Consider the following 115,343-nt stretch of genomic DNA (forward strand, 5'->3'; position numbering starts at 1 on the left):
CGGAATGGGGGAAAGGGAGAGCGATTGGCGTCTTGTTGATTGCTACCTTGATAGTCGCTTATATTTCCGAGCATCTTGTCCATACATTTGAATTTGTAGCCGAATCATTCGGCTGGTCGGAGCTGTTTATCGGGATTATCATTGTTGCCATCGTCGGAAATGCCGCAGAGCATGCATCGGCTGTATTAATGGCCTTTAAGAATAAAATGGATGTTGCGGTTGAAATCGCCATCGGATCCACCTTGCAGGTCGCGATGTTCGTTGCACCTGTACTTGTTCTGCTATCATTATTATTTGAACAATCGATGCCGCTTATCTTCTCATGGCAGGAACTCACCGCAATGGCATCATCCGTCCTGTTAATGGTCGTCATCTCCAATGACGGCGAAACCAACTGGTTCGAAGGCCTAACACTTCTCGCCGCCTACATCATTATGGGCATTGGGTTCTATCTATTGTGATGAAAGTTTAAAACGGTGTCAAAAACGGTGTCAGGCACCATGTGAAAAATTCACATGGTGCCTGACACCGTTTACATTATACAACATGTACGTTTACTTTTATTTCGATCTTATGATAGGGTAAACCATCAATCGCTTACTTTGGGACCATTAATCACCAACCTTCATGTTTTAGTTGTACACAGGGCAAACACGAGTGTTGACTGTCATAAAGAAAAGAATCCCTACCTCCTTATGATTATGGATATGGTTAGCCGATTGATTGCAGCCCTCCTTTTTTGAAAGGTTAAGATTATTATAAACGCTAATTAGAATTTTGTAAATGTTCAGATTATTACATTTATGTTACTGTTTGTTAACGCTTACGGTGAGGTGATATAAAGAAATCACACTGTTTTTCAAAATAATTATAAAAGCTGTAAAAGGAAATGGATAATATTAATGAACTCCGAAAAAACTACTAACAGACTGATTTATGTGATAACTGAAAGGAGTCTAACTCAGTGAGAAAAATAATCTCTGTCCTTATGACATTTTTACTATTGGTCATGTTGGTGCCAAGTGCGTTCGCTGAAAAAGCCCCTTTGGCACCTCCGAAAAAGGAGCCGGCAAAATATCAAATTCCGGGGACTGTCCGCAGCATTACAAAGGAAAATACTTATCCGAACTCTACGCAGGACCTGCCGTATTTACAGCCAAGCGATTTATCGGAAAAATTGATCAACTCGTCCAATGTTAAAATTGAGAACCCTGATTTAATCCGGATGCTGAATGAGTCAACCATTAATGGCACACCGTTTGCGGTGGGTTACCGGGCAATCATTTATCTCGGGCAATGGGCATTGAACTACGAATCATCGGAAACCTCCCCAAATTGGGAGTATCAAAAAATTAATACAAATTATTATGATAATCGTGGCGGCAATACACCATATCAAATCAAGTATGTTCAGGAGTCACAAAAAATTGTGCGAGGCGGCCTGACTTCCAAAATCCCGAATGCCGAAGAAGTGAAAAAAATGATGCTGCTAAAGGCGATGAAAAAGACCAATCTACCATTAGCCTTTGACACGGTCATCGGGGCTGGTACGAAAAATGATCATTTTTACAATATTCCCGCAAAGCGATTAGGCTATCTCTACGCCTATGCCCCGGCAATCAGCGAAAAGGGCAAAGTCACATACGGCGAAGTCTACCTAATGCTAAAAGGAAACCGCAAATTCATTGTCGTCAAAAACGTCACATCCCAAGGCATCGGAGCCTGGATCCCAGTTCAAGACTACGTCTCATTTGGCTTCTTAGCATCAGAACGACCAAGATGAGGATGATGCATGGGGACAGTTCTTGCACTTCATTTCAAGTATGTGATGAGGCATGAGGATGGTTCTCCTGTTTCACTCAAAAACTGGGCAAACTATAAGTAACCATTGCCAAAGTCCTGAAAATTAGATAGGATAAAACGGTAATGAAAGGAGCGAAGGAAATGGGAAGCCCTACTTATGATAAAAATGCCCAAGTAAGCTTTTTAAAGCAGCGTTTAAATATGTTCATTGACGTTCTGGATGCAATGGATCCGGAAGCAACGGAACTTGAAGATATCGATCGTTTAATTTCCATTCTCGATGATATGGAATCAAAATGCCGCGAATTCAATCATCGTGAGGTAGAAGAGTCTGTTTAACAAGCAGGCTCTTTTTTTGTGCCATTTTTTCAAAAATGATTTTTCCGCACTACCATGTAATCGATTGCAACCTTAGCCTTTAAATCTTCTGCTTATAGGAGTATAATTAAAGCCGTCGAAGAGTAGTAAAATTAAAAATAGATAATGCAGGACAAGGGAAAGGGGAACTCAAACCGTGAATATCGCAAAATTTGAAGAAAGCATGTACAAGCTTGTCGTGGAAACTTCTACAAAGCTTCCTAAGGACGTTCGTCGTGCTGTCAAAGCGGCAAAAGAACAAGAAAATGCCGGAACAAGGGCAGCGATGAGCCTTGCAACCATTACAAACAACATTGCCATGGCTGATGAGCAAGTTTCACCAATCTGCCAGGACACCGGTCTGCCAACTTTCAAAATAAAAACACCTGTTGGCGTCAACCAAATCGAATTGAAGGCAGCCATTAAAAACGCGATTGTCCAGGCAACCAAAGACGGTAAATTACGTCCAAACGCTGTTGATTCACTAACAGGCAAAAACAGCGGCGACAACCTTGGCGACGGTCTGCCGGTTGTGAAATTTGAACAATGGGAAAAAGACTATATTGATGTTAAATTAATTTTAAAAGGCGGCGGATGTGAAAACAAAAATATCCAATACAGTCTGCCATGCGAATTAGAAGGTCTTGGCCGTGCAGGACGTGACCTTGACGGGATACGTAAATGTCTCATGCACTCCGTTTACCAGGCACAAGGACAAGGCTGCTCAGCCGGGTTTATTGGCGTCGGTATTGGGGGCGACCGTTCTTCCGGTTATGATTTAGCTAAAGAACAACTATTCCGTCCAGTTGAAGATGTGAATCCAAACGAAGATCTTCGTAAGCTTGAAGAATACGTGATGGAAAATGCTAACAAATTAGGTATCGGTACTATGGGCTTCGGCGGCGAAGCCACTTTACTTGGCTGTAAAATTGGCGTTATGCACCGTATTCCTGCCAGCTTCTATGTGTCTGTTGCATACAACTGCTGGGCATTCCGCCGAATGGGTGTGAGCGTTCACCCTGAAACTGGTGATATCATCGAATGGGCATATCAAGATGGCGAGTTCATTGACTTTGCTGCTGCTAACGAAGCTGAAAAAGAAACTGCCGCTGCTCGTACAGAAGATGACGTGATTTCCCTGCAGTCACCAATCACTGAAGAGCAAATTCGCTCGTTAAAAGTCGGGGACGTCGTTGAGATCAACGGCCTAATGTATACTGGCCGCGACGCGATCCATAAATATTTAATGGACAACGACACACCAGTTGATTTGAACGGCCAAGTTATTTACCACTGCGGTCCAGTAATGCTGAAGGACGAAGACGGAAAGTGGCATGTGAAGGCTGCCGGCCCAACAACAAGTATTCGTGAGGAACCTTACCAAGGCGACATTATGAAGAAATTCGGCATCCGCGCTGTCATCGGTAAAGGCGGCATGGGTCCTAAAACATTAGCTGCTTTAGAAGAGCATGGCGGTGTGTATTTAAATGCAATCGGCGGCGCTGCGCAGTATTATGCTGACTGTATCAAATCTGTCGAAGGCGTTGACTTAACTCAATTTGGTATTCCAGAAGCAATGTGGCACCTACGCGTTGAAGGCTTCCGCGCCGTTGTAACAATGGACTCTCACGGAAACAGTCTGCACGCTGATGTCGACAAGTCTTCCTTGGAAAAATTAGCACAATTCAAAGAGCCGGTTTTTAAATAATATAGGTTAGTGGGATAGACTCGCTTTGCGGCGGGTCTATCTTTTTTTTGTTTAAATTACCGAATTATTCCAACTTTTGTATGATTAGTACGTAATTATGTAGAATTGTACTTGGATTTTGTAAAAAAGATCATTGATTATGTAAGATTAATTGGTCAAATAAAGGGTGGATCCAAGATATTCCACATTTTGTAGAATTATAACGGGATTTTGTAAAATTAAACTTAGATTATGTAAAAAAAATCCTTGATTCTGTAGGATTAATTGGTCAAATAAAGGGTGGATCCAAGATATTCCACACTTTGTAGAATTATGACAGGATTTTGTAAAATTAAACTTATATTATGTAAAAAAATCCTTGATTCTGTAAGATTAATTGGTCATATTTAGGGGGAATCCAAAATAATCCATTTTTTGTAGAATTACAACGGACTTTTGTAAAATCGAACCTAGATTATTGATAAAATTAAAGTGGAATCCCAAAAAACGAATTATGTGAAATTAATATATAAACCTTTCCTGATTCCAAAGTTTGTATTCAAAGAATAATCCAATTAGAAATCACTTGGTCAAAAGTGCCACAAAATAGTCATAATTACATTCATTTTTTTGTAGGAATAACAGAATTTCTAAAGAAATTTAACAAGGTAAAAAAAAGGAGGAATTTACCTTGTTTGATAAAGTTATTGAAATTCCAAAGTTATTAGAGCAAGTTGAAGCGGTTGAAGGGAGGCTTTCAGAAAATCACTATGCGCTTCCTGAAATTAAATTTAAAATTAAAGCTTTAAAGTCAGGTTTTAATGGAGAAAAAACAATTTATTATTATTTAAGTCAATTGCCAAAAGAGAAATTTTATATTTTCCATGATCTGCGATTACCATATGGAAATGGATTTTTTCAAATCGATGCTCTTCTTTTATCACAAAAAATGAAGCTCATTCTTGAAGGGAAAAATCATTCAGGAACTTTACATTTTGACAGGAATCAGATGATACAAGAATATAATGGTAATCGTGAAATTTATGAGAATCCTGTATCCCAAGCAAACCGGCATAAAATATTACTTGATTATTTTTTGAAGCAATATAAAATTCCACTTATTCCCGGTAGTTATTATGTGATAATTTGTAAACCGTCTGCCGAAATTATTATTAGTTCCGGTTATACCGAAGCATACAGAAAAATACACAGAGCGGGGAATTTATTTGAAATTATTGAGGAATCTGAGAAAAGATTCAATAGAAAGGTTGTAAATGAGGCAACAATAAAAAATATAAGCAAACTTTTAATAAAAAGCCACACTCCAAAAGAGTATGACGTTTTACCAATGTTCGGTATAAATAAGGGAGATATTTTACCCGGAGTTCAATGTCCAAGATGCTAGCGTCTTCCAATGACCTATCATCGAATGTGCTGGATTTGCCCTTATTGCCAATTTGTTTCAAGAGATGCACATTTTAAAGCAATTTAAAGACCATTTTCTAATTTTCAATACTCCAATAACCAATTCTGAAATCCGTACATTTCTCCAGCTTCCTAATACAAGAATAACTTCATATTTTTTATCATTAGTTCATTTACCACATTCCGGAGTGAGTAAAGGCCGCATCTACCTCAAACCCTAACCCACAATATACCAATTATGTTTTCCCTGATAAAACTAACACTATAAAAAACAACATAGGGGGAACATGGATGAAAAAAATAATGATCTGTATCATGGGTATATTGCTCATGTTAGTTCCAAATGTTACATATGCTGCCTCAAATCATCCGATTCATTGGGGTTTTAAGAAGGCGGTTAATGAGGAACAGCCGGAAGCGGGGGCGCATTATGACCAGCTCCTTGCCAAGTATGGCGCGTTTTACAAAGGGGACCCCGGTACCAAAACTTTATATTTAACTTTTGACGCTGGCTATGAAAACGGCTTTATGCCAAAGATTCTTGAGGTATTAAAGAAGGAGAAGGTTCCGGCAACTTTTTTTGTCACGGGGCACTTTTTAGAGTCGCAGCCGGAGATATCCAAGCAGATTGTTAAGGAAGGGCATATTATAGGCAACCATTCCTGGAGCCACCCGGACTTCACGACGATGAGTGAAGGAAAGATTCGTGAAGAGCTGGAAAAGGTCAAGGTTAAAACGAAGGAATTAACCGGGCAGAAGGAAATGAAATATTTGCGCCCGCCTCGGGGGATTTTTAGTGAAAGGACGATGCAAGTGGCAAAAGAAGCGGGATTCACGCATGTTTTCTGGTCGCTTGCCTTCGTTGATTGGAACATTAACCAGCAAAGAGGCTGGCAATACGCTTATGAAAACATTATAAGACAGATCCATCCCGGCTGTGTTCTGTTGCTGCATTCTGTTTCAAAAGATAATGCCGATGCACTGGAAAAAGCGATACAAGATTTAAAAAAGAAAGGTTACGAATTCAAAAGCCTTGACCATTTAATGAAAAAGAAGTAAACCGGATTTCAATTGAAGTCCGGTTTTTCTCTGTAAAAAATTATTTTAAAAAATCTGTTTACAGTACCAAGAATAAAACTTAATATAATCCTTAGAATCATCGAAAATGTCCGAAAACAATTTTAAAATGCTGACTTTTTTTTGAGGAGTCATGGTAATGTCGATTTATTATAAGGTAATATTATTTCAGGTTTTAATTATCCTCTTTCCAATGTTTGTCTATCATTTGTTTTTTTATGAAAGCGATCGGGAACGGAGAAAACCTCATTCGAAGCTTTCGATTATTTTAATCTTTATCTTAATTTTGTCTATGTCTTTTCCAGTTAAATTTGCTGAGGGGTACATATACGATTTTAGAATAATTCCATTTATCATTTCATTTGTTTACGGTGGAACAATTCCTGGTTTAGTAACCGGGATTATTTTGCTGGTTTATCGCTTTATTATTAGCGGAGACGGGTTTTATGTTGTTCTGGTTAATTATTCAATTACTTGTATAGTGCTCATTTTGATGAAAAAGAAGCTGGAATCGTTTCAAAAAAAGAATAAGCTTCTTTTTATCAGCATCGTTTTTTGGGCGAATACCTTTATCGTTATGCTAACTCTGTTTTCAAAGAACCAAAGCTCGCAAATTAGTTTCATGTTATTTTTTTATACGATTACCTGGATTTGCATGATGATGGTAGTGTTCGTGATTGAAAACGTAAATCAGCAGATGGTCATTCGTGAAAAATTGCAAAGGGATGAAAAGTTAAATGTGGTTAGCCAATTGGCCGCTTCCGTTGCACACGAAGTAAGAAACCCCTTAACATCAGTCCGTGGCTTTCTGCAGCTGATTTCCGATGATAATAACTTGCAGGAAGCGCAGAGGTCTTATATAAAAATTGCTTTAAACGAACTGGATCATGCTCAGTCAATTATTAATGATTATTTGTCCTTGGCAAAACCCAATACAGAAGAAATGATCTCGATCAATATTTCAGAAGAGGTTATGAAAACCGTGGGACTCATGAAATCATATTCAAATATTCAAAATACAACAATCAAAACAGATATTCAAGATTCGCTCTACATAAAAGGTAACAAAGGGGAAATTAAGCAGGTTTTGGTCAATATTATCAAAAACGGAATTGAATCTATGGGCACAGGAGGAATTCTTGTGGTCCGCTCCTTCGAAAAAGAAGGGGTGATATTTATCAAAATCACGGACAGCGGCAAAGGGATGACGAAACAGCAGTTAAAAAATCTTGGCACCCCGTTCTATACAACAAAAGAAAAAGGCACCGGCGTCGGCCTCACCATATCATTCCAGTTAGTTCACGCCATGAAAGGCAAAATCACCGTCGAAAGCCAACCTGAAAAAGGCACAACCTTCACCATCCAATTCCCAAGCGCATAAAACAGCACATGGGAATTGGATATTTTTATGGTTGTATTTTTTTGTAAATTGGTGCCTGACACCATTCGTGACACCATTCGTGGACATTTGTCCTCCTCTCGTGGACACTTTTACTGGAAATTCGGTTTTTCTTTGTTTCGTGCTATAATACTGTGATAATGTGTATAGAATGCCAATATCAGCCTTATAGAACAGGGCATTTGAATAATTTTGGAGTGAACCATATCATATGAAAACAGATCAATCAAAATCAATTAGAATTGAACCGAAGCAGACGTTTCCATTAACCATTAAACGGCTTGGGATTAATGGAGAAGGTGTCGGCTATTTTAAAAAACAAGTCGTCTTTGTTCCAGGTGCTCTGCCAGGAGAAGAAGTGGTAGTTGAGGCAACAAAGATCCATCCTAAATACGCCGAGGCAAAGATTAAAAAGATCCGCATCAATTCACCGCATCGGGTCAAGCCGCTTTGCCCGGTATACGATCAATGCGGTGGATGCCAGCTGCAGCATTTGGCCTATGACCAGCAGCTAAAAGAGAAACGAGATATCGTCATTCAAGCACTTGAACGCCATACAAAGCTAAAACTTGAAAACCTCGATATCCGTGAAACAATCGGGATGGAGAACCCTTGGGGATACCGCAACAAAAGCAGCTTTCAAGTCGGTGAAAAAAATGGCAGGCTACTCGCAGGTCTATACGGTATGAATTCTCATCAGCTAATTAACATTGACCAATGCGCCGTCCAGCATTCACATACAAATGAAGCAACCGCTGTCGTCAAGCAAATTCTGGAGGAACTGCAAATTCCAATTTATAATGAGAAAAATCGGAAAGGTATTGTCCGGACCATCGTTACCCGCGTGGGTATGCAGACCGAGGAGCTTCAAGTTGTATTAATTACAGCGAAAAAAGAGCTGCCGAAAAAAGAAACCATCATTGAGGAAATCCAAAAGCGGCTGCCGAACGTGAAATCAATTGTTCAAAATATTAACGGTGAAAAAACATCGCTCATTTTTGGGGAAGAAACGGTGAACCTGGCTGGTGAAGATTTTATCCAAGAAACATTAGGTGATCTGCAGTTCGAGCTCTCAGCAAGAACCTTTTTCCAGTTGAATCCGGTTCAAACCTTAAAACTTTATAATGAAGTGAAAAAGGCAGCTGGGTTGACTGGTAAAGAAAAAGTTTTGGATGCCTATTGCGGAGTCGGCACGATTGGGTTATGGCTGGCAGATCAAGCAGCGGAAGTCCGCGGCATGGATGTGATTTCAGAATCGATTGAAGACGCGAAGAAAAATGCGAAACACCACGGATTCACCAATACCAAATATGTACCGGGGAAAGCAGAGGAAGTACTCCCAAAATGGGTTAAAAAAGGCTGGAAGCCGGATGTCGTTGTAGTTGACCCGCCAAGAACAGGCCTTGACAGCCAGCTGCTACAAACAATATTGCAGGTAAAGCCTGAAAAATTAATTTATGTTTCTTGTAATCCTTCTACATTGGCGAAGGATATTCAAGTGTTAAGTAAGAATTATAAAGTCAAATATACTCAGCCTGTGGATATGTTCCCTCATACGGCGCATGTAGAATGCGTGTCACAACTTACTTTAAAAGAAGGCAGTTAACCATTGGGTGCTGTCTTTTTTCGTGCAGATCAAATATATTATTCTGATAACCTCCTCGAATGAAAAAATTAATATTAGGGTAAAAATGTCTCAAAAGGTTAAATTTACATTGATGAAGTCAAATATATTTTTTAAGGTGTAGTCTGATGATCTGCTGCAGTGGGTAAATATAAATGGAAACGGAAATCATCACAGATTAATTCAGAGCCATTATTAAAGATCAATGAAGATAATAAAGAGTACCTTGATATTTTTTAAACTTGATTTTGGTAATACAAAAAGGTTGAAAACATTGGAAAAATAAAGGAGTATGTAAGTAAATAAAATCCTAAAAAGTGACCTACCCACGATAAACAAGGAGAAATAATTCTATGATTAAATTTGAAAATGTATCAAAAAGATACGCAGATGGCACAGCTGCTGTTGACTCATTACAATTTGATATTCAGCAGGGTGAGTTTTTTGTCATTATCGGACCAAGCGGATGTGGAAAAACAACGACCCTGAAAATGATCAATCGGCTGATTCCACTATCAGATGGCACGATTTTCATTAATGGAAAAAAAATAAGCGAGTATGACATTCATGAGTTAAGATGGAATATTGGATATGTACTGCAACAGATTGCCTTGTTTCCTCATATGACGATAGAGGAAAATATTGCGATTGTTCCTGAAATGAAAAAATGGGAAAAGAATAAAATTAAAACGCGAATTCATGAACTTTTGGATATGGTTGGATTAGATCATGAAACGTACGCCCACAGAAAACCTAGCGAACTGTCTGGCGGTCAACAACAAAGAGTGGGGGTTATCCGGGCACTTGCGGCAGACCCTGAGATTATCTTAATGGACGAGCCGTTTAGTGCCTTAGATCCAATAAGCCGGGAAAAACTTCAAGATGATCTGTTAGATTTAAAGAAAAATCTCAAAAAGACCACTGTTTTTGTCACTCATGATATGCAGGAAGCATTAAAGCTAGCAGATCGTATCTGCATCATGAAGGAAGGAAAAATTGTTCAAATCGGAACACCTCATGAACTTGTTACAAACCCAGCCAATAATTTTGTAAAAGATTTTGTCGGGGCTAAAAACGGAAATTGGACCAGTGAGATTAAATTGGAAGATTTACTTGAACCAGTAAAAGAAAATGAAATGGAGCAAACCTCTACAATTACAGCACCGGTGTCAACTCCGTTGAAAGAAATATTGGAGATTCTATACGAGCATGAACAACTTACAATAGAAAAGGATGGTAAACTAATCGGCCATATTAATCGGAGGTCTGTAATGAAATATCTTTTTACTACTATTACGGAAGAAAGGGGTCTGACAAATGAATGATTTTTTACATATATTTCTGGAGAGAAAAGCTGAATTATTAAGTGCATTATTAGATCATATCCAGATATCATTTATCGCCCTTTTCTTTGCAGTAATCATTGCTATTCCACTAGGAATTTATATTACAAGGCATAAAAAGGCGGCAGAAGGGATCATCGGGATATCATCTGTCATTCAAACCATTCCGTCTTTAGCTCTATTGGGTATACTAATTCCTTTATTCGGCATTGGAAGAGTGCCGGCCATCATCGCCTTAGTTGCCTATGCACTACTACCTATATTAAGAAATACATATACGGGGATTAAAGAAGTCGATCCTTCATTAATTGAAGCAGCTCGAGCAATGGGGATGAATTCAAGAAAAAGATTAATCAGAGTGGAAATACCGCTTGCAATGCCAGTCATCATGGCGGGAATTCGGACAGCAATGGTGTTAATCGTAGGAACAGCTACCCTTGCCGCATTGATTGGTGCTGGAGGGCTTGGAGATCTTATTCTTCTAGGAATTGATAGAAATAATACAAATCTAATTTTACTTGGAGCAATACCAGCTGCTTTACTCGCAATCTTATTTGATTATTTACTTAAAAAATTTGAACAACTATCATATAAGAAAACCTTTATATCACTTGGGACAATTGCATTACTGGCTTTCCTTGTTATCGTAACTCCGTTTTTGGGACATCAAGATCAAAAAATAGTTATTGCGGGAAAACTCGGCTCAGAACCGGAAATCTTAATTAATATGTATAAAATCCTAATCGAAGATGGAACAGATCTGCAGGTTGAATTGAAACCAGGTCTTGGCAAAACCTCATTTGTTTTTCATGCACTTAAATCGGGAAGCATTGATATTTATCCGGAGTTTACAGGTACATCCATTTCAGAGTTTTTAAAAGAAACTGCCAAAAGTACCGATCGTGAAGAAGTCTATCAGCAAGCTAAAGATGGTATGTTGGAAAGGTTTAATATGGTTATGCTGAAACCAATGCAGTATAACAATACCTATTCATTGGCAGCATCAAAAGAGCTAGCTGATCAATATAAGCTAGAGACCATTTCCGATTTAAAAGGAATTGAAGACAAGGTGAAAGCTGGGTTCACATTAGAATTTTCCGACCGGGAAGATGGTTATCGTGGGATTCAATCATTGTATAATATTCAATTTCCTAATCTTGTCACGATGGAACCCAAGCTGCGATATGCAGCTGTCGAATCAGGTGACATCAATTTAGTTGATGCCTATTCTACAGACAGTGAATTGAGACAATACGGATTAAAAGTTTTAGAAGATGATAAACATTTATTTCCACCATACCAAGGTGCACCATTATTAAGAAAAGAAACGGTTGATCGCTATCCTGTAATAGCAAAGGCATTAAATAAATTAGCTGGAAAGATTACAGATGATGAAATGAGAGAAATGAATTATCAGGTGAACGTAGATGGAAAAAGCCCAAAAGAGGTTGCTGAGGAATATTTGAAAAAAGAGGGTTTATTACATTAAGGAATTTTTCCACAGGACGATTTTTGGATGATAAAGGTTATACAATTTTATAATCAAAAAAGAAGATGGCTGTTAAAGAATTTTGAAAGACATCCATCTTCTTGAGTCATTATTGATAAAGTTGATCGCTATTACCCACCGTAGGATTTTGGTAGTTAGCCATATATTGTTGGAATTGTGCTGAATTTTCTGGAACAACTTGATACATGGCTCCTATTTTTGCAATATCGGCTGGCTCAGCATTTTCAACAGGATAATAGCCTTTTGTTGCCATGTATTGCCACATATCATAGGCGTGTGAACAACTCATCATAAATGCTGTTTGACAGAATGAACGAATTTCAGGATTGACCATTTCCATTGCAGCCCACGCATATTCGCGACCCGCTCTTTTTAGTGTTAAAAGATAGGCGGTGGCCATTTCGCGATCATTCATATTTTCTACCATAGTTCTAGGCTGAACAGGAGGGGCAGGAGTAACCATTTGTAATGTTTCTGTTGAGACTCGCTTATCTTCGCTTAACAACGGTAATTCCTTTTTAGCACCTTCCATTTTATTCAAAAATTCAACCTTCATATTATAGTCTCTTATATGAAGAGGAAGATGTCTTTCAAGAATCATTTTAAATTCTGGATCTTGAACATGATGAAGCATATAACCCATGTTTGTGATTGAGTTTACACAGCTCATTGTTAATTCGTTTAAGTCATGCAATTCATGTGCAGCTAACTTCATTTTTTTCCCTCCGTATATAAATAATTGCATTCCTTATGTTGTACAAAATAATACAAAAAATTCTATTATTATTAGATTGATTTAAATGATTGAATCCCAAGTTTCCAGTTGATTAACAAATGTTTTTTTAAATTAAACACTAAAATTGCAGGTAGCAGTGCATTTAAAAAAATTACCTTATTAACTATTCTAAATTTTTATAATATTATAAATTAGCTATTTTTTAAAATAAAAGATTGTGTTAAAATTTAGTGTGATTTTAGATTATTTTAGGGGGCATAAGGATGAAAAAGAGAAAAGCGCTAGGATATGTTCTAACTGGAGGGATTTTAGCAGCAACTTTTGGATATGGGGCAGCGTCTGTCTTTGCAGAACCGGTCACAACCCCAAACGGACCGTGGGTTCAAGATGAACAGAACCTTTCTTTAGCAGGCTTAATGTCAAATGAACAATTGGAAGCAAAATTGAAACAAATTGAAAAATCCTCTCAAGGGAAAATGAAACTAGAACAAATTGGAACATCTAATGATGGTTATCCACTGTATGTGGCAAAACTCGGTGACAATGCTCCAAATAAAAAACGAGTACTAGTATATACGCAAATTCACGGAAATGAAACGCTTGGAACAGAAGCTGCAGTGGATCTAATGCAAAAGCTTTCCGCTGGAGGAAAAGAGGCAAAAAATATTCTTGACAATGTTACTGTTTGGTTTGTACCGCGAATCAATCCTGATGGAACAGCTAATCAGTATAATGGAAAACAATACCCAACCCGCTATTCCCATCAAACATGGGATCCAGCTGCATTAGGACTTCCTGCAGGAACGAAGGCCCCGTGGTATTACAATGCAGAGGGAAGCGAACGGGCTCAAAATAACAATGGGGCAGTTGTTTATGGAATCCCAGGATTTGACTTGAACCGTGACTTCAATCCTAACTATGATTTTAATGTAAATGAAGAAATCAAAAGGAATCCGGAAAAAGTGGCAGCAGTTCTAAATGATTCTAAAACAAACAACGGTGCACAAGCTGCATTGGTTTTTTCACCTGAAACACGCGCACTGACAAAGGTAGTCAAAGAGTTTAAACCTGACGTAGCAATCGATCTTCATCATCGTGGATTCAATCAATTATCAGAAGAGGACAAGCGTTCCGTCTCCATCCAGTTATTAGCTTTATTTACAACAAAGCCGTTTACCGATCCTTTCAGCGGTAAAGTCTATAAAGTTGACCCAGAAGTTGAAACCTTGAGTAAAAAAGTAAATGCAGTTGCCTATGAATCTTTACAGCGGGGTAATTCCTCATTTGGGGCCATACAAAAATACCCTCAGGTGAACTATCCTGGTTCAGGACTGGGAGCTATTCAATTAAACGGCACCGCAACCATGTTGATTGAAATTAAGGGACAAACCCAGACATTAGGGCAAAAGCAAAATGGTATGTTAATAGAAACAGCGAAAGTACCAGTGATGGCTGTGTTAAATGGATTGGCAGATGGTTCTATTGAAAAGGCAGATCCAGCTGTTTACGATGCGATCCCTGATTTTTCACATCCAGTAAATCCAGGTGGGAATCAAGGAAATTAATTATTGTTGAAAAGAGAAAAATAGATATTATAAGCACAAAAGGAGAAGCTGGGAATTACCTGCTTCTTTTTTTGTACTAAGTTAGAATGGGAAAGTAAATGTTCACATAATTGTTGGAAAAATCTTAGTAGAGATAAATTTCTTATAAAATGTATTGTGGTATAATTTTACCGAAATGGGGGGTGAAAAATGTCGAAATAACAATAAATAAGTACTATTATCTATTTTGGATTACATTCTTTTAAATCTGCAATTTTCCCCTTAAAACCTCATCATTTTAAACCTGCTACCATGCCGTATTACCCTGACTTCCTATTAAAATGCTGAAGCGAAAATAGTTCTAATAACTAGAAAAAATGGGAATGTTGTCGATAAAATCGATCGTTTAAAAAAGGAGCGGTATTATGTATGCTGTGCTGAGTAAAATGGCTAATGGAATTACTGTTTGCTATTCAGAGGTTTTCCCCGATCAAAACCAAGATTATTTCCACTGTAAATATATTGGGAGATTATTTTTGGTCGCTGACTCATATTGTATGAATCCTGATTGTACATGTCAAGAAGCAGTTCTTAATTTTGTCCAGGTTTATCCGAGAGAAGACCGGGATGATAACAGTTTTATGATAAGGTTTAAACTTAACGGCAGGGGATATAAAATACATGAACGAGGCAGATTCAATAAACGTGAAATACAAGGTATTGTTATGCACTTTACTTCTGACGGCACAGTCCTGGAACGCTTAAATGAACGATATAAAGAAATGAAGGAAGAAGTAAAAAAAATTCTAAGTTAAGGATGCTTAAATAACTATAGATAAACTTTTATTGTAGGTCTCAGTGTCAGGTGTCGGGAGGAATTTGACAATAATCTTGTAGTGACTATAGGACACACTTGCATAGGCTTACAAAAAATGTTATCATAAAAAAGAATTATTTTTGTTCGGTGTTAAGGATAGTATAAGTACCACTTTTCGTCTTGATCATCACTGGGAACAAGAATAGTAATACAATGTGTGCATTGAACACACCGGGAGGCAACAAAAATGGAAAACGGTAAAGTAAAATGGTTTAACAGCGAAAAAGGCTTCGGATTCATCGAACGTCAAGGTGGAGAAGACGTATTCGTTCATTTCTCAGCGATTCAAGGCGAAGGTTTCAAAACTTTAGAAGAAGGTCAAGAAGTGACTTTTGACGTTGAGCAAGGTAATCGTGGACCTCAAGCTGCAAACGTTCGTAAAGCTTAATTTTGCAGACAAAGAAAGGCAGACTCTAATTTTGGAGTCTGCTTTTTATTTTTTATAAAAAAAAAGAACCCCACTCATAAATAAGCAGGGCATAAAAAAACAGTAAATCAAATGGTAAATCAAGTGTAGCATACAATTAGGGAATATCCTAATTTTAGTGAGCTCTAGTATGTCTAGAGCTTTGGCTGACTTTTTGTTATTCAGGGGTTTTACCGGATCAAGAAGTATAAACTTAGCGGCAAGGGATATAAAATACATGACAGCGGGTGTCATTCCCGAAATAAATGACGGTGTCGTAGAATTCATTAGGGATCTTTCTTCCTTTGAAATTCGGGTGACGTTCATGTAATATTAGATAAATCAAATGGTGCTAAAGACTGGGTCTGGCACTAATTTTTATGGAGGTCACTTGTGGATAATAACGATATATTAATTCGGTTGAGATATGCGCTGGAAATAAAAAATAAAGAGGTTGCAGAGATCTTTAAACTTGGCGGAGTTGACGTAACAGTTCCGGAAGTAATAATGATTCTCACAAAAGCAGATGATGAAAGTGATCAACAAATCAAATGTAATAACAATATGTTAGATTCTTTTTTAAATGGTTTAATTGTTTTTAAAAGAGGGAAACAAGAACCCAAACCAGGACAGTCTGATACGCCGGAACAGTCAATAAAGAAAAGTGCCAACGTCAATAATCTCCTGTTAAAGAAAGTAAAAATAGCCTTGGCATTAACAACTGAGGACATGCTGGATCTATTTGAACAAGCAGGAATCACGGTTACAAAAGGAGAGCTAGGCGCTTTATTAAGAAAAGAGGGACATAAGAATTATAAAGAGTGCGGCGATAAATATGCCAGGAACTTTTTAAAAGGCCTGGCAATCAAATATAGGGGATAATATGATACACGTCTGCTTAGATGAGTCAATATGATTTTTGCGATTTAGTGCAAACATCCGAACCTTTAAAAAAGAGCTTGTTTTCCTATCTGGGAAACGGGCTTTTTTCCTTTACATCCAGTAATCGCTTAGTTATATTCAAAATAGATAGAATTGACTGAAAGATATTGTTTCTTATCAGGGGGGAGCATGTGAATCTTACCTATTTTTCGTTTTTTATTTGTATTATTGTGTGTACGCTCATTATTACATATTGGGCGGCAAAACGAAGCAATACAACGAACCGCTTTTATACAGCAGCGGGCAGTTTAACAGGTTTTCAAAATGGACTGGCGATCTCCGGTGATTTTATAAGTGCTGCCTCCTTTTTAGGAATAGTAGGGACCATTGCACTTCATGGTTATGATGGATTCTTTTATTCCGTCGGCTTTTTGGTTTCCTATTTAGTAGTGATGTTTTTGATTGCTGAGCCGATTCACCATCTTGGTAAATATTCGCTGGCCGATGTCGTATGTTATCGTTTTAACAGTAATAGCTTACGGTCAATCATGGCCTTTGGCACACTTACAATTTCGTTTCTTTACATGGTTCCGCAATTAGTAGCTTCTGGGCTGCTACTCCGGCTGCTGCTGGATATTGATTATTCCATTTCAGTTATGGTAATAGGCGGCTTGATGACAATTTACGTTGTGTTTGGGGGCATGATTGCTACTTCTTGGGTGCAGATTGTTAAAACAGTCGTTCTCTTGTCGGGTACATTCCTGCTTTCACTTATTGTTTTATCACGTTTTCATTGGAATCCTTCTGCTATTATTACTGAGGTCATTCATCAATCACCGCTTCGTGAAAAATTTTTCCTGCCTGGGAAGCTTTTGGACAGTCCGGTAGAATTAGTTTCCCTGCAGCTCGCATTATTACTTGGAACAGCGGGTTTGCCACATATTCTGATTCGTTTTTTTACTGTCCGAAATACAAAGGAAGTGCGCAGATCAATCCTGAGTGCCGCTTGGGTGATCGGAAGCTTTTATTTAATTACACTTATTCTTGGTTTTGGAGCGATTGCGTTAATCGGGTATGATAGATTAGTAGCGGCAGATGCCACTGGAAATCTTGCTGCCCCGTTATTGGCTAAAGAGCTCGGCGGGGACTTCTTATTAGCATTTATTTCGGCCATTGCTTTTACAACGATTGTGGCTGTTGTGGCAGGATTGGTCATCTCCGCTACTACTGCGTTTTCGCATGATATCTATCATCATATAATAAAAAAAGAAAAAGCAACGGAAGAAGAGCAGCTTCGTGCTGCAAGATTGACAGCACTTGGAATAGGCTTAATTTCTACTATTTTTGCATTGCGTATGGAAAATATGAATGTTACATTTCTCGTATCCTTAACCTTTACCGTTGCCGCATCCAGTAATTTTCCTGTTCTATTATTGACGATCTATTGGAAGCGCTTCAATCGAACGGGGGCAATCACAGGGATGGTAACCGGGTTAACTGCATCGCTGGCCTGTTTAATTTTTGGACCCCATATAATGAACCCAATAGGCGGTTGGATTGCAAGTAAGCCTCTGTTTCCATTGTATAATCCTGGTATTATTGCAATTCCTGTCGGTTTTATTAGTGCCATCATTGCAAGCCTGGTTTCTCGTAAATCATCTCAGGAAAAGGATGAAGAAAGGACGCAATTTTTTATTAAAGCACAAACCGGAATTGATATGAGGGGAAAAAGCATGTGAAAGAGATAACGATTATCTTATTTGAACGTCTTGGGCTATTATTGATCATTGCCTTTGTATTGACAAGGTTCTCGGGCTTTAAATCATTATTATATCGGGAATTTAACCTAAAGATGTCACTCGTTCATGCAGGAGTATTTGGCCTGTTCGGAGTGGCAGGCACGATGGCAGGCATAGTGTTAGATGGAGAGACAATTGGTCATTTCGACTTTATTGTCAAGCCAGCCCAGCCGCAGCAATTAGTGGTAAGTTTAAGCCTTGTGGCGATTGTCATAGCGGGACTTCTTGGCGGTCCAATTGTCGGGATGGGTGCGGGGATGGTTGCCGGTATTCATTTAATACTGCTAGGTGGTGTGGGCTTTCTTGCCAACGGTTTAGTCAATCCATTAACCGGGCTGCTGGCAGGATTGACAGCACGCTTTTTTTCGCAGGAGCGGGTTATTCCTCCGCTCAAAGCGTTATTTATTGGGGTCTTTCCGCCGATTTTGCACATGCATCTTTTGCTCATATTACAGCCGGAATCCATTGCCATTGTGAATAAAATTGGACTGCCGCTCGTTTTATCAAACAGTCTGGCAATTGCAATCTTCACTGCGATGATCGGCATAGTCCTTACGGAACAGGAGAATGAAGCTGCACTGGCAACAAGAAGGGCGCTAACAATTGCTGAAGAAGCACTTCCGTTTTTAAAAAATAATCCCCCTGCTGAAATGGCTGCAGGGCTTAGCAATCTATTGATGAATCGCTTAAAGCTTGCCGCCGTTTCGGTCACAAATAAACAGGAAGTATTGGCACACACGGGTATCGGGGATGACCACCACCATCCTGGGCAGTCTGTTTATCAATCGCTTGCCTATGAAGCCATTCAAACTAAAGAGATGAAAATAGCCACAGCAAGGTCACAAATCGAATGCCAGCATAAGAACTGCCCATATGAAGCAGCGATTATAATACCCATCACAGAGGCGAATGATGTTATGCTCCTTATTACCTTTTATTTCCGAAAAGCGCATCATATCCGACCTGTTGAGCTTGTATTAGCTCAAGGTTTAGGACAGCTGCTTTCTAACCAACTGAATTTGCTGGCGGCTGAAAGCTTGAAACTAGCTATTCGCGATGCAGAGCTCCGAAATCTTCAGGCACAAATTAACCCTCATTTTCTATTTAATACATTACATTTGATTGCCACATTATTTCGGGAAGATCCAAAAAAAGCTCGTCATATAACAGTTCAGCTGGCTCATTATATGCGCTTTAATTTGAAACTCGTTTCCAATCCGCTTGTACCGCTTGAAAAAGAATGTGATCATGTAAATGCGTATATGGAAATTATTCAGGCCAGATTCGCTAATCGTCTGAAAGTCATTTTTCAGCATCCGGAAATGATCCCGGAAGTTAGTATTCCGCCTTCCACAATCCAGCCTCTTGTGGAAAATTGTATTCAGCACGGTTTGCGAAATATCGCAAGTGAGGGAAGAGTGGAAGTGCTCATTCAACAACAGGATAGTCGACTGCAAGCGATTGTACGGGACAATGGCTGCGGCTTTCCTGAAGAAATACTGGCAGAGGTCACGACGAAACCATTGACTGAGCATCAAAATAGCGGTATTGGTTTATACAATGTCAACAAGCGTTTAATCAGTTTATTGGGAGAAGAAGCAAAACTGCATGTTCGTAATCTGCCTTCCGGGGGAAGCGAAATTTCTTTTCAAATTCCGCTTAAGGTTCAGGCATAGAAGGGGTGTTCTAAAATGAAGATTCATGCCATGATTGCTGAGGATGAGCCGATGGCAAGAAAAGAATTAACATATTTATTAACGCAGGAAGAGGATGTTGAGCTTTGTCCTAGTGCTGAAACAGGGGAACAGTTATTGAAATTGTATAACGAAAATGATCCAGATGTTATCTTTCTTGATATTCATATGCCTGGCATTTCGGGCATTGAGGCGGCTAAACATCTGATGGATCAAGCTGTTCATTATCCTCCATTAATTATTTTCACATCGGCTTATGATGAGTATGCCATTCAGGCCTTTGACATGGAAGCCGTCGATTATTTATTGAAGCCCTTCGATGAGATGCGGTTTCAAAAAGCAATGAAACGCCTGCGAAACCGATTGTTGCAGCAGGAACGGAAACTAATGGAACCGTATTTTTCCAATCAAAAATCATCCGGTTCTGCGAAGTTTTTGATTGACGATGGAGAGCGAACCGCGGTTTTATCACCGGAGATGATTTATTATGCGGTACCACATAAACGTATGCTGGAGGTTCATACGAAGGACAGGGTCATATTAAGCCGGATGACATTGCAGGAATTGGAAAAAAAGCTGTACGGATATCCTTTTTTCCGGACACATCGCAGTTATTTGGTAAACTTGAATTATATTAAGGAAATTACTCCATGGTTTAACGGTACCAGTAATATAACACTTAAAGATAAGGAGGACATTCAAATTCCGGTCAGCCGGACAGCCCGTAAAATGCTGTTTAAAATGTTTGAACAAAACGGGTGATGGATTCCTCTGCCAACTGCTCTGCATTTGGCAGGGGAATTTTTATAACCATTAATCCCTAAATCAGAACCATTTACACATTAACAACGACCGTTGGAGCAAAAATCCCCTGCATTTGATTGAATATTCATATAATTTAAGTAAACGCTTTCAATGTAAAATAATGGGGAGGATGATTTAATTGAATGATCAAAAGATGCAAGCAAAAGTAAATTATGTCCAAGTGGAACAAAGTGAACAGTTTCAGCAATTTATGAAAAAAAGAAAAAAGTTTATCGTACCGTACACAATCTTTTTTCTCGTATTCTACTTTTTACTGCCAATCTGCACTTCTTATACGTCTTTTCTTAATACACCAGCAATCGGTGATATTTCCTGGGTATGGTTATTCGCTTTTGCACAATTTGTGATGACATTTGTTTTATGTACTGTATATGTAAAAAAGGCTGGTGCGCTGGATAAAGAAGCCGACCAGATCATTAAAAATCAAGTCCAAAAAGGAGGAGCGGCTTAATGAGTACAACAGTCATTGTCCTTTTTCTAGCTATTGTCCTATTAACACTTGTGATTACGTACTTCGCCGCCAAAAATACAAAAACCACGGGTGACTTTTATACTGCAGGCGGGGGATTAACAGGTTTTCAAAATGGTATTGCCATTTCCGGTGACTACTTGTCCGCAGCTTCCTTTTTAGGTATCGCCGGTGCGATAGCGTTAAATGGATTTGACGGCTTTTTTTACAGCATTGGGTTTTTGATTGCCTACTTGGTTGTTATGTTTTTGGTTGCAGAACCTTTAAGGAACCTTGGAAAATATACACTGGCAGATATGATCAATTCACGTTTTGATGCGAAGAAGGTAAGAGGTGCAGCAGCACTAAGTACGATAACGATTGTTATTTTTTATATGATTGCTCAGTTAGTTGGTGCAGGTGCCCTGATTCAATTATTATTTGGTATCAAGTATTGGATTGCTGTATTAATCGTAGGAGTAATGATGACGATTTACGTTTTATTCGGCGGGATGATGGCAACAAGCTGGGTGCAAATTGTCAAAGCCGCTCTCTTAATGATTGGTATGGTAATTATCTCTTTTCTTGTATTAATGAAGTACAACTTTAACATTGGAACAATGTTTACAGAAGTAAAAACAGCTACTAGCCATGGTGCGGCATATCTTAAACCCGGCATTCAATATAAAGATGGGCTTGGAACCCTTTCACTGATGATTGCATTAGTACTGGGAACTTCCGGGCTGCCGCATATCCTAATGCGTTTCTTCACAGTAAAGGATGCTAAAACGGCCAGAAGCTCCGTTATTACGGCTACTTGGACAATTGGGATTTTCTATATCCTAACACTTTTCCTCGGATTCGGAGCAGCCGCATTTGTTGGTCAAGCAAAAATTCTTGAAGCCAACCCAGGTGGGAATATGGCTGCGCCATTATTGGCAAAGGCTCTTGGCGGTGAATTATTATTCGCGTTTATTTCCGCAGTTGCATTCGCGACCATTTTGGCGGTTGTTGCAGGGCTTGTATTATCAGGCGCATCTGCATTCGCTCATGATTTGTATGGTCAAATATTCAAAAAGGGAAAAGCAACCGATCGACAGCAAATGCTGGCGGCACGTTATGCTTCATTGGCGGTATCGGTGTTTTCGATTATTTTGGCTTTAGGTGCTCAAAAGCTAAATGTGGCATTTCTCGTTTCACTAGCATTTTGTATTGCAGCAAGTGCGAACTTACCGGTAATCCTTTATACCATCTACTGGAAGAAGTTTAATACAAGTGGAGCCATCACTGCCATCCTAACTGGATTGATTTCGGCACTTGTTTTAGTATCTGTCAGCCCAAGTGTATTTTCGCCGGTCCCAGGTGCAGCTTTATTTACTGGTGATCCGATTTTTCCATGGGCAAATCCTGCATTAGTCTCGGTGCCACTAGGCTTTTTAGGCGGATATATTGGGACTCTGCTATCGAAGGAATCTGATCCTGTACGATATGCAGAAGTGAAAGTGAAAGCAAACATTGGATATAATGAACATTCCTAATCTAGATATGGAAGGTACAGACCAGTAGTGAAAATAATAATGTTAAGGAAAAATTAAGTGAATAGCTCTAAAAACTTTCTTTAAAGCGGTGCCTGCCCCTCGATGATTTAAGATGTTAAAAAGTCGAGGCGCAGGTATTTTTTTAAAATTGGTAAAAGCTTAACTTTAATCTACCGCACTATTTAGATGAATGGTTGGTATCTAAACCAGCCAGAGTACCCTCCAAAACCTGTTCCAAAATATCCAGGATAGCCGGCAAAGCCGCTTGATCCCGTTCCAAAGTAACCACTATAACCAGGATAGCCACCAATACTTACAACTGGATATCCCCCGTATACTATTCCTGGGTACCCTCCGTAGTTCAATCCCCAACTAATCATTTATATCGCCTCCCCAAATTGGTTCAAAAGTAATGTATGTGTTCCTAATGAAAGAGGAATAGATATTGGCCTATTGGTAAGTTCAAATGGTTTTTTTTAATACATTTATATAATCCAATCTAACAAATTTTCCAGATAATAAACATTTAACGAAATAGATGACTCCGGTATTAGGTCGGGGTTATTTTTTAGGTGTTGAAGATAACGGGAGCGGTATAACCGTGCAAAGGGTCTTTTTTTTGTATTCTTCGGCAGCCAATAAAGTATTTATGCTTTTCAGAACTAAAGTAAACATAGAATAAAGATATTCGGCAAAAATGTATATAATACGATTGATTAATCTAATGAGGTGACAGCATGAATCCCTACGTAGAGGTCAGAAGTGTCTCTAAGATTTTTGGCAATAATCCGAAAGCAGCTATCGATTTATTGAAACAAGGAAAGACCAAGAGGGAAATTTTGAAAGCGACTGGACAAACCGTAGGGGTAAAGAACGTTTCTTTCGAAATTTACCCTGGTGAAATTTTTGTCATTATGGGCTTATCCGGAAGCGGAAAATCTACGTTAATCCGTATGTTTAACAGACTGATTAAGCCGACAGTTGGAGAAATTCTAATAGAAAATGAAGATATTGTGAAGATGAGTGATGCACGCTTAAGGGAGGTCAGGCAGAAAAAGATTAGCATGGTGTTTCAGAACTTTGCTTTATTTCCTCATAAAACAATTGTAGAGAATACGGAATATGGGCTGGAAATTCAGAAAGTTCCCGCTGAACAGCGGCGGAAAAGAGCCCTTAGTGCATTGGAGATTGTCGGGTTAAAAGGCTATGAAAATCAGCTTCCCAAACAATTAAGCGGCGGCATGCAGCAAAGGGTAGGACTAGCCAGGGCGCTTGCCAGTGACACAGATGTAATCTTGATGGACGAGGCATTCAGTGCTCTCGACCCGTTAATTCGGAAAGATATGCAGGATGAATTGCTTGAGATCCAAGAAAAATATGAGAAAACGATCATCTTTATTACCCACGATTTGGATGAAGCATTGCGAATTGGCGATCGGATTGCATTAATGAGAGATGGCAGTATCATTCAGCTTGGAACACCTGAACAAATTTTAATGAATCCTGCAAATGAATTTGTCGAGAAATTTGTTGAAGATGTAGATTTATCGAAAATTTTAACTGCATCCCATGTAATGAAACCAGCAGAAAGAATTGGAGTGGACCGAGGGCCGCGGGTGGCATTGGAAATCATGCGGAAACAGGGATATTCAAGTATATTTGTCGTTGATCGCCATCGAAAACTATTGGGAGCGATCACTGCGGAAGAGGCAAGACAGGCCATTGATCAGAATCAATCGATTGCAGAAGTCATGTCAACGGATATTCCAACCGTTTCCGGAGATACCTTACTCACTGATCTGATGGACGTGATCGCCACTTCGAGTCTGCCTATTTCCGTCATTGATGAAAAACAACGCTTAAAAGGTGTCGTTATTCGCGGTGCTGTCATCGGGGCGTTGGCAGGAAATAAAGATTCCTTGAACGATTTGGAGAGTGAATGAAATGAATGTGCCAAAAATCCCTTTAGGAGATTGGGTAGACGTCCTGGTCCAATGGATCACCGTTGCATTTGCAGGATTTTTTACCTTTTTAACCACCGTAATCGATACCCTTTTAGATATCATAGTAAATGTATTAAGTGCAGGCCCTTCCATTATCTTAATTATTGTCTTAACTCTGTTGGTTGCTTATACCAGCAGATGGCCGTTAGGAATTTTTACCCTTTTGAGCTTGCTCTTGATTGATAATCTCGGCTATTGGGATTCCAGTATTCAAACCATTGCGATTGTTATACTATCAGGATTACTCACCATCATCGTTGGGATCCCTGTTGGAATCTGGTGTGCTCAAAGGAAAACAGTACATCGAATTGTAACACCGATTTTGGACTTTATGCAGACCATGCCTGCATTTGTCTATTTAATTCCTTCCATTTTGTTTTTCGGCATTGGCGTAGTACCAGGAATAATAGCCTCGTTTGTTTTTGCGATTGCGCCTACAATCCGAATGACTAATCTTGGTATTAAGGAAGTTCCGAAGGATTTAATTGAAGCGGCCGATGCCTTTGGTTCCAGTAACAGCCAAAAGTTATTTAAGGTTCAATTACCAATTGCTACACCAACTATCATGGCCGGGGTCAACCAAAGCATCATGCTGGCCTTATCGATGGTCGTGACAGCTTCCCTAGTAGGGGCGCCGGGGCTGGGGGCAGATGTTTACAGGGCTGTAAGCCAAATTGATGTTGGAAAAGGTTTTGAAGCAGGGTTATCCATCGTGTTTATCGCCGTTATACTTGACCGGATTAGCCAAAACTTACGGAAACCGGCCTATGAGAATGTAGTTAAGAAAAAAATCGTTTATTCCATTTTAGTTGTTCTGGTCATTCTGACAGCTATAGTGACAGGAGTTACAAAAGAAACGGCTGTAAAAAAGGGTGAGAACGGTATTGGAGCCAAAACTGATTATCAAATAATCGGAATTGAACCTGGGGCTGGAATAATGGCCCAAGCGAATAAGGCTATCAAAGATTATCAGCTGGATAATTGGCAGCTGCAAGAAGGGTCATCGGCTGCAATGGTAGCTGAATTAAAGAAGGCATATAATCAGAAGAAACCGATCATTATCACCGGATGGGCGCCGCATTGGATGTTTTCCACTTATGATTTAAAATTTCTCAAAGATCCAAAGAAATCCTTTGGTGCAGTTGAGGATATTCATACCATTGTAAGAAAAGGTCTTGAGCAGGATATGCCAGGTGCGTATACCATCCTTAATCAATTTTCCTGGAAGCCTGCAGATATGGAAAAAGTGATGGTGGATATTAAAGAAGGGAAGGATCCAGCGGAAGCATCGAAAAAATGGATCAATGCCAACGGGGACAAAGTGGGGAAATGGACAAAAGGTGCCAAAACAGGCAATGGGGAGACGATTAATCTTGTCTATGTGGCTTGGGATACAGAAATCGCCAGTACCAATGTCATCGCTAAGGTGTTGGAGCAGAATGGTTTCAATGTAAAATTGAGCCAAGTGGAGGTCGGCCCGATGTTTGCCGGTGTAGCAAATGGCAGTGTGGACGGCATGGTGGCTGCATGGCTGCCAAGTACCCATAGAGAATATTATAAACAATATAAAAATGATTTCATTGATCTTGGCAGCAACCTTCATGGAACGAAGAATGGACTGGTTGTACCAAAATATATGGATATTAATTCGATCGAAGATTTGAAGTAGAAACTGGGACTGTCTCTCTAAAGGAAGAGGATCCCTTAAAAGTATAACTTTTAAGGGATTCTCTTTTTTGTATGGCATTCTAAAAAATCTCCAAGATACGAAAGGAAAATTAATGTAAAATAAGATTTGGAGTTATTATTACGTTATTTCATTTTTTCAGGAGGAATACTATGCATAAAAATTCTAAATTGTTCATTTTTCTTACTTTTATCATTTCAATAGGATTGATAGGCTGCCAAGCAGCTAATAAAGAAGCATCTCCAAATTCGACAGTTGAAAAGGCAATTGAGAATGAAAAAAAGGCACCAGCGGATGGAGATGATCATAAGTCCGAAAACAATGCCTTGGCTAAAGACAAGGATGGCAATGAAGCAGCATTAAAATCTACGGTCGTAAAAAAAGAAACAAAACATAAACAAGAACAAAAAAATACTTTTACATATAAAACTTATACAAATACTAGATTTGGATTCACTTTTGAATATCCTGTGTCTTTTTATCGCTCTCCAGCGCCTACAAACAACGATGGCAGGGAATTTTATAATGATGATTGTTCCATTACAGCAAGCGGAAGTAATATCAATGTTTCAGGAAAACGTGAGACCATTAAAACTTATTATAAACGTGCTCTCGAGCATGGACCTAGTCCAATTGCCTACAAACGTTTGGGGAGGGATTGGTACGTAATATCATATAAAAATGGAAGTGACACGGTATATGAAAAAGCGATAATAGGCGAGGGTATTATTTCTACATTGAAAATAACATATCCATCTAGTAAACAGAAACATTATGAGCCAATGATTAATCGGGTTTCCGGTACTTTTAAAGCAGGGAAATCGGAGTAATAATTTAAAAGAGCCAGCCCCCATCCAACAAGGGGCTGGCTCTTTTAAATGCCGCATTAATTATAGGAACATTTTTTCTAGTTCCAATGGTTCGATGTATTCACCGTCTTTGTAAGCACGCATGTTTCCGCCGGAGATTTCATCTATGAGTGCAATTTGCTTGTCTTCGCCTACACGTCCGAATTCAAATTTAATGTCGTATAGCTCGATGCCTTTTTTTGCAAGCTCCTCTTTGACGACATTTCCAATTTGCTGAGTCAGTGCTTTTAACACTTTGTACTCATCCTTCGATAATATACCAAGCATATCTAATGCATCTTCACTAACAGGTGGATCTTGGCGTTCGTCATCCTTTAAGGTAACCTCTACGAAAGCATCAAGGTGCTGCCCTTCTTGTGCGTATAAGCCATATCTGCGCAAAAAGCTCCCAACTGCTCTATATCTGCAAATAACCTCAAGCCCTTTTCCAAAAACTGCAGCCGGTCTAACAGTCATCGTAGCTTGATCGATATCGGCATCAATATAATGGGTAGGGATTCCTTTTAATTTTAAAATTTCAAAAAAGAACTTGGTTAACCTTAAACCTGCACGCCCTGCACCTTCCATCGTCAAACCAACCGTGTTTGCTCCAGGGTCAAAGACTCCGTCAACACCAGTGACATCATCTTTGAATTCCAGTAAATAGTTTCCATTTTCTAATTCATAGACATCTTTTGTTTTTCCGGTATACCTAAGCTTCATGTGAAAAGTCCCCTTATACTTTTTAGATTTAGCCAAAAATTCCTTTTACTTAGATATTATTATAATACAAAAAATAAGGTAGAAATGAATTATTAATGAGAACATTTGGAGAGGAGTAACATTTATATTATTCTGAATTTTCCCTTTCATTTTCCGTTTAAGAGGAGTAATATATTCATAAGATGTCTTTATTTTAATAAAATGATGCTGGAAAATTCATAGGAGGACACACAAAATGAAAAATTATCAAATTGAAACAATCCTTAGCACTAATCGAAAACCAAAACCTGATTCTGCGCATCTTGAATTTGGGCGGACTTTTACGGATCATATGTTTATTATGGATTACACAGAAGGAACAGGGTGGCATGATCCGCGTATTATTCCGTATCAGCCAATCAGCTTAGACCCATCCTCCATGGTTTTCCATTATGGACAGACTGTATTTGAAGGATTAAAGGCCTATTTGTCTGAGGACGGGAAAGTTTTTCTATTTAGACCGGATCGTAACTTTAATCGATTGAATCACTCTAATGCTCGATTATGCATACCGCAAATTGATGAGGAATTGGCATTAGAAGCATTAAAACAATTAATTTTGGTAGACCGTGACTGGATACCTCAAGCTGAAGGGACATCCCTTTATATTCGTCCGTTCATCATTTCGACAGAACCACACTTAGGGGTAGCACCTTCTGAAAACTATCAATTTATCATTATTATGTCGCCAGTTGGTTCTTATTATAAAGAGGGCATTCATCCGGTGAAAATTGCGGTTGAGCAGCAATATGTACGGGCTGTTGCCGGGGGAACAGGTGAAGCCAAAACGGGCGGAAACTATTCAAGTAGTTTGAAAGCGCAGGAAGTAGCAGAAAAAGTCGGCTATTCTCAAGTGCTCTGGTTAGATGGCAGAGAAAATAAATATGTCGAAGAAGTAGGCAGCATGAATATTTTCTTTAAAATTAATGGCCAGGTTGTAACCCCAGCCTTAAATGGCAGTATACTAGCAGGGATTACAAGGGATTCTATCATTCAACTATTAAAACATTGGAATGTTCCTGTTGTGGAACGAAGGATTTCAATCGATGAAATTTATCAAGCGTATAAAGATGGGGTGCTGGAAGAGGCATTTGGCACAGGAACTGCTGCAGTTATTTCACCAATTGGCGAACTTTTATGGAAATATGAAAAGCTTGTTGTAAATAGCGGCGAAATCGGAAAACTGACCCAGGAATTGTACGATACACTCACCGGAATCCAAAACGGAACAAAACCAGATCCATTCGGCTGGAGGATAGAGGTCAATCCAGAAAACACAGCTAAGGATATGCATTCTGGAAGCTTGATTTATTAAAATAGAACATGGGGACGGTTCTTCTGTTTCATTCTGAAGCGGAAGAACCGTCCCTATGTTTTATATCAAAAACTAGGTAAAAGGACATAGTTGGTATGAGATTTTATGAAAAAAGTCTTATCTATATTACAGATGTCGATTTTTTTGTCACATAATTCTACATAAAGTTACAATTATATTACATTACCGACAGTTCTATTGTTTTTAGTTCTTTTGGAATATAAACTAGTTATATATTCCGAGATTGAATTAATGATAGGTATCAAAGGAGATTTTGCAATGATTAAGAAACTATTTAAATATTCGGTATCAGTTGCCGTTCTCACTTCTATGATTCAAGTGACACCAGCGTTTGCAGACACTGTGACACAAGACCAAATAAATGCAACACAAGTACAAATCGATGACTTTGAAAACAAAATTCAAATGTTAGACGATCGAATCATCATGGCCATGGAGAAAAGCCAGGCGTTAAAAGAAGAAATTAATAAGCAGCAAGGGAAAATCAAAGAGACAGAAACAGAAATTGAAGAAGCAAAAAAGGCCTTGGAGATTCATAAAGAGGTCTATTCAGAGCGCCTAAAGAGCCTTCAGTCTGAGGGGAAAGAGTCCCTTGCGACTTACGCGGAACTATTGCTTTCTTCTGATGACTTTTCTCAATTTTTAACTCGTTTTACTGCGATTTCAGCGATTTTACAAAATGATTCGGACTTATTGACCGGCTTAAATGAAAAGCAACAAGCATTAAATAATGCAGAAGAAAAGTTACATAACGAATTAAATAATTTAAAACAAAACCAGAATGAACTGGCAGCAGAACAGCAAAAGATTGAAGTGGATAAAAAAGAAATTGCTAAAGAATTAGAAGCTACAAAAAGCAAATTACAAAATCAAAAGGATCAGTATGCACAACAAGAGGCTGAAAAAGAGGCTGCGCGTCAGGCTCGATTAGCTGAACAGCGTGCACAGGAACAAGCTAGACAAGCGGAGCGGCAACGGTCACAGACTCAAACTCAAACTCAGCCTGAACAGCGCGTACAGAATCAAGAAAAGCCACAGGTTCAATCAGAACAGCGCCAAGAGCGTCCGAAAGCATCTGTAAACAATGAATCTAAGGCAGCATCATCAGATGATGGCGGCGGTTCAACTGCCTCGGCTTCGGCAAGTCAGGTAATTGCCAATGCTAAGAAATATTTAGGCGTTCCTTACGTTTGGGGCGGGACAACACCAAGCGGATTTGATTGTTCCGGATTCACTTCATATGTATTTCGTTCTGTAGGCATTAGTCTTCCAAGGGTGTCACGTGACCAGCAAAGAGTTGGGACAAGAATTTCTACAAGCCAAGTGCGTCCAGGGGATTTAGTATTCAGAGGCAACCCTGCTCATCATGTCGGTATTTATATCGGAAACGGGCAATATATCCATGCACCTCAAACCGGTGATGTTGTAAAAATTTCTCCATATAATCCATCTAAATTTACAACAGCAGCAAGGGTATTACATTAATTGCAAAAGATTTTTATAAGGTACCTATCAAAATAGTAAAAGAGCCTTATCCAGTTATTGGGTAAAGGCTCTTTTTTGTTGCTTATAATAGGAAATAGATTGTTTTTTTATAGGGGATTCGAATAAAGGCTGTATTTGAATAAGAAATGAAATTGTTCCAAAATATACAAATCTCCAGCGAGTAAGAACCATAATTTGGGTGTATACTTATAGCGGTTACATACTAATGTTTAAGGAGGAGCATTGGATGGACAGATTAGCTGGAAGAGTTGCAATTATTACTGGGGGAGCACGAGGAATGGGCGCTTCTCATGTCCGTAAATTTGTTGCTGAAGGAGCCAAAGTAGTTATTACTGATATTCTTGAAGGAGAAGGACGGGAGCTAGCCAGTGAATTTGGAGAGAATGTAAAGTTCATCAAACATGACGTTACCAAAGCGGCAGATTGGAAAACAGTAGTCGCTGAAGCTGAAAACACCTTTGGCCCCGTAACAGTGTTAGTTAACAATGCAGGGATTAGTATGAATAAATCCATTATAGATATTACAGAAGAAGAGTACCGCAGAATTGTTGATATTAACCAGGTTTCTGTATTTCTCGGTATGAAATATGTAGTACCCTCAATGCTGAAAGCTGGAACTGGATCGATTGTCAATATATCTTCCATAAATGGTCTTGTAGGTGGTGCGATTGGCTATACCGATACTAAATTTGCTGTCCGGGGCATGACAAAAGCAGCTGCTCTGCAGCTGGCAGCAAAGGGAATTCGGGTTAACTCTGTACACCCAGGAGTAATTGAAACACCAATGATCGTTCAAGAGGATTCAAAGGATGCCATTCAAGAATTTGCAAAATATATCCCAAATAGAAGAATTGCAAAACCCGAGGAAGTATCCAATGTTGTATTATTTCTCGCATCGGATGAATCCAGCTACTGTACTGGCTCCGAGTTCGCGGTAGATGGCGGATTAACAGCGCAATAATATTGAAGTGAAGCATGGGGACGGTTCTCATGCTTCACTTTTATTCCATGAACAGAAGAACCGTCCCCGTGTTTCGTCTATTTTCTAATCAGGCTGTATAAAGAGGCTCCCACTAGGTCGCCGGCTTCTTTTAGGCGTTCTTTGCTAATATGTTCAATTTTGTCTAGTGGTGTATGGTAATATGGTTCTAGGTTTGCTGTTCCTGGTTCGCGGCGGATAAAGTTGACTGCCGGGATGCCTGCGTCATGGAATGAAACATGGTCAGAAGCTCCGCGCTGGTACAGCACCAATTGGGATGGTGTACCGATTCGTTCTGCTGTTGCCATCGCCGTATTTGTCACGATGTTTGCTTTGCCGTCAACCGTATTCAGATAAATCGCAGTGGCATTATCCCAGCCGGTCCCCACCATATCCATGTTAAAATTGGCTAAACTGCGTGAGATTTCATCCTGACTTAACTGGCTGACATAATACTCTGAACCAACTAAACCAATTTCTTCGGCCCCGACAAAAACAAAACGTAATTCTTTATCGATTGGGTAGCCCTTTAAAATATTAGCCAATTCCAGAGCCACAGCAGTTCCTGAAGCATTGTCGCTTGCTCCTGGTGCAAATGGAACACTGTCCATATGGGCTGATACGTGCACAATATCGTGGTTTTCCCCTTGCTTAGGCGTTTTAGTTGCAATAATATTTTGTGACTTAGCATTTGCAATTCGGGTCACATTTAGCAACACGGCTTTACCTTGCGCCACGACGTCCTTAAGTAATGCTTCACCGCTGGCTTTGGAGATGCCGCCTACTGGTACCGCTGCATCGCCGCCGATTGAAGGATTTAACGGCCCTGGCTGTGTGGTATTATCATAGATTAATACTCCGATAGCCCCTGCAGCGACGGCATTATCTACTTTTTCTTTAAAAGTAATCTCTCCTCTAGAAATAAGAGCAATCTTGCCTTTTGCTTCCGAGGTAAAATCTGCAGCTTTCCCTAAACCTGCATTGAAAAGCTGTGCTGTAATTCCTTCATTTGAGGTTGCTGCTGAACCGGCTGGAATATTTACTAATATTTCATTATTATCACTAGTGTGTAAATGTCCAACCATTTTGTCCGGAACGCTGAATTCCTGTGTCTCTACTTTATAACCTAAAGATAATAGACGCTGCTTGATAAACTCAGCTGCCATTTTCTCACCCTCTGTCCCGGTGACACGCGGGCCAATCGTTTCGGATAAATAGTGGACATCCTGATAAATCCGTTCGGCATTAACTCTAGCAATTACCTTCTGGTCAAAAGCTTTTATACTAGGGTTGTCTATATTCTGTGCAGCGGCTTGGGCTTTGGCAGAATAATTTACCGGAGCAATGTATAAACCCGACGTTACAAGCATTGTGGTTAACAAGATAGTAGTACGTTTTTTTCCTGTTTTCATGATATTTCCTCCTTAGGTAATTAAATCCCTCGGAATGTATTCGCTTACATTTTTGGAAATCCTTTTTATTTTTTGAAAATGAACCTTTGGTACTAGTATAATTATTAAGATGAATGGTAATTTGGTGCTTAAGGAGTACCTATACGGAAGCTTTAAATATCGGTAAATACGGGGATTTTTCATTTTCGACAGGTATATAAGGCTTTATTTGTCATAATGCTGATAATCTAGACTATATATAATTATATTTTGCTAATTTGAAAACAAAGTAGAGGTAATGGTTTTATGAATGAGAAGCTTATTATAAATGCTGATGACTCTTATCGAAAGGCTGAGATGCAGGCATCAGATTATTTTCAAATCTTGAAGGCGCTAGTCTCAGAAAAAACCTATATCTCTACTCTCACAAAAGATATCCAATCATGGAAACACAACCATATTCGACCTTACTTTTTTTCACTAGGAAGGCAAAAAACAGGTTCCCGAGGATATCACCATTATATTCGCTGGCTGGATTACACAGGGAAACTGGAGTCTTATCTTGACCGAAGTATCTCCTATATTTATATGCGGGACTTGGGCAAAGCACTAGATTCACCTGACACTCAGTCAAGGGTTCGGCGTACGGTCGACACTTTAAAAAATTATCTGATTGATCGAAATAATAAACATGAAACCTTCAGCATAGCCGGGTTGTACCGCTGGGCACAAAAAGAAGGTATTGAAATGACTATGATTTGGCTGTTAGACAAACTAAAGACGGTAAGCGTTAATATTCCTGAAGGTATGGATGCTGTGCATGCTCAGCGAAAACTGATTAAAATCATTGCTGGTGTCATCATGCATGTGCTAGAAGAGATGGAGGATGATGTTTCACCTGAAAAACGAATTCAAAAACTGAATGAAGCGATTAGACTTGGCTATGCCTATGGTTTGACATATCCCTTCATTGACGACCTTCTGGACTCCAATATTTTATCTGCTGCAGAGAAAAAACGATATTCCGATTTGATTTGTACTACCCTTACCACTGGGACTGTACCGAGATTGGGCAGCTGGGCTGGGAATAACTCAAATCTAATCCGGTTTATACATTCAGAGCTTCGACAAGCCTTTGAATACATTAAAGCTCATCAGCAGGAAGCGACTAGAAAAAACTTTTTCGAGCAAGCATATGTGTTTTATCATTCTCAAGAAATTGACCGGATGAAGGATCTAAATAATGCTGATTACACGAATGAGGAGATTTATATTCCAATCATTTTAAAATCCGCTTCTTCCAGATTGATTGCCCGTTCAGTTATCAGTGCCCCGGAGGATGAGGGCTTTGACAATCGAACATTCTATTATGGAATCTACAATCAGCTTGCAGATGATTTTGCCGATCTGTTTGATGATATGAAGGATGGTGCAGTAACTCCTTATACTTATTATCTAAAATATCATGATAGGCGTCCGGATTTGATTAATCCTTTTGAAGTTTACTGGGCGGTCATTGCTAATTTGATTCATAACGTGTATCAGTCAGATTCTAAAACTTGTGAGGTAATCCTTGGGCGAGCTATAAATGGACTAAAAAGGTTTAAAGAACGAGTAGGTATCGAGAAATATAACGAGGTAATGAATTTCTTTTCTGTTGGAAATTCAAAATTTAATCATCTTATCCAAAAGATGGTGCGAAAAGCGGATGATGTTGATTTCTTTGATAAACTGCTGCGCGACCATATCATTACGATTTTAAAAAATGATCAAAAAGAGCGGGATGAATTCTTTAGTACAATTGAAACTGTACGTAATGAAATTAACGGTATGCTGAAAATCGGCGGGCATAATATATTGCTTGGAGATCCAATTATTGATGCAGCCAATTACAGTCTAGAGGGAAATGGAAAGCGGCTCCGACCCATCATCACTTGGTTTATGAGCGTGAACGAATATGGATTGAAACAATCAGCTGTTGAACAGCTTCTTAAATCATTGGAATATATGCATACAGCTTCCTTAATCTTCGATGATCTTCCTTCACAGGATAATGCGTCAAGCCGCAGGGGGCGGTCGACTTTGCATAAGACATATAACATTGCCATTGCAGAATTAACTGGTCTATTTTTAACTCAGAAGGCGGTAGAAGAGCAGACATTCCTTGATCAATTTGATACGAAAACAGTGCTAAAAATGATTCGCTATTCGGCTCAGATGACGGCAGATATGTGCCGAGGGCAGGCAATGGATTTGGAATCAAAGGGAAAATCATTAACGTTGGAGCAGCTGAATGTGATGAGCTTTTATAAAACTGGGATAGCGTTTGAGGCTTCTTTGGTTATGCCGGCGATTCTTGCAGAGGCAGGTGAGTCCGAAATTACCGCCTTGAAAAAATTTGCTCAACATGCCGGGATTGCTTTTCAAATCAAAGATGATCTTCTGGACGTCGAAGGAGATATGCAGTTACTTGGAAAACCAGCTGGTCAGGACAAAGAAAATAATAATTCAACTTTCGTTACGATACTAGGTCTCGATGGAGCAAGAAAAGAGATGTGGGATCATTACTGTCTAGCGGTAGAGGCTTTACAGGAGGCTCCTCGCAACATTACTTTTTTAAAGCATTTATTGGATTATATCGTGAATAGGGAGCGTTGATGAAAAAACATGGGGACTGTTTTTTTGCTTCCTAAGGGAAGCTAAAGAAACAGTCCCCATATTTTATTTAAATTTATTTTTCTATTGCCTTTACAATTTCAACTGCGTATTCTGCACCGTATTGGCCTGCAGTTTCTAAATCCTCAATTTTATCACCTGAAACTTCTGAGTTTGAAACAGTTCTAATGGATAAGTATGGAATATTAAAAGCTTTAGCTACTTGAGCAACCGCAGCAGCTTCCATCTCTTCTACACTTGTTCCGGCATTCTCGTGGAACCATTGGATTCGGTCTACTTCTCGGTTCCAAAAGTCTGCACTGCCAACTTTTCCTTCAACTACTTTACCGTGGGAATATTTATCAGCAACACTGAGAGCAGCTTTTATTAGCTTAGGGTCGCTCTTAAATGACTTGTACTCCACTTTTTCACCATTTTCTCTCATGGTTGTTTCCATGGACTTCCATGTTTCTGGTTTCATTCCTTCACCATCATCTAAATGTTCGGACCGCATGCTTCCAATATTCATGACCTCGGTGCCAATTACTGTATCAAAAACATGAATATTCGGGTCATGTCCTCCCGCGGTACCTTGATTGATAATAACCTTAGGATGGTATTTTTCGATAAGCAATGTTGTTGAGGCAGCAGCATTTACCATTCCAATCTCGGTTCTTGATACAACTACTGGAATTTTATCAATTTTTCCAATATAAAAGCTGTAATTGCCAATTTGTTCTTCTTTATAATTCTTCATTTCCTTGAGGAGTGCTGAAATTTCAATATCCATAGCCCCTTGAACAGCAATAGGCTGTTCTGTATTCTTCTGTTCATGTCGTGCTTTTTTGTTTTCATTTTTTGTTGATGAAAACCCGGCAAGCAATAATGCACTAATCAGCATTACAGCAAAAAGTGAAACTGCCATCCTTTTTTTCATGTTTTTTTAATTCCCCCTTGATTTAAGGCGAACATTAATCGTTATAAGTAATCGTAATGTTCGTATAGTGTTATATTCTACAATAACCAAGAATTGCGTTCAATAAAAAATGAATAGGTAATTTATCCTGTTTTTAGTTTTTAGCTAAATGATTAAAATCATAATAAAAATAAAAAATAAAGGCCTTTTCACTTTTAAAAGGAAAAGACCTCTTATCTGACGGGCGATTTAATGGGATAAAGAGATGAAACAGACGAACTGCCCCAATGTACCCTTTGCATCACCGTTCAGTAAAGTTTTCATGTAAATGGTGGGCTAGTAGTATTTGTAGGTAGTCATCCGGGTTGTTGAGTTGAAGATTTAGCAGTTCTTCTATTCTTTTGATTCGGTGGTAGAGCGTGTTTTTGTGAATGTGAAGTGTTTCTGCTGTTTCTGAGATAGAATGATTTAGTTTGATATAGGTGAACAGGGTTTTTTCTAATTCGTTATTTTGTGCCTTTTCGGTTCGCAATGGTGCCAATATGTCCTCAATAAATCGTTCTATTTCAGGAGAAGGCAGGGTCAAAAATAAGCGGTTGATTCCCATCTTTTTGTAATTCATGATGCCTGTCTTTTGTCGGTTGATGGAAAAGGAAAGTGACTTCGCTGCTTCATCGCAGCATTTGGACACAAACTCAATCCCCTGATAGGTGGTGCTTATGCCGGCGTGCATGGTGATTTCCTCTTGATTTCCCCGCCTGAATAAAAGCGAGTCAAGGCTCTCGGTCAAAGCGTCAATTTCTTTCGGCTGCTTTGTTGAAAATAGCAAGGTTATTTTATTATGGAAGCCAAAGATTAGCGTGCCTTGTTCTGGCAGACGCCTCTTCATTCTTGAAATGAAACGATGAATAACCGCTTCAAGTATTTGTAAATCAGAATAGGAGATGATTTCAATTAGTAATACAGCAAAGTGTGAATTTGTTTTAATACCTAAAGACTCTCCCTTTACCGCCAATAAATAGTCATCCTTGCATTTCACCATGTCATTAAATGCCTCATGTGTCTTTTTATAATACACTTCAGCCTGTGTTTTCTGCTTTGTCAGCTCAAGCGCCAAAATAGAACTCGCTTGTTCAATGGTCATTTTATCCTGGTGTGAAATCGGGATGTCCAGCGGAATAATGATACAGCCTAGAGAAACTCTGTCCGAAAGAACTGGGTAAACATAGTAAGTGATCTCACGCTGCTCATATATTTCAATAAAAAATGGCCAATTTTTTGTTCTAATAATGGCGGAAAACTCTTCGTTACTTAAATAAGGATAGCTAATCGTTTTTTTAGGATAAAGCTTGGAATCAAGATTATCAAAAAAGAAAATCTCTCTGTTCATCATTCGGTTTAATTCCGGAATAATAGATTCCATGCTTTTATTTTGTAAGGAAATCCTGGTGAGAGTTTCATGGATTTGTGCCCGTTTGATGAGAATATTATTTTTTTCCTCAAGTGTCTTTGTTAATTTCGTTATTTCCGCCAATTGTTCATTTTTTTCTTTAAACAGTCTGGCATTGTGTATGGCAATTGCTGCCTGCGCTGCAAAGCCCTCTAATAATTGTAAGTCTTCCTCCGATAATTTCCCTCTATTCTTATGCTGAAGTACGGTCATGACCCCAATGCTCCTGCCCTTGACGATCAGCGGTACGCTAATCAGCGCTTTTAACATTAAATGATCACTGGCATCTTCGATATAGTCTAAATTTTGTTTGGAGATTGTTGCCATCCCCTCATAAATCTCAGAACGCGAATAATATATAACAGGTTTACCGCTGCTGAATACTTTACCGGTAATCGATTCACCAATTTTTATTTTGATTTCTTGAAGCTTTTCGGTAAAACCAATGGCGGATTTAACGAATAATTCTTTTGTTTCCTCATTATATAATTGTACGTAGCCTGCATCCGCAGCTGAAATAACGTGAAGGGCATGGGTGACAATATTATTTAACACTTCATTCACTTCTAACGAAGATGTTATGGAGCGAATACTCTCGATTATACTAGTAATCTGCTGGCTTTTTTCCACATTAACACCTCCTAAGAATATGATACAAAAAAAGTATACATTGTATGTTCGAACAATGGAATCGATTTTTTATTGTGTGATGTACCATTGAAATAGTTTTCTGATATTTTATAATTTTTATTATAAAAAAATAAATCAGTCTAAATTGTCAAATAAACGGGAGATGATTATATTGGATAAGCTTTACAAACTTTTAGATCAAGCTTACGAAGAAATGGTAAGTGTACGTCGTTATTTGCATCAATATCCTGAATTGGGTTTCCAAGAGGAAAATACACCAAAATATATTGCGGAGTATCACGAGAAGCTTGGACATCAAGTACGGACTGGCGTAGGCGGCCGTGGCGTTGTTGCAACATTACGCGGCGGGAAGCCTGGACAGACGGTTGCGCTGCGGGCAGACTTCGATGCTCTGCCGATTCAGGAAGAAACAGACGTTCCTTATAAATCTAAAGTGGACGGTCTGATGCATGCTTGTGGACACGATAGTCATACAGCAACCCTGTTAGTACTGGCAAAAGTATTAAACAGTATGAAAGAAGAAATTGAAGGAAACGTTGTGTTCATTCATCAGCATGCTGAGGAGGTTTTACCTGGAGGGGCAATTGCCATGATTGAGGATGGCTGCCTGGATGGTGTGGATGTCATCTTTGGACAGCACATCTGGTCGCTTTTGCCTGTTGGCTCAATTGAATATCGTACTGGTCCAGTTATGGCCGCAGCTGACTTTTTTAAAGTTGAAATTCAAGGTCACGGTGGACATGGGTCACAGCCACATCGTACAAAAGATAGTGTCGTAATTGGCGCCCAGCTGGTCAATAACCTACAGCAAATCGTTTCCCGCCGGGTAGATCCGCTAGATTCAGCTGTTCTCTCCATTGGTTCTTTCGAGGCAAAAAATGCACCAAACGTCATTGCTGATACTGCGAAGATTGCAGGCACGGTGAGAACATTTAAAGAAAGCACTCGTGACCATATGGAAAAAGAAATTGAACGGATTATTAAAGGGACCTGTATCGCGGGGGATGTCGATTATACTTTTGAGTATCAAAGAGGATATCCAGCTGTTGTTAATCCAAAAGAGGAAATGGAGTTTCTAGTAAATATCGCAAGAACAGTACCAGGTGTTACCGATGTTGTGGAATGTGAACCGCATATGGGTGGGGAAGACTTTGCATATTATTTAGAGAATGTTAAAGGAGCCTTCTTCTTTACCGGTGCACAAAATCCAGGGGTGCATGCAGTATATCCACATCACCATCCTAAATTTAATATTGATGAAAAAGGTATGCTGATTGCAGCTAAAACATTAGGAGCAGCAACAATAACTTATCTTCAAAATAATAAGTAAAAAATTAATAGAAGGATTCATCTCTGCCACAATGGTCTCAGTCGTTTTGGCAGGCATTTTCGTAGGATTTTTATAAAATAAATGAAACATGGGTATTCAGTTCTCATGTTTCATTTTTTTAAAAACAGAGGAAGTGTATAAATATTACAAATATTAGTATAATTAGTAATTAACTCCTAGTTTATATAGTAGTTTCTACCCTTATTAGAAGATTCCAAATAGTATAATATTGGTAGGAATACAATAACTAGGAGTGATTTAATTGAAGAAACCGTTTTTATCCATCGCCCTTGCATCAACATTAGCATTTGGGGCAATAGGCACCCAGGCAGTTTTCGCGCAGCAGGCAGGTACTGAACAGGAACAGCCGTTAAAGGTATTTGATCACAAGGTTATTAAACATATTAATGCTGAAAACATTTACAATAATATTGCCTATCTCTCCAAAACACCTAGGGTAGCAGGTACTGAGGCAGAAGATAATGCAGTGAAGTATATTAAAGAACAATTCGAATCTTATGGCTATGAGGTTGAAATCCAACCGTTTCAATATTATGGGTACACACCTCCGCATACCGTTCAATTATCTGTTGCAGGTTATGATGGGGAACTTAAGCCCGCTTCGTTTACATACACTGTAAGCGGAAATGCCTCTGGCGACTTAGTTTACGCGGGACTTGGGAAAAAAGAAGAACTAACAAACATGGATCTGACTGGAAAAATCGCTCTTATTAAAAGAGGAGATATCAGTTTTGCGGATAAAGTATTGAATGCAGCAGAGAAGGGGGCTGCAGGGGTTATTATTTTTAACAATACAAGCGGTGACGTAAATGGAACACTTGGCGGTGCAAATGATCAATATGTTCCAGCAGTCGCAATCACTCAAGCAGAAGGAGAGGCGTTACTGACGAAATTAAACAGCGGTTCTAAATTAACTGCTTCGGTGAAAATTGAAGGAGCTAGAACAGGGGAAAGCACTTCCCATAATGTAATTGCTACGAAAAAACCTACCAATAAACAAAAGGATACAAATAAAGTGATTGTCGTTGGTGCGCACCATGATTCTGTTGCCGGGGCACCAGGGGCAAACGATGATGCTTCCGGTACAGCGACAACTTTAGAGCTTGCCCGTGTATTAAAAAATGTTCCAACTGATACCGAAATTCGCTTTGTCACATTTGGTGCGGAGGAGCTTGGCTTAATTGGCTCAACCTACTATGTTAACAATCTATCAGATGAAGATAAGGAACGTGTAATAGCAAACTTTAATCTTGATATGGTTGGAAGCCGGGACGCTGGAGATCTTGTATTGCTTACCCTTGATGGTAAACCAAACCTAGTAACTGAGCTGGCTCAGGCTTCGAGTGAGAGACTGAACGGTGCGCCGACACCTTATGGACAAGGCGGGCGCAGCGACCATGTCCCATTTGCTGAAGCAGGAATCCCGGCAGCATTATTTATCCATAGCCCATCGGAGCCTTGGTACCATACTCCTGAGGATTCTATTGATAAAATCAGCAAGGAAAAACTTCAGGACGTAGCGGAAATTGTCGGTGCTGCAGTTTATGACCTTGCCCGATTTGATAGCATGGGACCAAAGCCTAAAAAAGGACCAAAAGTAAAAGCTGATGCTGATATGTACTTTGAGCAGGCAGTAAGATAATTATAGTTAGCTAGTTTGCCACTTTGATGAGGCGAACTGGCTTGTTTTATCTTGCGTTGTCCCAATTAGTTCAAAAAATTGTAGATAAGATAGGCTGTTATGTAGAAAAGGGGGGTAATTTCGTAAAATAACTTGATTTTTTGTAAATAAGAGCTATAAATTTGTACAGGAATTGGATAAGTTAAAGAGTGAAAAAGTCAGTTTGGATAAATGAATGTAAAAGAGGTGGTCATGCAGCCACCTCTTTCTTCCCTCAAATTTAATTCGTCACAGTCTTCGCCTGTGTGTTTCCCTGCTGATCTAACTTCCGAACAGCTTCTTCACTTGTATCTACGCGTTTAACGAATAACGCTAGGATTAGCACGACAATATTAATGCCCAGGGCAACATAGAAGGAATATTGAATTCCAGCCAGTAATGCCTTCTGTGTTAATAATGCTTGAGCAGCTTTTGTCATCGTAGTTGGATCAACACCGGTCATTAAGTTTGTCGCTTCTGTTTTTGTAACAGAGTTCATAATCGTAACCAGAATCGCTGTACCAATGGAACCGGACACTTGCTGAGCCGTATTGTTAACTGCCGTACCGTGCGGATTTAAGCGTGTTGGCAGCTGGTTTAAACCGTTTGTCATAATCGGCATCATTACTATCGACATCCCCAACATACGAAGTGTGTAGACAAGGATGATATAGGAGTAGCTGGAATCGATTTGCAGATTTGCCAGCATGTAAGTCGAGACAGCTGTCACGGCAAGCCCGATTACGCCAAGTGCACGTGGACCAAATTTATCAAATAATTTACCGGTGATCGGAGACATAATCCCCATCACAATCGCCCCAGGCAGCATCATTAAACCTGAATCAAGCGGTGAAATTCCTCGGACGCTTTGAACATATGCCGGGGTTAAAATCATCCCGGAGAACATGGCAACAGCATTGACAATTGCAATAACTGACGCTAAAGCAAACATTGGATACTTGTAAACACGTAAATCTAATAACGGTTCCTCCATTTTTAATTGTCGGACAATGAAGACAGCTAAGCAAATAGCCCCTACAATCAAAGTGGTTAACACGATTGGGTCAGTCCAGCCGTCTGAGCTTGCCGAACTAAAACCATACAGTAATCCGCCAAAACCAATTGAAGATAACACAACTGAAAGGTAATCAATGGTTGCATTTTTGTTTTGTTGCATGACATTTTCAGATTTCCAAATGGCTAATACTAAACTAATAACAGCTAATGGTAAAATCATTTCAAAAAGCAGACGCCAGTCATAATACTCAACAATATATCCTGATAACGTCGGGCCAATTGCCGGTGCTGTAATCATAACTAAACCAAAAACACCCATTGCCGTGCCGCGTTTTTCCCGCGGGAAGCTGACTAACATAATATTCATTAATAACGGTCCCATAACAGAAGAGCCGGCAGCCTGGATCATCCGGCCGGTCAGTAATAAACCAAAGTTAGGGGCAATGGCGGCTAATCCCGTACCTAGAGTGAATATCGCCATCGATGTAATAAATAATCTGCGATTAGAAAAGCGTGTCATTAAAAAGGCTGATGCTGGAATTAATACACCACTTACCAGCATATAGCCTGTCGCAAGCCATTGTATTGTTGAATAATCCTTGACGCCTAAATCTTTCATGATGGATGGCAGCGCGACATTTAAAAGCGAGTTATTTAAAAAAGAAACAAATGCTCCGACAAATAGAATCGCAAGCATTAAATAAGGTGGTTTTCTTTGTTGTAATGATGAATCCATACTTTTAATCTCCTTTAATTTTTAAATTGAATCATGCTTATGGAGTCCTTTTTTTAACAGCTCGATTTGTTTAGTATAATTTTTTAGAGCCTCTTCATTGGATAAATCCTTCACGAATACTTGAACAAGGTTATGAAAGGTTACTGCCATAATAATTCGAAGTACTTGATGCAGCTCTTCCTCATTTTGAATGTTAAGATTGTTTCTATTAATTATGTTAATCAGGTCAAAATACTGATTTTTTTGATTTTGTTCGAATAGATTATTCGCTAAAGTATTTTCCATTTTAAAATTCATATTTAAAAAGGCATTTTTGAAAAAGTTTTTATGCTCTGTATTTCTATTGTCTTTAATCATAAATTGAAAAGAATGAATAAATGTCTCAAATATATCGCCGTCCTTCTCTTTCATAATCGAAATAAATCGCTCATGATTTTTTTGCGAAAGCTGGCTTAATAAATAATAGAATAAATCCTCCTTATCTTCGAAATACTGGTAAAAGCTCCCTCTTGGTATGCCTGCAGCTTTTATGATATTGGCAATGGAAGCCTCATGTAACGGAACTCTGGAAAATTCATTTTTAGCAGCCTGCAATAAATTATCTTGTTTATCTTTAGATAAATGAAAAAATGTTTGTTTTGGCATTATGACGCTCCTTTCTAAGAAGTGACACTGTGTCATGTTTGGTGATGAGATAGATTATATTATGACACACTGTCATAAGTCAATAAAAAAGTGACACTATGTCATATGTTTAATTTTCGCAAATTTTTTCAATGTTTCTATCGTGCGGACAAATCCCCCACCAGGCGAATGGGTAGGACACGGCCTAGGCCTATCCATCGCCAAATGGATTGTTGAGAAACATCATGGAACAATTACAGTAAATAGTGAACTAGAAAACGGGAGTGAATTTTTGGTAAGATTGCCTAAGAGGTCCCAGACACCTGATTGAACATGGGACAGAAGAACCGTCCCTATGTCTCATAAGGAAGTGAACGGAATGAAACCAGCTATACAATTTAAAAATGTAAATTACTCAATTGATGATCACCCGATTTTGAGGAATATTTCGGGGGCTTTTTATGATGGGGAGATTACGACTTTGGTGGGGCCTTCGGGGGCTGGGAAGACCACGCTGCTTAAGTTATGTAATGGGCTGTTGTCGACAAAGGATGGAGACATTATTATTAATGATCGGAGCATAAATGATTATGACCCTGTGGAATTGCGAAGGAATGTTGGGATGGCTCTTCAAAGTGCGCCGATGATTGATGGGAATGTACAAAAAAATTTAGCACTGCCGCTGGAACTGCAAGGAAAACTGCTTCCTGATATCCAAGCCATAGATTTATTAAAAGACGTAGGTTTGTCAGAGGATTTTCTACGTAGGAACAGTAAAGAATTATCTGGCGGGCAGCGCCAGAAAGTATCAATAGCTCGCACTTTGGTGAATCGTCCGCAAATCTTATTACTGGATGAAATTACATCTTCCCTCGATCAAGTTTCACAAAAGGAGATTGAGGAACTGATTGTCAAAATCAACCGGAAGTATGGCGTGACGATTGTTTGGATAACACACAACTTAAAACAAGCTTTGAATGTAGGAACATATACATGGGTGATGATGGCGGGGAAAATCGTTGAAACAGGAAAAAGTGAATTATTAGAATCGCCAAGCAATGAACAAGTAAGGCAGTTTGTTAAGGGGGAATTAGGATGGGGATCATTGCATTAATTTTTTCACTAATTTTCGTTCTCATTCCCGTTGTATTATCGAAAACCTTAAATCTCGGGCTGGAAAAAGATACGATGATTGCAGTCATTCGCTCCATCATCCAATTGTTTATTGTTGGTTATATTCTTAAATTTGTGTTCGATGCCGAAAGCATTATTTATATTTTGTTAATGGTTGCAGTTATGATTATTGCTGCAACTTTGAATGCCCGAAAAAAAGGAGCAGCGATTAAAGGGATTACTTGGAAAATTGCCGTTACGTTAATTTTTATCGAAGTTTTAACTCAAAGCATTCTACTGGGATTTAACATTACTCCCCATACTGCCCAATATATCATTCCAATCAGCGGAATGATGGTTGGTAATGGTATGGTGCTTGCCATCCTGTTTCTTAATCGGTTTATTGCGGAGACCGAGTCCCATCAGGACCAGGCAGAACTGATACTTTCTCTTGGAGGAACACCTAAACAGGCCGTACACACCCAGTTGATGACCTCAATCAAAGCAAGTATGATTCCGACAATTGAGAGTCAAAAAACGATTGGACTGGTTCAGCTCCCAGGGATGATGAGCGGCCAAATTATTGCCGGTGCGAGCCCTGTTCAAGCGGTACAATTTCAGCTTTTGGTGCTGTTTCTGCTTTTAACGACAGCATCTATCACGAGTATAATGCTTGGGTTCCTATCTTACCCAACACTATTTAACAAACGGATGCAGTTAGAGAGAAGTAAATAAAGAACAACAATCAAAAAGGAGCTAATGGCTCCTTTTTTAAGGATTAGATTCATTTTTTCTCCTGATATAATACAAAATAAATAATAGAACAAACCATACAGGTGTTAAAAGTAATGCTGTCCGGGTTTCTTCAGCAATTGCCATGATGGTTAAAATAAATCCAAAAAACGCCAAGACGAGATAGTTGATAAACGGTGCGAATGGTGCTTTAAAGATTGATTTCTTTCGTAAATCCGGACGCTTTTTAAGGTAGCGGCTATGTGAGATTAAGATGATGCTCCAAACCCAAATAAAGCAAATCGCACTAATGGTTGTTACAATGCCAAACGCTTGGCCGGGAATCAGTTTGCTCAAAAGGGCGCCAAGTGAGAGAACGACCGCAGATAAAAGCAAGGCGTTACTTGGAACACGATTTTTGTTTAATTTTCCGAGCCTGGCAGGTGCTTCATGATGCTGGCTTAGATTATAAAGAATTCTGCTTGTTGAAAACAGACCGCTGTTGCAGGCCGAGGCGGCTGAAGTTAACACAACAAAATTAATAATTCCCGCCGCAACTGGAATTGCAACTAAACTGAAAGTAGTGACAAATGGGCTGCTGGAAGCATTCAATTGATTCCACGGGTTAATACTTAAGATGATCAAAAGGGCTCCAACATAGAAAAATAAAATCCTCAATGGAATCTTATTAATGGCAGATGGAATATTTTTTTCGGGATTGGCTGTTTCTGCTGCTGATACACCGACAAGCTCAACCCCTACAAAGGCAAATACGACCATTTGGAAAGAGAGTAAGAAACCCGTAATGCCGTTTGGAAACAATCCGCCGTTCAGCCATAGATTTTTTACCGAAACCGTTCCTGTATGTGTTTTAAAACCGATTATCAATAGCACAATCCCGACAATGATTAATGCGAGAATCGTAATTACTTTTATTAAAGCAAACCAAAATTCTAATTCACCGAATAGTTTTACCGTTAGAAGGTTTAGTCCCAATAATAGAATTAAACAAACGATGGCTGGAATCCATTGTGGAATATTGAACCAATATTGCACATAGACGCCAACCGCAATAATATCGGCCATCGCTGTCATGATCCAGCAAAACCAATAGGTCCAGCCGGTGACATATGCTGCCCATGGACCGATATAATCAACGGCAAAGTCTGTAAAGGATTGGTATCCGGCATTTGATAGCAGCATTTCTCCCAATGCCCTCATGACAAAAAATAAGGCAGTCCCTACCACTAGGTAGGCGAGGATGATGGACGGACCGGCTAATTGAATGGCTTTGCCGGCACCAAGAAATAAACCTGTTCCGATCGTTCCACCTATCGCAATAAGCTGGACGTGTCGATTCTTAAGATCTCTTTTTAATTCTTGCTGTTGTGCCACGTGAAATTCCCCCAGATGATAGTCTTTGTACGCAAAAAAAGAGATTGGATTTCTCCAATCTCTTAAAAATAAAAATGACAAATAGAAAAGTAGGTGTTGATACTTTTCTGTCCTTTTGCCTGAGATTGTGAACCCTTCGGCGCCGCAATTGTAGTTGCGGTCTCTCCAGAAACTGCTCCTGTTATAGTGTGACCCATAACATTCATCGCTTGAGATATTATTAATTTTGTCGAAATATGTCTTATATAAAAATAGTAACATATTCTATAGAATTGGTAAATAACCTGAAAAGGGCCTCTAAGGACAAGGTAGAGTGATGAATGACCCCTTCAGACTTCAAGTAATGTGATAAGAACAAAGAATAGGGAGCACAGGGTTTCTTTTGCTTTTTGCTAGTTTTTTCCGTTGGACGAAATAAATAGAAAAGAGTATAGTAGACTCCATGAATTTGGTGAAATGAGAGAAAATTATTTTTTTACCTCACAGGAGTGACATCCATGGATAGATTATTACAATTAAATACGATATTTATCAGCATTGTGATAGAAGCTATCCCTTTTATAATAATTGGAGCTTTTGTCTCTGCACTGATTGAAGTATTTGTATCTGAAAATACGATTATTCGAATGATGCCTAAAAATAGGTTTTTGTCTGTTATAACAGCTAGTTTAATAGGTGTATTGTTTCCAGGCTGTGAATGCGGGATTGTTCCGATAGCTGCACGTTTGATAAAAAAAGGTGTAGCTCCATATGCAGCGATTTCCTTTATGCTCGCAGCACCTATAATTAATCCAATTGTTCTATTTGCGACCTATGTCGCTTTTGGTGACAGCTGGACAATGGTTTGGCAGCGAGCAGGATTGGCTTTGGTTGTTTCTATTTTAGTCGGCTTTGTATTATCTTTTGTTATCAAAGAAAACCCGTTGAAAGAGAATGGTGATGTGCACGTACACGATCACTCTAATCAAAACACCAAACAAAAATTAATAAGTGTTGTAACTCATACGATTGATGAGTTTCTAAGTGTCGGAAAGTTTCTTGTCATGGGTGGATTGATTGCCTCCGCTATGCAGGTGTATGTACCTACGAAAATTTTGCTTACCTTGGGTCATACAAAGGTAACGGCGACTCTAGTTATGATGGCCTTAGCATTTATTTTATCGATTTGTTCCGAAGCAGATGCTTTTGTTGCTTCATCATTTAGGAATAGTTTCGCTAATTATCAAAGCTCAATTGTTGCTTTCCTAGTTTTCGGGGCTATGGTAGATATTAAGAATGTTTTGATGATGACTGGATATTTCAATAAACGACTAATTGTTATCTTAGTTTCTTTAATTACAGTATTTGTATTTATTGGCTCACTTCTTTTTTAAGGGATGGTTGATCATGTATAGAGTTGTTATTTTACTACTTTTTACTAATCTTTTTTTTATGTTGCACTCTACTGGAAACATAGCAAAATACATTAATTTAAAATATTCTTTCCTATCGTACAGCATGATCTATGTCCTTTTGTTTTTAACGATTGCTGAAGGGATAAGATGGTATTTTTCCGATAAAAAGAAAGAAAAGGAGAATGAATGTTTCGATTGCAGGCACGGTCATGACCATGTTCACGAACACCATCATCATCACGACAAAAAAACACGATCGAAGGGAAAGAAAATAAAAAAATTCTTAGCTTACACGTTTGTATTAATCCCTGCCGTTTCAGGTGTTGTTTTACCTGTGGCGACGCTTAATTCAAAACTAGTGGATGCGAAAGGATTTTCATTTCCAGCGTTAGAGGATTCAACCGACAAATATGGAATGCATCAGGTCCTAAATCCTGATATGAGCCAATTTATGGGGAAGGATGCCTTCTTGGATTTAGTTAGCAAAGAATCGGAATCTTACGTAGGGAAAGACGATTTAACATTAAGGGATGAAGATTATTTAGTGGGGCTCGAAGTTCTTTATAATTATATGGGTAAGTTTGCGGGGAAAACGCTAACCATGAAAGGTTTCACTTATAATGGCCCTTATTTAGAACGCAACCAGATATTTTTACTGCGTTTTGGAATTATTCACTGTGTGGCAGACTCAGGGGCTTTTGGAATGATGCTGGAGTTTCCTAATGACATCCATATTCCAAATGACCAGTGGTATGAAGTAACGGGAAAAGTGGATACGGTATACTATCCTCCAATGAAGGCGAAAATTCCTGTTATTAAAGTAACAAGCTATAAGACGATAGCTAAGCCAAAAGATCCATATGTGTATCGAAATAGTTTAAATTAAAAAATACAGGGACAGTTTTAAGCTTCCTCAAAGGAGCTCATGAACTGTCCCTTCTTTATTTTATAAATGAATGGGTCCTTCTGGTGCAAATAGCGGCGCCATTTCTTTACATCTTGGAATACTCCTTCAATTCGCTGTACAAGTTCTCTAATTATCACTTTTGGTCTGCCTTTTTTTAATTTATTTACACTTTACCGCGTCAATATAATGTATCAAGGATATAAAAATTTATCAATAGATACTCTATTATGATTTTTTAGAAAAGGTAATATAATAAAATATATTGGTAGAATCATATTAACTTTTTTGGAGGGAATCCTGTGGATCAATTGTATCGTTACTTGGATGATGTTTATGAGGAAATGGTTCAGATTAGACGTCATTTTCATCAGTATCCTGAATTATCTTTTGAAGAGGTTGAAACGCCGAAACTCATTGCTGAATTTCACGAAAAATTAGGCCATGATGTCCGCACAGGAGTGGGAGGCCGCGGTGTTGTTGCGACATTAAAAGGAGCAAAGCCTGGACCAACCGTTGCCTTAAGAGCTGACTTTGATGCACTGCCGATCCAAGAGGAAAATGATTTTTCATATAAATCAATGGTTGATGGAGTGATGCATGCCTGCGGACACGATGGACATACTGCAGCATTACTAGGTCTTGCAAAAGCCCTTAATCGGATGAAAGATGAGATGGATGGAAATATCGTCTTTATTCATCAGCATGCGGAAGAAATACCCCCAGGAGGTGCAATTGCTATGATTGAGGATGGCTGCCTTGACGGGGTAGATGTTATTTTTGGTACACACTTATGGGCTACATGTCCGCTCGGGGAAATTGGCTTTCGGGCAGGAGCATTTATGGCTGCACCTGACCGTTTTGATATTAAAATTCAGGGTTACGGCGGACATGGTTCCCAGCCAGAATTAACAAAGGATAGTATTGCCATCGCCGGCCAGCTAATTGTGAATATGCAGCAAATTGTCAGCAGAAGAGTAAGTGCACTCGATTCTGCAGTAGTATCTATTTGTTCAATCGAGGCAAAAAATCCTTATAACATTATTGCAGATTCTGTAAACTTAATAGGTACTGTTAGAACCTTCAAAGAAGAAATTCGAGATCAAATCGAAAAGGAAATCGAGCGGGTTGTAAAGGGAACATGTATGGCTGCTGATGCCGACTATATCTATCAATATACAAGAGGATATCCGGCAACGGTGAATCATAAAGAAGAAACCGAATTTATCGCTGAGATTGCCAAATTAGCTCCGACTGTTACGTCCATAAAGGAATATGAGCCGCAAATGGGCGGCGAAGATTTTGCCTACTACCTGCAGCATGTAAAAGGGGCATTCTTTTTTACGGGTGCAGGAATCCCCGGCCGCGAGAGCTATCCGCATCACCATCCAAAATTTGATATTGATGAAAGAGCATTATTAACAGCTGCACAGGTGCTTGGAATAGCGGCATTGTCATACATGAAGAATTAGCAAGCCTTGCCAAAAAAATGATATTTAACTTGACAGAAAGATTCATAAACAGTATTATAACTAACATAAATATTTTAATAACTTCTAATAATAGCTTTACTTTAGCATAAAGTTAATGCTGATTGACTAGATGAAAAAGTAAAAACTATAGTAATAGAAGTTACCTTGAAAAATTTTTTTAATAATAAGGTAGACTAATTAAAGAACCAAATTTTGGCTAGTTAATAGTAAACCGACATTTTTTAGAGAATAGTGGAGCAGTATGTCCATTATTCCTTAAGGAATGTCGGTTTTTTGTTTTTAAAATTGGTGGAAAAGAAAGGAAAGTTCCAAAATGAAGCAAATAAAGAAAATCAATATTTACGGAGTTTTGGCAGTTTCCATTCATTCATGTCAATGGGGGGAGAAGTGATGTCTGTTTCCCTGCCAGCCGTATTTATGATATTTCTTATACTTTCGTTAATAAGTGCATTATTCATGTTAAATCCAAGAATCCCGCTATCATTCGTTCGTATTCATGTCGGAGTTATTTCGTTTCCTCCCATTATCGCTCTTATTGGCCTATTTACTAATACTGGAAGTATTAGTTTCGGCCCTTTTCGTTATGATTCCTTATCATGGCTGCTGGCGGCTTTTGTCCTAACGATTGGATTAATCGTACAGCGCTACTCTGTTCGCTATTTACACGGCGATCATTCTTATCGATCATATTTCACCCTGTTGGCCTTCACGACAATTGCAGATGCATTGGCTTGGTTAAGTGATGATCTCCGCCTTTTGTTGGTTTGCTGGGGGGGCACACTTCTTGGACTGACATTGCTTATTAGGATGAATAAAAAATGGCAAGTGGCAAGGAATGCTGCTCTTTTATCAGGGAAAATGTTTGCTCTTGGCTGGTTGTTATTATTAGCTGCAATTAGCTGGGTAACACAGCTTACAGGCCATTGGCAATTGTCCTTCATTCTTACTGAAAAGAGCCTTGCTCATATCGATTCATGGGAGAAGACCTGTATCACCCTTCTCTTAGTGGGGGCTGTTGTGATTCCGGCGGCACAGTTTCCATTTCAGCGCTGGCTGCTGGATTCTGTCGTTGCTCCAACACCTATTTCGGCTGTTATGCACGCAGGGATTGTCAATGCTGGCGGAATTTTGTTGACTCGTTTTGCACTGCTTTTTGAAGGTGAAGCAGCACAACTGGTTCTGCTAATTTTATCAAGCATTTCAGTCTTAATCGGAACCGGCATTATGCTGGTCCAGGTTGATTATAAACGGCAGCTTGTCGGTTCTACGATTGCCCAGATGGGATTCATGCTGATTCAGTGTGCATTAGGTGCTAATTTGGCGGCAATTATTCACGCTGTTCTTCATGGTCTGTTTAAATCGACTTTATTTTTACAAGCAGGCTCGGCGGTGCAGCATCAAGAACCAGTAGAGTATGCTTCTGAACGGCCTTCATTCTTCTGGAAGTTCGCTGGAGGGCTGATTGGCCTCGCAGTAGGTGTATCATTCTGGCTTTCCACTCCTGGAGAAGCATATCAATGGGTCAGTGCGCTCATTTTAAGCTGGTCGGTGACATTAGCCTGGACTCAGCTGGTTGCTTTTGGATATGGCCGGATTGGTAGAGTTGCAGGGGTTATTATGCTTGCTGGAGCGGGAATCGTGTACAGCGTAATTCATAGTGCTTTCAGTAAATTGCTGCATGAAACGGTTCATAGCGGATTCCAGCCATCCTTACCGGCTGTTTTGATCCTCTTTATTGTTTTATTATCAGGAAGTGCAATTGGATTTTTAATGACTCGGAAGCGTTTTTCAACAACATTGGCAGTTATTTATTTATGGCTTGTCCGTCTTAGTGAACCGAAACTAGATTTGGTGGAAAACCATCCAAAATATTTATCACAATTAATATCCCGAGGAGGTAGTTGAAATTGACTTCGGCTTTAACGTTAACACAGCCAAATCATTTGGAGAAAGACTTTAATTACCTTAGCCTGGATATGAATGAATTAGCGACATCAGCAAGCAAGGTAATTGCGCCGCTTGGCCCGATATCTACATTTGCAGCGCGTCATCCTTGGGCCGGTTTGGAGCACCAAACCTTTGAACAGGTAGTACGGAAGTTTAAGGACACATGTGATGTTGATTTGCTTCCAAATGTGGCCGTGCTGAACTCTGCATGGAATCAAGGGGAAATCGAGCAGCAGTTTATCGATATAGTGCTTAAACAATGGCTAGATGCTCAGCAGTTGGAAATGCCTCGTGAAATGGCGGAACAGTTTTGTAAGAATGCTTTAAGACTTAACCAAAAACGCTGCAAACAAATTGCCGTCTCGGAATTAAAAAATATGGCGGCGAAACTAAGCAGGTTTAATTATCTGATTGGTAATAGCATTGCTGTTCAAACCCTTAGTCAGCGCTTAGAGCAGCATGGGATTGAAAATGCGGGGAAAGAACTTAACAATCAGATGATAAAGTGGTGTAAATTGTTTTTGGATGAATCGCAGGCTATTTGGTCGATGCCTAATCGTGAAAAAGGCTTCTATCAAGCATGGCGCAATCTTGCCAGTCTCGACCCTGCCCTTCAGGCATCTTTGCGGAAACAGATTAAAGAATTACCTTTAACAGCCGAAGAGGCATTACGTGAAGCGCTGCTGGTCCTTGAAATTTCTTATTCGGACATCCAAAGCTACCTTGAAGCACATTTATTGTCTTTGCCAGGCTGGGCCGGGATGATGCTTTGGCGTTCACAGGAGAACCCTAAGGATCAATCCTTAGTAATGGACTATTTGGCAGTGCGGCTTTCCATGGAGAGTATTTTAATCAAGCCTTATCTTCCAATACCGGAGCAAAACCATGACCTTCAGTTAGAGGATTTGATTGCCAGTTGGTACCACTGGGGAGATGTGCCTGTCAAAGCATGGTCCCATCTGTCTTCAGCAGAAATAAAAGCGAGATTGAACCTTGCTTATCGATTTGACCATGTTGTCCGCGAGCGGTTATGGCTGGAAGCATGGGAAAAAACATATGAAAAACAGTTGAAAGTGAAAATCACTTCAAACAAACATAGTGAAAAAAGAAGTGGAAAAACTGCATTAGCGCAATTTGCGTTTTGCATTGATGTGCGCTCCGAACCGTTTCGCCGCCAACTTGAAAATGCTGGCCCTTTTGAAACCCTTGGAACGGCTGGCTTTTTCGGGCTGCCTATCGAAACATGTACACTCGGCAGTACGCACAAGCATGATTCTTTACCAGTGATGTTTAAACCAAAATATCAAATCAAAGAATCTGCATCTACGAATGAATTAACGAAATATAAACAGAGAAAGCAGGCAGCGAATTCGCTGGGAGGTACGTTTAAAACGTTAAAGCACAATCTGCTTGCCAGCCTGGCATTGCCGGAAGTAAGCGGTCCTTGGCTTAGCCTGCAAACACTCGGCCGTACCTTTGTGCCGCGAAGTACGGGAATAGTCATGCGCAAATTGAAGGATCACTGGCAGCAAAAACCATCTGCAGAATTGACACTTGATCATACTCATTGTTCAAACTCCGAGCTCCAAGTTGGATTTTCTGAGGACGAAAAAGTAAACTTTGTACGGCAGGCTTTAAAAATGATGGGGTTAACGGAACATTTCGCTCCTTTAGTGGTGATTTGCGGTCATGGGAGCCATAGTACGAATAATCCATATGCCTCTGCGCTTGATTGTGGTGCCTGTGGTGGAGCATCAAGCGGCTTTAATGCCCGGGTTCTCGCAAGCCTATGCAATTTGCCGGAAGTAAGGAAAACGTTAGCGGCAGAGGGAATTGTCATTCCACAGGACACAGTTTTTGCGGCTGCCGAACATATTACCACTCTTGATGAATTACGCTGGCTTTATTTGCCGGAGCTTTCAACTGCCGCTAAAGAAGCATATCAGTACATCCAAGCTTCATTGCCAAAGGTCTATGAGGAAGCAAATGCCGAGCGGCTGGGGAAATTGCCAGGTCTAAGCTCACAAAGCAAGAATGCAAAACAAGAGGCTGAAAAGATGGCTGAGGACTGGAGCGAGGTGCGGCCGGAATGGGGGCTTGCACGTAATGCTGCCTTTATTATCGGGGACCGGAAGCTTACCGAAGAGTGTAATTTAGATGGAAGGGTATTTTTACAAAACTATGATTGGCAAAAGGATCGTGACGGCGCTTTGCTTGCAAATATTATTGCGGGACCGGCAACGGTGGCCCAATGGATCAACCTGCAATACTATGCTTCTACTGTTGCTCCGCATTATTATGGGAGCGGGAACAAAGCAACTCAAACGGTGACAGCAGGGATAGGTGTCATGCAGGGGAATGCCAGCGATTTATTAAGTGGACTTCCTTGGCAGTCAGTGATGCGCTCCGACCAAGAGGCATATCACGCTCCGTTAAGACTGCTGGTGGTAATTCAAGCACCAAGTGAGTATATCGATCGAGTTCTCATTCGAAATCGGGATTTTCGGCAAAAATTTAAAAACGGATGGCTCCGGCTTGCATCCATTGACCCGAAAGGAAACTGGAAAAGCTGGGGTTGATGTTTATTAGAATAAGAATGCCATTTTTTGGCGATAGTTGAATGGAACTATTTATGGGAAAGGAGCTTGTTATGGATAAATCAAAAGGCGCCATGGAAGCAGAAATCAGCAAGGCACTAACACATTGGGAAAAAAGTTATCTTGGACGCGGTTCCGTCTCAGTCAAATCAGATATTCTGAGAGATATGATTATTGTGATCCTGCAAGGGATCTTAACGCCAGCAGAATACTCACTTTGTCAAGATAAAGATGGCCTTTTATCCGTCAAAGTAAATCGGAATAGTTTGGTTGAATCCGGAATGGAGGATTTAAAGGAAATTATTTTATCCATAACAGGATTGGAAGTAATAGGTTTTCACACTGATATTAGTACAAGAACCGGGGAACGAGTGATGGTATTCAAGCTTTCTGACGACTTGCAGAACAAATGGGGTGAAACTTAATGCAGATAAATGCAAAGAAAAAAATCCTCCTCGTATCAGGAATGGAACAAGAGCCGGGAAACATTAGGGAAATGGTGCCTGACACCGATTTGATTGTTATTCAAAGCTATGGTTCTTCAATTTCGCCGTTTGGAGATTTGATGCGGGATTTGATTATTGCGGTTTATCAGGAAGGTGTTGATGAGATTTTTGTGGTCGTGGCAAATAAGGGCCGCAAGGGTGAGAGCTCGGTTGAAATGCTAAAGAAGTTGTCTGAAAATAAAGCGTTAAGGGATAAAATTCAAACACTAGATTACCTTTTTAAAAATTGTATGCCTGAGTTTCCAGAAAGCAGCCTAATGGAATGGTTAGCGGGAGACAAGGAAGCAGGTAATGGCGGTCAGAGCAATGCAGATATCATTCGGAATCATCCATTAATTCCTTCACATATAAAGGTAACTGAATTAATGATAAACAAAAATAATAAAAAAGCGGAAGCCTATAGAGTGTAAAGGTTTCCGCTTTTTTTCTTTTATTGATTTCCCATCAAAGCTGATAGTGTTTTCTTGATGTATTTATAATGACTTTCTAGTAAAATAGTTACGAGGGTCTAAATATTCGAACTATTAGAAATGATAGATTGTATTTATATTTTTTTTTTTGAAAGGAGTATTCTAAATGAAATCAGATCTGCCGGCAGGCCGAGAGTCCAGCAGTGACAGCCATTTAAGCCAGTTAGCGTCAGTGGGACAAATTGCGGCGGGTATTGCCCATGAGGTTAAAAACCCGTTAACGGCAGTCAAAGGTTTTTTACAGCTTTTACAGCAAGAAGGAAATCATGAATACATTGAAATTGCCCAGTCTGAATTAGAGCATGCTCTTTCAGCACTAAATGATTTATTGCAGGTTTCCAAGCCTGATTTAGAAGATGAACAGATGCAAACGATTTATTTGTCTGTTGAATTGGAATCAATTTTAAATCTTTTTCAAGACAAATTGTATAATATAAACGTCATTACCAATTTTAACCATACGAATACCGGGATCTTAGGTAAAAAAAATCAATTCAAAAAAGCCTTTTTTAATCTCATCAAAAATGCGATTGAATCAATGGATGGAAAGGGCACCTTAACAATTACACAAGAAGCACTTGATGGGGAAGTAATTGTTAGGGTTCAAGATACTGGGGTTGGAATCCCCGCAGAAAAACTCTCATTACTAGGAACTCCCTTCTTTTCAACGAAGCCTGAAGGAACAGGGATGGGGCTGACACAAGTTTTTTCAGTCGTTTATCGGCATGGCGGCAAGATAATTGTTGATAGCAAAGAAAACTATGGAACGACCTTCACCATAAAGATGCTCCAGCAAAGTCAATTGATCCGAAAGGGAGTGAAAAAATTGTCACTTCATTATGAAGATGGTTATTCCATTCAAGATTTCTTTTTCCGGAATCGGAAAGAGTTTGAGAAACGATTACTAGACGAAGCTATTAACGTTAAGGATAAAATTGAAGAAATACGTAAAATTGGAAATATAAATTTATTAAACAATGCCCATAAACTTGTTTTATATGTTGTGGAGGAGCAGGCGCACGAATTAATTAAATTTGCCAAGCAAGAAGGAGTCGCATGGGCAAAATATTCTTTAACGCTTGCATTTAAATTAGAGTGGGTGCAGGCCATTCGCAGAACGCTGTGGGATTTCTTGTATAACTACGATTTATTAAGCAAAACAGAGAGTCATCGAGAAGCTTTTTATTCGAGGGAAAAAAATATTAATGAACTGATTGACCAATTTCTGAGCTATTTTTTCATTAGTTATTCAAAATATAAGGATGAATTGCTGGAGCAGGAACGGAAGCTTGTCGAGAATCTATCTGTCCCAATTATCCCGATCAACGAGCAAATCTGTATCCTTCCGTTAATTGGTCAAATTGACCAGCAGCGGATTAACACGATTCAAAACAAAGTCCTGACTGAAATAGAAACGAATCATATTCAGACATTGATATTGGACCTTTCGGGTGTTGCAAACATGGAGTATGAGGCTTCGAATAGTTTTATCAAACTAATCGAGGGAATTTCTATGATGGGCTGTAAAACAATCCTGACCGGGCTGCGTGCTGAAATAGTAAAAAGTTTTATTTCCTCTGGGATTAGTGCGATTCAACAGGCGGAATTTAAAGGCAATCTAAAGCAGGCATTGAATGATGTATTTTTTTTAAAAAAGACCTAATTTCAATTACATAAAGGCGTAACAAAAAAGCTGTGTGGATTTCTAAAAATCCACCAGCTTTTTTGTTTTTTTAGTAATTCACAAATTTGTCATTTTTAATTTTGATGCTAACCCCCTCCTTTTTCCTTATCGTACAAAAATAAAAAAGGCTATTTTTAACTTAAAAACAGTGATAACAAGGCATTTTAAGGCATTTAGGGAATTTTATTCTGGTGATGATTACCAAAAAATCTGCTTGTCACCGGTTTGAAAGTTTGTTTGTAATTGTGATTCAGTTCACTTCTTTGAGAATGGTTCTTAACTATTATGTAAGTAAGAAGTGAGACCAATATAAGGGGGTAAATCAAAATGGGAGCTTCAAAAGTACACAACAAGAAATCAAATGAAGCACACGAAGAGAAACGTGTAGGAACTTGGATTTCCTTAAGCGTTGTGGCCGGGGTTATTTTACTGACTTATTTAACACTATATGGACTTTTTATGGCTAGAGTATAGGAGGGGAAAAGAATGCATAAAGATGAAAAAATCTGGTTGACCTTAAGCTTCGGTCTTATGATGATTTTCATGCTAATCACGGGCTATCAAGCAGTCGCGGAAGGAATGGAACCGCCAAGTAATACTGATATCATTGATCCACAAAAAGTCGATCAAACGGCGCCTTTCGATAAACCTGGAATTAAACAGATTGGTGATAAAGAATATGAAGTTGTTATGACATTGCAAGTATTTAGTTTTAATCCTGGAAATATTGAAGTTCCAGCTGGGTCAACTGTACATTTTATCTTAACTTCAAAAGATGTTGTTCACGGATTTGAAATTGCTGAAACCAATGCTAATGCCATGGTAACGCCAGGTTATATTCAAAAAGTTACCCAGAAGTTTGACAAACCGGGAAGTTATTTAGTTCTATGTAATGAATATTGCGGTGCCGGCCACCAAGCCATGAGCACGACAATTACGGTTAAGTAAGGGGGGAAAGGCTAATGGAAACAGCACTAAATCAAACGTTCAAAACAAAAGCAACTAAATTGCTAGGTGTTAATAAAGCAGACGCGAAAATTTCGAAAACCTATTTATTTGTATCATTTGTCATATTGTTAATTGGTGGATTTTTAGGGTTAGCACAAGGATTAAACCGTGCGGGTCTTCTAGAACTGCCATCATGGTTAAACTATTATCAAATTCTAACTATGCATGGCGTGTTCATGCTTCTTGCATTTACAACTTTCTTTACATTTGGTTATCTCTATGCAGGTCTTTCACATGAACTGGGAGGTTTACTTCCAAAGGTCAGAAAGATTGTCTGGACTGCGTTTGCAGCCAAGATTATTGGTGCCGTATTGGTTGTAATTCCAATCCTTATGAATGAAGCATCAGTTATGTATACATTTTATCCGCCTTTGAAAGCACATCCAATGTTTTATATCGGTTTAGTATTTTTCGCAGTAGGAATGTGGCTTTGCAACGTCGGGGCATTTATCCAAGTAGCCAATTGGCGAAAAAATAATAAAGGAAAGCATGTTCCAATCTTTTCTTACTTCGCGACTGGCATTAATGTTCTAATGTTTTTTGCTCTTATTCCTGTAGCAATCGAAGTTATTTATCTTATTCCTTGGTCTTTAGGCTGGGTTAAGACCGTTAATGTTATGGTTTCTCGTACATTATTCTGGGCTTTTGGACATACGCTCGTTAATATCTGGTATTTAACAGCCACTTCTGCATGGTATGTCATTGCACCGAAATTAATCGGCGGCAGACGTTGGAGCGATACATTAACCCGCGTCGTTATTATTGCCTTGGTGATCATGAACATTACCGGTGGATTCCATCACCAAATCATTGACCCAGGTATTTCTCTACCAGTTAAAATGATGCACGTATTTATGAGTTTAGCAATTGGTTTCCCATCACTAATGACAGCATTTGCATTGTTTGCCGTATTTGAACGCACTGCAAGAAAGCAAGGCGGTAAAGGACTTATCGGGTGGTATAAAAAAATGCCATGGGGAGATGTTCGTTTCCTAGCACTATTTATCGGAATGGCTTCCTTTATTCCAGCAGGTGCCGGTGGTATTGCCCAAACAACCAACCAATTAGACACGGTTGTGCATAACACAATGTGGATTGTCGGTCACTTCCACTTAACACTTGGTGTGACTGTCGCATTAACATTCTTTGGTATTAGTTATTGGTTAGTTCCATATATCTCAGGACGTGTTTTAACACCAAAAATCAATAAATTAGGTGTCATCCAAACTTGGATCTGGACAATTGGTATGATCTTTATGTCAGGTGCAATGCATACAGTGGGATTATTTGGATCACCACGTAGAACTTCTTATACAACATATGGCGATCATGCAACAGCATTAGGCTGGGACCCATATATGATGGCGATGGCTGTCGGTGGAACTTTGTTAATCATCGGTGTTATTCTCCAGGTGTATGCAGTGATTAACATGATGTTCTTTGCACCAAAAGGGGAAACAGAATTCCCAATTGCGGAAGCAGAAGAAAATGCATCTCCAACTCCTTACTGGACAGAACGCTGGGGAGTATGGATTATCCTTATGCTTATCGTTGTAGCGATGGCATATGTCGTTCCAATTTCAGAATTTATTCTTAACGGACCTCCAGGATCTCCAGGATTTAAAACTTGGTAATCAAGACATTAAAAAAGAGATAGCTCGTTTGATAGGGCTATCTCTTTATGCTAAATTAGGCAGGAAGTGATCATAATGATCAAAAAAAATTGGCAAACCACATTAGCTAGCATCATAGTTATTATATTTGGCTTTGGTCTGTTCTTTTTTGGAACAGATGGTTTTACAGCCTATACGGCAGAAAAAGCAAGAGTGAACAAATTAATGCATGATCAACCAAAATTTCCGCATGTAACCTTTGAGGACAGCAAAGGGCGGGAATATTCAATTTCTGAATTTGAAAATAAATATGTATTCATTACATTTTTATATACGTCCTGTACAACGGTTTGCCCACAGCTTGAGATGAATATGTCACAAGTTTATAAAGATATACCCAAAAAATATATGGGTAAAGATATTGCCTTCTTAAGTATCAGTTTTGATCCGGATCGGGATACACCGGAGACATTGGAAAAATATCGAACTTATTTTCATAGTGATGGAGAAACGTGGAGAATGGCTAGAATCTCGAATCAAAAGGAATTGGATTCCTTGCTAAAAGCATTTGGAGTCATTGTCATTCCGGATAAAAATGGAACGTTTGCCCATAATTCCGCCTTTTACCTAGTAAATAAAAAGGGCACCTTAGTGGATGTCTTAGATTATAAGAAACCGGATGAAGCAGCTAAAACGGTTATCAACATTCTTAAAAAGGAAGAAGGGGAGTAATCATGACGCAATTACTAGTAGGCTTATTTATGATTATTTTCCTGGCTCTACCTCCGGTTGCGAAGATAATGGAATCTGTCATGATTATTCATATGCACATGCAAATGCCTATGCTCATTATTGCCGGATTTCTAATTGCAAAAGTTTTTCAGAGTAAATTTCCGGGGTTCTTTGATAAATGGAATCGAAATGGCCTGCCAGGTATCATGTTGTTTATCATTATCGTTTCCTTCTGGACTCTGCCGCGAACAATGGACGAAGCATTAAATGAACAAAGTATGGAAATTTTTAAATTTATCAGCTTACCGCTATTAGCTGGAATTCCCCTAAGGGATAGCTGGAAACGGCTTGAAAAGCTTGGCAGAAACGTTGTTATCATTCTATTTACCATTTTGTTTTTTGCCATGGGGTGGTTATATGTTGATGCACCTGTACAGCTGTGCAATAACTACCTCATTATCGATCAAATCATTCTCGGCTGGGGATTTCTAACCACCGCAATTTGCTTTGTGATTTACCTTGGTTATGTATTCTTTGTCGATCCTTCGAAGTATGAATAAATTTTTTGAAAAAGGCAGCAAAGGGAGCTGTCTTTTTTGTTGTAAAAATATGGGGTGAAATAGGTACAGAAAAAGTAGTTTTCAAACGAATAAACTTCCTATATATTAAAGTAATGGATGATAAAGGTAAATAGAATTAAAGGGATGATTTATTTGGGAGAAATGAACCTTGTTACGGTGCTGTCAGAAATCTTGGCATGGGCGGTAATCGCCTTTTTAGCATACCGAATTTATAAAAAACAAACAGAAAGGCCAAAAAGGTGGAAGCTGGTCTTCATTTTGTTTATTGGATTATTTCCATTTTCCGTTAATTGGAATTTTGATAGTCGGTTAATAAGAATGCCAGTTTTGCCCTTGGGTGTTTGGATATTGCTGCTGATTTTTAGAAGAAAGAAAGAGCGCTGGCCGCTTTACCGCCCCTATGCCTGGTTAGGCTTCTTAGCCAATTTTATTTTTTTACTAAGCTACTTGTTATCCATCCCGTTGTATCAAAGTATTTACCCGCAAACGAAACTATCCATCTATATTGCAAACTTAAATAATCCAAGGTTAATTCTCCTTCATCCTTCGGCCAAAAAAGGAACTATTGATCAAGACCGTTTGCAAAAGCAGCTCAGCTTGATAAAACAAGGGGAATTCTACAATGATGAATGGTATAGCGAAACGTACATGGGCAATGATTCAAATCAAATTAAGGAGCGTTTTCCGTATCAATTAATCGGCTCTACTCCTAAGTTTGGCAGCGGAATTACAGAAGTAATCTATGTAGAGAAGGATGGTAAGGGAATCTTAATCTCAACCCCCGATAAGCAATTTTATTTTCATTCCAATGAATCAATGTTAAAGGGGAGTGAATAAAAATGGTCAGACGCCAAATCCTATTAAGTTTAGCTGCTATTTTTGCTGTTATAGGCGCTGCAGGTTATTGGTTTTATTTCTCACCACCGCTTTCATTCCCAAATAATAAACAATTAATCTCAGAAATTAATCGTCTCTCTCCGGAAGCCAAAGTGAGCACTATTCAGGATTCCATTGAGGTCGATGAAAAACGTGTCGTTGTCCCGTTTATTTCGAAGGATGACCATTACGGTGCAAGCTATTGGGTTTGGAGATTTCATAAATGGCAGGCGGTCTACATTGATACAATGGGACAGCCGCATGTTTGGAAGATTGATAGAAAAGACCCATCAAGCTATTATTTTGTGTGGAATATTCATCCGCGACATCAATTAAAGAATATAAAGTTCTATTATTTACGAAATCGAAATTATGGAGTAACGGATGGGAAAGAGTTTTATAAACCGGGAATTCAAATGGAGAAAAATATTTCTCTCGAGGGGAAAACGTATGGGATGCTGCCGCTTCCAGAAGATTGGGCCGATTCAATTAAGTCAATAATGAAAGTCGATGCAGCGGCACAGTCAGATTTATTTTTTCAGCCAGCTGACCCAGTAGGCATGTACTTCGCCTGGACCCCATTTGGAAAGAACGGAAAAGAAAAATTCACAGAAGAAGGAACAGTCAGCGGCAACGGCTACACAAACGGCACCGAGGATATTGAATACATAATGGTCGTGTCGGAGGAAGAATTGCGATAACGGGCGTCAGGCGCCATGTGAAAAATCACATGGTGGCTGACACCTTTTTGTATATGTCATTTGCAAAGTCCTTATATGGTGTATGGGGCATAGATTTAAAATTATCCACAGCTTCTTTTGCTGATTCTAAGGCATCGCTTAAGTTGCCTAGTTCGATTTGGCAAAGGGCTTTGTATGAATCCTTGATATAAAACAATGATAGATCATACGGGTGGTGGGCGTAAGCTGGAATTTTCACATTTTCGAAACACGCAAGTGCTTCCTGATAGCTTTTCATCCCGAATAAGGATTTTCCCTTTTCAAGCAAGAACCAATACCTGTAAGCTAGTTCTGTTTGCGGGTTTGTTAAGTACTTGTCGCAAATTTCGAGCGCTTTAGCAGACTCCCAACCTTCTGAATTAAACGACAAGGCTTGAAACAGGTCATAAAAAATAATTGATTGCCTGTCCTCGGCAAAATCACCATATTGTCGTAATTTAGAGACATAATGCTCTTGCTGCTGCTTATCTCTCATCATCAACCCATGTGCCGCAGCCAGTCTGTACAAATCATCAATCCGGTAAAAAATCCTGTGCTCCTTCGAAAAATGAATTGCGTTTTCCATTACAACAGCTGCTGCCTCCGAATCGCCGACCGCAAAATGAAGAATCGCTTCATTATAGTCTAAGTCAACCCGTGTCATTGGATCAATAAAATGATGCTTCGTTTCAATATGGTTCCGTTCCCGTAACAAAATTTTCAAGGATTCCACATAGTCATGTTCAACAAACTTTTCCATTGCCCAAAAGATGCCAATACTAGCCCGTTTCGCAGTAAGCTTCATCTCATCATACATATCTGCGGCCTTTTGTGAGAGCTCCTGCCAGCCGTCTTGTTTTTCCTGATAAAGACTGCGGCTGTATATTTCTAATAATCGGGCAGACTCATAGCCCTGGGAAAGGTTTTCACAATAAGGTTCAATTAGGGCAATCAACACTTTAAATTTATCGGACTTTTCCCCAATGGCAATTTCCTTATTATAAAGTTTCTCCGCCTCATCAAGAACCTCCCTCAATTTCTGTGAGCTCACATCTTCTAAAAGCTCGCTTACCTCAACCCCTAACCTTCTGGCAATATAGGCTAAGCTTTCCATCGAGGGATTCGCTTTATTATTTTCAATCAGACTAAGCATACCCTTTGTCAGTTCTTCTCCGGCCAGCGCTTCAAGGGTCATTTTCCTGCTTTTCCGGATCTCTCGGATTCGTTCACCTAACATGTTGAAAATTCACTCCTAGACGATTTTATTATTTAGTTTAATTATATTAAACTTTTTCTTGAATTGGAAGATAGTACCGTGATATAATTTGTTTAATTAAATTAAACTTTTTTTAAAAAAGGCGGGATTAAATATGAATGAAGCTTTAAAGCTAAAAAAGGCGACATACCATCTATGGACGTTCACAGTTAGCAAGCTGATTTCTTCTTTTGGTGCACAGGTATATGCCTTTGCGATTAGTTTTTATATTTTGCAAGCGACAGGATCGGCAGCAAGTTTTGCTGCTAATCTAATATGTAATATTTTGCCGCGGACGATTGCAGCACCGTTTGCCGGGTACCTGGTCGATAATTATTCACGGAAAAAAATCGTTATTTTTTCGCAGATTGCTACAACCTTGGCGATTGGTGGTTTGCTCATCGTCATTCTTACAATGGGTTTATCTTTAGCCGCCATTTACACGACCTCATGCATATTATCACTTACATCCATGTTTTCCGGCGTTGCTTTTACATCATCAATAACAGGTCTTGTAGATAAGGAACGAATTCAAAAGGCTATGTCCTTAAATCAAATGTCAATTTCTTTTGCCGCGATTGGCAGTCCGGCTGTCGGCGGTTTATTGTATGGAGCTGTATCCATGCCAGTCTTCCTTATTATCTATATCGCAGCATCGAGTATTGCTATATTCTTGGAATCGACGATGAATTTCAAGCTGTTCACAGCCCCAAAAACGGACGAAGACGAAAAAGAACCAATGTGGCAAAGCATGAAATCGGGGATTAGCTATTTAAAAACTCAAGCCTTGCTTATGACAGTAATTTGGATTGCACTTTTGGTAAATTTCCTCTTTGGAGCATATCAGGTCGGCTATTCCTTTATTTTGATTGAAAAGTTAAAAATATCCTCTCAACAGTTCGGTTTGACAGAGGGAGCTTTTGCCGCAGGGATGCTGTTGTTATCCGTTTATTTCTCCGTTCGGAAAGAAGTAAAATATCCATTATTAGTGTCGAAATGGGGAATCGTTGGAATGGGTATCATTATGGCAGCGATTGTGCTGCCACTAATGATAAAGCTCCCGCACAGCTTATTATTTACTTATTATATCGTGCTGCAGCTTGGATTGGGGGCAACTTCTACGATAACCAATACGCCCATTATGGTTATATTGCAAAAACAAATCGATGACCGTTATAAAGGGCGGGTATTTTCCATTCTAGAAACGATGGCGATGGCATTAATGCCTCTTGGAATGGTATTGTACGGCTTGTTATATGATGTGTTTCCTGCCCAATGGATTATGATTGTCTCCTCAGCCATGTTTGTCGGAGTGATCCTTATTCTGGCTAGACCATCGGTGATTCGTAGAGTCCATCCGGAAACAGCAGCTGGAAAAAAAATTAGGGTAAAAAAAGTTCCAACAAGTGTTTAGTTTTTAACGTGTGGCACCGCAAATATTTCTTATAATAGAGATAGCAGTAATAAAAGGAGCGGATGTGCAATGTATGTAGCGGGTCAGAAGGAAATGCGGCAAATGGACCAGTATACAATGGAGCGGCTTGGATTACCTGGGGTTGTTTTAATGGAAAATGCCGGGGCAAAAGTGGTAGAGGAGATTTTATCATGTGACCTTTGTGAACATTCCAAGGTAGTGGTGTTAGCGGGAGGGGGAAATAATGGCGGCGATGGTTTTGTCATTGCCCGCCGGCTATTTGATTTAGGAGTGAAGCCGTTGCTTTGTTTGATGGTCAATCCCGAGCGGCTTAAAGGTGATGCGAAGATTCATTTTGATGTTTATGTAAATCGGGGGCTGCCGGTTTTTTACCTGCAAGAAAATACGAAGGCAGCGTTTCAAAAAGAATTAGAGCAGGCGGACATTATTGTGGATGCCATTTTAGGAACGGGTGTAAATGGCCCGGTAAGACCGCCTCTAGATTTGGTCATTTCATTGGTAAATGAATATAAGGGGCAGAAATTGATTATTTCAGTTGATATACCTTCCGGAGTTTCTAGTGATACGGGCAAAGTGGTTGGAGCAGCCATTAAAGCAAACAAAACGGTAACATTTGTTTTTCCGAAAAAGGGGTTTTTCCTGCAGGATGGACCGCGGTATGTCGGAGAATGGAAAGCGGTGGATATATCTGTTCCGCCTTCAATTATGACGGATTTGGGCTTAAAGCTGCCCAATGTCATAACGGAAAAACTAGCGAGGGCAATGGTTCCGGTTAGACCGAAGCATGGTCATAAGGGAACGTTTGGACATGCACTTGTCCTCGGCGGGTCGCGCCATTTTGTCGGAGCACCGATTTTTGCGGCAAAAGCAGCTTTACATTCGGGGGCAGGGCTGGTGACATTAGCGATTCCCGAAAGTATTTTTCCTATGGCGGCAGCTCAGAACCCGGAATCGTTGTTTTTGCCATTGCGCGATATTAATGGCCATTTTTCTGAAGCTGGTCTTCATGAGTTATTAGAGAGGCTGTCTCAGTTTGATAGTATTGCAGTTGGACCGGGGATGGGACGGTTTTCCGGCGGGGAAGAATGGCTCAAGGTGTTTATGAGGTCGTTAACAACTCAGTCAGTAGTGGTAGATGCAGATGCGTTGTATTTGCTCCGCAATGAAATGGATATAATCCATCGGTATAAAGGGAATGTGATTTTTACCCCACATCCCGGAGAAATGGCGCGGCTGTTGAATTGTACGGTAAGAGAAGTGGAAACGGACCGGCTTGGGGTTGCAAAAAATTTCGCTGTGAAACATTCTTTATTTTTGTTATTGAAAGGCCATCGATCGGTTATCGCCACTCCGGATGGCGAGGTTTTCATCAATCCGTTTGGCAATGATGCTTTGGGGAAGGGCGGCAGCGGCGATGTGCTGACAGGCTTGATTGCGTCTTTTATAGCGCAGGGTGCAGGCCCTTTGAACGCTCTTGTAGCGGCAAGCTATCTTCATGCAAGAGCGTGGGAAGAAAAGGCGAAAAGCTTATCCCATTACGGGGTGACCCCGTTTGATCTTATTGACGGGGTAAGAGAACAGTTGAATTTGATTTGATAGGTTAGAGGGGGCCCGGATGCTTGGGATTTCCTTTTTTATGAAGATTTTTGTGAAGGTTCACATGTAACTTCATGAGGACAAAAAGCGTTGGAGACTCCAGTCGAGAGTTCTCATAAACATTTCATGAGGACAAAAAGCGTCGGTAACTCCAATTGAGAGCTCTCATGAACGCTTCATAAATTTAATAAATTCCTTGGTAAGCTTGATTTTAGCATTTTTTTGCAGGAAACCTCGGCCTTGTGCCGTATTAATACCATATGCTTGAAAAAACTTTTTTTAAAAGGAGTATGGTCAAGATGTTTCCGATTGAAGAAGTACGCCGGCAATTTCCGGCACTGACCCGTAAGTATAACGGGAAGCTGGCAGTTTATATGGATGGCCCCGGGGGTTCGCAGGCAGCAAAACCGGTAATTGAGGCAATGGTTTCGTACATGACGAATGGCGGGGCCAACCTGCATGGGGAGTTCCCGACAAGCAAGGAGACGGAACAGTATATTGAAAAAGCGAGAAAGGCAGCTGCCGACCTTGTCGGTGCCAAGCCAAATGAAGTGGCTTTCGGACAAAATTCAACTTCGTTAATGTTTGCTGTTTCCCGTGCTTTGAAAAAAACATGGACGAGCGGGGATAATATCGTTGTTACCGAGATAGACCATCGTTCCAATGTGGATTCATGGGCAACTGCCGCTGAAGATGCCGGCATTGAAGTCCGCTTTATTCCTGTTGACCCGAAAACATTAACATTGGATTTATCTAATCTGAATAATATCATTGATGAAAATACAAGGCTTGTAGCGGCAACACTTGCATCTAACGCTGTCGGAACGATTACAGACATCAAGACCATTTCCAACCGGGCACATGAGGTTGGGGCCATGCTTGCTGTTGATGCCGTTCATGCTGTGCCGCATTTTCTAATCAATCGTGATCAAATTGGGGCCCAATTCCTCTTTTGTTCCGCTTATAAATTTTTCGGACCTCATCTTGGCATTGCGGTAATCAAAGAAGAAGTATTCGAGAAACTATCAGTATATAAACTACAGCCGGCACCGACGTATATCCCTGACAAACTAGAAACAGGAACACAGAACCATGAAGCGATCGCTGCGCTGGAAGCGGGAATTAACTTTATTGCCAGCTTAGGAATTGGGGCGACACGCAGGGAAAAAATTGAAAGTGCATATGCAAGAATGGAAGAATACGAAAATAAACTAGCGAGGAAACTGCGTACGGCGCTGGAAAGTATTCCTGAGGTAACATTATACCAAGCGCCGGAATCCGCTGCGAAAACTCCGACCATCGCCTTTACGATTAATGGTGCCGATCCGGTAGAAGTCTGCAGATGGCTTGCCGAAAACTATGCAATTTTCATTGCGAGCGGGGATTTCTATGCGTCAACACTTGCAGAAAAACTGGGAATCAATGAAACAGGCGGCTGGATTCGTGCAGGCTTTGCTCCATATAATTCGGAAGAAGAAATAGAGATGGTAATTGAAGCAATCCAATCCTATGTAAAATCTCTTAATATAGTTAATAAATAATAACTTTGAACCGAAGCCAACCAATGGGATGCTTCGGTTTTTTTTAAGCACTAGAAAAGCGGTCAATTAATGGAGGTGATATAATAGAAGATATAATTCTAATTCACTAATAACCAAATTGGTGTCTGACACCGGTAATGTTTAATAGGAGATGAATGAACATGGGTTTAGTAAGACAAGGAATTAGTATTATCCACTTTGATGAAACGTATTTTGAACAACCAAAATTATTGCAGCATAGGCATGAAGACCTTGATTTTCGGCAAATGCAGCATGTAAATCTTTTTTGCGAGGATGATTCATTAGTCCTGTTAAAGCATCAGCTGCGAAGACGGAGGCAAAAGGGAATCACCTTCATTGGCAGCGGAAACTATCATTATATGAGCTTCCTGTTATTAAAAGAAATGACCAAACCATTCACCCTCGTTTTATTTGACAATCATCCTGATCTTGGTATGAATCAAAACCAAGATGAAAGTTTGCTTTCATGCGGTTCGTGGGTATCGTATGCCCTTGACGAAATTCCGTTATTACAGCAAGTTGTCATCATCGGACCAACCACGATTTCACAAACTCACATCAATCATCCGCGAGTTGTCATCTTTCCGTTTGATGGCAGACATCATTATTCATTTAAATCAATTTTATCCGTCATCCATACACAACATGTCTATATTAGTATTGATAAAGATGTACTAAATGCCGTTGAAGCCGCTACCAACTGGAACCAGGGGGTTATGAATCTTCAGATGCTGACTCAATATCTAGAAATGCTTGGCAAGCATAAACAAATTGAAGGGGTTGATATCTGCGGCGAAGAGCATATTTCTCCGGCTGATATGCTGCTGCCGGACTATCAAGCGATGATTCAAAAAAATGAAAATGCAAACTTAACTATTTTAGATACATGTTTGAAAACAAGGGAACAGAAACAAAAGGGGCATAAACTCCTTTTGGATGGTAAAATTAGCTAAAGAAACATTTATTGGGGGGATGTTCGTGTTGAGAATTGGAGTAATTGGACTAGGGGATATCGCTCATAAGGCATATCTTCCGGTTTACAGTCAAATAAAGGATGTAGAATTTCATTTTACCACAAGGAGCCAGGAAAAGTTAAAAGAGATTGGCGGGCAATACCGATTTACCCATCTTCATTCAAATTTGAATTCTCTGGTAAACAGCGGAATCATCGGGGCATTCGTTCACTCCTCGACATCATCACATGAAGAAATCCTCAGCTGGCTGCTGAACCGTGGCGTTCATGTATTTGTGGACAAGCCGATTACGGATTATTATGACGGGGCGAAAAGGCTTGTGGAACTGGCTGAAGAGAAGGGGCTTATTCTCATGACCGGGTTCAACCGTAGATATGCTCCTTCCTATAGGAGATTAAAGCAAATTGCACAGCCCAACATGGTCCTCGTACAAAAGAATCGAAAAAATCTTCCTGGGGAACCGAGGAACTTTATTTTTGATGATTTTATCCATGTTGTCGATACAATGCGTTATTTATCCCCCCATCCAATTGAGGAACTGCTGGTCAATGGCCGCCTTGAAAATGGCATCCTTTATCATGTGGTGGTTCAGTTTATTTCACAAGGTGGAACAGCGATTGGCATTATGAACCGAGACAATGGTACAAACGAAGAAATTGCTCAAGTAATGGGGCCGTTTGAGAAGGGGACGGTGTACAATGTTTCAGAAACCATCATATCCAAGGATATGGAAAACATTGAAATGCGGGGAAGCGATTGGGAGCCGACCTTAGTGAAACGGGGGTTTCAGCAGATGGTGGGCGATTTTATTGAGGCAGTCAAATCAAATTCCAGCCCGGAAATTACCGGATGGGATTCGCTCGAAACCCATGAAATTTGTGAAGAAATTATTACAAAATTAGCGGAACGAAACTTATGAAAAATGATTAAAATTTATTGAAGTTAATATTTGTTAAATCAATAAAATTAAAAAAGGGAAGAGAAATTCTATCAGCCATGAAGCTAAATAGGATTTCTCTTCCTGTCGTTTTTAACGGACACCTTTCATAAAGCTCTGAATTTTCGGTGCAAGTGCAAATAGCACGATACTTAGGACGATGGAGGCACCGCCAATGACACCGAAGTACATCATTTCAGTTTGAGGTGTGTAAAATTTAACGAGCTGTGCATTTACCGCTTGTGCTGCCGCATTGGATAAGAACCATAAGCTCATAGTTTGTGCGGCAAAGGCTTTTGGTGCTAATTTAGTGGTAGCAGATAAGCCTACCGGCGATAAGCACAACTCACCGAGGACGCAGACAAAATAGCTGAGAACAAGCCATAATGGATTTACTAATGAATTTGTTCCGCCCAGGTAAGCAGGTAATAGGATAATTAGGAAGGACAAGCCTGAAAATAATAGCCCGAATGAGAATTTTTGCGGAATAGACGGTTCTCGTTTTCCTAATTTTACCCAAAGTATCGCAAATACAGGTGCTAGCGTGATAATAAATAATGGATTTAGTGATTGGAACCACGCCGGTGAAATATTAAACCCTGCGAAGTGAAGCTGTGTCCGCTTGTCCGCATAGTTTGCCAAAATCGTTGATCCCTGCTCTTGAATAGCCCAGAACATAACAGACGCAATAAATAATGGAATGTATGCAATAATTCTTGAACGCTCTACAGCTGTTGTTTTAGGGCTGATATACATTCTTATGAAATAAATGGTTGGAATCAAAAGACCGAGAATACTGATGATGGTGATAAATACTGGGAACGTTAAGATTCCCTTTGGAATCGTAATAGCACAAATAATGGCAATAATCACAATTGCTAATCCGAAATAAGTGAACACTTTTTTCTTTTCAGCAGGAGATAATGGGTTTGCGACAATCGTTCCGGCGAGACCGAGATTTTTTTTCTTGGTTGCCATAAAAACAACTAATCCCAAAAACATACCGACAGCGGCGATCCCGAAGCCTAAGTGGAAGCTTGTATCCATAATCGTCTTAGAACCAACGATTAACGGGGCAAGGAAACCACCTAAGTTAATACCCATGTAAAAAATACTGAAACCAGCATCACGGCGATTGTCTGATTCACTATACATATCACCAACAACGCTTGATACGTTTGGTTTTAATAATCCTGTACCGATAACAATCAATACCATTGAAACGAAGAAAAAGGCAATGTTTCCAGGAATGGCTAAAGCAATGTGACCAAGCATAATGAGAATCCCGCCATAAAAAACAGCTTTTGACGTACCAAAGACGCGGTCAGCCAGCCATCCGCCAATAATCCCGGACATATAAACAAGTGATCCGTAGATGGACATGATGGAAAGTGCCAAGGTCTGGTCCATCCCAAGGCCGCCCTTAGAGACTTCATAATACATATAGAAAACGAGGATTGCCCTCATTCCATAATAAGAAAAGCGCTCCCAAAATTCCGTGAAGAACAATGTAAATAGGCCTTTAGGGTGCCCGAAGAATCCTTTTTGAGGTACACTCTCCACAATTTTCTGTCTATTTATGTTCGACATTAAATTTTCTCCTCCTTTTGTTATTCTATAATACTTTTATATTTTAGAATCGTCAAAAACTTTTTTAAAAGTTATAAGTTGTTGGTTGGAGAAAATATTGATTTATCAATGTTTTAAGGAGTTTGAGGGAGGAAAAGAAAGTTTTTTCAAAATAATAATTGTTTTCCGAATCACACAACATCCGAATGAAATAATAGAAAAAAAGAAACCAAGCTGCCTTTAAAACAGCCTGGTTCTATATAAAAACTAAGGATATCGATTATAAAGGATGAGTAATAAAACTAACATGACTATGTCTAATTTGGCATTAAAGGCAAATTGCAGCAAGCCTGTATTGACGATAGGCAGCTTCGTTATCATGATTGCTGCAATCATGATCGCAATTAACGGGATTGCCGCTGTTTTAACTGATTTATTAAGCAAAATAAAAATTCCGCAGCCAATTTCAAGAATGATCACCAATTTTAGCATCAACTCCGGATACGGCAGGCCTAAACCAAGAAAATGATTGGCTGTTTCAGTATGAACCAATTTCATCAAACCTGAAACAATAAAAACATAAGCAACTGCATAACGAATAAGCTTCATCGTTGATAAAGAAGCACCCATGTCGTTTGTCCAACCCCCTTTGTACAACTGTATGCGGACTGGGGGACAAACAATACCAAAAAATACAATGGTGTCAGGCACCCATTTTTTTAAAATAGGCAAAATAGTCGTTGACCTTGACGCTGCGTAAAGGTGTATCGTTGGTTATAGAGGAGGTGATGATCTGATGGAATATACAGTGCAGAAGCTGGCATCTTTGGCAGGGGTGAGCAGCAGAACTCTTCGGTATTATGATGAAATTGGGATTCTGAAGCCGGCTAGAATTAATTCGTCGGGATACCGGATCTATGGTCAAGCAGAAGTGGACCAGCTGCAGCAAATTCTTTTCTATCGTGAATTAGGCATAGGATTAGAAGATATCAAGTTAATCATTACAAATCCCTCCTTTGATGCTAGAAAGGCACTTACAGAACATCGGCAAAAGCTCATTGAAAAGCGGGAACAATTAAATTTATTAATTGCGAATGTTGAGAAGACAATCGCTTATAAAGAAGGGAGAATGGAAATGTCTGATAAAGAAAAATTCGAAGGCTTTAAGAAGAAAATGATAGATGAAAATGAGGAAAAGTATGGAAGGGAAATTCGTGAAAAATACGGAAATGAGACGATGAACCGTTCAAATGCCCAACTTCAAAACATGACAAAGAAGGAATATGAAGAGGTTACAGCCCTTGCTGAACAGGTAACGAAAACACTTGCGGAAGCCATGAAAACGGGTAACCCTGCATGCGACCTTGCGCAAAAAGCAGCAGAACTACACAAGAAATGGCTCACTTATTACTGGCATGAATATAGCAAGGAAGCCCATGCAGGACTCGCCCAAATGTATGTAGACGATGAAAGATTTAAAGCCTACTACGACAAGGAACAACCCGGAACAGCCGAATTCCTTAGAGATGCCATCCTTATTTATACAAGCAAGGCTTAAAATAATAATATTATTTTGGTGCCTGACACCGTTGTGGATAACTCAGTTATCCACAACGGTGTCAGGCACTCTTTTTTAGGTATTTATTACTGGGTGATAGGTACCTTTTTTAATATTTATAACCAAGTTTGAGTTTTTTTAGAAATGATAGTATGATATAATTGTCATAATATTTATTATTTTGTAATATTTTTTTACAATGTTAGATTAATAACGATTAGGTAGGTGTAAATGTGAATAATGAACCTATTCTACAAATAAAAGATTTAAGGATTTCCTTTCAATCTGGGAAGAAGTTCCTGCCGGCGGTGGATGGGATCAGCTTTGAACTAAGAGAGGGAGAAATTCTTGGAATCGTTGGAGAATCCGGGAGCGGTAAAAGTGTTACCTCACTTGCAGCGATGGGGTTGATTCCAACACCTCCAGGGAAAATTGAAAATGGCGAGATTATTTTTGACGGGAAGGACCTTAAAAACATCTCTGAAAAAGAATGGCGCAAAATTCGCGGCAATCAGATTTCGATGATTTTTCAGGAACCGATGACGTCTCTAAATCCGTTATTTACTATTGGAAATCAATTGTTGGAGGCCATACGCTTACATACTAACTTTTCAAAGGCAGAGGCAAAGGCGCGCAGCATCGAATTATTAAAGCTCGTAGGGATTCCGAGAGCGGAAGGGATTCTGAACGAGTACCCTCATCAACTCTCCGGTGGTATGCGCCAGCGGGTGATGATTGCGATGGCAATGGCCTGTAATCCGAGGGTATTGATTGCGGACGAGCCGACAACAGCGCTGGATGTGACGATTCAAGCTCAAATTCTTGCATTAATGAAGGATCTCAATCAAAAAACAAACACCTCGATTATCTTAATCACCCATGATTTGGGTGTCGTTGCGGAAATCTGTGAGCGGGTCATTGTCATGTATGCTGGACAGGTGGTAGAACAGGGCGATGTGAGAACCATTTTGAAAAACCCTCAGCATCCTTATACAAAAGGATTATTGAAATCGGTTCCAGACTTAAGAGGAAAAAAGGAACGACTATACAGCATCCCTGGTACTGTTCCGATACCTGGATCAGTTGTGCAGGGCTGCCGCTTTGCCGCAAGATGTGCGGAAGCGTTTGAAAAATGCCGGATGGAATCACCAGATTTATACCAATCGGAAAAAGACGGACATGAAGTGCGCTGTTTCCTACATACATTGAAAGAGGGGAGAGACGAACATGTCCGAGTTACTTCTTGAAGTAAACGGCCTTAAAAAGTACTTTCCTATAACTGGCGGCATCTTAGGAAGGAAACAAGGAGAAGTAAAAGCTGTAGATGACGTTTCTTTTTACGTAAAAAAAGGAGAAACATTAGGCATTGTTGGGGAATCCGGCTGCGGCAAATCAACAACCGGCCGTCTTTTGATGCGTTTAATAGAAGCAAGTGACGGTTCGATTATCTTTGAAGATAAAGAGATTACCAAGATGTCAAAGTCGGAATTACGAAAAGTCCGGCGCGATATTCAAATGGTGTTTCAAGACCCCTATGCATCGCTGAACCCAAGGCATTCCATCGAGCAAATTTTAGAAGAATCCTTAATTGTACATGGTATCGGGACGAGGGAAGAGCGCCGCAAGCGGGTTAAGGAAATGCTGGAAGTAGTTGGTTTAAGCAGTTATCATGCGAAAAGATATCCGCATCAATTCAGCGGCGGGCAGCGGCAGAGGATTGGGATTGCGAGAGCACTTATGACCAAGCCCAAACTGATTATCGCCGATGAGCCGGTCTCAGCCCTCGACGTGTCAATTCAGGCTCAGGTGTTAAACCTGATGAAGGATATTCAAAAGGAATTCCAGTTAACCTACATTTTTATCGCCCACGATTTAGGGGTTGTCCGCCATATTAGCGACAGAGTGGGTGTGATGTATTTAGGCAGATTAATAGAGTTGACTGATAGTGAGGAGCTATACGAGAATCCGTTGCATCCTTATACAAAAGCACTGCTTTCTGCAGTTCCCGTCCCAGACCCGGACCTGAAGAAAGAGACTATTTTAATAGAAGGTGATCTTCCGAGTCCGGCCAACCCTCCGTCAGGCTGTGCCTTTCACACAAGATGCGGAGAGTGCATGGATATTTGCAAAACAACGAGGCCAGTGGAAAGAGTACTTAACGGTCATTATGTTGCCTGTCACTTATATAACGAGTGATCGGCGGCATTTATGATATAAAAACAAAAATATTAGGGGGTAAGAAAACAAAATGAAGAGCAAAACGTTAAAAATGCTGCTGATTTCCTTATTAGCCATCAGCATGCTTCTAGTCGGCTGTAACAGCAGCAAGACGAACAGCGATGCGGACGGCAAAAAGAAGCCGGCTGACAGCGGCGCTCCTGCAAAGGATACCCTTGTCTATGGCCGCGGTGGTGACTCTACTTCGCTAGATCCGATCACCACAACAGAAGGTGAAACCTTCAAGGTAACAATTAATATTTTTGAACAATTACTCAATTATGGGGAGCAGGATACAACGATTCACCCAGGGCTAGCCGAAAAATGGGAAGTTTCTGATGATGGCTTAACCTACACATTCCACCTTCGCCAAGGGGTGAAATTCCATGACGGCACGGATTTCAATGCTGATGCCGTTATTTACAACTTCAACCGTTGGATGAACGGTGATGCGGAAAAATTCCCGTATTACACAATGTTTGGGGGCTTTAAGAAAGACGAAGGTCATGTTATCAAAGAAATTAAAGCTGTTGACGATCACACAGTACAATTTATTTTGAAAAGACCTCAAGCACCATTTTTGAAAAACCTTGCTATGTCTATGTTTGGTATTGCCAGTCCTACAGCTCTTGAGAAGTATGGCGATGATTTCAGAAACAATCCTGTTGGAACAGGTCCATTCAAATTTGTTGAGTGGAAGCCAAACGACAAGATTGTGATTGAAAAGAACACAGAATACTGGGATAAAGAACTTCCGAAGTTAAACAAAATTATTTTCCGCGTCATCCCGGAAAATACTGCTCGTCTTAACGCCCTTGCAAATGGTGAGATTGACGTAATGGATGGATTAAATAATTCAGATGAGGAAACTGTAGCTGCTAACGACAAACTGCAAATCATCGAACGTCCATCAATGAACGTTGGTTACCTCGGCCTGACAACGACTCGCAAGCCGTTTGATAATAAGCTTGTTCGTCAAGCAATCAACCACGCCATTGATAAAAAGACGATCATCGATGCATTCTATGGCGGTAAAGCAATTGCAGCTAAAAACCCAATGCCGCCTTCTATTGAAGGATACAATGATGCGATTCAAGAATATCCTTATGACTTAGAGAAGGCAAAAGCGTTACTTAAGGAAGCTGGATTTGAAAAAGGTTTCGAAATTGACCTATGGGCAATGCCTGTAGCCCGTCCATACATGCCTGAAGCACAAAAGGTTGCTGAAGTTATTCAAGAAAGCTTAAGCAAACTTAATATCAAAGCAAACATCAAATCCGTTGACTGGGCAACTTATCTAGATAAGGCGGCAAAAGGTGAGTTTGATATGTTCATGCTAGGCTGGACCGGTGACAATGGAGACCCTGACAACTTCATTTACACATTGCTTGATAAGGACAGCATCGGTGCCAATAACTATGCTCAGTACAGCAATGATGATCTGCACAAGATTTTAATTGAAGCTCAAACAATCGCTGACCAAGATAAACGTAATGAGCTTTATAAGAAAGCACAAGAAATCGTCCATGAAGATGCTCCATGGGTGCCGCTTGTTCACTCAACACCGTTACTAGCAGCAGCTAAAGATGTGGCTAATTACCTTCCGCATCCAACAGGCTCTGAGAGCTTAGCCAAAATTGAATTCAAATAGTAATTAGTTTTGAGAGGGGAGGTAACTTTGCCTCCCCTTTTGCCTAACAAAGGATTGCTCTTTTTTGAAAAATAATAACCGCTATTATCCGCGAATTGTTGGATGATATCCGCGATTTTAAGCAATTTATCCGCGAATCAAATTTTTGTAGAAATTAATCACAAAAGAGGTGAGTAAGTTGCTAACATATACAGTCCGGCGAATACTTTCATTAATACCTGTTCTAATCGGCATGACCTTGATTGTATTTGCAATTATCCATGCCATCCCGGGAAACCCCGCTCAAGTAATCCTTGGACAAAGGGCTACAAAGGAAACAATCGCGGAACTGACGAAACAGTTGGGACTTGATCAGCCATGGTACATACAATATTTTGATTATATTAATTCTCTCCTGCATGGAGATTTAGGAATATCACTGCGGACAAGGGGTCCGATTAATGAGGAGGTTTGGCCATACTTAGCAGCAACGATGGAGTTAACATTAGTTGCCATCATCATTGCTGTTGTTATCGGGGTCAATGCTGGGATCATCAGCGCATGGTTTTCAAAATCATGGTTCGATTATGTCGCAATGGTATTTGCTTTGATTGGAGTTTCGATGCCGATTTTCTGGCTAGGTTTAATGGGACAATGGGTATTTTCGATTGAATTAGGCTGGCTGCCAACAACGGGGAGAGAGAACCCTAGAGATCCCGTTACATCGTTAACAAATTTTTACTTGCTTGATACCCTGCTGCAGGGACGATTTGATCAATTTAAAGTAGTGTTTCAGCATTTAATTTTACCTAGTGCAGCCCTTGCGACAATCCCAATGGCGATTATTGCCAGAATGACACGGGCAACGATGCTAGAGGTTATGAGGTCCGATTTCGTTCGTACTGCTAGAGCTAAAGGCTTGAGAATGTTTTGGGTAGTGTACAAGCATTCATTGAAAAATGCCATTATTCCCGTTCTTACAGTGATAGGTTTGCAAACAGGTTTGCTATTAGGGGGAGCGATATTAACAGAAACCATCTTCGGCTGGCCAGGGATTGGAAGATATTTATATGATGCTATTAATTTCCGTGATTACCCTGTTATTCAATCTGGGATACTGATTATTGCTGCCATCTTCGTTTTAATCAATTTGATTGTGGATCTATTATATGTTCTAATCGATCCGCGAATAAAGTATACGAAATAAGGGGGGACCGTTAATGGCAGAACTTGCAAAAAATACAGCTGAGATTCAGACAATAATACCAGCTGAAGAAAAGTTTGTACCTCCGTGGAAGGAGGCATGGCGGTCCTTTTATAAAAATCGGTTAGCCGTCATTGGTCTTGCAATTGTTATCTTTTTTATCATTATTGCCCTCATTGCGCCGTGGATCGCGCCATACGGTTTTAAGGAGCAGGTGATGTCCGAACGGATGCAGGCGCCGTCTAGCAAGCATTGGTTTGGAACCGACGACTTTGGACGGGATATTTTTTCCAGGGTGTTATATGGAGCAAGAATTTCCCTTTGGGTCGGATTTTTCTCGGTCTTAGGGTCTGTAGTGGCTGGGACATTTTTAGGCATCGTTGCCGGGTACTACGGACGCTGGGTAGATACAATAATTTCTCGGATTTTTGATATTATGCTCGCCTTCCCTAGTATTCTTCTAGCGATTGCAGTTGTCGCTATTCTTGGCCCGTCGCTGCAAAATGCTTTAATTGCAATTGCTGTCATTAACGTGCCGAACTTTGGCCGGCTTGTCCGCTCAAAAGTGTTAAGTGTTAAGCAGGAAGAATACATTATGTCAGCGCGGGCGATTGGGATGAAGGATTCCCGGATTCTTTTCCGTCATATTTTACCGAACAGTATTTCTCCGGTAATAGTGCAGGCAACCTTGGCGATTGCCACAGCAATTATTGAGGCCGCTGCGTTAGGCTTCCTTGGTTTGGGCGCCCAGCCGCCTACGCCTGAGTGGGGGAAAATGCTCGCCGATTCCAAAAACTATATTACTAACGCCCCATGGACATTATTTTTCCCAGGTATGGCGATCATGCTGACGGTGCTTGGGTTTAACCTGATGGGGGACGGATTACGTGATGTACTTGATCCAAAAATGAAAAACTAGCTGAAAAGACTCCTAAATGGGGTCTTTTTCTTGTGAAGCTGATATGGAGAAGGATAGTTGTGTTAATAGAAGTTATAAACGACCAAGAGCGAATAAAAAAAGTGTCAAGGTAGCGTATAAAGGGTTAAAGTTAAACTAGGGTAAAAATAACGGAAGTGCAATCGCAAAAAATAGTTTTGTCTTATATAATCAGAAGATTTATAATAGGCTAAAGATTGTCCGTGTTTGGTAGGAGGAATAAAGTGTGACTAATAAAGAAAAAAGTATCGTTTTAATCGGTTTTATGGGGGTCGGAAAGACGACTGTCTCAAAGCTGCTGGCTGCGAAACTTAATCGAGAATTTATAGATATAGATGAAGTAATTGAAAAGGAATTCAATTTGCCGGTTCCGGAAATCTTTCAGAAGTTCGGTGAAAAGGTATTTAGAGATAAAGAAAAGGAGTTAATCACAAGAATTACTAAACAGGAAGGTAAAATCATTTCCGTCGGCGGGGGCGCGTTCCTACAGGAGAATATCAAAAATGAATGCTTAACAAACTGCACAGTCATTTATTTAAGTATTTCTTTTGAAAACTGGAAGGACAGGCTCAGTCTCATCATCGACAGCCGCCCAGTTCTCCAAGGAAAAACATTAGGAGAAATGGAAGAACTGTTTAATAAAAGAAAAGCAATCTATGCCAATCATCATCTACAAATCGAAGTTGATAACAAGAATCCGGAAGAGGTTGTAAAGGAAATTCTCATAAAGGGGGAATTAAAAAAATGACAAGATCGATAACAGTCCGCGGCGTTACGATCGGCGAGGGTACCCCGAAAATCTGTGTACCAATGGTAGGAAGGACTTTGACTGAGATTTTAGAAGAAGCAAATAGGTTAAAAACCATAGATTTGGATGTTGTCGAGTGGCGCGCAGACTTTTTCGAACATGTAGATGATCGGGAAAAAGTGATAGATGCACTTTATCAAATCCGTACGGTTCTCAAAGAAACACCTCTCATTTTCACCTTCAGAAGTGCAAAAGAGGGCGGCGAAAAAGAAATCAGTCCGGAATATTACCTACAATTGAATAAAGCAATTATTGAGACCGGCCAAGCTGACATCATCGATATTGAGTTATTTAGTGATGAATCGCTTGTAAAATCATTGGTGGAATGGGCACACGCAAATAACATTTTCGTCATTATTTCTAATCATGATTTTGAAAAGACACCTTCAAAAGAGGAAATTATCGCCAGATTAAAGAAGGCGCAGGAATTAGGCGGGGATTTGCCAAAAATCGCGGTCATGCCGCAAAGTCAAGCGGATGTTCTGACTTTACTGGATGCAACCAACATAATGTATACCCAGTATGCAAACAGACCGATTATTACGATTTCCATGGGAAGTAGAGGGGTTATCAGCCGCTTAGCAGGAGGAGCGTTTGGTTCAGCGTTGACATTTGGTTCTGCAGGCAGAGAATCTGCCCCCGGACAAATTGCAGTCTCAGAGCTAAGAAGAGTATTAAAACTTTTAAAAAACTAAAAAAACAGGCAGAATCTAGCGAACTCCATGTCCGTTAGATTCTGCCTGTTTTCACATCTAGAAAAATATCCGTTCAACCAGCCAGATACCGCCTAAAATAGTAATGATAACCGACCCCAAACGTATCACTTTACTGTATGATTTTTGCTTTTGAATAAACCTTAGCAGTGGAAGCAGCAATAATACAATTCCCAATTGGACCGTCTCAATTCCCAAATTGAAATTAACTAGTGCCACTGCAAGATGGCTTTTTGGAATGGCCATTTCCTTAAGGATACTGGCAAATCCAAGACCGTGAATTAAACCAAATAAGAATGTGATACCCCAACGATGGCGAATCTCTTTCCGGAAAATATTTTCTAATGCGACATAACAGATACTAAAGGCAATTGTTGCTTCTACAAACCGTGACGGCAGTGTGACCCAGCCAAGGACTGCCAAACTAAGTGTAATACTATGTGCAATCGTAAAGGATGTAATGATTGCAGCATATTGTTTAAAGGTTTGTTTTCTTAACAATAACGCAAATAAAAATAATAAATGGTCATAGCCGGTTAAAATGTGAAGGGTACCCAGTTTGAAAAACGACAGCCATGTGGACGTAGTTTTTGTATCAACTGATTGATCTTTTGTAGGTCCTTGGTCCGAGCCTTGGGTAACAGTTTGACCGTGGTCAGCTCCTTGTTCTTGCTGTACATCTGTTAACAGCATCGTCCAGCTGCGATCATTGCCCTGGATAATCCCTTCGCTTGTCGTTCCGGTATAGGAAGCGGAAATAAGATTTACATAATTTGTCGCTGTATCATTCACATAGAAGCCGTCATTCAAAGTTATCGTATCGCCGGATGAAAAAGCCGGATAAGCCATATAAATGGATAGAAATTCCTTGTTTTGTTTTTTTACAAGTTTCATTTTTTCTACCTTGGGTGTTTGCTCTTGATTATTCTTATCCAGTGCAAGCCCTTCGGATATAATTTCTTCAATTTCGTGCTCCTTATTGTCAATCTCTGATTTCTCCAGTACCCAGTTTTTATTTTGATCAATGCCATCTATTAACTCAAGGATAGATAGAGTATCGATAGAAAAAACTAACTCTGTTTTATCATGATCTATTGTGATATTTGTGTAGCTGGCGCTTAAAGCGTGGGCAGAAGTTATAGAAGGAAAAGAAAATAATGATATAAGTGCAAGCGTTAACAAAAGGATGGTACTAAGTCTAGATGTTGAAAAATAACGAAATTTGTCGAAAAATAACCCCACAAAACCACTCCTGAATTATTATATTAAAATATCTTTTTTGGAAATAACTGAATTAAAAAAATCACATCTATCCCTTATATAATCATATTATAAACCCATTTGTACAATGTAAATAATTACTATGTAAATATTTCGATAATATTTTGTAAATTATATATCTTTCGGTTTTAAATTTTTGTAGAATTATAGAGTAATTTGACTTTTTAAATTGAAGGGATGGTTGGTGGATGATAGGGAAAAATAGAGCCCTTAAACGCTGTACAAGTATAGTTACAGCAGCACTTCTATTGATCAGTACATTTTTACCGAGCGGCTTAATAGGAAGAGCCCATGCGGAAATGGCTGATCATGTCGTAATTTCACAATATTTCGGAGGAGGGGGTAATAGCGGGGCACCATACAACAAGGACTTTATTGAATTATACAATCCTACTGAACAAGATGTTGTGCTTGATGGCTGGTCCATACAATATGCTTCTGCAGCTGGCACCACATGGTCAGTTACACCGTTAGCTGGAACCATTAAAGCCCATGGATATTACCTAATTGCTGAAACAGGCGGTGCTACTGGAGCAGATATTCCTACTCCTGACGCATCTGGTGCAATCGCAATGTCTGGTACAGCTGCAAAAATTGCCTTGTTTAAAGATAAGACAACAGCAGCAACAGGTGCAAAGCCGACAGATGCAATTGACTTTGTTGGTTTGGGTACAGCAAATGCATTTGAAGGAAATGGTCCAACAAAGGCACCATCCAACACGACAAGCGCTCAGCGCAGACCATATGCCAATGTTGACCCAGCCACTGGAAAAGGAAATGCTTGGGATACAGATGACAATGCCCAAGATTTTTATGTAGGTCCAGTCGCTGTGCCAAGAAATACTGCAAGTCCAACAGAAGCTCCTATGGTCCCACAGGACAGCTTGCAGCCTAAAGGAATGTACATTCAATTTATTCAAGATGGAACTAATGTGAAAGTAACAGGTCTAGCCGATGCAGTAGAGCCTGGTTCAAATATTAATATTTATGAAAACGCAACCAAAGGTGTTTCAAAAGGCTCAGCTGTTGCAGGATCGAACGGTTCTTTTGAAGTCAGCTTTACTTCCGAAAATGCCCTATCTTCTCTATTTGTCGCAGCAACACAAGACAAGTTGGATGAAAGTACGGCAATTGAAATTTCTGCAGCAAAACCAAGTAAATCAATTGCTCCAGATAAATTAAGTTATGTAGTGACTAAAGGTGTTGGAACATTAATAGGTAATGCAGGTGCTGCAGCTTCCAATGCCATCATTAATGTATATCCGAATGAACAAGCATCTGTAAATGAAAGATTAAATACGGATGAATTGAAAGCCGGCAGCTCTGGAGATTTTTCCATAACATTTGAGAAAGCTCCAGATACTGTTTATGTAACACAAATTACAAGCTCTGCAAAAGGGATTATGTTAGAAAGTACCCCAGTATCTGTCACAAAGGCTGATACTGCTACGGTTTCAAACATTGCAGATGTGCGTGAATCAGACTCAAAAGGCCAGCCGGTTAACCTAAACAAAGCTTTTACCATTGAAGGTGTGGCAACCGTGGATAATCAAATTCTCGGTACGCAAAAGCAAAACTTTTACCTTCAGGATGCAACCGCTGGAATCAATGTTTTTAGTTCGGATTTAGAGATACCATTTAAAGTGGCAAAAGGCGATAAATTACGCATTACCGGAAGTGTGGATTTCTATTTAGGTTTAACAGAATTTGTTCCCACTTCAATCACAAAAATTAGTGAAGGTAATCCGCTGCCAGAGCCAAAGCTTTTAACTATTGAAGATTTATCGAACTATGCGAAGGCAGAGCCGCTTGAAGGCAGTCTTGTGACGGTAACCGGCAAAGTGTCGGCTGTTCAAAGCACACCGCCAAACTACAATGTCACGTTAGTGGATGAAAATAATAAAGCCACTACCTTAAGGGTTATGGGAGCAACAGGTATTAACCCTGATAAGGATCTCATCGGCGGGAAAAGTTATAGCATTACGGGCGTAGTTGGACAGTATACGAAAAATGCTGCAGCAACGAATGGATATCAGCTATACCCGCGCGATGTAAAGGATATTGCGCCTATTTTAGGAGTTACTCATACTCCTATAAAAGAAGTTTATAAAAATACAAATGTTGAATTCGAAGCAATCGCTGATGGGGCAGAATCCGTCACCTTATTTTACAAAGCGAAAGGGACATCTGGCTATACAGCACTTCCTATGGTGAAGGGCAGTGAAGGACGATACACAGTAACATTAGAAGCTGCAAAGGTACCGCAAAACGGCTTTGAATATTATATTGAAGCCAAAGCAGGTACTCAATCAAAAACTGTCGGTTCAGAAAACGCACCATTATCGGTTTCGTTAATTGAGGATACACAGGGCCCTTCATTCAACGGGGAAACCCCTCAAGATGGTACCAGAGTGGAAAGTCCGCAGCCGGAGATTTCCGTATTAATTGATGATCCAAGTGGTGTTGATGTTACATCCGTAAAAATGTGGTTAGATGACAAGGAAATAAAAGCACCTGAGGCAGTAATCAGTAAATCACAGGTGAAATACACACCTGCGGATGAATTAGTTCTAGGTAAGCATGTTGTAAAAGTTTCCGCAACAGACGTAAAAGGCAATACTAATGAAAAAGAATGGACATTTGAAGTTGTTCCGCGCTTTCAAGGCGGTCATCATTACCGTGGTACAACACATAATCATACAAATATTTCACACGATGGTGCTGGTACACCGGAAGATGCATTAAAAGCAGGTCAGTTACACCATTATGATTGGTTTGCTTTTTCAGACCATTCACACGATATTGATCCATCCTTACTTGGACAAGATACTGTTGACCATAAAGGGATGCAGGAGCGTACTGGCGGTGAACAGTGGCAATTAACGAAAGACCTTTCCGCTAAGTATACAAAGAATGGCGATTATGTCGTATTCCCGGCATTTGAAATGACCTCAACGACTTGGGGGCATTCCAATATTTTTGGTTCAGACAATTTTATTGACCGTAATATTAACGGCAAACAATACCAGGATTTAAACAAGTACTATGCGTGGGTTATGACGTATGACGATATCGTTGGACAATTTAACCACCCCGATATGTCAAAGGATGCCTTTAACAACTTTAAGCCTTACAACAAAGAAGTAGACAAATTGTTTACCATGTTAGAGGTTGGAAATGGTTCAGGCCACTATGGGTATGCGAATGCGGAAGGTAAGTTCTTCTCTGCCTTAGATTTAGGCTGGCATGTGGCTCCTACTTATGGTGAAGATAACCATGAAGGAACATGGGGTCAGGTGAATGCCCGTACCGTTATCGTGGCAGATGATCTAACTCAAGAATCACTGCTCCATTCCATGCGCAATATGCGTGTGTACATGGAGGAGGATCCTAACTTTACGTTAGATGTATTAGCAAACGGCTACTACATGGGATCTACAGTAGATAGTAAAACATTGAAATTTGATATTAAAGGAAACGACTTTGTAGCTGAAGCTCATAATGACAGTGATTATAGTTATCTTCCAACCAGCTATAAGTCTGATGATCGAATTGCAAAAGTAGAGTTAATTACAAATGGCGGGAAAGTGGTAGATTCCATTTCACCGATGGAAAAAGAATTCACATGGAAGCCAAGCTATACAGTAACCGGCGGCCAGCAATGGTTTGTTGTAAAGGTTACGCAAATGGATGGCGAAAGAATTTACTCCTCACCAATCTGGTCTAAAGAGGAATCCGTGGATGTTAAAGTAAACAGCATCGATATCGATGCTGGTGTTATCATTGCCGGAAACCCAGCGTCGCTTAAAGCATCGGTTGCTAATAATGGAACAGAGGCAGTGAAAAATCTACAAGTTGATTTCTATTATGATGAAGTCAATGAGCAGCATTTTATTGGTACAAATGATATATCCTCCATTTTAGGAAAGAGTTCAGCAACAGCGGCAGCGACTTGGACAAGTCCAGTGAAGGGGGACCATGAATTAATTGCGGTGGTAACCTCGAAGGACGGCCTTGATATTGGGGATGTAAAATTTGTGTTACCTGTAAAAATTAAGGACGCGTTAGGAATTAAGGTATTAATTGATGCAAAACATGGTAACGAAAATACTAGTGGTGACAGCGGCACATATAAAGACAATTTAAAGGCATTTACACTACTTATGCAAAAAGAAGGGTATACAGTAGAGGAAAATAAAGCAGCCTTTACTGACCAATCTTTAAGTAATGTAAATGTGCTCGTGATTACCCATCCGAGGGCTGCTTTTACAGCTGATGAGAGGGCGGCAATCGCAAAGTTTGTTCAAAATGGCGGATCACTATTAATGGCTGGTAAAAGTAATAATGGCTCCGATCCGGCAAATAATAATGCCGTGTTAAGTGACATGGGTTCACAAATCCGCATGAGTAATGATGGTGTGTTTGATGACAGTAAGTCTGGAAACTTCTGGTCAGACCCTAGTGTAAGTCCTTGGGCTGTACGAGTACACCCGGGACTGACAGCAAACTATATCACGGACCGTGTTACGTTTATCGATTACTATAGTGGTTCAAGTTTGTCAGGTGCTGACAATCAGCCGCTAGTCCAAAACGATAAAGTAACGATTCTTGCCAATGGTAATGAAACAACTTACCAAGGTAGCATTAAAGGCGGTTACACCTATGATGCAGTCTCAGATACAACAGGCGGTTCAGCCATTCCATTAATGGCATCGGAGGAAATTGGCGAAAAAGGCCGAGTTGTTGTCTCTGGTATGAATCTCTTCAATGACAAGCAAATGGATGAGTCTTATGAACCAAAAGGCAATGACGAATTTACGTTAAATGCTATCAATTGGCTGGCACATCGTGATACGAAGGTAACCAAGATTGCTGATGCCAGGAAATTAGCCGATGATCAAGATGTTGTAGTAGAAGGAACGGTTACGACAGCTGCTGGCGTCTTCTTCGATGCTTTTTATGTTCAAGATGATACTGGCGGAATCATGGCCTTCTTGGAGGTTCCGGAAGGATCAATAAAATTAGGCGATAAGGTTCGTGTCTATGGGCATATTAAGACATTCGAAAATAATAAAGAGTTAGAGTTTACCAGCTTTACAAAAGATGTTATTAAGCTTGGATCAGGTGAGCCGCTTCAGCCAAAACTAGTGCCAACTGGAGAAGCGACATCTGCTGCAAACCAAGGGCTGCTTGTAAAAGTAAAAGGTAAAGTCGTGACTAAATTCGATGATAACTCTTATTGGGTTAATGATGGTTCAGGCGATATATTAGTCTTCACCGACGGTTACATTGTAAACCAAAGCGGGCCGGTTCCTGTTCTAAAAACAGGGGATACCCTTGAAGCTGTCGGATTATCAGGTTCATTCGCACAGGGAGTCCGGATTCGTGTGCGTGATACAAAAGAATTAAAACAGTTGGATGAAACGGCGCCATTTACACAAGCAGAGGTCGATTCCAAAGAGTCACAAGGTAATAATGGATGGTACCGCTCAGATGTATCAGTCAGCCTATCCGCAAATGATGACTTGTCTGGTGTTCAATCAACGAAGTATCGTATAAATAGAAGCGATTGGACAGATTACACTGGACCGATTCAACTGACTTCTGATGGTATTATTAAGATTGAATACCGCAGTACAGACAAAGCAGGAAATGTTGAAGAGGCAAAATCAGTTGAAATTAAGATTGATAAAACGGAACCTACCTTAAAGGTATCTGTTGATAAGCCGATTCTATCTGTGCCAAATCGTAAAATGGAAGACATTAAAGCATTACTGGATTATAGTGATTCCACTTCAGGTATTGACTCAGTAGTTTTAGAATCGATTAGCGTTAATGAGGATAATGCAGTTTCTAGCGATATTCAAGGTGCTGAATATGGTATGCTTGATACAGCCTTTAGTCTTAGAGCTGAAAGAAATGGAACTGGGAATGGAAGAATCTACACCATTACCTATTTAGCGGCAGACAAGGCTGGAAATATAACAAAAGGTACAGCAACAGTAACAGTACCAAAGGGCAAGACAGGTAATTAATGAATAAAAGACTGCGCAATGAGGACAGCTTTTGCGCAGTCTTTTTTTATATAAAAATGTAAGCGTTACCATTAGAGAGAGCTAATTTTGCGATTGAATAAAAATAAATTTTTATAAATATTTATAAAATTTAATTGAATAATTATATACATGTATGTATAATAATTCATTATTAAGCAATGCGTAGGAGTGAAAAAATTGAAAGCTGCAATTATCGGTGGAACAGGGTATGGGGCGATTGAGTTAATTAGGCTGATCAACCAGCATCCATATTTAGAGGTTGGTTCAGTAGTGTCGAACTCTCAAGCGGGAAACAATTTCAGTGAAAGCTATCCTCATTTAACACAAATTATAGAACAGCCATTAGAAACATTTGATGTGGAAGCAATTGCGAAAAATAATGATGTTGTATTCTTGGCTACTCCATCGGGTGTGAGCAGCAATCTTGTTCCACAGTTAATGGAGACAGGAATGAAATGTATTGACCTATCAGGCGATTTTCGGCTAAGGTCCTTGGAACAGTACGAGGCATGGTATAAAAGGACGCCGACCGATTATGAATATATCAAACAAGCAGTCTATGGTTTAAGTGAAATTTATCCGGAAACAATTAAAACAGCATCATTGATAGCGAATCCCGGCTGCTATCCAACAGCGGCGACACTTGGATTAATACCAATTTTAAAAACAGCGATTGCAGACATGGAATCGATTATCATTGACGCAAAATCCGGGGTATCCGGTGCGGGAAGAGGACTTTCCTTAATCTCACATTACGCTGAAATAAATGAAAATTTAAAAGCTTATAAACTAGGAGCCCATCAGCACATACCAGAAATCGAGCAGGTGCTCTCCGATGAGAGCGGCAATCCGACCACGGTTACCTTTACAACCCACCTGGTGCCGATGACCAGAGGGATTATGTGTACGATCTACCTAAAGTTAACGGAGACGATTTCAACAAAAGAAATTGTAAATGTATACAACGAATTTTATAAAGATAAACCGTTTGTCAGAGTCAGACCCGAAGGAACGATTCCGGCAACGAAAGAGGTGCTTGGCAGTAACTATTGCGATATTGGCCTCCATGTTGATGAAAGAACAAACCGGGTGACAATCATCTCAGTTATTGACAATCTTGTCAAAGGAGCCGCCGGACAGGCGATTCAAAATGCAAATATTATGTTTGGTTGGGATGAACGAAGCGGTCTTAACCTATTACCAATGTATCCATAAATAAAACCAACGAAGAAGTTGAAAAAGGGGGAAACAAAATTGGCACAGGCAACAACAAGCAAAGAGATTGTTATTTTAGAAGAGGAAAGTGTCACATTACCACAAGGGTTTACAGCAGGCGGTTTACATTGCGGTTTAAAACGAAAACGCCTTGACCTGGGCTATATTGTTTCAGAAGTACCGGCAACGGCTGCCGGTGTATATACGACTAACTTGTTCCAAGCGGCACCGCTTTTGGTCACACAGGAAAGTATAGCAAAAGAAAATAAAATTCAGGCTGTCATTGTCAATTCCGCTAACGCAAATGCCTGCACAGGCGAACAAGGGCTGAAGGATGCCTATGAAATACAGCATAACTTTGCCGGTGAACTTGGTGTTGAAGACCATCTGGTTGCGGTAACCTCAACAGGGGTCATCGGTGAACTGCTTCCAATGGAAAAAGTTAATAACGGAATCAAACAAATTTTAAATAAAGAGAATGAAGACGTAAATAATTTCCTTCAAGCAATCTTAACAACGGATTTAGCGGTTAAGCAAATCGGGGTGCAAATGAATATTGACGGTAAAACCGTCAGTATCGGCGGAGCGGCCAAAGGTTCCGGCATGATTCATCCAAACATGGCGACAATGCTCGGCTTTGTCACCACGGATGCAAATATTGCTTATGAAGATTTATCTGCAGCTTTAAAAGAAATTACAAACGAAACCTTTAATATGATTACGGTGGATGGCGATACAAGTACGAACGACATGGTGGTTGTCATGGCAAATGGTCTTGCGGGAAATAACCAGCTGACAAAGGACCATCCCGATTGGGAATTATTTAAATCGGGTTTGAAAATCGTGAGTGAGGCACTGGCGAAAAAAATCGCCCGCGATGGGGAAGGGGCTACAAAGCTGATTGAAGTAAAAGTGGATGGTGCCTTCAGTAAAGATGCCGCTAGAGCAGTCGGAAAGTCGATTATTTCATCCAATCTTGTCAAAACCGCGATCTATGGAACAGATGCCAACTGGGGCCGTATCATTACCGCTATCGGTTACAGCGGCGTACCTATTGAGCCATATGCCATTAAAGTTTCATTAGGCTCGATTCCGGTTTTTGAAAACGGCCTGCCGACTCCATTCAATGAAGAGGAAGCAAAACAATATTTAGAACAAGAAAATGTTCAAATCCTTGTTGAACTAAATCAAGGTGACGATTGTGCCACCGCCTGGGGATGCGACCTTACCTACGATTATGTCAAAATCAACGCATCCTATCGCACATAAGGGAGGAGCATTATGAAATACTTAGTGATTAAATGCGGCGGCAGCGTGTTAGAGAACCTGCCGCGGTCATTCTACGAAGATGTAATTGCTCTTCATCAATCAGGTGAGTGGACACCGATTATTGTCCATGGAGGCGGCCCTTTAATCAATCAATTATTAAAAAGCTTGAATGTGGAAACGAGCTTTGTCAACGGGCTCAGGGTCACGAATCAAGATGTATTAGATATCGTCGAGATGGTCTTAAGCGGCATGGTCAATAAGCAGGTGGTCCGGAATATTATTGAAGCCGGCGGAAACGCGATTGGCATCAGCGGGGTGGATGGCAGCCTGCTGCAGGCTGTTCCGACAGAAAATGCCAAACAGCTCGGATTTGTCGGTGATGTCGACAACGTAAACCTGAAGGTAATCGAAGGTGTGATCGAGCTGGGGTACATACCTGTCATATCACCAATCGGTATTGATGCAAGCGGTCAACGCTATAACATTAACGGTGATATTGCAGCGTCGGCCGTTGCCAAGGCATTGGGAGCCAATCTTTGCTTTATCAGCGATATTCCGGGGATCCTCGTCGAAAAAGACGGTGTAAAAACAAAAATTGATAAGGTATCAAAAGCCATTATTGAAGAAATGATTTCAAACCACACGATATACGGCGGAATGATTCCGAAAGTAAAGGCAGCCATTGACGGGCTTGTTCATAACATAAGTGAAGTAGCGATTATTAACGGATTTGAGAAAAATAGCTTAATAGATTATACGAACGGTAAAGACATTGGGACAAAAATTGTGTTAGAAGAGGGGATTGCGTGATGGTAAACAGTACTTCAGTTTCATCCATATCGCCGCTTATGGCTACATACAGCCGTTTTCCCGTCACGCTTGTAAGGGGAAAAGGCAGCTATGTTTGGGACGATCAAGGGAATAAATATTTGGATTTCACGGCGGGAATTGCGACTTGTAATCTTGGGCATGTTCCTGATGTGGTAAAAGAAAAACTGGAAGAACAGCTGCAAAATCTATGGCACTGTACCAACCTTTATCATATTCCAAATCAAGAAAAACTAGCTGAGTTGCTGACGGCGAACAGCTGCGGCGATCAAGTGTTTTTTTGTAACTCTGGTGCGGAAGCAAATGAAGCCGCAATTAAATTGGCAAGAAGATATGCGAATAAAGTAAAGGTGAACGCATCTTCAGAGGTTGTAACCTTTCAGCATTCATTCCATGGTAGAACATTAGCGACATTAACGGCAACAGCGCAGGAAAAAATTCAAAGCGGCTTTGCCCCGTTAATGCCTGGGTTTAGTTATTTGCCTTTTAATGACTTTGAAGCTCTAGATGTTCTAAAAACAAAGAAACCGGCAGCGGTTCTCCTAGAGCTTGTTCAAGGGGAAGGCGGAGTTATTCCGGCAAATCAAGAGTGGGTGCAGCAGCTTGCGAAGGTTTGTAAAGAAAATGGAATCCTGCTAATGATTGATGAAATTCAGACTGGGATGGGCAGAACCGGAACACTATTTGCCTATCAGCAATATGGGATCGAGCCGGATGTGATCAGTCTTGCAAAAGGACTTGGCTCTGGTTTTCCGATTGGCGCAATTATTGCTAAAGCTGAAGCAGCTAAAGGCTTTGAACCCGGCAGTCACGGAACTACATTTGGGGGCAATCCATTGGCGACAGCAGCTGGGACTGCAACGGTTTCTCATATAGTTGAAAGTGATGTGTTACAAAATGTAAATGAAATGGCTGCTTATTTAGACAAGCAGCTGGAAAGTTTGAAAAATAAATTTTCCATCATTAAGGACGTGCGCGGCAAGGGGCTGTTAAAAGGGCTGGTTGTCGAAATCAATGCGTTGGAAATTGTCCTAAAGGCAATTGCTAATCACCTGCTAATCTTAACGGCCGGTCAGAATATCGTTCGGATTCTTCCTCCGTTAAATGTTACAAAAGAGGAAATCAATGAATTTATTGATAAATTGGAAAAGGCATTCCAAAGTATAGAGAAAGGCGTGTGAGGATTGATGGAACAAGGATATCTTACTTTGGAAACTGGCGAAGTATTTGAAGGGGTACTAATTGGTGCGGAAAAGGATTCTCTTGGAGAGGTAGTCTTTAATACAAGTATGACCGGGTATCAGGAGATTATCACTGACCCTTCTTACGCCGGGCAAATTATCACCTTCTGCTACCCTATCATCGGAAACTATGGCGTCAATGCAGTGGATAATGAAAGCATTGATCCGGCCCTTTCAGGTGTGGTAATTGGGGATTTATGTGAAATGCCAAGCCATTTTCAGTCGATTGAAAAATTTTCCGATAAACTTAAATCTGCAGGAGTACCCGGCATTGCCGGTGTCGATACAAGACTTCTTGTCAAAACCATCCGCAGCCGCGGGACGGTAAAAGGGTATTTAGGTAAAACTAAAGGAACTGAATTTACAAATCAGGAAGAAAAATTTTGGGTAGATCAGGTGTCGGTAAAAAAGCCGCAATTTTTCAAAAATAACGGACCGCATGTCGTGTTAATCGATTTTGGCTATAAAAAGTCGATTCTAACAGCATTGTTGGCTGAAAACTGTTCGGTAACGATTGTTCCGTATCATACAACATTTGAGCAGGTTAAAGCGTTAAATCCTGAAGGTGTTCTCTTCAGTAACGGACCTGGGGATCCGATGGCACTGCAAAAATGGTTCCCGGAAATAAAAAAAATCAGCCAATACTTCCCAACATTAGGGATTTGCTTAGGACATCAGCTAATTGCTCTTGCTTACGGCGCGAAAACGGAGAAGCTTGCATACGGACATCGCGGCGGCAATCATCCGGTTAAAGAATTAAAGACTGGCAAAGTAAAAATGACTGCCCAGAATCACAGTTATGTTGTGAAGGACGAAAGTATTGATGCCAAGGTATTTGATGTGACATACCGCAATGTGAATGACCGCTCGATTGAGGGCTTAAAACATAAACACTACCCTGTTCAAACGGTACAATTCCATCCGGAAGCACATCCGGGACCAAGTGATACCGAATATATTCTAACAGGATTTGTTAAACAGATTGCATCATTGGGAGAGACACAGTATGCCGTTAAATAAAAATTTAAAAAAAGTACTCGTGATTGGGTCAGGTCCGATTGTTATCGGGCAGGCAGCAGAATTTGATTATGCCGGCACACAAGCATGCATTGCGTTAAAAGAAGAGGGACTTGAAGTGGTCCTTGTGAATAATAATCCGGCAACCATCATGACAGATGAGGCTGTCGCCGATAAGGTTTATATTGAACCGCTGAATGTGGAAACCATTGAAAAAATTATTCAAAAAGAAAAGCCTGATGGTGTAATTGGTACACTCGGCGGGCAGACTGGCTTGAATTTGACAGTTGAGCTTTTTGAACAAAGAATTCTTGAAAAATATAATGTGGAACTCCTAGGGACTTCGGTTGAGTCGATTAAGAACGGGGAAGACCGTGAGAGGTTTCGTAATTTAATGCTGACAATTGGCGAGCCAATTCCGGAATCAGCGATCATTCAAAGCTATGAGGAAGGCGTGCAATTCGTAAAAGAAATCGGCTTTCCAGTCATTATTCGCCCGGCATTTACGCTTGGAGGAGAAGGCGGCGGCTTTGCCTATAATGATGAAGAATTGGAAATGGTACTGAAAAAAGGTTTGGCTGCAAGCCCGATTCACCAAGTTCTTGTTGAAAAAAGCATCAAGGGCTGGAAGGAAATTGAATATGAGGTCATGAGAGACGCAAATGATACGTGCATTATCGTTTGCAATATGGAAAACATGGACCCAGTCGGTGTACATACTGGAGACTCCATTGTTGTTGCTCCATCGCAAACTTTAACAGATGTGCAATTTCAAATGCTCCGTGACGTTTCGATAAAAGTGATTCGTGAACTTGAAATAATTGGCGGCTGTAACATTCAGTTCGCACTGCATCCTGAATCAAACCAATATTACATTATTGAAGTCAACCCGCGGGTCAGTCGTTCATCCGCCTTGGCATCCAAAGCAACTGGTTACCCAATCGCCCGGATGGCTGCGAAATGTGCGGTTGGCTACCATTTAGATGAGATTGTTAACCCGATTACAGGCAATACGTACGCATCATTTGAACCAGCAATTGACTATATTGTCGTGAAACTGCCGCGGTTCCCCTTTGATAAGTTCCCTGAAGCAGACAGAACACTGGGAACACAGATGAAAGCAACAGGCGAAGTGATGGCAATTGACCGGACGTTTGAAGGGGCTCTTAATAAGGCGATCCGTTCAATGGAAATGAATGTTTATGGTATTTGCCGCAGCGTTCATCAATCATTAGCAGATGATGAGCTGCTTGCATTATTGGAAAAAGCCAATGATCAAAGGCTATTTGTAATTGCAGAGGCTTTTAAAAGAGGAGTTTCCATTGAGAAAGTTCATCAACTTACCGAGATTGATTTCTGGTTTTTACACAAAATCAATTCGCTTGTTACTTTGGAAAAGGAACTGGCTTCATACGAGTGGGATACTGTGCCTGAAACATTATTGAAACAGGCGAAAAAAATTAATATTGCCGACAAGCTGTTGGCGCAAATCTATGATGTGCCGGAAAAGTATGTAAGAAATAAATGGAAAGAACTCAACATAAAACCAGGATATAAAATGGTGGATACATGTTCGGCCGAGTTTGATGCAGTGACCCCTTACTATTATTCTACTTATCACGGCTATGATGAGGTCGATACAACAGACGCGAAAAAGATTCTTGTCATCGGCTCCGGACCAATCCGCATCGGCCAAGGGATTGAGTTTGACTATTGTTCGGTGCATGCGGCAAAAGCGATTAAGAAACATGGATATCAGGCTGTTGTCATCAATAACAATCCAGAGACGGTGAGCACTGATTACTCTGTTGCCGACCGCCTATACTTTGAACCACTCGCGGTGGAGGATGTCCTTCATGTAATTGAGAAAGAACAAGTTGAAGGGGTGCTGATTCAATTCGGCGGACAAACAGCGATTAACCTGGCGCGTGACCTTGAGGAAGAAGGCATCAAAATTTTAGGCACAACAGTCGATAATGTTGATCGCCTGGAGGACCGGAAAGAATTTTACCAGCTTCTTGAAGAATTAAAGATTCCACATATCGAAGGAAAAACAGTTAATCATCCGGAAGAATTGGTTGCCGCGGCTGCTGAATTAGGCTATCCAGTTCTTGTTAGACCTTCTTATGTCATCGGCGGCCAGGCGATGTTTACCATTTTTTCCGAACAGGAATTGTCGGACTATATCAAGCAGCTTGAACAGAATACTAATGAAAAAATGTGGCCATTATTGGTGGATAAGTATTTACCAGGTCTAGAGTGCGAGATTGATGTGATCAGCGATGGAGAGAACATTGTCGTTCCGGGAATCTTTGAACATATTGAAAAGGCGGGGGTTCACTCAGGGGACAGTATTTCCGTATTTCCGCCAATCTCTATGTCTAAGGAAATGAAAGCTGTTTTAATAGATTATGCAGAGAAAATTGCAAAAACTGCGCCTGTCATTGGAATGATGAATATCCAATTCGTTATTTACGATAACCAGGTGTATGTGTTAGAGGTTAATCCGCGTTCATCACGGACAGTGCCAATTATTAGCAAAGTTACCGGAATTTCGATGATTGAATTGGCAATCGCTGTTCAATTAGGCGATTCATTAGAGAAGTTGTGTGAAACAACAGGTTTACAGCCGGAACCAGCTTATTTTTCCGTCAAAGCACCGGTATTTTCTTCAGGCAAACTGAAGGGTGTCGATCATGTGCTTGGTCCGGAAATGAAGTCCACCGGCGAAGCGCTGGGAATGGGGTTAACGTACTTTGAGGCCCTTGATAAGGCGATGCCGGGTTTAGGAGTTAATCCTGAAGCAGACTATGTATTATGTTCGATTTCAGATCGGGAAAAAACTTTTAGTCTGCCAATTATCGGGGAACTTGCTAAGGATTATAAGATTGCCGCAACAGAAGGGACTGCTGTTTTTCTACAAAAAAGTGGGATTGCGGTAGAACAAATCTTAAGAGATGAAAATGATGTGAACGAACTGTTCCGAAACCAAGCTGTAAAAGCAGTTATTAATATCCCAAATCAAGGACGGAATAAATTAAAATTCGGTTTCCATATCCGTGAGCAGGCCATCCGCTATAAGGTGCCGGTGTTCACTCATTTTGATACGATTCAGACAATTATTGAAATGCAAAAGGGTACATTATCTGATATCAATGTTCGGACAGTAAGCGAATATTATAATACAGAAGAGAAAGGTGCGGTCCATGTTGGAAACAACTAAATTACACTTAAAACAAAAGGATTTCCTGCAGCTGGCGGATTTTACAAGTGAAGAAGTTCATTACCTGCTGGAAACGGCACAAGAAATGAAGGCACAGCAGAAACAAGGGATTCCACACCCACATTTGAGCGGAAAGGTGCTGGGGATGATTTTTGAAAAGTCATCCACCCGCACCAGGGTTTCCTTTGAGGTTGGCATGCTGCAGCTTGGCGGGCATGCGATCTTCTTAAGCTCAAAGGATATCCAGTTAGGAAGAGGAGAAAGCATATCCGATACGGCTAAGGTGCTATCACGTTATGTGGACGGAATCATGATTCGGACGTTCAGCCATGAATCCGTCGAGGAACTGGCAGAGCATGCAACGGTTCCGGTTATAAATGGCTTAACAGACTTGCAGCATCCAACGCAAGTGTTAGCAGATTTGTTGACCATCCTTGAGCATAAAGGAAAGCTTTCTGGCTTAAAGCTTAGCTATATTGGGGACGGGAATAATAATATGGCTCATTCTTTAATGGAAGGTGCCGTAAAAGTAGGAATGGACATCAGTATTGCCAGCCCTCCAGGCTACTTGCCAAATGGTAACATTACCGAAACGGCTATTGCAGCCGGCAATGAGACGGGGGCTTGTGTAGTGATTACAAATGATCCGGTCGAAGCAATTAAAGATGCCGATGTTGTCGTTACAGATGTTTGGACCAGCATGGGCCAGGAAGAGGAAACAGCAAAGCGCTTAAAGGATTTCGCCGCCTATCAGGTGAATCAGGAGCTTTGCCAGCATGCAAAGGCTGACTATCTCTTCTTACATTGCCTGCCTGCCCACCGCGGGGAGGAAGTAACGGCAGAAATTATTGATGGACCACATTCAGTTGTATTTGATGAAGCAGAAAACCGCTTACACGCTCAAAAAGCAATATTAAAAATATTACTCTCAAAATAGTATTTATTTTTTTGAAAATTAATGTATAATAATACTATTGAATGAATTTAAATACAAAACGAAAGAATGTAAGGAGCGTTAAACAACATGGCAAAAGAGAAAATCGTATTGGCCTACTCAGGCGGTTTAGATACATCTGTTTCAGTTAAATGGATTCAAGAAAAATATGGCTACGATGTTATTGCATTAGGTCTCGACGTTGGGGAAGGAAAGGATCTCGAAGCTATTAAAACAAAAGCATTAAACGTTGGAGCTATTAAAGCACATATCGTCGATGCAAAAGAAATGCTGGCAAAGGAATATATTTTACCAGCCTTAAAGGCAAATTGCTTGTATGAAGGGAAATATCCGCTTTCTTCCGCACTTTCCCGTCCGCTTATTTCAAAATTACTAGTGGACGTGGCAGAAAAAGAAGGCGCTGTAGCGGTGGCTCACGGATGTACTGGTAAAGGAAATGACCAGGTACGTTTTGAAGTTTCAATCCAGGCTTTGAACCCAGACATAAAAGTGATAGCACCTGTTCGTGAATGGGGCATGACACGTGACGAAGAAATTGCTTACGCTGAACAACACGGGATTCCTATTCCAGTAGATTTAGATAATCCATTCTCCATTGATGCCAACATCTGGGGACGTGCCTGCGAAGCTGGTGTACTCGAGGATCCATGGGCAGAAGCACCGGAAGCAGCCTATGATTGGACAAATCCAATTGAAAAAACACCAGATAAAGCAGAATATGTAGAAATCGAATTTGAACAGGGTGTTCCTGTTGCTCTTAACGGCGAAAAGCTGCAGCTTGTGGAGTTAATTGAAACGTTAAATGAGCTTGGCGGCAAGCACGGTGTCGGCCGTATCGACCACATCGAAAATAGATTAGTAGGGATTAAATCACGTGAAGTATATGAAAATCCGGCTGCACTGATTTTAATCAATGCCCATAAAGAATTAGAATTCTTAACATTACCACGTGAAGTAACTCAATTTAAAACACAAATTGACCAGCAAATGGCCAAAATTGTGTACGAAGGCCTTTGGTACTCACCATTAAAGGCAGCGCTTGACGCCTTTGTTGATGAAACACAAAAAGTGGTGTCAGGCACCATTCGCGTGAAGCTTCACAAAGGATCCCATACCGTTGTCGGACGTAAATCCGTACACAGCTTATATAATGAAGAGCTGGCTACTTATACAAAAGGTGACGCCTTCGATCACAATGCTGCAGTAGGATTCATTAAACTATGGGGTCTGCCAACAAAAGTATATTCCGAAGTGAACAAGAAAGAAACCGTACTTAAATAATTTGGGATGCCCCCGATAGACTTCGGGGGCACTCTGCTTGAAATAAGTTGTTAGGTGTCAGGCACCATGTGAAAAATTCACATGGTGCCTGACACCACAAAAAGTTTAGGGGGAGCAGCAATGTCAAAGCTATGGGGCGGACGTTTTACGAAGGAAACGAATAAGCTGGTTGAAGAATTTACGGCATCGATTTCTTTTGATCAGAAGCTGGCTAAGGAAGATATCGCCGGGAGCCTGGCACATGTGCATATGTTAGGTGAATGCGGGATTATTCCGAAAGATGATGCGGAAACCATCAAACATGGCCTGCTAAAAATCAGGGAGAAAGTGAACCGTAATGAAGTTGAGTTTTTAGTAGAAGATGAAGATATTCATATGAATATTGAAAAACTATTAATCGAACAAATCGGACCGGTTGGCGGTAAATTACATACAGGCCGCAGCCGAAACGACCAGGTCGCAACCGATATGCATCTTTATTTACGAACCAAAACAACCGAATTAATTAAATTGGTTGAAGACGTTCAGCAATCCATTATCAAGCAGGCAAAAGAGAATATTGAAACATTGATTCCAGGTTATACCCACCTGCAGCGGGCTCAGCCTGTATCCTTCGCCCATCACCTGATGGCGTATTTTTGGATGTTCGAGCGTGATAAAGAAAGATTAATAGATTCTTTAAAACGGATCAACTGGTTGCCGCTAGGTTCCGGGGCATTGGCTGGGACCACTTTCCCGATTAACAGAGAAAAAGTTGCAGAGTTACTGGGATTTCAAACGATTTATCCAAACAGTATGGATGCCGTCAGTGATCGTGATTTTATCCTGGAATTCCTCTCCATTGGTTCAATCATCATGACGCACATTTCACGTTTGTCGGAAGAAATGGTCCTTTGGTCAAGCCAGGAATTTCAATTTATTGAACTTGATGATTCTTTCTGTACCGGTTCTAGCATTATGCCGCAAAAGAAAAATCCGGACGTCCCAGAGCTTCTACGTGGGAAAACAGGACGCGCATACGGCAATTTAATCGGCTTGTTAACAGTGCTAAAGGGACTGCCGCTTGCTTATAACAAAGATCTACAGGAAGATAAAGAAGGCATGTTTGATACGGCGGAAACTTTAGAAGGATCACTCAAGCTTTTGGCCCCAATGATTGAAACGATGACGGTCAATAAAGATGTCATGCGTAAGGCCATCAATAATGATTTTTCGAATGCCACTGATATTGCTGATTATCTCGTTCGCAAAGGCTTGCCGTTCCGTGAAGCCCATGAGGTGATTGGGAAAATTGTTTTATATTCAATCCAGTCCAACAAATTTTTGCTAGATTTAAGCATGGAAGAATACAAGCAGTTCAGCGATTTATTTGAAGACGACATTTATGAAGTACTGGCTCCGGAACATGTTGTTGCAGTCCGTAACAGCTTTGGCGGCACTTCGCCGGAACAAGTGAAGCTGCAAATCAAGCTTGCTGAGGGGAAACTTACAAAATAGAATTCAGGCCCGCCGATTTAGGCGGGCTATTTTCATCCCCTAGCAGCAAAATTCTTGCCGTTCATACTACTTTTTTTACTCTCTATTTTATATCGGTCAATTAATTTGTATAAATTACTAAAATATTAGATAATTTAATGGAAAATAGGATTTGGAGGTTAGATATGAAACTAAGAGTATCTGTCGTGCAGTATCATTTGCATACGATTCAATCATTTGAAGAATTCGCCGCTCAATGTGAGCATTATATAAAAACCGCTGAAGAGTTTGGGGCTGAATTTGTCCTCTTTCCGGAATTTTTTACAACCCAGCTGCTTTCCATCGGCAACGGGCATGGGCAAAGCCTGACCATCAATGATCTTCCCAGCTTTACTGAACAATACCGCGAACTGTTTTCTAATTTTGCCAAACAAACGAAGCTGCATATTATTGCCGGAACACATGTCATTGAAAAGAACGGCAAGCTCTATAATACCGCGCATTTATTTTACCCGGATGGGCGCATCGGCGAGCAGGCTAAGCTGCATATTACCCCGACTGAAGTGAATGAGTGGAATATGGCCGCAGGGGATTCGTTTCAAATTTTTGAAACTGAAAAAGGAAAAATTGCTCTCCTGACTTGCTATGATATTGAATTTCCGGAAATTGTCCGGATGGCGAAAGCTAAGGGTGCTGACGTGATATTCTGTCCTTCCTGCACCGACGACCGCCACGGTTTCCACCGTGTTCGCTACACGAGTCATGCCCGTGCCATCGAAAATCAAGTATATGTAGTCTTAACTGGAACTGTCGGGGCGCTTCCTACGGTGGACTTCATGCGCGCTAATTTTGGCCAGGCGGCTATTATTACGCCAAACGATATTCCGTTCCCGCCAAAAGGTATTTTAGTAGAGGGCGAAATCAATAACGATATGGTTGTCACAGCCGACCTCGATTTAGAACTTTTATATGAGGTGCGTGAGCGCGGCTCCGTTACAACATGGCGTGACCGCAGAACTGATTTGTATGTCGATTGGGAAAAATAATTTTTCAAAAAAGGGAAGTGGGAATGTGTATCGTAGTGAATTCTATGTATATGACCAGGACCGGCCTCTTCTGGTATGCATTCGCAGCTATACGAAGGCTGATTTTGATCAGCTTATTGAGATTCAATCCGAATGCTTTCCGCCCCCTTTTCCTGAGGACCTGTGGTGGAATGAGGAACAATTGACCAATCATGTGACGCTTTTTCCCGAGGGTGCATTATGTGTGGAAATTGACGGCAAGTTAGCCGGATCGCTCACTGGGCTATGCGTGAATTTTAATCCGAATGATGCCAGCCATACATGGGAAGAAATTACCGACCACGGTTACATCAGGAATCATGACCCTAACGGAAATACACTTTATATTGTCGATATCAGCGTCCGCCCGAAATATCGTAAATTAGGACTGGGCAAGCTGATGATGCAGGCGATGTACCATGTAGTGATTGAAAAAGGCTATGACCGCTTGCTTGGCGGCGGGCGTATGCCCGGCTACCATAAAGCGGCTGATAAAATGACACCTGAACAGTACTTGACGGCCATTATAAATGGGGAGATGAAGGATCCTGTCATCAGCTTTTTGCTCCGCTGCGGCCGGGTGCCGTTAGAAATTGCACAAAACTATCTTGAAGATGAAGAATCGCATAACAATGCAGTATTAATGGAATGGAAAAATCCATTTAAATAAGAAATGCAGAAGTTACCGTTTAGCGACGTATACTAGTCGCTGGGAGCTGGAGCTGGACAATTTTCAAAGGAGGCTTACATAGAAATGGAATACAAACGTATTACAAGTATTGACGATCCAAACTTTAAAAAGCTTCATGACTTAATGGGACAAATTTTCCCTCCGGAGGAAGTGCTAGAATATAAGCTTTGGAAAGAACCCTTGGAAGACCCAGGGATCCGCGTTTTTGTTGCTGTCCACGGCGATAAAGTTGTAGGGGCAACAGAATATCGCTACTATCCAGACTGGAATATTGCGATGACGGATTTCACGATTATCAGCCAGCATGGTCTTGGTCTTGGACGCTATTTGGCACAAAATCGTTTAAAGGATTTAAATCAACTTGCGAAAGAAAATGGTAAAGTGCTCTTCGGGATGTTCGCTGAAATTTATGATCCATATCGGGTCGAGCATCATGAATTTGGCGGCGTCAAAGTCATGGATCCATATGTTCGCCGTGAAGTTTTGTCCCATTTAGGCTATAAACGACTGGATCTAGCCTATGTTCATCCATCATGGGAAAACTCGGGCGAAGCAGTCAGCGGGCTCGATTTATGCTTCATGCCTTCAGATGAAGATCTCGAGGTGCTGCCGGCACCGCTTGTAAAGGAATTCTTAACAACTTATTATTCCGTTTTATCCAATAAGCCACAGGAATGGCTTGATATGATTGACACTATTGCAGCAAGGGAAACAATTGAATTATTACCGCTTTAATGAAAGAAACTATTGACATTATCGGTAGTTTCAGTTAATATTTTCTATAATTATTGGAAAATTAATAAAAGTTTAATATAAAACTCTTATCCAGAGCGGCGGAGGGACTAGGCCCTGTGAAGCCCGGCAACCTTCAAGGTGATCCTTGAAAAGGTGCTAATTCCTGCAGATCTTTTTTAGATCTGAAAGATAAGAGGAGGAATAAAAAACCTCTTCTTATCGAAGAGGTTTTTTATTTTTATAAAGGGGTGAAATGCTGGATGTCAATTATTAAGGTAGCCATTTTAGGCTTTGGAACGGTTGGTGAAGGGGTATACCGGACAATCCAATCGCACGCAGCTGAATTTACTGCTGTTCTTGGAAAAAAGGTGGAAGTAGCCGCCATTTTAATTAAAAATAAGCATAAGAAAAGGGATGTAGGTGAAGAGGTTCTTCTAACAACGGATTTTGATGAAATCCTCGGGCTCCCCCAGCTTGATGTGGTAATTGAAGCCATCGTCGACAAAGAGCCCACCTTCACTTTTTTGAAAAAAGCCATTGCACGCGGCTGTCATATCATAACAGCCAATAAAGAAATGTTTGCCCACCATGGAAAAGAATTGCTTGATTTAGCGAAGAAAAACAATGTATCAGTTGGCTATGAAGCGACGGTTGCGGGCGGGATTCCAGTCATTCAAACACTTAGACAGCTTCTAAAAATTAATCGTGTTTCGCTTATTCAAGGTATTTTAAATGGTACATCTAACTTTATTCTTTCTGAAATGCGAGAAAAAAAGCAGTCCTTTGCAGAAAGTTTGTGTCAGGCACAGGAAAACGGTTATGCCGAAGCCGACCCAACTAATGATATTGAGGGCTTCGATGCCTTTTATAAGGCAATGATTCTAAGCAGAATTGCTTTCGGCGAAGAACCGGAATGGCGGGATGTTGAACGGCAGGGAATTACATCGATTACGAGCGAATTAATTGCGGCAGCGGAAAAATCGGAGCTCCGGTTTAAACATGTGGCGAGTATCAGCCGGGAAGACGGTTACATTATTGCGTCTGTAAAACCGGTCTTGGTGGGTAATGAGAATCCCTTCTATCATGTTGAAGGGGTAGAGAATGCAGTCAATGTTCACTCCGATATTGTCGGCAGAATAACGCTGCAGGGGCCAGGAGCAGGAATGTTTCCAACCGCCAGTGCGATGATTGAGGATTTGGTCTATGTATGTCAAAGCCGTCCGGCTGAACGTAATGCTGTTAAAACTACGGCTGAATGTATCGGGTCATCTAAAACCGTGGAACAAAAGGAATACTGGCTAGTCCAAGGACTTGCCGAAAGTTCGGGTGTGACTTTGGTGGAAGAGGTCTCTGAAGGGATTCTTCTTATCGAAGCTGCTAAAAAAGATTTAGATGTGCTTGCTGCACAACAACCGGGAATTTGTTATTTTTCCATTCTTGGTGAAATCGATTTGTCGGTTTTAAATAAGGCAGCCGTTACCGTTATTTAGCGTTTATGAGAACGGCAAGTGAATGATTTTGGTTTGTCCAGTCCTCATGAAGGGGTTATTGGAACAAAGAGCCGAAGATTTGAGTCCGTACTGTCCTCATGAAGCGTTTATGAGAACAGAGAGCTAATGATTTGGGCCGAAACTGTCCTCATGAAGCGTTTATGAGAACAGAGAGCTAATGATTTGAGTCAGAACTGTCCTCATGAAGCGTTTATGAGAACAGAGAGCTAATGATTTGAGTCAGAACTGTCCTCATGAAGCGTTTATGAGAACAGAGAGCGGAGGATTTGGGTCGGAACTGTCCTCATGAAGCGTTTATGGGAACGGCAAGCGAAAGATTTGGGTCAAAAACTGTCCTCATGAAGCGTTTATGAGAACAGAGAGCTAATGATTTGGGCCGAAACTGTCCTCATGAAGCGTTTATGAGAACAGAGAGCTAATGATTTGGGCCGAAACTGTCCCCATGAAGCGTTTATGAGAACAGAGAGCTAATGATTTGAGTCAGAACTGTCCTCATGAAGCGTTTATGAGAACAGAGAGCTAATGATTTGAGTCAGAACTGTCCTCATGAAGCGTTTATGAGAACAGAGAGCTAAAGATTTGGGTCGGAACTGTCCTCATGAAGCGTTTATGAGAACAGAGAGCTAATGATTTGGGTCGAAACTGTCCACATGAGATCCTATATAGTATTAACCATCCTTAAAACAAGGAGCATCCGACATAAGGGTGCTCTTTTTTATCCAGAATTTTATCCACTTCAAAAGTCCTATATTATAAAGTGTTCCACAGACTTATCCACATTATCCACAGGTTGTTTGCGTTAAGTTGTTAACATCTAGAGACTTCCTGGGAACCAAGTCATATCAGTATTTTTATAAGTCTGTCCACAACAACCACAATATCCGCAAAAAACGACAAAAAATGATGAAATCATTAAGTTCACAATCTATTCAAATTTCTAACATTTAAATGTTAAGAAACTGTGAAAGCCGTTGTTTTTGTATGAAAGGGAGCGTATATTAAAAGTGTAGAGAAGATAGTGAAAAAACTCACAAACTTCGCTACATGAAACAGCTGGCTGATCAATTCATATCAAAAATATAATCATTTGGAGATGATTGTGATGAGATGGTACAAAACCCCTATCGCAGCGGTTGTTTGGACAGTTTTACGGATTTATCTTGGCTATCAGTGGGTAACAGCAGGTTTTGGAAAAATAACAGGCGGGTTCGACGCTGGCGGCTTCCTTAAAGGGGCACTTGCCAATGCAGCCGGGGAACATCCAGCAGTGCAAGCGTGGTATGCAGATTTCTTACAACAATTCGCGATTCCTAACGTTGATATTTTTAACGTATTGATTCCTTGGGGCGAGCTGTTAGTCGGTATTGGCTTAATCGTTGGTTTAGCTACTATTCCAGCATTACTTGCCGGAGCCTTTATGAACTTGAACTTTATGCTTGCAGGTACAACTAGCACCAACCCAATCCTATATACAATTGCCATGATCCTATTATTCGCAGGCGCAGGTGCTTACTACTTCGGACTAGACCGATTCGCAGTACCTTATATAAAAGGCTTTTTCAAAAAAGAGCAGGCAAAAACGGTAACCCATTAACTCCTATAATAGATTGAAGAAGCAGGATAAAAATTCGCCTGCTTCTTTTTTTGATGTCTATTTTTTACGGCTTCTTACCCGCTGATTGGCAGCATTTGCTCTTGCTTGTGCCTCAAGATCCGCTTGGTCTGCTATTTCTTGAGAAAATTCTACATCATTGCCGTCAGATTTCATGTTTTTTGGCACCTGTGGAAGAGATGCCTTGTTTTTATCGCGTGATCTTTGTCCGCGTGAACGACCCATTAGTGAAAACCCCTTTCATGTTAACTAATGAGAACCGAAAAGGCCCCGTTATTAGCTTTTACATTTTAAGAAGGTTCATGAATGGGAAAAACTTTCATATGGCTAAGTGATGAAAAGGAGCATTTCACAAGAAGTGTTTTCCGCAAGTAATGATTCCCATCGCAAGTAACGACACATTATCCGCGACTAAAAAAAACGACTCCTATAAAAGAGTCGCTGTAAAATTTAGAGCTTCGTATTCCGATCTGTAAATCCGCCGGCACGATCCGCCATTTTAAAATCGCGCTGATATAACACCTCTTGTGTGCTAGTTAATGAATATTTGCCTTTGCCTAAATCCTTTTTCTTCTTTCCACCCATCATGCTCATTCCTTTCAACAGTATTTGTTAATCGAATTAAAAAGCATGGTACAATATGTACTCAAAATCATTTTTGCCTTTAAGGCCCGGAAAGATACCGAATTTCACAAAAATATATTTTTGTAACAATTTTGCCTTGGAGAATATGGTAAAGTAGTGTTGAGGTGAGGACATGGCCATTATTACGAAAATCACCACGCAGCAGAAAAATCAGGACCGTTACAATGTTTTCATGGATTATGGCAAGGGCGAGGAATTTGCCTTTAGTGTTGATAGTGATGTATTAATCAAATTTCAATTAAAAAAAGGAATGGAGCTTGATGAGTTTTCCTTAGTGGAAATTCAATATCAGGATGACATCCGCAAGGCGTACAATTCAGCCGTTCAATTCCTGGCAAGAAGGATTCGCTCGGAAAAAGAAATCAGGGATCATCTCAGTAAAAAAGAATTCGAAGAACCCGCTATTCATGAGGTTATTCATAAATTAAATGGACAAAAGTATATCAATGATTCGGAATTTGCCAATGCCTTTGTGAGGACGATGGCCAATACAACCGATAAGGGACCGGATATCATTAAGCTTGAATTAAAAGAAAAAGGAATTGCGGAAGGAATAATTCATGCCGCCTTAACAGAATTCCCTAAAGAGCAGCAAATTGACAAAGCTGTAAAACTGGGGGAAAAGTTTTTCAAAAAGCCTTCAAAGGATTCTTTGAAAATTCAAAAGCAAAAGCTCGAGCAGCAGCTGCTCCGCAAAGGATATTCATTTGAAGTCATTCAAATCGTCCTCCAGGAAACGGTAACTGATGACCGTGACGAAGAACTGGATGCTATTAGGCATCAAGGGGAAAAGGTCCACCGGAAGTACGCACAATATACAGGATTTGAGTATGTGCAAAAGATGAAGCAGGCATTATATCGCAAGGGCTTTTCAATAGAATTGATTGAAAAATATTTATCAGAACAGGAAAAATCATGACGCCGCCGTCATGATTTTTTATTTTCAATAATAATTTCGTCCTGATTGATTTTTTCGATAATGATTTCTGCCACTTCTTTTGCCGACATTAACCTGGAAGGATCTTTCACATAGTCGCTTTCAGCCCAGAACGGTGTATCCATGCCGCCCATATAAACAGCATTAAATTGAATATTGCTGTAGGCATATTCCTTCTGCAGACTTTCGGTAAAGCCTCTGACAGCAAATTTGCTGGCACAATATCCTGCTTCATGTACCTTCCCGCGCAGGCCAGCAGTAGAAATAATATTCATGACCCGGCCTTCGCCTTGTTTTTCCAGCAGTGGTAATACTGCTTTCGTCATCAGAATCGTTCCTAAAACATTTGTTTCCAGCATTTCGCGGATTTCTTGTTCACTAATTTCCTGAAATGGACCAAAATGTCCTACACCAGCATTATTAATTAAGCCATAAACGGAATATTTATCGGTAATTTCATTTGTTTTTTTCGAAATCTCTTCACTGCTGCGAATATCAAGAGTGAGAATATCAGCCCTGCCGCCGTTTTCTTCAATTTCTATTTTTGCTGCCGTTAATGTATTAGCATTTCTACCGGTTAGCAGCAGGTGATACCCTTTTTGAGCAAATAACAAGGCTAATTCCTTGCCCAAACCAGTACCTCCGCCAGTAACAATAATCGTTTTCATCATATTATCCCCTTTATTAATTTGATAAAAGAAATTATACTAAAATAAAGCGATAAATGGGAGTGAATCGAATGCAGCAGGAGAGACGCTATAGTGAAATGACGGAACAAGAATTATGGCAGGAAATTGCTTCCCTTAAAGAAAAAGCACGGAAGGCAGAGCAATTGGGGATCATTAATGAGTTTGCCGTTTTAGAGAGAAAAGTTCAAATGGCGCGTGCCTATTTATTGGATCCTAATCAATTTACAGCCGGGGAAATTTACGAGATTGACGGCGCCCCCGGGGAGTTTTTCAAAATTGATTATATGAATGGTGTGTTTGCCTGGGGCTATCGATTAAGCGGTGATGGCAAAGAAGAAGCACTGCCAATTTCGTTATTAGGCAAACGTAAATAAATTGGGACAAACCAGAGAACGATTTCTCTGGCTTGTCTTTTTCTACGAAATTATTTCCAAACCTGCGGCGATTCATCATCGCGTTCGCCGGATGCCCGCATCCGTTCTTGTGGATGTGTATTGATGGTGCCGTCCGCTCTGGTTGATGCATATTCCGCTTTCGCCCGCGGTTCTCCTTCTAGTTTGTTATTATTTTGATTAGGGAAATTGCGCTCTTTATTTCTCATGTTGTACCTCCAAGAAAGGGAATGAGAACATGGTAAGCATCGCCTTTTGCCATGCTTACCATGTTAAGTTAGTATTTGCATTATATTTTTTACTTATGTTAAAAAGAAAATGGCAACGGGGTGTTTGGATGAACGATTATCATGAACGGTTAGCAAAATTACTGCTTGAAAAAAATGATCACCTTTCCTATTATCAAGCACGCACATGGGTTGAATTACTATGGGAGGATTTTGAAACGACCTATGCAAGAGCCGGCGAGGAATACATGGGAAGCGATATGACAGAGAAAATCGTCAAGCAATGGATTGAAAATTATGGGGAGAAGCTCCATGAATTTAACGCCACAAATCCAAAATATAAGCATTTTCTTGAACAGGACAAGAATACTTTGCATTAAAAAAAAGCGGTGACAGAAATGTCGCCGCTTTTGGCTGTGCATATTGATTTCCGCTCCAATCTCCCTATATACGGGCTATAATTTTCTAATCCTTGTTATCCTGGGATAACTCCTAGTTTTTTACGTAATTTTTTCTCGCTGAAGACCCAGCCAGTATAAGATTTGATAGGTTTTAAACCGCGGTCTAATTGAACTACTGCCACAAATGGATAATGTCCGTTACTTCGGTACCGTAAATCAATAAACCTGACTTCATAATAATCATCATATTCATCGACTTCCCAGCGATAAACAGGTGAAAAGGCAAGGAACGCGGAAATATTATGATCCTTTTTAGCTGCCTCAATCACCGGTGTATTTGGTACAGGGATGCGTTTAAAGCGATCGAGAATTTCCACTTTGCCGTCCACCGAGCTGCCAACGAAAAAGATGTGTTCATTCATGGCAGCAATCCGCCATTGATGAAATCTCATTGTTGGAGCAACGATGATTTCCGTAGCATCAGGAATAAGTACTCTTACTTCCATTAATACCCGCTTTCTGGTCTGATATCGCTTGATATAATAGGCAATGACGATAAAATACATGACTAGAAATGTGAATCCAGGGTGTGCTCCCATAATCCAAGCGATAATTCCCAAACAGTGAATCGCGAAAATAAACGGATCAAACGTATTAATCCAACCCAAAGCTACCCACTTGGAGTTAAATGGACGAAGCGCTTGAGTACCGTAAGCATTAAAAATGTCAACAAAGACATGGATGAAAACGGCAGCAAAGGTCCAAGCCCATAAATGTAACAGGTTCGCCCCTGAAAAAAACGGATAAATCACAGCCGTAAGCAAGAGCGGCCATAAAATCACCGCGGGCATAGAGTGGGTAATTCCCCGATGATTCCGAATGTAAATGGCGTTATTCCTTAATTTCAGGATAGTATCTATATCTGGTATTTGCGATCCGGCAATAGTTGCAATCAACACGCTGGTTGTCGTAACATGGCTGCTCGCGACAGCTGGATCAAGTGTTGCCAGCCCGCCAAGTGCAATGCCCATTACAACATGTGTTCCAGTATCCAAACGGAAAGCCTCCTCAATATTCTTGTCAAAACTGACAAAGTGAATTATCGTATAACGAGTTACTTATTATTATATACCCTTTTCATGGTTTGTTTATCAATATGGAGGAAAAAGTATGTCAAACGAAGTAAATAATTTAGAAAAAATAAATATAGAAAATTTCCAGAATGATTTAATTACCTGGTTTAAACGAGAACAGCGCGACCTGCCATGGAGAAAGGACCAAGATCCATATAAAGTTTGGGTATCAGAAATTATGCTTCAGCAAACAAGAGTCGATACAGTGATACCTTATTTCAATCGATTTATTGAGTGGTTCCCAACAATCGACGATTTAGCAGATGCCGATGAAGAGAAAATACTGAAGGCATGGGAAGGACTTGGATATTACTCCAGGGTAAGAAATTTACAAACTGCCGTTAGGGAAGTGAGGGAAAATTATAATGGCGTGGTGCCTGACACCCCTGAGGAGATTTCCAAGCTTAAAGGTGTTGGTCCTTATACGGCGGGGGCGATTTTGAGTATTGCCTATGGTGTGCCGGAGCCTGCGGTGGATGGCAATGTAATGCGGGTAATTTCGCGGGTTCTTTCAATTTGGAAAGACATAGCACGGCCTGCATCGAGAAAGGTATTTGAGCAGGCAGTTCGTGAACTGATTTCGCATGAGGACCCATCTGCTTTTAATCAGGCGTTAATGGAGCTCGGTGCGTTAGTATGCACACCAACATCTCCGGCTTGTTTATTATGCCCGGTTTGTGAACATTGCCAGGCCTTTGAAGAGGGAATTCAAAATGAGCTGCCGGTGAAGACGAAAAAAACAAAAACCCGTAATGTGCAACTGTCAGCTGCTATACTAGTGGATGAAAGCGGGCGGATCGTGATTCATAAACGTCCTTCAACGGGATTGCTTGCAAACTTATGGGAATTTCCAAATGTCGAGATTGAGCACCCGATAGAGGGGGAGCGGGGCCATTTAGAGGAGCTTTTTAACACATCAATCGGTATTGACCCGGACTTGGAAAAAATCATTGGTCAAGTCGAACATGTTTTTTCCCATTTGATTTGGAACATTAAAGTTTATATTGGAAAAATAAACAGTGAGTTTGAAGGAAATGATCAGTGGAAGCTTGTTACAATCGATGAAATCGAACAATTTGCTTTTCCAGTTCCTTATCAGAAGATGTTCAAGATGTATCTAGAATCCCTGGAGAAATAATAGATAATGGCGACCTTTCTCATGAATGGTCGCCAATGACCTCTTTTTAAAGCTCCAGCTGCTGAGTCCCGCCCCGACTTTGAATTTCATCCATGATTTCGCGGTGAATCGTCTGCCCCTCACTGTTCAAATAAGGCGTCACTTGCTGCAATGCATGGTGAAAATACCCCAGCTCGTTATCCTTCCAATCGGTAATTGACATCAATGACAGCTCCGTCATATCGCGCCCTTCATACATCATTTCCTACTCCTTTCAAAGCACTTATCAAATTAGTTTTTTGTATATCAATTGTCTTCTATTCACAGAAAAGCTAAAATGATTACATCACTTTTAAAAGGGGCAGAGAAGTTTTATGACACAAAAAGTTGCATTAGTTACAGGAAGCAGCCGCGGAATTGGCAAAGCGACCGCCATTAGGCTGGCACATCAAGGATATGATATTGTCATTAATTACGCACGAAGTAAAAAAGGGGCATTAGAGACTGCTGAACAAATTGAGGCACTTGGAAGAAAAGTGTTAATTGTAAAAGCAAATGTCGGTGATGTCAGCAAAATAAAAAATATGTTTGCTCAAATAGAAGAAGAATTTGGCCGATTGGATATATTTGTAAATAATGCAGCATCCGGCGTACAGCGCCCGGCAATGGAGCTAGAAGAATCGCACTGGGATTGGACCCTCAATATTAACAGTAAGGCGCTATTATTTTGTGCCCAAGAAGCAGCAAAATTAATGGAGAAGAACGGCGGCGGGAAAATCGTCAGCATTAGTTCACTTGGTTCCATTCGCTACTTGGAAAACTATACAGCAGTGGGGGTTTCGAAAGCGGCGCTTGAAGCGTTGACGAGATACCTGGCTGTTGAATTGGCGGCAAAAAATATTGTCGTTAATGCAGTTTCCGGCGGTGCAGTTGATACGGAGGCTCTAAAATCATTCCCAAACCGCGAGGAACTTCTTCAGGAAGCTGCAGAAAAAACACCTGCGGGAAGAATGGTGGAAATTGAGGATATGGTTAATACCGTCATGTTCTTGCTTTCCGATCAATCAAGCATGATCAGAGGGCAGACGATTATTGTGGATGGCGGAATTTCATTGCTTGTTTAATTTTCGAAAATTTTTAGGATAATCTCTACGAACCGGGGTAAATTAAACTCGTGGAGGTGATATCAATGGCAAAATTCAATCAACAGCCAAACAAAACTTCTGCTGGAACAAACATCCAGGAAGTAAGACAACAAAATGCATCTGCTGGTGCAGGTGCTGCTGGACAATTTGGTACTGAATTTGCAAGCGAAACAAATGCTGCAGAAGTAAGACAGCAAAACGCTCGTTCTGCACAAGCAGGCGGTGGAGCAGGTGCTGCTGGGCAATTCGGTACTGAATTTGGAAGCGAAACAAATGCTTCTGAAGTAAGACAACAAAACCAACAAGCAGAGTCTAAGAAAAATCAAAACGCCGGTAAATCCGGTCAAAGCTAATTAAACATACTTATGTAGAAGGCGCTCATCTTTCGGAATGAGTGCCTTCTTTTTTATTACATCTTTTTAGGCCGCATATGCATTCCTTATTTTCGACAAAACTTCCCTTCACTCTACAGAACTTGTCAAAGGAAATCGTAGTTT

Annotated in this window: 98 protein-coding genes, 1 pseudogene and 2 riboswitches (1 of these 101 cut by a window edge); of the genes and pseudogenes, 80 read left to right on the forward strand and 19 right to left on the reverse strand. The window is 40.3% G+C overall.

The window, feature by feature from the left end:
* The 10 genes from cax to opuFB all read left to right on the forward strand — a co-directional run.
* On the forward strand, nucleotides 1-461 hold the final stretch of the coding sequence (gene cax / locus A6749_RS18405) for a calcium/proton exchanger (RefSeq protein ID WP_066393643.1). The gene continues 595 nt to the left of window position 1, outside the view; the window shows 461 of its 1,056 coding nt (coding positions 596-1,056); its start codon lies beyond the left edge, outside the window; it ends in the stop codon at nucleotides 459-461.
* 527 nt (nucleotides 462-988) lie between these two features.
* Nucleotides 989-1,783, forward strand: a complete 795-nt coding sequence (locus A6749_RS18410) for a YfkD famly protein (protein WP_174842957.1) — start codon at nucleotides 989-991, stop codon at nucleotides 1,781-1,783.
* Nucleotides 1,784-1,944: 161 nt separating this feature from the next.
* The gene (locus tag A6749_RS18415) at nucleotides 1,945-2,142 is read left to right on the forward strand and encodes an SE1561 family protein (protein WP_066401044.1); all 198 of its coding nucleotides are present in this window, start codon (nucleotides 1,945-1,947) and stop codon (nucleotides 2,140-2,142) included.
* A gap of 181 nt (nucleotides 2,143-2,323) precedes the next feature.
* A complete protein-coding gene (locus tag A6749_RS18420) occupies nucleotides 2,324-3,868 on the forward strand; it encodes a fumarate hydratase (protein WP_174842958.1) in 1,545 nt (514 codons plus the stop codon).
* A 670-nt stretch (nucleotides 3,869-4,538) separates the two neighbouring features.
* Nucleotides 4,539-5,252, forward strand: a complete 714-nt coding sequence (locus A6749_RS18425) for a nuclease-related domain-containing protein (protein ID WP_066393653.1) — start codon at nucleotides 4,539-4,541, stop codon at nucleotides 5,250-5,252.
* Between the two features lie 311 nt (nucleotides 5,253-5,563).
* Entirely contained in the window at nucleotides 5,564-6,331 is a 768-nt protein-coding gene (gene pdaA / locus A6749_RS18430) for a delta-lactam-biosynthetic de-N-acetylase (protein ID WP_066393656.1), read from the forward strand.
* Between the two features lie 157 nt (nucleotides 6,332-6,488).
* The gene (locus A6749_RS18435; RefSeq protein WP_066393659.1) at nucleotides 6,489-7,730 is read left to right on the forward strand and encodes an ATP-binding protein; all 1,242 of its coding nucleotides are present in this window, start codon (nucleotides 6,489-6,491) and stop codon (nucleotides 7,728-7,730) included.
* 229 nt (nucleotides 7,731-7,959) lie between these two features.
* A complete protein-coding gene (gene rlmD, locus A6749_RS18440) occupies nucleotides 7,960-9,354 on the forward strand; it encodes a 23S rRNA (uracil(1939)-C(5))-methyltransferase RlmD (protein ID WP_066393663.1) in 1,395 nt (464 codons plus the stop codon).
* 371 nt (nucleotides 9,355-9,725) lie between these two features.
* Nucleotides 9,726-10,697, forward strand: a complete 972-nt coding sequence (locus A6749_RS18445) for an ABC transporter ATP-binding protein (RefSeq protein ID WP_066393666.1) — start codon at nucleotides 9,726-9,728, stop codon at nucleotides 10,695-10,697.
* On the forward strand, nucleotides 10,690-12,204 hold the full coding sequence (gene opuFB / locus A6749_RS18450; RefSeq protein WP_066393673.1) for an osmoprotectant update ABC transporter permease/substrate-binding subunit OpuFB: 1,515 nt from the start codon (nucleotides 10,690-10,692) through the stop codon (nucleotides 12,202-12,204). Before A6749_RS18445 ends, opuFB begins: the two co-directional genes overlap by 8 nt.
* Nucleotides 12,205-12,313: 109 nt before the next feature.
* Here the strand turns inward: opuFB and A6749_RS18455 are convergent, their stop codons facing one another.
* Nucleotides 12,314-12,940 carry a spore coat protein gene (locus A6749_RS18455; RefSeq protein WP_066393676.1) on the reverse strand — a complete coding sequence of 209 codons (627 nt, stop codon included), beginning with the start codon at nucleotides 12,938-12,940 and terminating at the stop codon, nucleotides 12,314-12,316.
* Between the two features lie 284 nt (nucleotides 12,941-13,224).
* Here A6749_RS18455 and A6749_RS18460 point away from each other — a divergent pair, with 284 nt between their 5' ends.
* From A6749_RS18460 to A6749_RS18505, 9 genes are all read left to right on the forward strand, one after another.
* Entirely contained in the window at nucleotides 13,225-14,526 is a 1,302-nt protein-coding gene (locus A6749_RS18460; protein WP_066393679.1) for a M14 family zinc carboxypeptidase, read from the forward strand.
* Nucleotides 14,527-14,930: 404 nt separating this feature from the next.
* Nucleotides 14,931-15,320, forward strand: coding sequence for a hypothetical protein (locus tag A6749_RS18465; protein WP_066393688.1), 390 nt, complete (start codon nucleotides 14,931-14,933; stop codon nucleotides 15,318-15,320).
* Nucleotides 15,321-15,569: 249 nt separating this feature from the next.
* Nucleotides 15,570-15,770 (forward strand): cold-shock protein, encoded by a 201-nt coding sequence (locus tag A6749_RS18470; RefSeq protein ID WP_066393698.1) that lies wholly within the window; start codon nucleotides 15,570-15,572, stop codon nucleotides 15,768-15,770.
* A gap of 411 nt (nucleotides 15,771-16,181) precedes the next feature.
* Entirely contained in the window at nucleotides 16,182-16,670 is a 489-nt protein-coding gene (locus A6749_RS18480; RefSeq protein ID WP_066393709.1) for a YehS family protein, read from the forward strand.
* Nucleotides 16,671-16,861: 191 nt separating this feature from the next.
* Nucleotides 16,862-18,409, forward strand: a complete 1,548-nt coding sequence (locus A6749_RS18485) for a solute symporter family protein (protein WP_066393721.1) — start codon at nucleotides 16,862-16,864, stop codon at nucleotides 18,407-18,409.
* Entirely contained in the window at nucleotides 18,406-20,145 is a 1,740-nt protein-coding gene (locus tag A6749_RS18490) for a LytS/YhcK type 5TM receptor domain-containing protein (RefSeq protein ID WP_066393731.1), read from the forward strand. Before A6749_RS18485 ends, A6749_RS18490 begins: the two co-directional genes overlap by 4 nt.
* 15 nt (nucleotides 20,146-20,160) lie before the next feature.
* Complete coding sequence (locus A6749_RS18495; RefSeq protein ID WP_066393733.1) at nucleotides 20,161-20,925, forward strand: LytR/AlgR family response regulator transcription factor; 765 nt, start codon at nucleotides 20,161-20,163, stop codon at nucleotides 20,923-20,925.
* Nucleotides 20,926-21,121: 196 nt separating this feature from the next.
* Nucleotides 21,122-21,439 (forward strand): DUF485 domain-containing protein, encoded by a 318-nt coding sequence (locus A6749_RS18500; RefSeq protein ID WP_066401045.1) that lies wholly within the window; start codon nucleotides 21,122-21,124, stop codon nucleotides 21,437-21,439.
* On the forward strand, nucleotides 21,439-22,974 hold the full coding sequence (locus A6749_RS18505) for a solute symporter family protein (protein ID WP_066393735.1): 1,536 nt from the start codon (nucleotides 21,439-21,441) through the stop codon (nucleotides 22,972-22,974). Before A6749_RS18500 ends, A6749_RS18505 begins: the two co-directional genes overlap by 1 nt.
* A 182-nt stretch (nucleotides 22,975-23,156) precedes the next feature.
* On the opposite strand, the gene A6749_RS18510 is transcribed toward A6749_RS18505, so the two are convergent.
* Nucleotides 23,157-23,354, reverse strand: a complete 198-nt coding sequence (locus A6749_RS18510) for a hypothetical protein (protein ID WP_066393737.1) — start codon at nucleotides 23,352-23,354, stop codon at nucleotides 23,157-23,159.
* A gap of 357 nt (nucleotides 23,355-23,711) precedes the next feature.
* Between A6749_RS18510 and A6749_RS18515 the strand changes: the two genes are divergently transcribed.
* The 3 genes from A6749_RS18515 to A6749_RS18525 all read left to right on the forward strand — a co-directional run bounded on the left by A6749_RS18515 (nucleotide 23,712) and on the right by A6749_RS18525 (nucleotide 27,494).
* Nucleotides 23,712-24,917, forward strand: coding sequence for a quaternary amine ABC transporter ATP-binding protein (locus tag A6749_RS18515; RefSeq protein WP_066393745.1), 1,206 nt, complete (start codon nucleotides 23,712-23,714; stop codon nucleotides 24,915-24,917).
* A gap of 1 nt (nucleotide 24,918) precedes the next feature.
* Complete coding sequence (locus A6749_RS18520) at nucleotides 24,919-26,646, forward strand: glycine betaine ABC transporter substrate-binding protein (RefSeq protein WP_066393747.1); 1,728 nt, start codon at nucleotides 24,919-24,921, stop codon at nucleotides 26,644-26,646.
* Nucleotides 26,647-26,816: 170 nt separating this feature from the next.
* Nucleotides 26,817-27,494 carry a hypothetical protein gene (locus tag A6749_RS18525; protein ID WP_066393749.1) on the forward strand — a complete coding sequence of 226 codons (678 nt, stop codon included), beginning with the start codon at nucleotides 26,817-26,819 and terminating at the stop codon, nucleotides 27,492-27,494.
* Nucleotides 27,495-27,554: 60 nt separating this feature from the next.
* Here the strand turns inward: A6749_RS18525 and A6749_RS18530 are convergent, their stop codons facing one another.
* A complete protein-coding gene (locus tag A6749_RS18530; protein ID WP_066393751.1) occupies nucleotides 27,555-28,235 on the reverse strand; it encodes a phosphoribosylaminoimidazolesuccinocarboxamide synthase in 681 nt (226 codons plus the stop codon).
* 235 nt (nucleotides 28,236-28,470) lie between these two features.
* Between A6749_RS18530 and A6749_RS18535 the strand changes: the two genes are divergently transcribed.
* The 3 genes from A6749_RS18535 (at nucleotide 28,471) to A6749_RS18545 (ending at nucleotide 32,077) form a co-directional block, all read left to right on the forward strand.
* Nucleotides 28,471-29,589, forward strand: a complete 1,119-nt coding sequence (locus A6749_RS18535) for a branched-chain amino acid aminotransferase (protein ID WP_066393753.1) — start codon at nucleotides 28,471-28,473, stop codon at nucleotides 29,587-29,589.
* A 279-nt stretch (nucleotides 29,590-29,868) separates the two neighbouring features.
* Nucleotides 29,869-31,095 (forward strand): C40 family peptidase, encoded by a 1,227-nt coding sequence (locus A6749_RS18540; protein WP_066393757.1) that lies wholly within the window; start codon nucleotides 29,869-29,871, stop codon nucleotides 31,093-31,095.
* A gap of 247 nt (nucleotides 31,096-31,342) precedes the next feature.
* A complete protein-coding gene (locus A6749_RS18545) occupies nucleotides 31,343-32,077 on the forward strand; it encodes a glucose 1-dehydrogenase (protein WP_066393764.1) in 735 nt (244 codons plus the stop codon).
* A 77-nt stretch (nucleotides 32,078-32,154) separates the two neighbouring features.
* Here A6749_RS18545 and A6749_RS18550 read toward each other — a convergent pair whose 3' ends face one another.
* Nucleotides 32,155-33,507: a DUF4910 domain-containing protein gene (locus A6749_RS18550; RefSeq protein ID WP_066393770.1), complete on the reverse strand. Its 1,353-nt coding sequence runs from the start codon at nucleotides 33,505-33,507 to the stop codon at nucleotides 32,155-32,157.
* 285 nt (nucleotides 33,508-33,792) lie between these two features.
* Between A6749_RS18550 and A6749_RS18555 the strand changes: the two genes are divergently transcribed.
* The gene (locus A6749_RS18555; protein ID WP_066393774.1) at nucleotides 33,793-36,144 is read left to right on the forward strand and encodes a polyprenyl synthetase family protein; all 2,352 of its coding nucleotides are present in this window, start codon (nucleotides 33,793-33,795) and stop codon (nucleotides 36,142-36,144) included.
* 73 nt (nucleotides 36,145-36,217) lie between these two features.
* Here the strand turns inward: A6749_RS18555 and A6749_RS18560 are convergent, their stop codons facing one another.
* Together A6749_RS18560 and A6749_RS18565 are read right to left on the reverse strand one after the other, a co-directional pair.
* Complete coding sequence (locus A6749_RS18560) at nucleotides 36,218-37,078, reverse strand: 5'-methylthioadenosine/S-adenosylhomocysteine nucleosidase (RefSeq protein ID WP_066393782.1); 861 nt, start codon at nucleotides 37,076-37,078, stop codon at nucleotides 36,218-36,220.
* A 280-nt stretch (nucleotides 37,079-37,358) separates the two neighbouring features.
* On the reverse strand, nucleotides 37,359-39,137 hold the full coding sequence (locus A6749_RS18565) for a helix-turn-helix domain-containing protein (RefSeq protein ID WP_066393793.1): 1,779 nt from the start codon (nucleotides 39,135-39,137) through the stop codon (nucleotides 37,359-37,361).
* Nucleotides 39,138-39,309: 172 nt separating this feature from the next.
* Here A6749_RS18565 and A6749_RS18570 point away from each other — a divergent pair, with 172 nt between their 5' ends.
* Both A6749_RS18570 and A6749_RS18575 read left to right on the forward strand, forming a co-directional pair.
* A complete protein-coding gene (locus A6749_RS18570) occupies nucleotides 39,310-40,488 on the forward strand; it encodes a M20 family metallopeptidase (RefSeq protein ID WP_066393795.1) in 1,179 nt (392 codons plus the stop codon).
* Nucleotides 40,489-40,750: 262 nt separating this feature from the next.
* Nucleotides 40,751-42,151 carry a M28 family peptidase gene (locus A6749_RS18575; protein ID WP_066393798.1) on the forward strand — a complete coding sequence of 467 codons (1,401 nt, stop codon included), beginning with the start codon at nucleotides 40,751-40,753 and terminating at the stop codon, nucleotides 42,149-42,151.
* Between the two features lie 259 nt (nucleotides 42,152-42,410).
* Here A6749_RS18575 and A6749_RS18580 read toward each other — a convergent pair whose 3' ends face one another.
* Together A6749_RS18580 and A6749_RS18585 are read right to left on the reverse strand one after the other, a co-directional pair.
* Complete coding sequence (locus tag A6749_RS18580; RefSeq protein ID WP_066393805.1) at nucleotides 42,411-43,922, reverse strand: DHA2 family efflux MFS transporter permease subunit; 1,512 nt, start codon at nucleotides 43,920-43,922, stop codon at nucleotides 42,411-42,413.
* A gap of 21 nt (nucleotides 43,923-43,943) precedes the next feature.
* Entirely contained in the window at nucleotides 43,944-44,567 is a 624-nt protein-coding gene (locus A6749_RS18585) for a TetR/AcrR family transcriptional regulator (protein ID WP_066393816.1), read from the reverse strand.
* A 120-nt stretch (nucleotides 44,568-44,687) separates the two neighbouring features.
* Between A6749_RS18585 and A6749_RS27770 the strand changes: the two are divergent.
* The 3 genes and pseudogenes from A6749_RS27770 to A6749_RS18595 form a co-directional block, all read left to right on the forward strand.
* Nucleotides 44,688-44,877, forward strand: a pseudogene (locus A6749_RS27770) (ATP-binding protein); the annotation flags it as partial.
* 48 nt (nucleotides 44,878-44,925) lie between these two features.
* Nucleotides 44,926-45,660 (forward strand): ABC transporter ATP-binding protein, encoded by a 735-nt coding sequence (locus A6749_RS18590; protein ID WP_153043040.1) that lies wholly within the window; start codon nucleotides 44,926-44,928, stop codon nucleotides 45,658-45,660.
* Nucleotides 45,642-46,394, forward strand: a complete 753-nt coding sequence (locus A6749_RS18595; RefSeq protein ID WP_066393820.1) for an ABC transporter permease — start codon at nucleotides 45,642-45,644, stop codon at nucleotides 46,392-46,394. The genes A6749_RS18590 and A6749_RS18595 overlap by 19 nt, the downstream gene beginning before the upstream one ends.
* A gap of 36 nt (nucleotides 46,395-46,430) precedes the next feature.
* Here the strand turns inward: A6749_RS18595 and A6749_RS18600 are convergent, their stop codons facing one another.
* Nucleotides 46,431-47,786 (reverse strand): amino acid permease, encoded by a 1,356-nt coding sequence (locus tag A6749_RS18600; protein WP_066401046.1) that lies wholly within the window; start codon nucleotides 47,784-47,786, stop codon nucleotides 46,431-46,433.
* 97 nt (nucleotides 47,787-47,883) lie between these two features.
* Nucleotides 47,884-47,965: riboswitch (glycine riboswitch) on the reverse strand.
* Nucleotides 47,966-48,283: 318 nt separating this feature from the next.
* Here A6749_RS18600 and A6749_RS18605 point away from each other — a divergent pair.
* The 15 genes from A6749_RS18605 (at nucleotide 48,284) to A6749_RS18670 (ending at nucleotide 64,292) form a co-directional block, all read left to right on the forward strand.
* Complete coding sequence (locus A6749_RS18605; protein WP_066393821.1) at nucleotides 48,284-49,159, forward strand: permease; 876 nt, start codon at nucleotides 48,284-48,286, stop codon at nucleotides 49,157-49,159.
* 13 nt (nucleotides 49,160-49,172) lie between these two features.
* Complete coding sequence (locus A6749_RS18610) at nucleotides 49,173-50,066, forward strand: TIGR03943 family putative permease subunit (RefSeq protein WP_066393822.1); 894 nt, start codon at nucleotides 49,173-49,175, stop codon at nucleotides 50,064-50,066.
* Between the two features lie 320 nt (nucleotides 50,067-50,386).
* A complete protein-coding gene (locus tag A6749_RS18615; protein WP_066393825.1) occupies nucleotides 50,387-51,556 on the forward strand; it encodes an amidohydrolase in 1,170 nt (389 codons plus the stop codon).
* A gap of 396 nt (nucleotides 51,557-51,952) precedes the next feature.
* Nucleotides 51,953-53,482, forward strand: coding sequence for an NADH dehydrogenase subunit 5 (locus A6749_RS18620; protein ID WP_066401047.1), 1,530 nt, complete (start codon nucleotides 51,953-51,955; stop codon nucleotides 53,480-53,482).
* The gene (locus tag A6749_RS18625; RefSeq protein WP_066393828.1) at nucleotides 53,479-56,103 is read left to right on the forward strand and encodes a DUF2309 domain-containing protein; all 2,625 of its coding nucleotides are present in this window, start codon (nucleotides 53,479-53,481) and stop codon (nucleotides 56,101-56,103) included. Before A6749_RS18620 ends, A6749_RS18625 begins: the two co-directional genes overlap by 4 nt.
* A 71-nt stretch (nucleotides 56,104-56,174) precedes the next feature.
* Nucleotides 56,175-56,546, forward strand: a complete 372-nt coding sequence (locus tag A6749_RS18630) for a Na-translocating system protein MpsC family protein (protein ID WP_066401048.1) — start codon at nucleotides 56,175-56,177, stop codon at nucleotides 56,544-56,546.
* Entirely contained in the window at nucleotides 56,546-57,037 is a 492-nt protein-coding gene (locus A6749_RS18635; protein ID WP_066393831.1) for a carbonic anhydrase, read from the forward strand. Before A6749_RS18630 ends, A6749_RS18635 begins: the two co-directional genes overlap by 1 nt.
* Nucleotides 57,038-57,203: 166 nt before the next feature.
* Nucleotides 57,204-58,760 (forward strand): ATP-binding protein, encoded by a 1,557-nt coding sequence (locus tag A6749_RS18640; RefSeq protein WP_066393839.1) that lies wholly within the window; start codon nucleotides 57,204-57,206, stop codon nucleotides 58,758-58,760.
* A 348-nt stretch (nucleotides 58,761-59,108) separates the two neighbouring features.
* Nucleotides 59,109-59,255 (forward strand): hypothetical protein, encoded by a 147-nt coding sequence (locus tag A6749_RS28460; RefSeq protein ID WP_161487158.1) that lies wholly within the window; start codon nucleotides 59,109-59,111, stop codon nucleotides 59,253-59,255.
* Between the two features lie 12 nt (nucleotides 59,256-59,267).
* Nucleotides 59,268-59,729 carry a cytochrome c oxidase subunit II gene (locus A6749_RS18645; RefSeq protein WP_066393848.1) on the forward strand — a complete coding sequence of 154 codons (462 nt, stop codon included), beginning with the start codon at nucleotides 59,268-59,270 and terminating at the stop codon, nucleotides 59,727-59,729.
* A 14-nt stretch (nucleotides 59,730-59,743) separates the two neighbouring features.
* Complete coding sequence (locus A6749_RS18650; protein ID WP_066393851.1) at nucleotides 59,744-61,423, forward strand: cbb3-type cytochrome c oxidase subunit I; 1,680 nt, start codon at nucleotides 59,744-59,746, stop codon at nucleotides 61,421-61,423.
* Nucleotides 61,424-61,498: 75 nt separating this feature from the next.
* Nucleotides 61,499-62,134, forward strand: coding sequence for an SCO family protein (locus A6749_RS18655; protein ID WP_066393854.1), 636 nt, complete (start codon nucleotides 61,499-61,501; stop codon nucleotides 62,132-62,134).
* A 2-nt stretch (nucleotides 62,135-62,136) separates the two neighbouring features.
* The gene (locus A6749_RS18660) at nucleotides 62,137-62,694 is read left to right on the forward strand and encodes a hypothetical protein (protein ID WP_174842913.1); all 558 of its coding nucleotides are present in this window, start codon (nucleotides 62,137-62,139) and stop codon (nucleotides 62,692-62,694) included.
* Nucleotides 62,695-62,847: 153 nt separating this feature from the next.
* On the forward strand, nucleotides 62,848-63,552 hold the full coding sequence (locus tag A6749_RS18665; protein ID WP_084797896.1) for a hypothetical protein: 705 nt from the start codon (nucleotides 62,848-62,850) through the stop codon (nucleotides 63,550-63,552).
* Nucleotides 63,553-63,554: 2 nt separating this feature from the next.
* Nucleotides 63,555-64,292, forward strand: a complete 738-nt coding sequence (locus tag A6749_RS18670) for a hypothetical protein (RefSeq protein WP_066393857.1) — start codon at nucleotides 63,555-63,557, stop codon at nucleotides 64,290-64,292.
* A 25-nt stretch (nucleotides 64,293-64,317) separates the two neighbouring features.
* Here A6749_RS18670 and A6749_RS18675 read toward each other — a convergent pair whose 3' ends face one another.
* Nucleotides 64,318-65,547 carry a helix-turn-helix transcriptional regulator gene (locus A6749_RS18675; RefSeq protein ID WP_066393860.1) on the reverse strand — a complete coding sequence of 410 codons (1,230 nt, stop codon included), beginning with the start codon at nucleotides 65,545-65,547 and terminating at the stop codon, nucleotides 64,318-64,320.
* 133 nt (nucleotides 65,548-65,680) lie between these two features.
* Between A6749_RS18675 and A6749_RS18680 the strand changes: the two genes are divergently transcribed.
* From A6749_RS18680 to A6749_RS18700, 5 genes are all read left to right on the forward strand, one after another.
* The gene (locus A6749_RS18680; RefSeq protein ID WP_066393866.1) at nucleotides 65,681-66,979 is read left to right on the forward strand and encodes an MFS transporter; all 1,299 of its coding nucleotides are present in this window, start codon (nucleotides 65,681-65,683) and stop codon (nucleotides 66,977-66,979) included.
* A 69-nt stretch (nucleotides 66,980-67,048) separates the two neighbouring features.
* Nucleotides 67,049-68,596, forward strand: coding sequence for a bifunctional ADP-dependent NAD(P)H-hydrate dehydratase/NAD(P)H-hydrate epimerase (locus A6749_RS18685; protein WP_066393877.1), 1,548 nt, complete (start codon nucleotides 67,049-67,051; stop codon nucleotides 68,594-68,596).
* Nucleotides 68,597-68,895: 299 nt separating this feature from the next.
* On the forward strand, nucleotides 68,896-70,137 hold the full coding sequence (locus A6749_RS18690) for a cysteine desulfurase-like protein (protein ID WP_236719699.1): 1,242 nt from the start codon (nucleotides 68,896-68,898) through the stop codon (nucleotides 70,135-70,137).
* Between the two features lie 161 nt (nucleotides 70,138-70,298).
* Complete coding sequence (locus A6749_RS18695) at nucleotides 70,299-71,111, forward strand: arginase family protein (protein ID WP_066393885.1); 813 nt, start codon at nucleotides 70,299-70,301, stop codon at nucleotides 71,109-71,111.
* Nucleotides 71,112-71,130: 19 nt separating this feature from the next.
* Complete coding sequence (locus tag A6749_RS18700) at nucleotides 71,131-72,051, forward strand: Gfo/Idh/MocA family protein (protein WP_236719700.1); 921 nt, start codon at nucleotides 71,131-71,133, stop codon at nucleotides 72,049-72,051.
* A gap of 111 nt (nucleotides 72,052-72,162) precedes the next feature.
* On the opposite strand, the gene A6749_RS18705 is transcribed toward A6749_RS18700, so the two are convergent.
* Nucleotides 72,163-73,659 carry a peptide MFS transporter gene (locus tag A6749_RS18705; RefSeq protein ID WP_066393893.1) on the reverse strand — a complete coding sequence of 499 codons (1,497 nt, stop codon included), beginning with the start codon at nucleotides 73,657-73,659 and terminating at the stop codon, nucleotides 72,163-72,165.
* A 246-nt stretch (nucleotides 73,660-73,905) separates the two neighbouring features.
* The gene (locus A6749_RS18710; RefSeq protein WP_066393896.1) at nucleotides 73,906-74,268 is read right to left on the reverse strand and encodes a DoxX family protein; all 363 of its coding nucleotides are present in this window, start codon (nucleotides 74,266-74,268) and stop codon (nucleotides 73,906-73,908) included.
* A gap of 166 nt (nucleotides 74,269-74,434) precedes the next feature.
* Between A6749_RS18710 and A6749_RS18715 the strand changes: the two genes are divergently transcribed.
* The 8 genes from A6749_RS18715 (at nucleotide 74,435) to aroD (ending at nucleotide 82,687) form a co-directional block, all read left to right on the forward strand.
* Nucleotides 74,435-75,196: a MerR family transcriptional regulator gene (locus A6749_RS18715; protein WP_066393898.1), complete on the forward strand. Its 762-nt coding sequence runs from the start codon at nucleotides 74,435-74,437 to the stop codon at nucleotides 75,194-75,196.
* Nucleotides 75,197-75,429: 233 nt separating this feature from the next.
* The gene (locus A6749_RS18720) at nucleotides 75,430-76,443 is read left to right on the forward strand and encodes an ABC transporter ATP-binding protein (RefSeq protein ID WP_066393913.1); all 1,014 of its coding nucleotides are present in this window, start codon (nucleotides 75,430-75,432) and stop codon (nucleotides 76,441-76,443) included.
* Complete coding sequence (locus tag A6749_RS18725; RefSeq protein ID WP_066393925.1) at nucleotides 76,424-77,392, forward strand: ABC transporter ATP-binding protein; 969 nt, start codon at nucleotides 76,424-76,426, stop codon at nucleotides 77,390-77,392. Before A6749_RS18720 ends, A6749_RS18725 begins: the two co-directional genes overlap by 20 nt.
* A 52-nt stretch (nucleotides 77,393-77,444) precedes the next feature.
* Entirely contained in the window at nucleotides 77,445-79,064 is a 1,620-nt protein-coding gene (locus A6749_RS18730) for an ABC transporter substrate-binding protein (RefSeq protein ID WP_066393931.1), read from the forward strand.
* 178 nt (nucleotides 79,065-79,242) lie between these two features.
* A complete protein-coding gene (locus tag A6749_RS18735) occupies nucleotides 79,243-80,250 on the forward strand; it encodes an ABC transporter permease (protein WP_066393938.1) in 1,008 nt (335 codons plus the stop codon).
* Between the two features lie 13 nt (nucleotides 80,251-80,263).
* Nucleotides 80,264-81,166: a nickel transporter permease gene (nikC, locus tag A6749_RS18740; protein ID WP_066393941.1), complete on the forward strand. Its 903-nt coding sequence runs from the start codon at nucleotides 80,264-80,266 to the stop codon at nucleotides 81,164-81,166.
* A gap of 244 nt (nucleotides 81,167-81,410) precedes the next feature.
* Complete coding sequence (locus A6749_RS18745) at nucleotides 81,411-81,932, forward strand: shikimate kinase (RefSeq protein WP_127485724.1); 522 nt, start codon at nucleotides 81,411-81,413, stop codon at nucleotides 81,930-81,932.
* A complete protein-coding gene (gene aroD, locus A6749_RS18750) occupies nucleotides 81,929-82,687 on the forward strand; it encodes a type I 3-dehydroquinate dehydratase (protein WP_066393944.1) in 759 nt (252 codons plus the stop codon). The genes A6749_RS18745 and aroD overlap by 4 nt, the downstream gene beginning before the upstream one ends.
* Nucleotides 82,688-82,744: 57 nt before the next feature.
* Here aroD and A6749_RS18755 read toward each other — a convergent pair whose 3' ends face one another.
* Nucleotides 82,745-83,947, reverse strand: coding sequence for a HupE/UreJ family protein (locus A6749_RS18755; protein ID WP_236719701.1), 1,203 nt, complete (start codon nucleotides 83,945-83,947; stop codon nucleotides 82,745-82,747).
* 227 nt (nucleotides 83,948-84,174) lie between these two features.
* Here A6749_RS18755 and A6749_RS18760 point away from each other — a divergent pair, with 227 nt between their 5' ends.
* The 15 genes from A6749_RS18760 (at nucleotide 84,175) to A6749_RS18830 (ending at nucleotide 108,142) form a co-directional block, all read left to right on the forward strand.
* Entirely contained in the window at nucleotides 84,175-90,021 is a 5,847-nt protein-coding gene (locus A6749_RS18760) for a DUF4350 domain-containing protein (RefSeq protein WP_084797897.1), read from the forward strand.
* 198 nt (nucleotides 90,022-90,219) lie between these two features.
* Nucleotides 90,220-91,257, forward strand: coding sequence for an N-acetyl-gamma-glutamyl-phosphate reductase (gene argC, locus A6749_RS18765; protein WP_084797898.1), 1,038 nt, complete (start codon nucleotides 90,220-90,222; stop codon nucleotides 91,255-91,257).
* 39 nt (nucleotides 91,258-91,296) lie between these two features.
* On the forward strand, nucleotides 91,297-92,526 hold the full coding sequence (gene argJ, locus A6749_RS18770) for a bifunctional ornithine acetyltransferase/N-acetylglutamate synthase (RefSeq protein WP_066393965.1): 1,230 nt from the start codon (nucleotides 91,297-91,299) through the stop codon (nucleotides 92,524-92,526).
* A 12-nt stretch (nucleotides 92,527-92,538) separates the two neighbouring features.
* Entirely contained in the window at nucleotides 92,539-93,336 is a 798-nt protein-coding gene (argB, locus tag A6749_RS18775) for an acetylglutamate kinase (protein WP_084797899.1), read from the forward strand.
* Entirely contained in the window at nucleotides 93,336-94,535 is a 1,200-nt protein-coding gene (locus A6749_RS18780; protein ID WP_066393970.1) for an acetylornithine transaminase, read from the forward strand. The genes argB and A6749_RS18780 overlap by 1 nt, the downstream gene beginning before the upstream one ends.
* Nucleotides 94,536-94,541: 6 nt before the next feature.
* Entirely contained in the window at nucleotides 94,542-95,615 is a 1,074-nt protein-coding gene (locus A6749_RS18785) for a carbamoyl phosphate synthase small subunit (RefSeq protein ID WP_066393978.1), read from the forward strand.
* Nucleotides 95,602-98,835, forward strand: a complete 3,234-nt coding sequence (gene carB, locus A6749_RS18790) for a carbamoyl-phosphate synthase (glutamine-hydrolyzing) large subunit (protein ID WP_066393982.1) — start codon at nucleotides 95,602-95,604, stop codon at nucleotides 98,833-98,835. Before A6749_RS18785 ends, carB begins: the two co-directional genes overlap by 14 nt.
* Nucleotides 98,819-99,772, forward strand: a complete 954-nt coding sequence (gene argF / locus A6749_RS18795; RefSeq protein WP_066393985.1) for an ornithine carbamoyltransferase — start codon at nucleotides 98,819-98,821, stop codon at nucleotides 99,770-99,772. The genes carB and argF overlap by 17 nt, the downstream gene beginning before the upstream one ends.
* Nucleotides 99,773-99,859: 87 nt before the next feature.
* Nucleotides 99,860-101,071, forward strand: a complete 1,212-nt coding sequence (locus A6749_RS18800; protein ID WP_066393988.1) for an argininosuccinate synthase — start codon at nucleotides 99,860-99,862, stop codon at nucleotides 101,069-101,071.
* Nucleotides 101,072-101,191: 120 nt separating this feature from the next.
* Complete coding sequence (gene argH / locus A6749_RS18805; protein ID WP_066393991.1) at nucleotides 101,192-102,568, forward strand: argininosuccinate lyase; 1,377 nt, start codon at nucleotides 101,192-101,194, stop codon at nucleotides 102,566-102,568.
* A 164-nt stretch (nucleotides 102,569-102,732) separates the two neighbouring features.
* Complete coding sequence (locus tag A6749_RS18810; protein WP_066393999.1) at nucleotides 102,733-103,593, forward strand: carbon-nitrogen hydrolase family protein; 861 nt, start codon at nucleotides 102,733-102,735, stop codon at nucleotides 103,591-103,593.
* A gap of 25 nt (nucleotides 103,594-103,618) precedes the next feature.
* A complete protein-coding gene (locus A6749_RS18815; RefSeq protein WP_236719702.1) occupies nucleotides 103,619-104,281 on the forward strand; it encodes a GNAT family N-acetyltransferase in 663 nt (220 codons plus the stop codon).
* Nucleotides 104,282-104,365: 84 nt separating this feature from the next.
* The gene (locus tag A6749_RS18820; RefSeq protein WP_066394005.1) at nucleotides 104,366-105,037 is read left to right on the forward strand and encodes a GNAT family N-acetyltransferase; all 672 of its coding nucleotides are present in this window, start codon (nucleotides 104,366-104,368) and stop codon (nucleotides 105,035-105,037) included.
* Nucleotides 105,038-105,120: 83 nt separating this feature from the next.
* Nucleotides 105,121-105,233, forward strand: a riboswitch (SAM riboswitch).
* 64 nt (nucleotides 105,234-105,297) lie between these two features.
* Nucleotides 105,298-106,527 (forward strand): homoserine dehydrogenase, encoded by a 1,230-nt coding sequence (locus tag A6749_RS18825; RefSeq protein ID WP_066394008.1) that lies wholly within the window; start codon nucleotides 105,298-105,300, stop codon nucleotides 106,525-106,527.
* 1,123 nt (nucleotides 106,528-107,650) lie between these two features.
* Complete coding sequence (locus tag A6749_RS18830; protein ID WP_066394015.1) at nucleotides 107,651-108,142, forward strand: DoxX family protein; 492 nt, start codon at nucleotides 107,651-107,653, stop codon at nucleotides 108,140-108,142.
* Nucleotides 108,143-108,199: 57 nt separating this feature from the next.
* Here A6749_RS18830 and A6749_RS18835 read toward each other — a convergent pair whose 3' ends face one another.
* Nucleotides 108,200-108,385: a YfhD family protein gene (locus A6749_RS18835; RefSeq protein WP_066394021.1), complete on the reverse strand. Its 186-nt coding sequence runs from the start codon at nucleotides 108,383-108,385 to the stop codon at nucleotides 108,200-108,202.
* A gap of 225 nt (nucleotides 108,386-108,610) precedes the next feature.
* Nucleotides 108,611-108,745: a YfhE family protein gene (locus A6749_RS27775; protein ID WP_084797900.1), complete on the reverse strand. Its 135-nt coding sequence runs from the start codon at nucleotides 108,743-108,745 to the stop codon at nucleotides 108,611-108,613.
* A gap of 172 nt (nucleotides 108,746-108,917) precedes the next feature.
* Here A6749_RS27775 and recX point away from each other — a divergent pair, with 172 nt between their 5' ends.
* A complete protein-coding gene (gene recX / locus A6749_RS18840) occupies nucleotides 108,918-109,724 on the forward strand; it encodes a recombination regulator RecX (protein ID WP_066394023.1) in 807 nt (268 codons plus the stop codon).
* Nucleotides 109,725-109,732: 8 nt separating this feature from the next.
* Here the strand turns inward: recX and A6749_RS18845 are convergent, their stop codons facing one another.
* On the reverse strand, nucleotides 109,733-110,410 hold the full coding sequence (locus A6749_RS18845) for an SDR family NAD(P)-dependent oxidoreductase (protein ID WP_066394028.1): 678 nt from the start codon (nucleotides 110,408-110,410) through the stop codon (nucleotides 109,733-109,735).
* 71 nt (nucleotides 110,411-110,481) lie between these two features.
* Here A6749_RS18845 and A6749_RS18850 point away from each other — a divergent pair, with 71 nt between their 5' ends.
* A complete protein-coding gene (locus A6749_RS18850; protein ID WP_066394034.1) occupies nucleotides 110,482-110,805 on the forward strand; it encodes a YfhH family protein in 324 nt (107 codons plus the stop codon).
* Between the two features lie 50 nt (nucleotides 110,806-110,855).
* Here the strand turns inward: A6749_RS18850 and A6749_RS18855 are convergent, their stop codons facing one another.
* Complete coding sequence (locus A6749_RS18855) at nucleotides 110,856-111,032, reverse strand: small, acid-soluble spore protein K (protein ID WP_066394043.1); 177 nt, start codon at nucleotides 111,030-111,032, stop codon at nucleotides 110,856-110,858.
* A gap of 128 nt (nucleotides 111,033-111,160) precedes the next feature.
* Between A6749_RS18855 and A6749_RS18860 the strand changes: the two genes are divergently transcribed.
* The gene (locus A6749_RS18860) at nucleotides 111,161-111,430 is read left to right on the forward strand and encodes a YfhJ family protein (RefSeq protein WP_066401053.1); all 270 of its coding nucleotides are present in this window, start codon (nucleotides 111,161-111,163) and stop codon (nucleotides 111,428-111,430) included.
* Between the two features lie 95 nt (nucleotides 111,431-111,525).
* Here A6749_RS18860 and A6749_RS18865 read toward each other — a convergent pair whose 3' ends face one another.
* Nucleotides 111,526-112,506 (reverse strand): metal-dependent hydrolase, encoded by a 981-nt coding sequence (locus A6749_RS18865; protein WP_066394052.1) that lies wholly within the window; start codon nucleotides 112,504-112,506, stop codon nucleotides 111,526-111,528.
* Between the two features lie 115 nt (nucleotides 112,507-112,621).
* Here A6749_RS18865 and mutY point away from each other — a divergent pair, with 115 nt between their 5' ends.
* Nucleotides 112,622-113,722 (forward strand): A/G-specific adenine glycosylase, encoded by a 1,101-nt coding sequence (mutY, locus tag A6749_RS18870; protein ID WP_066394058.1) that lies wholly within the window; start codon nucleotides 112,622-112,624, stop codon nucleotides 113,720-113,722.
* 46 nt (nucleotides 113,723-113,768) lie between these two features.
* Here the strand turns inward: mutY and A6749_RS18875 are convergent, their stop codons facing one another.
* Entirely contained in the window at nucleotides 113,769-113,960 is a 192-nt protein-coding gene (locus A6749_RS18875; RefSeq protein WP_066394068.1) for a hypothetical protein, read from the reverse strand.
* A gap of 115 nt (nucleotides 113,961-114,075) precedes the next feature.
* Here A6749_RS18875 and fabL point away from each other — a divergent pair, with 115 nt between their 5' ends.
* Together fabL and A6749_RS18885 are read left to right on the forward strand one after the other, a co-directional pair.
* The gene (gene fabL / locus A6749_RS18880; RefSeq protein ID WP_066394075.1) at nucleotides 114,076-114,825 is read left to right on the forward strand and encodes an enoyl-[acyl-carrier-protein] reductase FabL; all 750 of its coding nucleotides are present in this window, start codon (nucleotides 114,076-114,078) and stop codon (nucleotides 114,823-114,825) included.
* A 65-nt stretch (nucleotides 114,826-114,890) separates the two neighbouring features.
* On the forward strand, nucleotides 114,891-115,199 hold the full coding sequence (locus A6749_RS18885) for a gamma-type small acid-soluble spore protein (protein WP_066394079.1): 309 nt from the start codon (nucleotides 114,891-114,893) through the stop codon (nucleotides 115,197-115,199).
* The last annotated feature ends 144 nt before the right edge of the window (nucleotides 115,200-115,343 follow it).

Origin of the sequence: Neobacillus mesonae, from assembly GCF_001636315.1 — a bacterium.
Taxonomy (GTDB): Bacteria; Bacillota; Bacilli; order Bacillales; family Cytobacillaceae; genus Neobacillus; species Neobacillus mesonae.

Coding starts and splice junctions, on each gene's coding strand:
- A6749_RS18410 (WP_174842957.1), top strand. CDS start 989: ATGACATTTTTACTATTGGTCATGTTGGTGCCAAGTGCGTTCGCTGAA.
- A6749_RS18415 (WP_066401044.1), top strand. CDS start 1,945: ATGGGAAGCCCTACTTATGATAAAAATGCCCAAGTAAGCTTTTTAAAG.
- pdaA (WP_066393656.1), top strand. CDS start 5,564: ATGAAAAAAATAATGATCTGTATCATGGGTATATTGCTCATGTTAGTT.
- A6749_RS18435 (WP_066393659.1), top strand. CDS start 6,489: ATGTCGATTTATTATAAGGTAATATTATTTCAGGTTTTAATTATCCTC.
- rlmD (WP_066393663.1), top strand. CDS start 7,960: ATGAAAACAGATCAATCAAAATCAATTAGAATTGAACCGAAGCAGACG.
- A6749_RS18445 (WP_066393666.1), top strand. CDS start 9,726: ATGATTAAATTTGAAAATGTATCAAAAAGATACGCAGATGGCACAGCT.
- opuFB (WP_066393673.1), top strand. CDS start 10,690: ATGAATGATTTTTTACATATATTTCTGGAGAGAAAAGCTGAATTATTA.
- A6749_RS18455 (WP_066393676.1), bottom strand. CDS start 12,940: ATGAAGTTAGCTGCACATGAATTGCATGACTTAAACGAATTAACAATG.
- A6749_RS18460 (WP_066393679.1), top strand. CDS start 13,225: ATGAAAAAGAGAAAAGCGCTAGGATATGTTCTAACTGGAGGGATTTTA.
- A6749_RS18465 (WP_066393688.1), top strand. CDS start 14,931: ATGTATGCTGTGCTGAGTAAAATGGCTAATGGAATTACTGTTTGCTAT.
- A6749_RS18470 (WP_066393698.1), top strand. CDS start 15,570: ATGGAAAACGGTAAAGTAAAATGGTTTAACAGCGAAAAAGGCTTCGGA.
- A6749_RS18495 (WP_066393733.1), top strand. CDS start 20,161: ATGAAGATTCATGCCATGATTGCTGAGGATGAGCCGATGGCAAGAAAA.
- A6749_RS18500 (WP_066401045.1), top strand. CDS start 21,122: ATGCAAGCAAAAGTAAATTATGTCCAAGTGGAACAAAGTGAACAGTTT.
- A6749_RS18505 (WP_066393735.1), top strand. CDS start 21,439: ATGAGTACAACAGTCATTGTCCTTTTTCTAGCTATTGTCCTATTAACA.
- A6749_RS18510 (WP_066393737.1), bottom strand. CDS start 23,354: ATGATTAGTTGGGGATTGAACTACGGAGGGTACCCAGGAATAGTATAC.
- A6749_RS18515 (WP_066393745.1), top strand. CDS start 23,712: ATGAATCCCTACGTAGAGGTCAGAAGTGTCTCTAAGATTTTTGGCAAT.
- A6749_RS18520 (WP_066393747.1), top strand. CDS start 24,919: ATGAATGTGCCAAAAATCCCTTTAGGAGATTGGGTAGACGTCCTGGTC.
- A6749_RS18525 (WP_066393749.1), top strand. CDS start 26,817: ATGCATAAAAATTCTAAATTGTTCATTTTTCTTACTTTTATCATTTCA.
- A6749_RS18530 (WP_066393751.1), bottom strand. CDS start 28,235: ATGAAGCTTAGGTATACCGGAAAAACAAAAGATGTCTATGAATTAGAA.
- A6749_RS18535 (WP_066393753.1), top strand. CDS start 28,471: ATGAAAAATTATCAAATTGAAACAATCCTTAGCACTAATCGAAAACCA.
- A6749_RS18540 (WP_066393757.1), top strand. CDS start 29,869: ATGATTAAGAAACTATTTAAATATTCGGTATCAGTTGCCGTTCTCACT.
- A6749_RS18545 (WP_066393764.1), top strand. CDS start 31,343: ATGGACAGATTAGCTGGAAGAGTTGCAATTATTACTGGGGGAGCACGA.
- A6749_RS18550 (WP_066393770.1), bottom strand. CDS start 33,507: ATGAAAACAGGAAAAAAACGTACTACTATCTTGTTAACCACAATGCTT.
- A6749_RS18555 (WP_066393774.1), top strand. CDS start 33,793: ATGAATGAGAAGCTTATTATAAATGCTGATGACTCTTATCGAAAGGCT.
- A6749_RS18560 (WP_066393782.1), bottom strand. CDS start 37,078: ATGAAAAAAAGGATGGCAGTTTCACTTTTTGCTGTAATGCTGATTAGT.
- A6749_RS18580 (WP_066393805.1), bottom strand. CDS start 43,922: ATGGATTCATCATTACAACAAAGAAAACCACCTTATTTAATGCTTGCG.
- A6749_RS18585 (WP_066393816.1), bottom strand. CDS start 44,567: ATGCCAAAACAAACATTTTTTCATTTATCTAAAGATAAACAAGATAAT.
- A6749_RS18590 (WP_153043040.1), top strand. CDS start 44,926: ATGAAACCAGCTATACAATTTAAAAATGTAAATTACTCAATTGATGAT.
- A6749_RS18595 (WP_066393820.1), top strand. CDS start 45,642: ATGGGGATCATTGCATTAATTTTTTCACTAATTTTCGTTCTCATTCCC.
- A6749_RS18605 (WP_066393821.1), top strand. CDS start 48,284: ATGGATAGATTATTACAATTAAATACGATATTTATCAGCATTGTGATA.
- A6749_RS18610 (WP_066393822.1), top strand. CDS start 49,173: ATGTATAGAGTTGTTATTTTACTACTTTTTACTAATCTTTTTTTTATG.
- A6749_RS18620 (WP_066401047.1), top strand. CDS start 51,953: ATGGGGGGAGAAGTGATGTCTGTTTCCCTGCCAGCCGTATTTATGATA.
- A6749_RS18630 (WP_066401048.1), top strand. CDS start 56,175: ATGGATAAATCAAAAGGCGCCATGGAAGCAGAAATCAGCAAGGCACTA.
- A6749_RS18635 (WP_066393831.1), top strand. CDS start 56,546: ATGCAGATAAATGCAAAGAAAAAAATCCTCCTCGTATCAGGAATGGAA.
- A6749_RS18640 (WP_066393839.1), top strand. CDS start 57,204: ATGAAATCAGATCTGCCGGCAGGCCGAGAGTCCAGCAGTGACAGCCAT.
- A6749_RS28460 (WP_161487158.1), top strand. CDS start 59,109: ATGGGAGCTTCAAAAGTACACAACAAGAAATCAAATGAAGCACACGAA.
- A6749_RS18645 (WP_066393848.1), top strand. CDS start 59,268: ATGCATAAAGATGAAAAAATCTGGTTGACCTTAAGCTTCGGTCTTATG.
- A6749_RS18650 (WP_066393851.1), top strand. CDS start 59,744: ATGGAAACAGCACTAAATCAAACGTTCAAAACAAAAGCAACTAAATTG.
- A6749_RS18655 (WP_066393854.1), top strand. CDS start 61,499: ATGATCAAAAAAAATTGGCAAACCACATTAGCTAGCATCATAGTTATT.
- A6749_RS18660 (WP_174842913.1), top strand. CDS start 62,137: ATGACGCAATTACTAGTAGGCTTATTTATGATTATTTTCCTGGCTCTA.
- A6749_RS18670 (WP_066393857.1), top strand. CDS start 63,555: ATGGTCAGACGCCAAATCCTATTAAGTTTAGCTGCTATTTTTGCTGTT.
- A6749_RS18675 (WP_066393860.1), bottom strand. CDS start 65,547: ATGTTAGGTGAACGAATCCGAGAGATCCGGAAAAGCAGGAAAATGACC.
- A6749_RS18680 (WP_066393866.1), top strand. CDS start 65,681: ATGAATGAAGCTTTAAAGCTAAAAAAGGCGACATACCATCTATGGACG.
- A6749_RS18685 (WP_066393877.1), top strand. CDS start 67,049: ATGTATGTAGCGGGTCAGAAGGAAATGCGGCAAATGGACCAGTATACA.
- A6749_RS18690 (WP_236719699.1), top strand. CDS start 68,896: ATGTTTCCGATTGAAGAAGTACGCCGGCAATTTCCGGCACTGACCCGT.
- A6749_RS18695 (WP_066393885.1), top strand. CDS start 70,299: ATGGGTTTAGTAAGACAAGGAATTAGTATTATCCACTTTGATGAAACG.
- A6749_RS18700 (WP_236719700.1), top strand. CDS start 71,131: ATGTTCGTGTTGAGAATTGGAGTAATTGGACTAGGGGATATCGCTCAT.
- A6749_RS18705 (WP_066393893.1), bottom strand. CDS start 73,659: ATGTCGAACATAAATAGACAGAAAATTGTGGAGAGTGTACCTCAAAAA.
- A6749_RS18710 (WP_066393896.1), bottom strand. CDS start 74,268: ATGGGTGCTTCTTTATCAACGATGAAGCTTATTCGTTATGCAGTTGCT.
- A6749_RS18715 (WP_066393898.1), top strand. CDS start 74,435: ATGGAATATACAGTGCAGAAGCTGGCATCTTTGGCAGGGGTGAGCAGC.
- A6749_RS18725 (WP_066393925.1), top strand. CDS start 76,424: ATGTCCGAGTTACTTCTTGAAGTAAACGGCCTTAAAAAGTACTTTCCT.
- A6749_RS18730 (WP_066393931.1), top strand. CDS start 77,445: ATGAAGAGCAAAACGTTAAAAATGCTGCTGATTTCCTTATTAGCCATC.
- nikC (WP_066393941.1), top strand. CDS start 80,264: ATGGCAGAACTTGCAAAAAATACAGCTGAGATTCAGACAATAATACCA.
- aroD (WP_066393944.1), top strand. CDS start 81,929: ATGACAAGATCGATAACAGTCCGCGGCGTTACGATCGGCGAGGGTACC.
- A6749_RS18760 (WP_084797897.1), top strand. CDS start 84,175: ATGATAGGGAAAAATAGAGCCCTTAAACGCTGTACAAGTATAGTTACA.
- argB (WP_084797899.1), top strand. CDS start 92,539: ATGAAATACTTAGTGATTAAATGCGGCGGCAGCGTGTTAGAGAACCTG.
- A6749_RS18780 (WP_066393970.1), top strand. CDS start 93,336: ATGGTAAACAGTACTTCAGTTTCATCCATATCGCCGCTTATGGCTACA.
- A6749_RS18785 (WP_066393978.1), top strand. CDS start 94,542: ATGGAACAAGGATATCTTACTTTGGAAACTGGCGAAGTATTTGAAGGG.
- carB (WP_066393982.1), top strand. CDS start 95,602: ATGCCGTTAAATAAAAATTTAAAAAAAGTACTCGTGATTGGGTCAGGT.
- argF (WP_066393985.1), top strand. CDS start 98,819: ATGTTGGAAACAACTAAATTACACTTAAAACAAAAGGATTTCCTGCAG.
- A6749_RS18800 (WP_066393988.1), top strand. CDS start 99,860: ATGGCAAAAGAGAAAATCGTATTGGCCTACTCAGGCGGTTTAGATACA.
- argH (WP_066393991.1), top strand. CDS start 101,192: ATGTCAAAGCTATGGGGCGGACGTTTTACGAAGGAAACGAATAAGCTG.
- A6749_RS18810 (WP_066393999.1), top strand. CDS start 102,733: ATGAAACTAAGAGTATCTGTCGTGCAGTATCATTTGCATACGATTCAA.
- A6749_RS18820 (WP_066394005.1), top strand. CDS start 104,366: ATGGAATACAAACGTATTACAAGTATTGACGATCCAAACTTTAAAAAG.
- A6749_RS18825 (WP_066394008.1), top strand. CDS start 105,298: ATGTCAATTATTAAGGTAGCCATTTTAGGCTTTGGAACGGTTGGTGAA.
- A6749_RS18830 (WP_066394015.1), top strand. CDS start 107,651: ATGAGATGGTACAAAACCCCTATCGCAGCGGTTGTTTGGACAGTTTTA.
- A6749_RS18835 (WP_066394021.1), bottom strand. CDS start 108,385: ATGGGTCGTTCACGCGGACAAAGATCACGCGATAAAAACAAGGCATCT.
- A6749_RS27775 (WP_084797900.1), bottom strand. CDS start 108,745: ATGGGTGGAAAGAAGAAAAAGGATTTAGGCAAAGGCAAATATTCATTA.
- recX (WP_066394023.1), top strand. CDS start 108,918: ATGGCCATTATTACGAAAATCACCACGCAGCAGAAAAATCAGGACCGT.
- A6749_RS18845 (WP_066394028.1), bottom strand. CDS start 110,410: ATGAAAACGATTATTGTTACTGGCGGAGGTACTGGTTTGGGCAAGGAA.
- A6749_RS18850 (WP_066394034.1), top strand. CDS start 110,482: ATGCAGCAGGAGAGACGCTATAGTGAAATGACGGAACAAGAATTATGG.
- A6749_RS18855 (WP_066394043.1), bottom strand. CDS start 111,032: ATGAGAAATAAAGAGCGCAATTTCCCTAATCAAAATAATAACAAACTA.
- A6749_RS18860 (WP_066401053.1), top strand. CDS start 111,161: ATGAACGATTATCATGAACGGTTAGCAAAATTACTGCTTGAAAAAAAT.
- mutY (WP_066394058.1), top strand. CDS start 112,622: ATGTCAAACGAAGTAAATAATTTAGAAAAAATAAATATAGAAAATTTC.
- A6749_RS18875 (WP_066394068.1), bottom strand. CDS start 113,960: ATGTATGAAGGGCGCGATATGACGGAGCTGTCATTGATGTCAATTACC.
- fabL (WP_066394075.1), top strand. CDS start 114,076: ATGACACAAAAAGTTGCATTAGTTACAGGAAGCAGCCGCGGAATTGGC.
- A6749_RS18885 (WP_066394079.1), top strand. CDS start 114,891: ATGGCAAAATTCAATCAACAGCCAAACAAAACTTCTGCTGGAACAAAC.